This window comes from Neobacillus canaveralius, assembly GCF_047237705.1.
Taxonomy (GTDB): Bacteria; Bacillota; Bacilli; order Bacillales; family Cytobacillaceae; genus Neobacillus; species Neobacillus niacini_K.
In genome coordinates this window covers 57,672-173,014 of sequence record NZ_JBDFLL010000001.1, presented here as the reverse complement: position 1 = coordinate 173,014, position 115,343 = coordinate 57,672, and the positions used below count along the sequence as shown (strand labels likewise).

General features: G+C 39.4%; 93 protein-coding genes, 9 tRNA genes, 6 rRNA genes, 1 other RNA gene, 2 riboswitches and 1 other annotated feature. Of the genes, 48 read left to right on the top strand and 61 right to left on the bottom strand.

The window, feature by feature from the left end; genetic code table 11:
- Positions 1 to 56 precede the first annotated feature (56 nt).
- A complete protein-coding gene (locus ABC255_RS00840; RefSeq protein ID WP_412990927.1) occupies positions 57 to 2,429 on the top strand; it encodes an immune inhibitor A domain-containing protein in 2,373 nt (790 codons plus the stop codon).
- 116 nt (positions 2,430 to 2,545) lie between these two features.
- Here ABC255_RS00840 and ABC255_RS00835 read toward each other — a convergent pair whose 3' ends face one another.
- The gene (locus ABC255_RS00835) at positions 2,546 to 4,672 is read right to left on the bottom strand and encodes a peptidase M6 (protein WP_412990926.1); all 2,127 of its coding nucleotides are present in this window, start codon (positions 4,670 to 4,672) and stop codon (positions 2,546 to 2,548) included.
- Positions 4,673 to 4,987: 315 nt separating this feature from the next.
- Between ABC255_RS00835 and ilvA the strand changes: the two genes are divergently transcribed.
- Complete coding sequence (gene ilvA / locus ABC255_RS00830) at positions 4,988 to 6,160, top strand: threonine ammonia-lyase (RefSeq protein WP_412998435.1); 1,173 nt, start codon at positions 4,988 to 4,990, stop codon at positions 6,158 to 6,160.
- A 49-nt stretch (positions 6,161 to 6,209) separates the two neighbouring features.
- Here the strand turns inward: ilvA and ABC255_RS00825 are convergent, their stop codons facing one another.
- From ABC255_RS00825 to ABC255_RS00805, 5 genes are all read right to left on the bottom strand, one after another.
- Positions 6,210 to 7,145 carry an ABC transporter ATP-binding protein gene (locus ABC255_RS00825; RefSeq protein WP_412990925.1) on the bottom strand — a complete coding sequence of 312 codons (936 nt, stop codon included), beginning with the start codon at positions 7,143 to 7,145 and terminating at the stop codon, positions 6,210 to 6,212.
- A complete protein-coding gene (locus tag ABC255_RS00820; protein WP_412990924.1) occupies positions 7,142 to 8,197 on the bottom strand; it encodes an ABC transporter ATP-binding protein in 1,056 nt (351 codons plus the stop codon). Before ABC255_RS00820 ends, ABC255_RS00825 begins: the two co-directional genes overlap by 4 nt.
- Before the next feature lie 19 nt (positions 8,198 to 8,216).
- Entirely contained in the window at positions 8,217 to 9,371 is a 1,155-nt protein-coding gene (opp3C, locus tag ABC255_RS00815) for an oligopeptide ABC transporter permease (protein WP_412990923.1), read from the bottom strand.
- Between the two features lies 1 nt (position 9,372).
- Entirely contained in the window at positions 9,373 to 10,302 is a 930-nt protein-coding gene (opp3b, locus tag ABC255_RS00810) for an oligopeptide ABC transporter permease (protein WP_412990922.1), read from the bottom strand.
- A gap of 171 nt (positions 10,303 to 10,473) precedes the next feature.
- Positions 10,474 to 12,144, bottom strand: coding sequence for a peptide ABC transporter substrate-binding protein (locus tag ABC255_RS00805; RefSeq protein WP_412990921.1), 1,671 nt, complete (start codon positions 12,142 to 12,144; stop codon positions 10,474 to 10,476).
- Between the two features lie 336 nt (positions 12,145 to 12,480).
- Between ABC255_RS00805 and ABC255_RS00800 the strand changes: the two genes are divergently transcribed.
- From ABC255_RS00800 to ABC255_RS00790, 3 genes are all read left to right on the top strand, one after another.
- The gene (locus tag ABC255_RS00800; protein ID WP_412990920.1) at positions 12,481 to 12,846 is read left to right on the top strand and encodes a DUF3899 domain-containing protein; all 366 of its coding nucleotides are present in this window, start codon (positions 12,481 to 12,483) and stop codon (positions 12,844 to 12,846) included.
- Positions 12,847 to 12,908: 62 nt separating this feature from the next.
- Entirely contained in the window at positions 12,909 to 13,283 is a 375-nt protein-coding gene (locus ABC255_RS00795) for a VOC family protein (RefSeq protein ID WP_412990919.1), read from the top strand.
- A 174-nt stretch (positions 13,284 to 13,457) separates the two neighbouring features.
- Positions 13,458 to 14,453, top strand: coding sequence for a LysM peptidoglycan-binding domain-containing protein (locus tag ABC255_RS00790; protein WP_412990918.1), 996 nt, complete (start codon positions 13,458 to 13,460; stop codon positions 14,451 to 14,453).
- 185 nt (positions 14,454 to 14,638) lie between these two features.
- On the opposite strand, the gene phaC is transcribed toward ABC255_RS00790, so the two are convergent.
- From phaC to ABC255_RS00775, 3 genes are all read right to left on the bottom strand, one after another.
- Positions 14,639 to 15,715, bottom strand: a complete 1,077-nt coding sequence (gene phaC, locus ABC255_RS00785; RefSeq protein ID WP_412990917.1) for a class III poly(R)-hydroxyalkanoic acid synthase subunit PhaC — start codon at positions 15,713 to 15,715, stop codon at positions 14,639 to 14,641.
- Between the two features lie 80 nt (positions 15,716 to 15,795).
- Positions 15,796 to 16,539, bottom strand: a complete 744-nt coding sequence (locus tag ABC255_RS00780) for a 3-oxoacyl-ACP reductase (protein WP_335536774.1) — start codon at positions 16,537 to 16,539, stop codon at positions 15,796 to 15,798.
- 67 nt (positions 16,540 to 16,606) lie between these two features.
- Positions 16,607 to 17,011 (bottom strand): polyhydroxyalkanoic acid synthase subunit PhaR, encoded by a 405-nt coding sequence (locus ABC255_RS00775; RefSeq protein ID WP_412990916.1) that lies wholly within the window; start codon positions 17,009 to 17,011, stop codon positions 16,607 to 16,609.
- 296 nt (positions 17,012 to 17,307) lie between these two features.
- Between ABC255_RS00775 and ABC255_RS00770 the strand changes: the two genes are divergently transcribed.
- Positions 17,308 to 18,972 carry a peptide ABC transporter substrate-binding protein gene (locus tag ABC255_RS00770; RefSeq protein ID WP_412990915.1) on the top strand — a complete coding sequence of 555 codons (1,665 nt, stop codon included), beginning with the start codon at positions 17,308 to 17,310 and terminating at the stop codon, positions 18,970 to 18,972.
- Between the two features lie 82 nt (positions 18,973 to 19,054).
- Here ABC255_RS00770 and ABC255_RS00765 read toward each other — a convergent pair whose 3' ends face one another.
- The 5 genes from ABC255_RS00765 to ABC255_RS00745 all read right to left on the bottom strand — a co-directional run bounded on the left by ABC255_RS00765 (position 19,055) and on the right by ABC255_RS00745 (position 25,642).
- Entirely contained in the window at positions 19,055 to 20,428 is a 1,374-nt protein-coding gene (locus ABC255_RS00765) for a sigma-54 interaction domain-containing protein (RefSeq protein WP_412990914.1), read from the bottom strand.
- A gap of 164 nt (positions 20,429 to 20,592) precedes the next feature.
- The gene (locus ABC255_RS00760) at positions 20,593 to 21,558 is read right to left on the bottom strand and encodes a DUF561 domain-containing protein (RefSeq protein WP_412990913.1); all 966 of its coding nucleotides are present in this window, start codon (positions 21,556 to 21,558) and stop codon (positions 20,593 to 20,595) included.
- A 61-nt stretch (positions 21,559 to 21,619) separates the two neighbouring features.
- Complete coding sequence (locus ABC255_RS00755) at positions 21,620 to 22,861, bottom strand: L-lactate MFS transporter (protein WP_412990912.1); 1,242 nt, start codon at positions 22,859 to 22,861, stop codon at positions 21,620 to 21,622.
- Positions 22,862 to 22,914: 53 nt separating this feature from the next.
- Positions 22,915 to 24,513: an acyl CoA:acetate/3-ketoacid CoA transferase gene (locus ABC255_RS00750; RefSeq protein WP_412990911.1), complete on the bottom strand. Its 1,599-nt coding sequence runs from the start codon at positions 24,511 to 24,513 to the stop codon at positions 22,915 to 22,917.
- Between the two features lie 541 nt (positions 24,514 to 25,054).
- The gene (locus ABC255_RS00745; protein ID WP_412990910.1) at positions 25,055 to 25,642 is read right to left on the bottom strand and encodes an NAD(P)H-dependent oxidoreductase; all 588 of its coding nucleotides are present in this window, start codon (positions 25,640 to 25,642) and stop codon (positions 25,055 to 25,057) included.
- A gap of 116 nt (positions 25,643 to 25,758) precedes the next feature.
- On the opposite strand from ABC255_RS00745, the gene ABC255_RS00740 reads away from it, so the two are divergent.
- Positions 25,759 to 26,190, top strand: a complete 432-nt coding sequence (locus ABC255_RS00740) for a MarR family winged helix-turn-helix transcriptional regulator (RefSeq protein ID WP_412990909.1) — start codon at positions 25,759 to 25,761, stop codon at positions 26,188 to 26,190.
- Positions 26,191 to 26,265: 75 nt separating this feature from the next.
- Positions 26,266 to 26,344, top strand: a riboswitch (ZMP/ZTP riboswitch).
- A gap of 58 nt (positions 26,345 to 26,402) precedes the next feature.
- On the top strand, positions 26,403 to 27,602 hold the full coding sequence (locus ABC255_RS00735; protein ID WP_412990908.1) for a phosphoglycerate dehydrogenase: 1,200 nt from the start codon (positions 26,403 to 26,405) through the stop codon (positions 27,600 to 27,602).
- Positions 27,603 to 27,717: 115 nt separating this feature from the next.
- Here ABC255_RS00735 and hprK read toward each other — a convergent pair whose 3' ends face one another.
- The 19 genes from hprK to ABC255_RS00640 form a co-directional block, all read right to left on the bottom strand.
- Positions 27,718 to 28,653 carry an HPr(Ser) kinase/phosphatase gene (hprK, locus tag ABC255_RS00730; protein WP_412990907.1) on the bottom strand — a complete coding sequence of 312 codons (936 nt, stop codon included), beginning with the start codon at positions 28,651 to 28,653 and terminating at the stop codon, positions 27,718 to 27,720.
- A gap of 157 nt (positions 28,654 to 28,810) precedes the next feature.
- On the bottom strand, positions 28,811 to 29,548 hold the full coding sequence (locus ABC255_RS00725) for an amino acid ABC transporter ATP-binding protein (RefSeq protein WP_412990906.1): 738 nt from the start codon (positions 29,546 to 29,548) through the stop codon (positions 28,811 to 28,813).
- Between the two features lie 20 nt (positions 29,549 to 29,568).
- Entirely contained in the window at positions 29,569 to 30,297 is a 729-nt protein-coding gene (locus ABC255_RS00720; RefSeq protein ID WP_412990905.1) for an amino acid ABC transporter permease, read from the bottom strand.
- Positions 30,298 to 30,361: 64 nt separating this feature from the next.
- A complete protein-coding gene (locus ABC255_RS00715; RefSeq protein ID WP_412990904.1) occupies positions 30,362 to 31,198 on the bottom strand; it encodes a transporter substrate-binding domain-containing protein in 837 nt (278 codons plus the stop codon).
- Between the two features lie 107 nt (positions 31,199 to 31,305).
- Positions 31,306 to 31,487, bottom strand: a riboswitch (Lysine riboswitch).
- Positions 31,488 to 31,660: 173 nt separating this feature from the next.
- Positions 31,661 to 32,572 carry an AEC family transporter gene (locus tag ABC255_RS00710; RefSeq protein WP_412990903.1) on the bottom strand — a complete coding sequence of 304 codons (912 nt, stop codon included), beginning with the start codon at positions 32,570 to 32,572 and terminating at the stop codon, positions 31,661 to 31,663.
- A 243-nt stretch (positions 32,573 to 32,815) separates the two neighbouring features.
- Positions 32,816 to 33,295, bottom strand: a complete 480-nt coding sequence (rlmH, locus tag ABC255_RS00705; RefSeq protein WP_412990902.1) for a 23S rRNA (pseudouridine(1915)-N(3))-methyltransferase RlmH — start codon at positions 33,293 to 33,295, stop codon at positions 32,816 to 32,818.
- A 100-nt stretch (positions 33,296 to 33,395) separates the two neighbouring features.
- A complete protein-coding gene (locus tag ABC255_RS00700) occupies positions 33,396 to 33,554 on the bottom strand; it encodes a CxxH/CxxC protein (protein ID WP_335536618.1) in 159 nt (52 codons plus the stop codon).
- Between the two features lie 121 nt (positions 33,555 to 33,675).
- On the bottom strand, positions 33,676 to 34,908 hold the full coding sequence (locus ABC255_RS00695) for a S1C family serine protease (RefSeq protein WP_412990901.1): 1,233 nt from the start codon (positions 34,906 to 34,908) through the stop codon (positions 33,676 to 33,678).
- A gap of 131 nt (positions 34,909 to 35,039) precedes the next feature.
- Positions 35,040 to 35,834, bottom strand: a complete 795-nt coding sequence (locus tag ABC255_RS00690; RefSeq protein ID WP_335536613.1) for an MBL fold metallo-hydrolase — start codon at positions 35,832 to 35,834, stop codon at positions 35,040 to 35,042.
- A 17-nt stretch (positions 35,835 to 35,851) separates the two neighbouring features.
- Positions 35,852 to 36,637 (bottom strand): two-component system regulatory protein YycI, encoded by a 786-nt coding sequence (locus ABC255_RS00685; protein WP_412990900.1) that lies wholly within the window; start codon positions 36,635 to 36,637, stop codon positions 35,852 to 35,854.
- Positions 36,624 to 37,946, bottom strand: coding sequence for a YycH family regulatory protein (locus tag ABC255_RS00680; RefSeq protein ID WP_412990899.1), 1,323 nt, complete (start codon positions 37,944 to 37,946; stop codon positions 36,624 to 36,626). The genes ABC255_RS00685 and ABC255_RS00680 overlap by 14 nt, the downstream gene beginning before the upstream one ends.
- The gene (gene walK, locus ABC255_RS00675) at positions 37,943 to 39,763 is read right to left on the bottom strand and encodes a cell wall metabolism sensor histidine kinase WalK (protein WP_412990898.1); all 1,821 of its coding nucleotides are present in this window, start codon (positions 39,761 to 39,763) and stop codon (positions 37,943 to 37,945) included. The genes ABC255_RS00680 and walK overlap by 4 nt, the downstream gene beginning before the upstream one ends.
- An 8-nt stretch (positions 39,764 to 39,771) precedes the next feature.
- On the bottom strand, positions 39,772 to 40,482 hold the full coding sequence (yycF, locus tag ABC255_RS00670; protein ID WP_335528599.1) for a response regulator YycF: 711 nt from the start codon (positions 40,480 to 40,482) through the stop codon (positions 39,772 to 39,774).
- Between the two features lie 160 nt (positions 40,483 to 40,642).
- Complete coding sequence (locus ABC255_RS00665; RefSeq protein ID WP_412990897.1) at positions 40,643 to 42,106, bottom strand: peptidoglycan DD-metalloendopeptidase family protein; 1,464 nt, start codon at positions 42,104 to 42,106, stop codon at positions 40,643 to 40,645.
- A 392-nt stretch (positions 42,107 to 42,498) separates the two neighbouring features.
- Positions 42,499 to 42,571: transfer RNA gene (locus tag ABC255_RS00660), tRNA-Phe, on the bottom strand.
- A gap of 7 nt (positions 42,572 to 42,578) precedes the next feature.
- A tRNA-Asp gene (locus ABC255_RS00655) sits at positions 42,579 to 42,655 on the bottom strand.
- Positions 42,656 to 42,723: 68 nt separating this feature from the next.
- Positions 42,724 to 42,795: transfer RNA gene (locus ABC255_RS00650), tRNA-Glu, on the bottom strand.
- A gap of 86 nt (positions 42,796 to 42,881) precedes the next feature.
- A tRNA-Lys gene (locus ABC255_RS00645) sits at positions 42,882 to 42,957 on the bottom strand.
- 130 nt (positions 42,958 to 43,087) lie between these two features.
- Entirely contained in the window at positions 43,088 to 44,380 is a 1,293-nt protein-coding gene (locus ABC255_RS00640) for an adenylosuccinate synthase (protein WP_335528594.1), read from the bottom strand.
- 213 nt (positions 44,381 to 44,593) lie between these two features.
- On the opposite strand from ABC255_RS00640, the gene ABC255_RS00635 reads away from it, so the two are divergent.
- Positions 44,594 to 45,490 (top strand): nuclease-related domain-containing protein, encoded by an 897-nt coding sequence (locus ABC255_RS00635; RefSeq protein ID WP_412990896.1) that lies wholly within the window; start codon positions 44,594 to 44,596, stop codon positions 45,488 to 45,490.
- A 299-nt stretch (positions 45,491 to 45,789) separates the two neighbouring features.
- Here the strand turns inward: ABC255_RS00635 and dnaB are convergent, their stop codons facing one another.
- The 11 genes from dnaB to ABC255_RS00580 all read right to left on the bottom strand — a co-directional run bounded on the left by dnaB (position 45,790) and on the right by ABC255_RS00580 (position 56,671).
- Positions 45,790 to 47,142 carry a replicative DNA helicase gene (gene dnaB, locus ABC255_RS00630; protein ID WP_412990895.1) on the bottom strand — a complete coding sequence of 451 codons (1,353 nt, stop codon included), beginning with the start codon at positions 47,140 to 47,142 and terminating at the stop codon, positions 45,790 to 45,792.
- Positions 47,143 to 47,330: 188 nt separating this feature from the next.
- On the bottom strand, positions 47,331 to 47,780 hold the full coding sequence (gene rplI, locus ABC255_RS00625; protein WP_335528586.1) for a 50S ribosomal protein L9: 450 nt from the start codon (positions 47,778 to 47,780) through the stop codon (positions 47,331 to 47,333).
- Positions 47,777 to 49,750 (bottom strand): DHH family phosphoesterase, encoded by a 1,974-nt coding sequence (locus ABC255_RS00620; protein ID WP_412990894.1) that lies wholly within the window; start codon positions 49,748 to 49,750, stop codon positions 47,777 to 47,779. Before ABC255_RS00620 ends, rplI begins: the two co-directional genes overlap by 4 nt.
- A gap of 26 nt (positions 49,751 to 49,776) precedes the next feature.
- Positions 49,777 to 50,721, bottom strand: a complete 945-nt coding sequence (locus tag ABC255_RS00615; RefSeq protein ID WP_412990893.1) for a YybS family protein — start codon at positions 50,719 to 50,721, stop codon at positions 49,777 to 49,779.
- A 125-nt stretch (positions 50,722 to 50,846) separates the two neighbouring features.
- Positions 50,847 to 51,089 carry a 30S ribosomal protein S18 gene (gene rpsR, locus ABC255_RS00610; RefSeq protein ID WP_221827735.1) on the bottom strand — a complete coding sequence of 81 codons (243 nt, stop codon included), beginning with the start codon at positions 51,087 to 51,089 and terminating at the stop codon, positions 50,847 to 50,849.
- Positions 51,090 to 51,138: 49 nt separating this feature from the next.
- Positions 51,139 to 51,669, bottom strand: a complete 531-nt coding sequence (ssb, locus tag ABC255_RS00605) for a single-stranded DNA-binding protein (protein WP_412990892.1) — start codon at positions 51,667 to 51,669, stop codon at positions 51,139 to 51,141.
- A 66-nt stretch (positions 51,670 to 51,735) separates the two neighbouring features.
- A complete protein-coding gene (rpsF, locus tag ABC255_RS00600; protein ID WP_045519104.1) occupies positions 51,736 to 52,023 on the bottom strand; it encodes a 30S ribosomal protein S6 in 288 nt (95 codons plus the stop codon).
- A 177-nt stretch (positions 52,024 to 52,200) separates the two neighbouring features.
- A complete protein-coding gene (gene ychF / locus ABC255_RS00595; RefSeq protein ID WP_412990891.1) occupies positions 52,201 to 53,301 on the bottom strand; it encodes a redox-regulated ATPase YchF in 1,101 nt (366 codons plus the stop codon).
- Positions 53,302 to 53,504: 203 nt separating this feature from the next.
- Positions 53,505 to 55,502, bottom strand: a complete 1,998-nt coding sequence (locus ABC255_RS00590; RefSeq protein ID WP_412990890.1) for a molybdopterin-dependent oxidoreductase — start codon at positions 55,500 to 55,502, stop codon at positions 53,505 to 53,507.
- Positions 55,503 to 55,573: 71 nt separating this feature from the next.
- A complete protein-coding gene (locus tag ABC255_RS00585) occupies positions 55,574 to 55,771 on the bottom strand; it encodes a DUF951 domain-containing protein (protein WP_045519309.1) in 198 nt (65 codons plus the stop codon).
- Between the two features lie 15 nt (positions 55,772 to 55,786).
- Positions 55,787 to 56,671, bottom strand: coding sequence for a mechanosensitive ion channel family protein (locus ABC255_RS00580; RefSeq protein WP_412990889.1), 885 nt, complete (start codon positions 56,669 to 56,671; stop codon positions 55,787 to 55,789).
- Between the two features lie 200 nt (positions 56,672 to 56,871).
- Between ABC255_RS00580 and yyaC the strand changes: the two genes are divergently transcribed.
- On the top strand, positions 56,872 to 57,489 hold the full coding sequence (yyaC, locus tag ABC255_RS00575; protein WP_412990888.1) for a spore protease YyaC: 618 nt from the start codon (positions 56,872 to 56,874) through the stop codon (positions 57,487 to 57,489).
- A gap of 56 nt (positions 57,490 to 57,545) precedes the next feature.
- On the opposite strand, the gene ABC255_RS00570 is transcribed toward yyaC, so the two are convergent.
- The 7 genes from ABC255_RS00570 to mnmE all read right to left on the bottom strand — a co-directional run bounded on the left by ABC255_RS00570 (position 57,546) and on the right by mnmE (position 65,693).
- Positions 57,546 to 58,274 carry a DUF554 domain-containing protein gene (locus ABC255_RS00570; protein ID WP_412990887.1) on the bottom strand — a complete coding sequence of 243 codons (729 nt, stop codon included), beginning with the start codon at positions 58,272 to 58,274 and terminating at the stop codon, positions 57,546 to 57,548.
- A gap of 303 nt (positions 58,275 to 58,577) precedes the next feature.
- Positions 58,578 to 59,435 (bottom strand): ParB/RepB/Spo0J family partition protein, encoded by an 858-nt coding sequence (locus ABC255_RS00565; protein ID WP_412990886.1) that lies wholly within the window; start codon positions 59,433 to 59,435, stop codon positions 58,578 to 58,580.
- The gene (locus ABC255_RS00560) at positions 59,428 to 60,189 is read right to left on the bottom strand and encodes a ParA family protein (RefSeq protein WP_179598976.1); all 762 of its coding nucleotides are present in this window, start codon (positions 60,187 to 60,189) and stop codon (positions 59,428 to 59,430) included. The genes ABC255_RS00565 and ABC255_RS00560 overlap by 8 nt, the downstream gene beginning before the upstream one ends.
- A 263-nt stretch (positions 60,190 to 60,452) precedes the next feature.
- Complete coding sequence (noc, locus tag ABC255_RS00555; RefSeq protein ID WP_412990885.1) at positions 60,453 to 61,355, bottom strand: nucleoid occlusion protein; 903 nt, start codon at positions 61,353 to 61,355, stop codon at positions 60,453 to 60,455.
- A 100-nt stretch (positions 61,356 to 61,455) separates the two neighbouring features.
- Positions 61,456 to 62,172: a 16S rRNA (guanine(527)-N(7))-methyltransferase RsmG gene (gene rsmG, locus ABC255_RS00550; protein WP_412990884.1), complete on the bottom strand. Its 717-nt coding sequence runs from the start codon at positions 62,170 to 62,172 to the stop codon at positions 61,456 to 61,458.
- A gap of 218 nt (positions 62,173 to 62,390) precedes the next feature.
- A complete protein-coding gene (gene mnmG / locus ABC255_RS00545; RefSeq protein ID WP_412990883.1) occupies positions 62,391 to 64,280 on the bottom strand; it encodes a tRNA uridine-5-carboxymethylaminomethyl(34) synthesis enzyme MnmG in 1,890 nt (629 codons plus the stop codon).
- A 27-nt stretch (positions 64,281 to 64,307) separates the two neighbouring features.
- Complete coding sequence (gene mnmE, locus ABC255_RS00540; protein ID WP_412990882.1) at positions 64,308 to 65,693, bottom strand: tRNA uridine-5-carboxymethylaminomethyl(34) synthesis GTPase MnmE; 1,386 nt, start codon at positions 65,691 to 65,693, stop codon at positions 64,308 to 64,310.
- Positions 65,694 to 66,090: 397 nt separating this feature from the next.
- Here mnmE and ABC255_RS00535 point away from each other — a divergent pair, with 397 nt between their 5' ends.
- Positions 66,091 to 67,659, top strand: coding sequence for an IS1182 family transposase (locus ABC255_RS00535; protein ID WP_412990881.1), 1,569 nt, complete (start codon positions 66,091 to 66,093; stop codon positions 67,657 to 67,659).
- 107 nt (positions 67,660 to 67,766) lie between these two features.
- On the opposite strand, the gene jag is transcribed toward ABC255_RS00535, so the two are convergent.
- From jag to rpmH, 4 genes are all read right to left on the bottom strand, one after another.
- On the bottom strand, positions 67,767 to 68,387 hold the full coding sequence (gene jag, locus ABC255_RS00530; protein WP_335528541.1) for an RNA-binding cell elongation regulator Jag/EloR: 621 nt from the start codon (positions 68,385 to 68,387) through the stop codon (positions 67,767 to 67,769).
- Entirely contained in the window at positions 68,384 to 69,160 is a 777-nt protein-coding gene (gene spoIIIJ / locus ABC255_RS00525; RefSeq protein WP_335528538.1) for a YidC family membrane integrase SpoIIIJ, read from the bottom strand. Before spoIIIJ ends, jag begins: the two co-directional genes overlap by 4 nt.
- 148 nt (positions 69,161 to 69,308) lie before the next feature.
- The gene (rnpA, locus tag ABC255_RS00520) at positions 69,309 to 69,653 is read right to left on the bottom strand and encodes a ribonuclease P protein component (RefSeq protein ID WP_335528535.1); all 345 of its coding nucleotides are present in this window, start codon (positions 69,651 to 69,653) and stop codon (positions 69,309 to 69,311) included.
- A 66-nt stretch (positions 69,654 to 69,719) separates the two neighbouring features.
- Positions 69,720 to 69,854 carry a 50S ribosomal protein L34 gene (gene rpmH, locus ABC255_RS00515; RefSeq protein WP_007084526.1) on the bottom strand — a complete coding sequence of 45 codons (135 nt, stop codon included), beginning with the start codon at positions 69,852 to 69,854 and terminating at the stop codon, positions 69,720 to 69,722.
- A 698-nt stretch (positions 69,855 to 70,552) separates the two neighbouring features.
- Here rpmH and dnaA point away from each other — a divergent pair.
- From dnaA to rrf (ABC255_RS00455), 12 genes are all read left to right on the top strand, one after another.
- On the top strand, positions 70,553 to 71,899 hold the full coding sequence (dnaA, locus tag ABC255_RS00510) for a chromosomal replication initiator protein DnaA (protein ID WP_335528531.1): 1,347 nt from the start codon (positions 70,553 to 70,555) through the stop codon (positions 71,897 to 71,899).
- A gap of 207 nt (positions 71,900 to 72,106) precedes the next feature.
- Positions 72,107 to 73,243, top strand: coding sequence for a DNA polymerase III subunit beta (gene dnaN, locus ABC255_RS00505; protein ID WP_335528528.1), 1,137 nt, complete (start codon positions 72,107 to 72,109; stop codon positions 73,241 to 73,243).
- 104 nt (positions 73,244 to 73,347) lie between these two features.
- Positions 73,348 to 73,566, top strand: a complete 219-nt coding sequence (gene yaaA, locus ABC255_RS00500) for a S4 domain-containing protein YaaA (protein WP_335528526.1) — start codon at positions 73,348 to 73,350, stop codon at positions 73,564 to 73,566.
- 16 nt (positions 73,567 to 73,582) lie between these two features.
- Positions 73,583 to 74,701 carry a DNA replication/repair protein RecF gene (recF, locus tag ABC255_RS00495; protein WP_412990880.1) on the top strand — a complete coding sequence of 373 codons (1,119 nt, stop codon included), beginning with the start codon at positions 73,583 to 73,585 and terminating at the stop codon, positions 74,699 to 74,701.
- A gap of 10 nt (positions 74,702 to 74,711) precedes the next feature.
- Positions 74,712 to 74,960 carry an extracellular matrix regulator RemB gene (gene remB / locus ABC255_RS00490; RefSeq protein WP_179599000.1) on the top strand — a complete coding sequence of 83 codons (249 nt, stop codon included), beginning with the start codon at positions 74,712 to 74,714 and terminating at the stop codon, positions 74,958 to 74,960.
- A gap of 76 nt (positions 74,961 to 75,036) precedes the next feature.
- Complete coding sequence (gene gyrB, locus ABC255_RS00485) at positions 75,037 to 76,959, top strand: DNA topoisomerase (ATP-hydrolyzing) subunit B (RefSeq protein WP_412998434.1); 1,923 nt, start codon at positions 75,037 to 75,039, stop codon at positions 76,957 to 76,959.
- Between the two features lie 116 nt (positions 76,960 to 77,075).
- The gene (gene gyrA / locus ABC255_RS00480) at positions 77,076 to 79,646 is read left to right on the top strand and encodes a DNA gyrase subunit A (RefSeq protein WP_412990879.1); all 2,571 of its coding nucleotides are present in this window, start codon (positions 77,076 to 77,078) and stop codon (positions 79,644 to 79,646) included.
- Positions 79,647 to 79,953: 307 nt separating this feature from the next.
- Positions 79,954 to 81,503 (top strand): 16S ribosomal RNA (locus tag ABC255_RS00475).
- Between the two features lie 98 nt (positions 81,504 to 81,601).
- Positions 81,602 to 81,678 (top strand) — tRNA-Ile (locus ABC255_RS00470).
- Positions 81,679 to 81,687: 9 nt separating this feature from the next.
- Positions 81,688 to 81,763 (top strand) — tRNA-Ala (locus ABC255_RS00465).
- 141 nt (positions 81,764 to 81,904) lie between these two features.
- Positions 81,905 to 84,842: ribosomal RNA gene (locus ABC255_RS00460) — 23S ribosomal RNA — on the top strand.
- A 73-nt stretch (positions 84,843 to 84,915) separates the two neighbouring features.
- Positions 84,916 to 85,031: ribosomal RNA gene (gene rrf, locus ABC255_RS00455) — 5S ribosomal RNA — on the top strand.
- The 16S, 23S and 5S rRNA genes sit together here with 2 tRNA genes alongside, the layout of an rRNA operon.
- Before the next feature lie 243 nt (positions 85,032 to 85,274).
- Here rrf (ABC255_RS00455) and ABC255_RS00450 read toward each other — a convergent pair.
- A complete protein-coding gene (locus ABC255_RS00450) occupies positions 85,275 to 86,216 on the bottom strand; it encodes a YaaC family protein (RefSeq protein WP_412990878.1) in 942 nt (313 codons plus the stop codon).
- A gap of 106 nt (positions 86,217 to 86,322) precedes the next feature.
- Between ABC255_RS00450 and guaB the strand changes: the two genes are divergently transcribed.
- From guaB to ABC255_RS00420, 6 genes are all read left to right on the top strand, one after another.
- On the top strand, positions 86,323 to 87,789 hold the full coding sequence (guaB, locus tag ABC255_RS00445) for an IMP dehydrogenase (RefSeq protein ID WP_335536000.1): 1,467 nt from the start codon (positions 86,323 to 86,325) through the stop codon (positions 87,787 to 87,789).
- Between the two features lie 175 nt (positions 87,790 to 87,964).
- The gene (locus ABC255_RS00440) at positions 87,965 to 89,290 is read left to right on the top strand and encodes a serine hydrolase (RefSeq protein ID WP_412998433.1); all 1,326 of its coding nucleotides are present in this window, start codon (positions 87,965 to 87,967) and stop codon (positions 89,288 to 89,290) included.
- Between the two features lie 171 nt (positions 89,291 to 89,461).
- Positions 89,462 to 90,343, top strand: a complete 882-nt coding sequence (pdxS, locus tag ABC255_RS00435) for a pyridoxal 5'-phosphate synthase lyase subunit PdxS (protein WP_412990877.1) — start codon at positions 89,462 to 89,464, stop codon at positions 90,341 to 90,343.
- A 76-nt stretch (positions 90,344 to 90,419) separates the two neighbouring features.
- Complete coding sequence (pdxT, locus tag ABC255_RS00430) at positions 90,420 to 91,001, top strand: pyridoxal 5'-phosphate synthase glutaminase subunit PdxT (RefSeq protein WP_412990876.1); 582 nt, start codon at positions 90,420 to 90,422, stop codon at positions 90,999 to 91,001.
- 58 nt (positions 91,002 to 91,059) lie between these two features.
- Positions 91,060 to 91,283: a binding site (T-box leader), on the top strand.
- Between the two features lie 49 nt (positions 91,284 to 91,332).
- Positions 91,333 to 92,613, top strand: coding sequence for a serine--tRNA ligase (serS, locus tag ABC255_RS00425; protein ID WP_412990875.1), 1,281 nt, complete (start codon positions 91,333 to 91,335; stop codon positions 92,611 to 92,613).
- Positions 92,614 to 92,676: 63 nt separating this feature from the next.
- Positions 92,677 to 92,769 (top strand) — tRNA-Ser (locus ABC255_RS00420).
- A gap of 333 nt (positions 92,770 to 93,102) precedes the next feature.
- Here ABC255_RS00420 and ABC255_RS00415 read toward each other — a convergent pair.
- From ABC255_RS00415 to ABC255_RS00405, 3 genes are all read right to left on the bottom strand, one after another.
- The gene (locus ABC255_RS00415) at positions 93,103 to 93,798 is read right to left on the bottom strand and encodes a deoxynucleoside kinase (protein ID WP_412990874.1); all 696 of its coding nucleotides are present in this window, start codon (positions 93,796 to 93,798) and stop codon (positions 93,103 to 93,105) included.
- Positions 93,795 to 94,463 (bottom strand): deoxynucleoside kinase, encoded by a 669-nt coding sequence (locus ABC255_RS00410; protein ID WP_412990873.1) that lies wholly within the window; start codon positions 94,461 to 94,463, stop codon positions 93,795 to 93,797. Before ABC255_RS00410 ends, ABC255_RS00415 begins: the two co-directional genes overlap by 4 nt.
- 209 nt (positions 94,464 to 94,672) lie before the next feature.
- Complete coding sequence (locus ABC255_RS00405; RefSeq protein ID WP_412990872.1) at positions 94,673 to 95,959, bottom strand: glycoside hydrolase family 18 protein; 1,287 nt, start codon at positions 95,957 to 95,959, stop codon at positions 94,673 to 94,675.
- A gap of 113 nt (positions 95,960 to 96,072) precedes the next feature.
- On the opposite strand from ABC255_RS00405, the gene tadA reads away from it, so the two are divergent.
- From tadA to tmk, 15 genes are all read left to right on the top strand, one after another.
- Entirely contained in the window at positions 96,073 to 96,570 is a 498-nt protein-coding gene (gene tadA / locus ABC255_RS00400; protein WP_412998432.1) for a tRNA adenosine(34) deaminase TadA, read from the top strand.
- A gap of 92 nt (positions 96,571 to 96,662) precedes the next feature.
- An RNA gene (ffs, locus tag ABC255_RS00395) (signal recognition particle sRNA large type) lies at positions 96,663 to 96,928 on the top strand.
- Positions 96,929 to 97,051: 123 nt separating this feature from the next.
- On the top strand, positions 97,052 to 98,740 hold the full coding sequence (dnaX, locus tag ABC255_RS00390) for a DNA polymerase III subunit gamma/tau (RefSeq protein WP_412990871.1): 1,689 nt from the start codon (positions 97,052 to 97,054) through the stop codon (positions 98,738 to 98,740).
- 20 nt (positions 98,741 to 98,760) lie between these two features.
- Positions 98,761 to 99,078, top strand: coding sequence for a YbaB/EbfC family nucleoid-associated protein (locus tag ABC255_RS00385; protein ID WP_045519285.1), 318 nt, complete (start codon positions 98,761 to 98,763; stop codon positions 99,076 to 99,078).
- A 68-nt stretch (positions 99,079 to 99,146) separates the two neighbouring features.
- Complete coding sequence (recR, locus tag ABC255_RS00380) at positions 99,147 to 99,743, top strand: recombination mediator RecR (RefSeq protein WP_412990870.1); 597 nt, start codon at positions 99,147 to 99,149, stop codon at positions 99,741 to 99,743.
- 27 nt (positions 99,744 to 99,770) lie between these two features.
- On the top strand, positions 99,771 to 99,989 hold the full coding sequence (locus ABC255_RS00375) for a YaaL family protein (protein ID WP_335536014.1): 219 nt from the start codon (positions 99,771 to 99,773) through the stop codon (positions 99,987 to 99,989).
- An 84-nt stretch (positions 99,990 to 100,073) separates the two neighbouring features.
- Positions 100,074 to 100,337 (top strand): pro-sigmaK processing inhibitor BofA family protein, encoded by a 264-nt coding sequence (locus tag ABC255_RS00370; RefSeq protein ID WP_335536015.1) that lies wholly within the window; start codon positions 100,074 to 100,076, stop codon positions 100,335 to 100,337.
- A 280-nt stretch (positions 100,338 to 100,617) separates the two neighbouring features.
- Positions 100,618 to 102,167, top strand: a 16S ribosomal RNA gene (locus tag ABC255_RS00365).
- 98 nt (positions 102,168 to 102,265) lie between these two features.
- Positions 102,266 to 102,342 (top strand) — tRNA-Ile (locus tag ABC255_RS00360).
- 9 nt (positions 102,343 to 102,351) lie between these two features.
- A tRNA-Ala gene (locus tag ABC255_RS00355) sits at positions 102,352 to 102,427 on the top strand.
- 141 nt (positions 102,428 to 102,568) lie between these two features.
- Positions 102,569 to 105,506 (top strand): 23S ribosomal RNA (locus ABC255_RS00350).
- 75 nt (positions 105,507 to 105,581) lie between these two features.
- Positions 105,582 to 105,697, top strand: a 5S ribosomal RNA gene (rrf, locus tag ABC255_RS00345).
- Between the two features lie 313 nt (positions 105,698 to 106,010).
- Positions 106,011 to 106,226: a sigma factor G inhibitor Gin gene (locus tag ABC255_RS00340; RefSeq protein WP_335531517.1), complete on the top strand. Its 216-nt coding sequence runs from the start codon at positions 106,011 to 106,013 to the stop codon at positions 106,224 to 106,226.
- 81 nt (positions 106,227 to 106,307) lie between these two features.
- Positions 106,308 to 107,750: an aminotransferase class I/II-fold pyridoxal phosphate-dependent enzyme gene (locus ABC255_RS00335; protein ID WP_412990869.1), complete on the top strand. Its 1,443-nt coding sequence runs from the start codon at positions 106,308 to 106,310 to the stop codon at positions 107,748 to 107,750.
- A gap of 27 nt (positions 107,751 to 107,777) precedes the next feature.
- Positions 107,778 to 108,401 (top strand): dTMP kinase, encoded by a 624-nt coding sequence (tmk, locus tag ABC255_RS00330; protein ID WP_412990868.1) that lies wholly within the window; start codon positions 107,778 to 107,780, stop codon positions 108,399 to 108,401.
- A 47-nt stretch (positions 108,402 to 108,448) separates the two neighbouring features.
- Here the strand turns inward: tmk and ABC255_RS00325 are convergent, their stop codons facing one another.
- Positions 108,449 to 109,435, bottom strand: a complete 987-nt coding sequence (locus ABC255_RS00325) for a glycoside hydrolase family 43 protein (RefSeq protein WP_412990867.1) — start codon at positions 109,433 to 109,435, stop codon at positions 108,449 to 108,451.
- A gap of 128 nt (positions 109,436 to 109,563) precedes the next feature.
- Positions 109,564 to 110,715, bottom strand: coding sequence for an ROK family protein (locus ABC255_RS00320; RefSeq protein ID WP_412998431.1), 1,152 nt, complete (start codon positions 110,713 to 110,715; stop codon positions 109,564 to 109,566).
- Between the two features lie 326 nt (positions 110,716 to 111,041).
- Here ABC255_RS00320 and xylA point away from each other — a divergent pair, with 326 nt between their 5' ends.
- From xylA to ABC255_RS00300, 4 genes are all read left to right on the top strand, one after another.
- Complete coding sequence (xylA, locus tag ABC255_RS00315) at positions 111,042 to 112,373, top strand: xylose isomerase (protein ID WP_412990866.1); 1,332 nt, start codon at positions 111,042 to 111,044, stop codon at positions 112,371 to 112,373.
- Between the two features lie 77 nt (positions 112,374 to 112,450).
- Entirely contained in the window at positions 112,451 to 113,950 is a 1,500-nt protein-coding gene (gene xylB / locus ABC255_RS00310; protein ID WP_412990865.1) for a xylulokinase, read from the top strand.
- Positions 113,951 to 113,960: 10 nt separating this feature from the next.
- Entirely contained in the window at positions 113,961 to 114,470 is a 510-nt protein-coding gene (locus ABC255_RS00305) for an MATE family efflux transporter (RefSeq protein ID WP_412990864.1), read from the top strand.
- Positions 114,467 to 115,330 carry an MATE family efflux transporter gene (locus tag ABC255_RS00300; protein ID WP_412990863.1) on the top strand — a complete coding sequence of 288 codons (864 nt, stop codon included), beginning with the start codon at positions 114,467 to 114,469 and terminating at the stop codon, positions 115,328 to 115,330. Before ABC255_RS00305 ends, ABC255_RS00300 begins: the two co-directional genes overlap by 4 nt.
- Positions 115,331 to 115,343: the final 13 nt, after the last annotated feature.

Below are 115,343 nucleotides of genomic sequence, written 5' to 3'. Positions count from 1 at the left end.
GATCTATACATACTGACCGGTGGGTTAAGAGTATAAATAGAAAAGGGAGGTTCTATATGAAGAAGAAGAGAAAAATACTATCCACTGCACTTACAGTATCTTTAGGTCTAGGTTTGTTTAATGTTGCTTCATTTTCACCAAGTGTAAAGGCTAACGATTTATCTACAAAAATAACATCATCAGGTGCTCCGGTCGACCTAGGAATTGCAAATGATGAGAGATTAATAGAAATGCTAAAGAAAAACGGTACTATTAATAAAAATGCCACACCTGCAGAGGCAGAAAAAGCATTACAAAAATATCTAAAAAATAAAGCTGCGGGTGCATCAAAGGAAACTGGTGAACTCCATAAGCACGAAAAGGAATTACAAAGTACTTTAAAAGATAACCTCGCAAATACAGGCTTAGTTAGTGGAAAAGGTAATAAGTTGGGGCAAACAAATATAGTTAAACCAGTTATGGAAGAGGCTTGGAATGGAGGTCAAAGAAAAGATAATGTCTTAGTTTTACTTATAGAATATCCTGATTTCCCTGCTGGTAGTATTAAATCAGAAGAAACAGATATGTTCTATGAAGACTATACAAAACAACATTATGAAGATATGATTTTTGGTGCAAATGGATATAAAGGACCTAATGGTCAAACTCTAATATCGGTTAAACAATATTACGAACAACAATCCGGTGGCAGCTATAGCATTGATGGTCAGGTTGCGGGATGGTATAAAGCCTCCCAACCTGCTGCTTACTATGGAGGAAATGATTCCAGTGATAATGATAAAAATGCCCGTGGGCTTGTTAAAGAGGCACTATTAGCTGTTGCAAATGACAAAATTGTAAATCTAAAAAATTATGATAAAGAAGACCGTTATGACTTGGATGGAGATGGAAATCTCCGTGAGCCAGATGGATTAATTGATCATTTAATGATTGTTCATTCTAGTGTTGGTGAAGAAGCAGGTGGAGGATCCTTAGGACCTGATGCCATATGGTCCCACCGGTGGGATCTTGGAGCTGTGACAACACTTCCTCGTACGAAAGCAGATGTACGTTACTGGGGAGGAAATATGGCTGCCTATGACTATACAATTGAACCAGCAGACGGTGCAGCAGGTGTATTTGCTCATGAGTACGGTCATGACCTTGGTCTTCCTGACGAATATGATACCATCTACTCTGGTGCCGGTGAACCTATAGAGTATTGGTCCATTATGTCAAGCGGCAGCTGGGCAGGTGATGTTGCTGGAACAGAACCAACTGGGTTTAGTCCATTTGCAAGGGAATTCTTACAAGCCTCTATGCTCGGAAGTAACTGGTTAACGGGAACAACCATCGATGGTAATAAAGTGACTAGTAAAGGTACAGAAATCCTTCTTGACCAGGCAAACTCCAAAGGTACTAATAATGATGCAGTACGGATTGATTTACCAGATAAGGTAACCGTCATAAACACTCCAAAGGATGGTAATTTTGAATATCATGGCGGTAAAGGTGATGAAGCAGATCACACCATGGTAGCTTCAGTTGACTTAACGGCAGCGTCTACTGCTACACTTGATTTCGATGCTTGGTACAATATTGAAGAAGATTGGGATTTTGCTATGGTCCAAATATCAACAGATGGTGGTACTTCATGGAAATCCTTATCAACTCCGAATACGAGGTCCTCTTTAGTTGAAGGTGGGTATCCTGCGATTAAAGAAAATCTACCAGGTTATACAGGCTCAAGTAATGGCTGGCTACATGAAACAATTAATATAAGCGAATACGCTGGACAAAATATTAAACTTCAATTCCGTTCTATGTCAGATTGGGGTGCTAATTTAGAGGGCTTCTTTGTTGACAATATAAAAGTGACTGCAAATGGAAGCGAAGTATTCTTTGATGGCGCTGAAGGAGATTCTAAATTTACTTTTAATGGCTTTAAAAAGGATAGTGGTAAAACTATAGGTACTCACTATTACCTATTAGAATGGAGATCACACAATGGTGTTGACGCTGGTTTAGCACATATTCGCCGTGGTGCTAGCTTAATGAGCTATAACTCAGGATTAGTTGTTTGGTATGTTGATGAAACCTATGGTGAAAACTGGACTGGAATGCATCCTGGTGATGGGTTTTTAGGAGTTGTCGACGCAGATCAACATACACTTTCTTGGAGCGATAAGGCTCTTGCTTCAACTCGCTACCAAGTCCATGATGCTGCTTTCAGTCTAACCAAAGCAGATAATATGTTTATTAATTATCCAGGTCAATTTACCATGACAGATAACTATACTCAACTTAACCCACTATTCGATGACAGTGTAGATTACAGTAATCCTGGTTTAGTTGACTCAGGTCGTAATGTACCAAAATACGGGTTAAAGTTCCGTGTTATTGGTGAAAGTTCTGATGGTACTGTTGGTAAAGTGTTAATTTTTAAATAAAATTGAATATGTAACGCAGATGTCTCCGGAGTTTTTCCGGAGGCATTTATTTGAATCAAAAAAGAGACCAATAATGGTCCCTCTTGGAATATTATTTGGTCTCTTTTTTCGTTTACCTATTTCTTTGGGTTAGCCTTTTTTAGGTTAACTTCATAAGAAAACTCTACTGGATTTTTATCATCTGCAGGTGCTGCATAAGAAGTAATCATATAGTTCTTTCCATCTTTGAATAACTGTCTTAGAGTTAATGCATCCTCTTCAGTTACATTGAACGGATCAACTGTAATTACCTTGTAATTCGTTTTTGCACCCTTTTTATTACCAACTTCTTTTTCGTTGATAAAAGTTACAGTATAGTTTACATACTGTCCTGCTAACTCTTGGAATGACTTAAAGCTGTCTGTAGAGCTTCCATCATTGCTAAAGCTGATTTCTGGGATTTCAATATTATCTACATACCATCCTGCTTGTGTTGTACCCCAGTCAGTTAAGTAACGGAATGATAATAGTACCTTTTGACCAGTATATTCACTTAAATCAAATCTTTCTTCCTGCCAATTAGCATATGTTCCTGTAAATCCAGGTACATTTTCTTTAATTTTAGGATAGCCTTCTTCTACAATATCACTGCTTGTATTTTCATTAGCAAGGCTGGTCCAAGTCTGACCGTTATCCTTTGAAACTTGAACAACACCAAAATCCCAATTTTCTTCAATATCTATTAAATTATTAAACTTTAATGTTGCTGCATCAACTTTAGATAAATCAGCTTCAAGAATTAAAGCATTATCCGCCTCGTCTCCATTTCCACCCCATAATACTTTATTTGAAGCGTCTTTTGGATCTGCCACTGATTTCCAAGGAGTACCTAAGAAATCTACACCTTCAAAGCTTATACTTCTAATTTTATCCTGGAAGTCTAATTCCTTAAAATCACCGCCCCATGCTGGAACGCCTTCCTTTTGATATGTTACTGCTTTTTCAAAGTCTACCGTCTTACCACGTTTTGTACCAGCACTATCAACTTTTAAGTCGCGAAGGTCAATGCTGTCAAAATTATACACCCCATTACCGACTCTATCGGAATCAAGTGTTAAAGCTGTAATAAAGTTTTGATATAGTTGAGTAAAATCAAGATCTGAACCATGCGCTTTTAAAACTTCGTTTACACTGCTTAAGCCTTGAGTTTCATTTAAGGCTAAATCACGAATAAATTCACGACCGAATTTGTCATTCATGTATAACGTAAATAAATATACTTGACCATAGTCTGCAATCGTCTCAGGACCTGTTTGTGTTACACGGTGTTCATCCCAATTCACCAATGAATTTTCAGGATGATCTAAGTAGAAGTTGATAGAGCTATCATCGTGTCCATACCCGCCAAGATATTCAGAGAAAGTGGACATTCCTTCATTTAACCATGTTTCTTCAGCACCATCGTTGTCAGCATGAATTAAATGCTGTAACTCATGAATCGTTGTTCCAAAGAATGTAGACTCTAAACGAGTATCCCAGCTATTTGTATCAATCGTGATAATATTTCTGTCGATATAGTTTTCTAGTGTTTGCCAGAAGAAACCTGCAACAAAGAATGGATAAGTAGGGTCCTTATAATTGTCATCTTGTATATTATCTACTAACATGATAACTTTATCGCTTCCCTCATAGTATCCAGTTGGAACATTTCCTCCAGAAAGTGGTGATTTTGATCCATCATGGACATCAGGTGTCCCAAAGAATTCTGTAGCCTTCGGGTAAATATTATTATCAAATTCATCGCGTAATTTATCTACTTGTTCCTGTGTTACAACATGTGCTGGGCGTGGATCTCCTTCAGGAAATGCAAGGTCATTAGCTACCCAAATTTCAACATTTTCACCCACGCTTCGAAGCGTAAATGGTTTGAACTTCAAGTTCCTATCTAAGAATTGTTTGGTTGGCCCAATGTATGTAAAAGTACTATTGGCCGATGCGCCTGCAGTTGGGGGTGTTTCATTAAAATTAATCTGTGCGGCCTGTTCAGCAATCTTCTTTTCAGCCTGCTTTATGTATGAAGAATCGTTACTTAGTAGATTTAGTTGACCATCAATATCTACTCGATCTCCATAACGCTCTACATCCCATTTCGGTGCCGTTGCTTCTGCTGCCGCTGCTTTTGAGTCATTGGCTGATAATGGAGCAAAAAGTGATAAAGCTAATGCACCAGTTGATAGAATTGATAATATTTTTTTCCTTTTCAACTTCTGGTTCCTCCCTTTTATCTCTATTGTGTTTTCCAAATAATAGTAACATAGTAAATTTTTAGAATATATAGATAATTAGATGCAAACAACTATTTCTAAGGATTCAATTTTACCAAACTCAACCGTGCCTCTTTTTTCCTAAAAACATGATATTCATATTATTACCACTCCGACAAAAGTACCAAATTTCTATATTAGGATTATTTCCCGGAAATATTCATAGTTTACTTTTTAGAGCACATCCTAATAAAAACTATGTAAACAGGAGGAAAAAATGTGAATGTAGATGATATTATCATTGCACGGGAGAAGATGAAGGGAATTGTCCATATGACGCCTCTGGATTACTCTAAAACCTTCAGTAAGCTAGCTCATAATGAAATATATTTAAAACTTGAAAACCTCCAAAAAACGGGCTCCTTTAAAGTGAGAGGGTCTTATAATAAGCTCATTTCCCTTTCACAGGATGAGCTGAAAAAAGGGGTTGTAGCTGCTTCTGCTGGCAATCATGCACAAGGGGTTGCTTATTCAAGCCAAATGCTTGGAGTAAAATGTACGATTGTGATGCCAAAGGGAGCACCCCTTAGTAAAGTGCTGGCTACTAAACAATATGGCGCTGAGGTCCTCTTAGAAGGGGCTACCTTTGATGATGCTCTCGCCTATGCCTTAGAACTTAAAGAGCAAAGGAATGCCACCTTTATACATGCCTTTGACGATGAAGCCATCATTGCCGGACAAGGTACAGTAGGATTGGAGATACTGGATCAACTTCCAGACGTAGAAGCTATTATTTGCCCTGTAGGAGGCGGCGGTCTAATTGCAGGAGTTGCAATGGCGGTAAAGGAGAAAAACCCAAATATAGCTGTTTATGGCGTTCAGACAGAGGCCTGTCCTAGTATGAAACAGTCATTAATTGAAAACAAACCTGTAATGGTAGAATCAACGCCAACAATGGCAGATGGAATAGCCGTTAAGAAACCTGGGCTAAGGCCCTTTGAAATCGTTCAAAAATATGTAGATGATATTTATTGTGTTGATGAAATGGAAATTGCTAGAACGATGCTCATGCTTTTAGAAAGAAACAAACTGTTGGTAGAAGGCTCTGGGGCATGTTCGCTATCATCACTTTTATATGAGAAAGTAAACGTGAAAGAAAAGAAAGTAGTGGCCATTTTAAGCGGCGGTAATGTTGATATGAATTTTATTTCAAGAATCATTGAACGCGGCTTAGTTGAGTCAGGACGCTATGCTATTTTCACCATCACCCTTAAGGATAAACCAGGTGAACTTCAAAAGGTTTTGAGCTCTCTTACCGATTTAGATGCAAACATTCAATCTGTTAATCTCAATCGAATGGGTAAAAATATATATCCAGGATATGCAGGTCTGGAAATATCGGTAGAAACAAAAAACAACGAACATATTGAAATGCTCTATAAAGTTCTAAAAGAAAGTAATGCAAGTGTGGAAATGACCTATTTTTAGCCATAAGAAAAGAGTGTTGATTCCGTCAACACTCTTTCCTTACTACTGTTTATTTATTTTTTTGCTCATTTTGGTATCTTTCAAATTCCTTTGTTGTACAACGTACAAAATGACCTGGTGTAACTTCTCTTAGCTCAAACTCCCCGTCTGTGTCATGTACAGTTGGATCATAGGGCATACGTTTACGAGTGCGCTCGTATCTTGGATCTGGAAGAGGAATAGCAGATAACAATGATTTTGTATAAGGATGAATAGGATTGTTGTATAATTCATCACTTTCCGCTAATTCTACCAAGTTACCCATATACATAACACCAATGCGGTCAGAAATATATTTTACCATTGAAAGGTCATGAGCAATAAACAAGTACGTTAATCCACGTTCTTTTTGAAGTTTCTTAAGCAGATTGACTACCTGTGCTTGAATAGACACGTCCAATGCAGAGATAGGCTCGTCGGCAATGATAAACTCCGGATCAACTGCTAGGGCTCTAGCGATACCAATCCGCTGTCTTTGCCCGCCGCTGAATTCATGTGGAAAACGAGTAGCATGCTCTTTGTTTAGACCTACCGCTTCTAGTAATTCTTCAACTTTTGCTTTGCGCTCAGCATCGTTTTTCACTAGTTTGTGGACGTCTAGACCCTCAGCAATGATATCTAATACCGTCATTCTAGGATTTAAGGATGAAGAAGGATCTTGGAAGATCATTTGCATTTTTCGATTAAATTTAAGCAGTTGGGACTTATTTTTCCTGCCGTGAACATCCTCACCAGCAAATTTAACTTCGCCGCCCGTTGCATCATAAAGTCTGATGATGGTTCTGCCAGTTGTAGACTTTCCGCAACCAGACTCCCCAACTAGACCAAAGGTTTCACCTTTAAATACGTCAAAACTAACACCATCAACAGCCTTGATGGTATTCTTTTTTCCTACAGCAAAATGTTTTTGTAAGTTTTTTACTTCAAGTAATTTTTCTCTTGTCACCGTTTTCCACCGCCTTTAGTACCTGTTTGAGCAAAACCTTGCATCCTGTGCTTAACAGCATCAGGCGGCTCAATTTTAGGCGCATCTGGGTGCAGCAGCCAGGTTGCTGCATAATGTGTATCAGAAACCTTAAACATCGGCGGTTCCATAACAGTATCAATTTCTAAAGCAAATTGATTTCTTGGAGCAAAGGCATCCCCTACAGGAGGAGTAAGCATGTTAGGCGGGCTTCCAGGGATAGCGAAAAGCTCTTCGTCACTGCTATCCAATGTTGGCATGGAACCGATCAATCCCCACGTATATGGGTGCTTAGGATTGTAGAAAATATCATCTACTGTTCCTATTTCTACAATTTTCCCAGCATACATTACCGCTACGCGGTCTGCCACGTTTGCTACAACACCGAGGTCATGCGTAATAAAAATAATCGCACTATCTGTTTTTTGTTGAATACTCTTCATCAACTCTAAGATTTGAGCCTGAATGGTTACGTCAAGTGCAGTCGTTGGTTCGTCTGCGATTAGGATTTTGGGATTACATGCTAAAGCAATCGCTACAACCACACGCTGACGCATACCGCCTGAAAATTGATGAGGATATTGGTCTATACGTACATCAGGTCTTGGAATTCCAACAAGAGTTAGAAGTTCAAGAGCTGTTTTTCTTGCTTCTTGCTTGCTCATATTTTGGTGCTTGATTAGACCTTCCATGATCTGGTTTCCAATTTTCATCGTCGGGTTTAGAGACGACATAGGATCTTGGAAAACCATCGAAATGTCTTTCCCGCGAATTTTTTGCATTTCCTTGCCTGTTTTCTTTGCCAGGTCTACACCCTCAAGAAGGATTTGACCTTCTTTAATATATCCATGAGGCTCTGGAAGGAGTCTCATAATCGCATTAGAGGTTACTGACTTCCCGGATCCAGATTCCCCTACTATTGCCAATGTTTCACCTTTATTTAAATCAAAGGTAACACCTCGAACAGCATGCACTTCACCATTGTAGGTGTTAAATGATACTTTTAAATCTTTGACTTCTAATAATTTACTCATTTATTGAACACCTACCTTCTTATTTATGCATTTTAGGATCAAATGCATCTCTCAGACCATCACCAACAATATTAAATGCAATCATAAGTACTGAAATTACAATTGCCGGGAACACAAGCATGTATGGATAAAGTCTGAGGTTATCAAACCCAAGGTCAATTAAAGATCCTAGTGAAGCATCTGGAGGAACAATACCTAGTCCAATAAAGCTTAGGAATGCCTCAAAAAAGATCGCTCCTGGCACTGAAAACATCGTGTTAATAATGATAATACCACTGATATTTGGAACTAAGTGTTTTCTAATGATGGTTCCATTAGAAGTCCCTAATGTTCTTGAAGCTAAAACAAACTCTTGGTTTTTCAGCTTTAATACTTCACCACGGACAATCCGGGACATACCAATCCAGCCAGTGATTGATAATGCAATAACAATCGAAATAATACCTGGCTTAAGAACGAGCATCATTAATAGAATGATAACTAGGTTCGGGATACCGACTAAAATCTCAGCAATACGCTGCATGACATTGTCGACTCTTCCGCCATAAAAGGCAGAAATCCCACCATAAGAAACCCCAATTACAAGGTCAAGTACTGCGGCAACAAAAGCAATGATTAAAGAAACCCTTGTACCTTCCCAAAGCCTTGTCCATTGATCACGGCCTAAAGCATCGCTACCAAACCAAAAATAGGTGTCTTTCATATCTTTTGCTTCATAAATACGAAATGTTGCTTCAACTTCGGCAGAATTTCTAGTGCCGTCACCTTTATTAAGGACTTTGATATCAAGAAACTCTTCTTTATTATCAAATCTTGCATTCGCCTTGGCCGTAGCCTGTTGAACATCTTTACCTTGGAACTTTCCAGATAAAGTACCATCCATACCAAGCCAAGAGACATTCTCTAGAACTGGTACACGTGGAGGCATTTTTGCTCTTTTTAAATCCTGTTCATCTGAGCCAAAATCGTTCATCCATGGACCAATAATACTCATAATAATAATAAACAGAATAAGAATCATACTGAAAACAGCAGGCTTATTACCTAAAAGTGTTCTTTTCGCATCCTGAAAAAACGTTCTGCTTGGAGCAGATATTTTTTCACTCGTATCCTCTTTACGTACAAGAGGAACAAATAAATCTTTTGGTATATTATTAAGGTTGTTTTTATCCATTTTATTTATTTCCTCCTGCAAGTCTAATCCTAGGATCAATTAATCCGTATAGGAGGTCAATGATTAAGATAATCACTATAAAGCCGAAAGCAAATAACAATGTTGTACCCATAATCGTTGGGTAATCATTTACCATAACAGATGTAACGAATTGCTCACCAATACCAGGAATTGCAAAGATTTGTTCAATAACCATTGAACCTGTCATCAATCCAACTGCCATTGGGCCCAATACGGTAATTAACGGAATAAGTGCATTTCGTAATCCATGTTTTAAAATAATTCCGGTTTCAGAAACACCTTTCGCGCGCGCGGTGATGATGTAATTTGAATGTAACACTTCAACCATTTCAGTTCTTGTAAAACGTGCAGCTGTTGCCATCGGGTGAATGGCCAAAGCAATCGTTGGCAAAATGGTATGTGCAGATGTGCCCCATAAAGCCACAGGGAACCAGCCTAATTTTACAGCAAATACATATTGTAATAATCCTGCAAATACAAACGAAGGTATCGACGTTCCTATAACTGCGATAATAGTAGATGAAAAATCAATCGGACTATTCCTGAAGATAGAAGCTAATAATCCAAGGATTATTCCCAAGACAGATCCTACTACCAATGCTTGAAAGCCTAATAGTGCAGATGGCCCGATTCTATCCATTAAGATAGTTGTAACTGGTGTATTGTCAAACTTAAACGATACGCCCAAATCACCTTTCACAAGTCCACCTAGATATTTTGCGTATTGAACTGGAATTGGTTCATTTAACCCATACTTATTTAAAATAATTTGTTTTTGTTCTTCACTCAATTTATCTTCTGCCTTTAACGGGCTACCCGGCAATATTTTCATAAGGAAGAACGAGAAAGTCGCAATAATAAATAATGTTATTAACATATACCATACGCGACGGAGTAAATATCGAGTCATGTTTGCACCTCCTAAATTTCTCTTTATTATATGTTATATCAAGTCGATTATAAATTTTTGTTATAATCGGAATATTCATGTTCAGAAGCCGAAAGAGAGTATATGCATAAAATGCATACACTCCCTTCAATTTTTATAAATAGTAAAACTTATACTATTTTTTACTGATTATTATTCTTCAGCACCAACGCTAGCCCATTTGTACTCGTAAGTTGCTCCGAATTGGTTTGTAAACACACCTTGAACTTTTGGAGATACTAACAAAGCGCCTGCTCTTTGATATACTGGAGCGATTGCTGCATCTTCAAATAAGATTTTTTCTGCTTTTAAGAAGTTGTCAAAACGTGCTTCTGGATCTAGAGCTAAAGTAGTTGCAGTTTCATTTACTAACTTATCATATTCTGGGTTAGAGTAGCCCATTTGGTTGTTTCCACCATCAGTTAACCAAAGATTCATAAAGGTATATGGATCTAGGAAGTCAGGTCCCCATCCAGCAAACTGCATATCATAATCCATAGCTGTGTCTAATTCTAGACGTTGTTCAAATGGTACTTCTTTTAAAGTAACTTTTAAACCAGGTAGGTTAGTTGATAATTGGTTTGCAAGATATTGGTTCATCATTTTAGAAACTTCGTTGTCGCCGCCTAGGAATTCGATTTCAACTGAATCAGTTCCTAGTTCAGCTAAAGCCTTATCCCAGTATTTCTTTGCTTCTGCTTTATCAAATTTCATAAGATCTCCACTAACTTCGCGGAAGTCTTTACCATCTGGAGTTGGAACGAAATCTTTTGGCACTAAACCATTAGCAACGATAGAACCGTTGTTTAAGATTTCATCTACTAATGCTTGCTTATCAAATGCTCTAGCAATTGCATTACGTACGTTTACGTTAGCAAGAGCTGGGTTTTTTGTTTGGTTCATCTTAATATAGAATACTGAATTATCAGGTTCTACTGTGTAATCATCATGTGTTGAGTATTGGTCAACTAAGTCAGAAGATAAACCTGCACGGTCAACTTCACCTTTTTCATATAAGTCAACAGCTGTTTGAGCTTCTTTAACTACTACATAAGTCATTTTTTCTAACTTAACAGTTTTTGCATCCCAGTAAGTTTCGTTCTTAACTAATTCCCACTCTTGAGCAGTACTAGTCCAGTTAGAGAACTTGAATGGTCCGTTAGATAATAATGTATCAGCGCTGGTTGCATATGTGTCACCTTTTTCCGTAACAAACTTCTCATTTAATGGGAAGAAAGTTGGGAAAGTTGTTAAAGATTCAAAATAAGGAGTTGCATTTTCAAGTTCAACAACTAGTTTGAAATCGCCATCAGCTTTAACACCTAATTGATCTACAGGAACTTCACCTTTGTTAACAGCAGTTGCGTTTTTGATAACGCCGCCCATCATGTATGGACCATATTCAGATCCTTGATTTGGGTCTACTGCACGACGCCAAGCAAATACGAAGTCGTTAGCTGTTACAGGGTCACCATTTTCCCATTTTGCATCTTCACGTAAAGTGAAAGTCCAAGTTTTACCGTCTTCACTTACTTCGTGCTTAGTAGCAATACCTTCAGTTGGTTTTCCTTTTTCATCAAGACGGTATAAACCTTCCATGATAGCAGCCGTGAATTGGATACCGTATTCATCTGTTACCATACCAGGGTCCATTGAAGGGATTGTATCCCCGTTAATAAAGTGTAATACTTGATCAACTTTTGGCGCATCAGCTGTATCTTTGGAATCATCAGCTGTTTCTTTGTCGCCGCCGCCTGAACATGCTGCTAAAAACATGCTTAGCACTAAGCTAAGGGCTAAAAGCCATGCATACTTTTTCTTCATGAAAAAATGACCTCCTATTGTTTTATTTTTCTGTCAATTCGCTCTTAAAAAAGAAGCTAATGAAATCATACTAAATTTCTACTACTCTTGTAAAGACTAAATATATAAAAGAGTCAAAAAATTATTATATCATTATAGATTACAACAATATTACAGTTGATATACCAATACTTTTTGTCAGATTATTTAACAAAAAAATTATTCTAAAATTGGAATGCGCTTTCTTAATTTTTAGGAGAAATTGGATAAAGTATACTTTGTCAGCGTATTAGGTTAAAATACCCTTATTCTTTATTACATGTTTAAAATAATATTATAAAGATAAGGTGAAAATAAATGTTTAAAAATAAATGGAAGTTTTTATTACTTAATCTTTTAATTATCCTTTTGATCTTTTTTATTTTTTCATCAGAATATAATCTCCTGAACCTAATAAATTCAGTTTTCTATCTTTGCTTTTTTTATCTTATCACCGTTTTAATAATGTACACCACTAGAGGTGGTTTTTTTGACGGTGTTACCTTCGGATTTAGAAGATTTAATAGTCTTATGTTTAAACGGAACGATTATTTAGAAGAGTGGCGTGATAAACCACTGCCTTCGGAAAAATTTAACGCTTCACTCTATCAACGTCTTAAATTCCAAGCCATTTCAATCCTTGTCCTCCTTATCATTTTACTTGTTATTTACTATACATTTTAAAATATGGTTATACTTAACTTATCAGAATATTGAGTTTATCTTATATAAGGGAGCAGTTACTAATGGGGAAAACTGAGATTCAAAAAGTTGGTCAGATTGCTGTTCCTGTAAAAAACTTAGACCAAGCAGTAAATTTTTATAAAGAAAAGCTTGGGCTGCCACTACTATTTACTTCAAACGGTTTAGCATTTTTTGATTGTAACGGACTTCGACTTTTGTTAAGTGTTCCTGAGACAGAGGAATTTTCTCATTCAAGTATTATCTACTTTCAAGTTGCAAACATAAAAGAGGCTTATGAGGATTTACTAAATAAAGAGGTTATCTTTATTGATGAACCACATCTCATAGCAAAAATGGGGCAAACCGAAACATGGATGGCATTTTTTAAAGATAGTGAAGATAATACTCATGCATTAATGAGCGAATTTGATATTTAGTTAATTACCAAAGAGACTGTACTAATGCTACAGTCTCTTTTCAATTTTTAAACCTTCCTCTTAATACCTGCCCATTATATAAAGATACCCTTACAACTGAAATGAGTAATTACTTAGCATAATCTCATTGCAGTTCTGCACACTATACATAAACGTTATAAAGGGGTAATAGTAATGAGGAAGAAACTCGTACTTATTTTTGCAATTATTTTCTGTTTGATATTCCTAACAGAGCCTCATGTCCTTGCAGCTGAGTTTAAACCCAGTAATATGTACGTAGTAAAAGCGGGGGACAGCCTGCCTGTTATTGCGAACAAATATAGTATTTCAATAGAAGAACTAAAATATACCAATGGCTTGCAGTCTGATGTATTGATTGCAGGGCAGAAGTTATGGGTTCCGATTATGTATGAAGTAAGATCAGGGGATACATTAGTGGATATCTCCTCCGCTTTTCATGCCTCCGTCGAGACGATCAAAGCAGTAAATGGGCTTACCTCAGAGCAACTTTATGCTGGTCAGGTATTAAAGGTAACTCCTAAAAAACTAACCATGCAGGGACAGCATATCCTCATGACGAAAGAGGAATTTAAGGAATGGTTATTTAACACGCATGTTAATCGAGAAATAAGATTAATCCAACAGCACCATACATGGATGCCTTCCTATAAAAACTTTAATGGTTCTAATCATTTTCGAATGTTGATGGGGATGGAAAATCATCATAAGAAAACAATGGGCTGGAAGAACATTGCCCAAAATATTACTACCTTTCCAGATGGAAAAATAGCAGTCTCAAGACCGCTGAACATCATTCCCGAAGGAACAATCGGCCCAAAAGCCAATTCTGTGGGGATCGCTATCGAACATGTTGGTAACTTTGATATTGGGCATGATATGATGACAAAGGAACAACAGGAAACAATCATTTATATCAACGCATTGTTGTGTATTAAGTTCGGGTTGACACCTTCGATTGATAGTATAACGTACCATCATTGGTGGCATATAAAAACGAAAGAACGAGTATTAGATGCCACAGCAAGTTACAATGTTAAATCTTGTCCAGGTACTGGATTTTTCGGGGGTAATTCTACGACTAGTGCTAAAACCCATTTTTATCCGCTTATATCAGATAAGATGGAGGAGATTTTAGAAACCATGCAATAATGAATGCGAGAGTGTTTTTAGTTTTAGGAAAAATATGACCTTTTTATTTTTTACTCTTGTCTACTTTCTGAATATTTAATATAATTATCTTTACCACTGTCTCTACTTTGTTTTCCTTGATTATATAATACATAAAAAAGAGTGCCCCAACGACATCTTGGGACACTGCCTCATTCACCAGACTTTTAGTTGGATCGTTCCTCCAGCCAGTCGGCGATAGTTGGATATGTTATTTTTACAGCTTGACTGCCAAATGTAATCGATGTATGCCCAACTGGTAAACATCTATATTCTTTATCTTCACTGGAAATGGCGTTCATCAATGCTTCTACTTGATGCGGCTGGGCAATAAGGTCATTTTTACCCGCTAAATTGAGTACATTCGCTTTAATATTTTCAAGGTTGACCTTCTTACCGCGAATAACCATTTCTCCTTTTATCAATTTGTTATTTTGATAAAAGTCTCTAATCCACTGACGATATGCTTCACCAGGGAATTGGATACCGTCGTTTAACCATTTTTGCAATAATTTATAGCTCTTTATAAAATTTTCATTATCGGCACGTTCATAAAGACTAATAAAAGGTCCATAGTTTGTCGCCATTGGATTGATCATTTTGTTCCCAAAGTCAATCATTTCAGGTGGGATAACACCTAAGGTATCTACTACTTTATCAATATTAAAATAGCGTTCATCTAACATAGCCCCATAAGAGCCTGTCTTTTCAAAATCAAAAGGACTTGTCATAAAGATAAGATTGCGAATTGGCAATTCTGGATGAAGCGCTGCGAATATAGACGTCATTGTTCCCCCCATGCAATAACCCAGGATTGAAACTTCGTCAACATTTGATTTTCTCAGTACCTTACGAACTGCACGTGGTATGTAGTCCATAATGTAATCATCTAGTTTCATATTTCGATCTTCGTAACCTGGCTCACCCCAGTCAAGAAGGTAGACATCAAACCCGCGATTAACCAAGTATTCTACTAAACTGCCGCCCTTTGTTAAATCTAATACATATGGCTTATTAATGAGTGCATAAACCAAAAGAAGAGGAATTTTATGTTTTTTTGGATTTTCCGATAGGTACCGATAAAGCTTTGTTTTATTTCTTGTCCAAATAAGTTCTTTAGGTGTAGGTGCTACTTCCGGTTCGGCATCGGTGGTTAGCACTTGATTTGCCCTTATTGCACGTTGAAACATCTCTTTATATTGTTGCGGCGTAAATTCGATTAACTCATTCAAATCTGTTGGCATAAGTACGCTAATGACGGTTCACTCCTTACATGATTTATTTACTCTATCAATTTATTAATAAATCCGAACCTTCATGACACTTACATGTAAAGTCCACCGTTAATATTTAATTGCTGACCCGTAATATAGTCACCATCTTTGCAAAGGAATACAACACCACGAGCGATTTCCTCTGGTTTACCCAGACGTTTTTGAGGGACCTTTTCGACAATTCCTGCAAGAACCTTTTCAGGAATCGCTTGGACCATTTCAGTTCCAATAAATCCTGGGCAAATTGCATTAACGGTTACATTACTTTTAGCCAATTCAAGAGCAAGAGATTTAGTATAACCAATTAGACCTGCTTTTGCTGCTGCATAGTTCGTTTGACCAAATCCACCAGCTTGTCCAATAATAGATGAAATGTTAATAATTCGCCCTGCATCTGATTCAAGAAGGTAAGGTAAAGCTGCAGATGTATTGTTGTAAACACTGTTTAAATTAACATCAATTACTTTTCTCCAATCTTCTTCGTTTAACTTTTTAAACGTGCTGTCTCTCGTAATCCCTGCATTATTAATCAAGATATCTAATTTGCCATAATGCTTAATCGTTTCATGTACAAGGTATGTAGCTTCATTACTTTCTGATACATCCGCTTGAACTGCGTATGCCTCTCCGCCAAATTCATTTATTTCTGCGACAACCTTATCGGCTAGTTCTTTGCGAATATTATAGTTGATGACAACCTTCGCGCCATTTTTCGCCAATTCCAATGCAATCGCTGCACCGATTCCTCTGCTTCCTCCTGTTACGATTGCTACTTTATCCTTTAAACTTGTCATTCTTTCCACCCTCTCTAGTATATTTTTTTAAAGACCTTCTTTTTTTCTATCAATAGGTAATGTGTTTCTACTTTTTTACTTCCTGAGATTTTAACAATGTAAGAATTTGATTCAATTTATTATCTAAGCTCTTCATATCCTTTTTTAAATTCGACAATTCCTTACTAAAGGATTCCCGGGTACCATCCTGATCAAACTTTTCTTCTAATTTTTCCTCTAAATCATCAACCTTTGCATCCACATTCACAATCAATGAGGAAATGTTAGCAATGTCATTACGAGATGGGACATTCATAAACTCTAGGTACTTTAATGTTGATTCATCAATCATTTTTTTAAATTGAAGATTCATCTCCAAGATCTGCCCCATCCCTTCAGATGGGAAATCCTCGCTGATTTTTTCATCAAATAATTTACTGGTTTGGGAATAATGATCCTTCCACATATCATAAAAGTTAAAGCCTTGATTCATGTTATTTTCCTCCCTTTTACTTTGTTGTCGTATTCATCATACTAACTATATGGGAATAATTAAAGATTAAATATTGAAAATTATCGAAATACTTTTCTTCATTTATTGACAAATTTCCTTCTTTTTTGCAATAGTTCTAACGGTCAATCGTTACATTTATAAAAGTGATTAATTCAACTACTAATTACCAAAAACTTTACAAGTAAACAAGTAAATTAGTATAATCAGTTTTAGAGTCTAAATTTTCAATATATATATAATATTCAGACTCAATTTCTATTTAGGGGGAAAAACGAATGAAGGTCAAACATTGGTTATTGCTGTTAACATTTGGTTTGTTGCTAAGTGTACTAGCAGCGTGTTCCGGCGATGAGTCGAAGGAACCTGCAAGTACAGATACAAAAGAGGAGGAAACGGGCGAAAAAGTACTCAACTTTATAAACCCAGAAGCGATTCCTTCTATGGATCCATCGTTAGCTACAGATGAGTCTTCCTTTATCTATTTAGCTGCAACAATGGAAGGTTTATACCGTTTAGATGAAAAAACGCAAACCACACCTGGAATTGCTACCGAGCATAAAGTAAGTGATGATGGTCTGACTTGGACCTTTACATTAAGAGAAGACGCTAAATGGTCAAACGGAGACCCAGTAACAGCTCATGATTTCGTGTATTCGTGGCAGCGTGCTGTTAATCCTGAAACTACTTCCGAATACGGTCCGTATATGATGAATGGTGTAATCAAAAATGCTGCTGCAATTAGCAATGGTGAACTAGCAGTTGAAGAGCTAGGAGTAAAAGCAGAAGGTGATTATACTCTTGTTGTTCAATTAGAAAACCCAACACCATACTTTGAAACATTAACTACATTTGGAACATTCCTTCCATTAAATAAAAAGTTTGTCGAAGAAAAGGGAGATAGTTTCGCTACTAGTACAGAAAACCTATTAGCAAACGGTCCTTATACCATGTCCAATTGGTCTAGTACAAGCGACTCTTGGGAGCTAGTGAAGAATAAAGATTACTGGGACGCAAAAACAGTAAAAATGGATAAACTGACATTTAAAGTTGTAAAAGACCCACAAACTGCTTTAGATTTATATGAAGAAGGTACGGTTGACCGTATGGATCTAACATCCGACCTAGTTGACCAATATTCTACTAGTGATGATTATTTAGTTTCAGCAGATACATTTGTTTATTTCTTAAAATTTAATCAAACAAAGTCAGAAGCATTAGCAAATAAAAATATTCGTGCAGCCCTTAGCAGAGCTTTTGACAAAGAAGCGTTAGTAGGAGAGATTTTAAACAACGGCTCCATCGCTGCAAATGGCTTGGTTCCGAAAGACTTTACACCTATGCCTGAAACAGGTGAGGATTTCCGTAAAGTAAGTGGAGATCTTGTTACGTATGACCTCGAGAAAGCAAAGGAGTTCTGGGCAAAGGGATTGGAAGAGTTAGGAACTGACTCCGTTGAACTTGAGTTCCTTGCAGATGATGACAAGACCACTAAAAACTTAGTTGAATACGTTGCAAACCAACTTTCAACAAATTTAGAAGGATTAAAGATCAACATTAAACAAATTCCTAAAAAGCAACGTCTTGATTTAGATAAAAGTATGGATTATCAACTTCAGCTTACTAGATGGGGCCCTGACTTCCTTGATCCATTTACTTACATGAACTTATGGATTACAGATGGCGGTAACAATATGACTGGATATTCTAGTGCGGAATATGACAAGTTGGTTAGTGAAACAGCTACAACATTTGCTACAGATAATAAAGCACGCTATAAAAACTTCTTAGAGGCTGAAAAATTGCTATTTGAAGATGCAGTAATTGCTCCAGTTTACCAGGCTTCAAGAGCACAATTAGTTTCTCCTAGAATTCAAGGTGTGTTCGTGAACCCATTTGGTGCAACATACGAATATAAATGGGCAGATGTAGGAGAAGAGTAAAATCTTAACAGAATAAATAAAGAGGGAGAAATGCCAATTGGTATTTCTCCCTCTTCTATCTTATACTTCTTTTTTTACTTTTCTATTCCTCTAGTACCTGTTCCATTTTCTTTAATTTTCTATAAATAACGGATCTATCAACACCAAGTTTTTTTGCTGCTTCTGTTCCATTACCGTGACACGATTCAAGTACTTGTTTAATGTACCTTCCCTCTGCAATCGCTGTAAAGTCTTTTAATTTGGAAAACTTCTCCAAATTACTCTGGATAAAGTAATCAATTGTAAACCAATCGGTAACATTTCCTTCTAGATGTTGTTTCATGTAAACATGCTCGGTTATTACCAACCGCTCCAAGTAATTTCTTAATTCTCTTGCATTTCCAGGCCAGTCTTGCCAAAGCATTTTTTGAAACTCTTCAGCACTTAGAACAAAATCCTTACCATACTTTTGATTAAATTGAGAGATAAAATATGAAATTAACCCAACAAGATCTAACTTTCGATTGCGAAGCGGCGGAATATGGATAGGAATGACATTTATCCGATAATATAAATCTTCGCGAAATAACCCTTTTTTCACCATATTCCATAGATCTCGGTTAGTGGCGGTAATAATCCGGGAATTGATTGGGATATTTCGGATTCCACCAACTCTTTTCACTTCGTTGTTCTCAATCACCCGTAATAATTTAGCTTGAAAATTCAACGGCATTTCGGCAATCTCATCTAAAAATAAAACCCCGTCATTGGCAGCCTCAATCAAGCCTATTTTATCTTCTTCCGCTCCAGCAAATGCTCCTTTTTCATATCCAAACAATTCATATTCAAAAAAAGAAGGAGGGATTGCCGCACAATTAATGGTAACAAACGGACCCTTCCGATGATCGCCTTTTTGATGTATATATTTAGCTATAACTTCTTTACCCGTTCCGGACTCACCATAGATTAACACTTTCGTATCATAAGAAGCTATTTGATTACATACTTTAACAATCTGCTTCATGGCAATACTTTCGGCAACAATCCCTATATCCTTCCCGATTTCCATTGTTTCCTCTTTTTTGACAAATTGTTCATACTCTAAATCGTTTACCTCAAAAACAGGAGATTTTTCTTTATTTTCAATCGATGTTGTGACTACAAGCTGAATCTCACCAGCTTTGTTCAGAATCGGAATGGATGTTGACCGAACACTAAATCCTCTATTCGTATTCACGATCCGGCTGACTTTCTGCTTACTTTGGATTGCTTCCATTGTAATAGAATGATTGTAATAGCCAGCTTTCACCAAATCATTAACATTGGACTTTATTAACTCTTCTAATGGAATTCCGAGAGTCAACGCTGTAAACTCATTCGAAATTAATATATTCCCCTCTGCATCCGTTACAAATAAAGTTGAAGGGAGGTCATTCATATTTTTATCTGCAGAAAGTTTAATTGATTTTTTCTTCATAGCTCAAAAATCCCTCCGCGTACTCATATCTCTTTTTCTCCATTATAGACGGGTCAGCATTGTATTACAGTGTCCATTTTATGAATTTCCATACTTTCCACGTTATTTAGATTAAAAAAACCAAACAGTTCCCTTCTAGAAAGGCACTGTTTGGCTGTAGATACTTATACCAATACTAACTCTCTTTCTCTATCAACGATGGTTATTTTTCCAAGTTGATTTAGTACTTCTTCGGCTTCATTAAACATACTTGTAATCATTTCTTCGACTGTCGTTATTTCATTACATAATCCACAAATTTGCCCGGCCATAATGGAACCACGTTCTGCATCTCCTTCAAACACGGCCTTACGTAATGAACCCATACTTAATTTCTCCAATTCATCACGAGAAGCATTTTGACTTTCAAGTTTAAGGAATTCAGCAATCATGCTGTTTTTTATGCTTCGTACAGGACCACCAAGGCTGCGGCCAGTAACTGTGGTACTAGTATCATCTGCCTCAATGACTGCTTGTTTAAAATTCGGGTGAGTAGGACACTCGATTGTTGCTAGGAAGCGGGTTCCAACTTGAACGCCTTGTGCACCTAAAGCAAAGGCAGCTGCAACTCCGCGGCCATCAGCTATACCACCTGCACCAATTACCGGAATAGAAACCGCGCTCACTACTTGAGGTAAAAGTGCCATTGTTGTTGTTTCACCAACATGTCCACCAGCTTCGGTTCCTTCCGCAACAATAGCATCAACACCTAGAGCTTCCATCTTCTTGGCAATCTTCACAGATGGAACAACCGGAATAACGATAATACCATTTTCTTTAAAGGTTTCCATATATGGAGCTGGAGTACCTGCTCCGGTTGTGACAATTTTTACACCTTCTTCAAGAATAACTTCTATTAATTCCGGAATATTTTTCATCATTAACATTAAGTTAACTGCGAAAGGTTTATCTGTAATCGCCTTTGTTTTTTGAATTTCTTCACGCAAACGATCAGCCGTAAATCCACCTGAACCAATAATTCCTAAACCGCCGGCATTTGCTACAGCACCTACTAATGGCGCGGTGGCAATTTGAGCCATTCCACCTTGAAAAATTGGATATTTAATTCCTAATAATTTTGTAATACTCATTTGAATATTCCTCCTGTATTTTGATTTAGTAAACCTGGATACTTTCTTATACCTTAGGGTATTAAGCTGCTTTTTTCGGGCTTGTTTGTCTTGTTAATAGTTTATTTTCCATTGCTTTGAAAATAAAAGTTAAGGCAAATCCAACTAAGGAAATCACTAAAGCGATATAGAAGGCGTTCGTGAACATTCCATTATTTGCAGCCGCAACACCATTGGCAATCCTAGGTCCAAAGAACGCTGCCCCTGAATAACCGATAAAGGTTACTCCATAATTGACACCATAATATTTCATACCAAACTTCTCACCAACAATTGATGGGAAAATCCCCATTGTTCCGCCGAAGCATAAACCGATACCGAAGATAGCCACCGCAAATCCAACCACTGAAGTAGATAATGCAATTGTCAGCATCATGGCAGCTATGACTAAATAAATAACCATTAAACATTTTGTTCGACCAATCTTATCGGATACCGCACCCCAGAAAACACGTCCAAGGCAGTTACTGAGAGAGTATAAACTTACAAATAATGCTGCAGTTGCTGCTGATAAACCAAACATCGTTTGACCGATGATAGATGCATTTGAAGTAACCATCATTCCGGATAAAGCACCGATTAAAAACATGCTTGCAATCACATAAAATAAAGGTTTTTTAACCATTTCATTCCACGGGATGTTGATGGCTCCCTTATTTGTACTAGCAGCCGGTGGGGTCCATCCTTGTGGAATATAACCAACCGGACAAGGCTTCACCATTAAACTACAGCTTAAGATAATGACTAAAAATACTATTCCTAGAGCAATAAGTGTAGGTTGAACCCCGTTACTTGCAATTAAAGCATTGGCAATAGGAGCAATCACGATCGTGCCGCCGCCATACCCTGCAGTTACAATTCCTGCAGCTAGACCTCTTTTATCTGGGAATAGTTTTACTGAATTCCCAATGGTTGCAGAATACACTATTCCTTGACCTAAACCAGTGATGACACCATACGTAATATATAGCATCCACGGGGCTGTTACTAAACCGGATAACATAAATCCAAGTCCAAACATAGTACCGCCAATGAGAATAGCGATTTTTGCACCGCCCTTATCTACTAATTTCCCTCCTAGTATCATTGGAATAGGAGATATAGCGGCGTTAATCGTAAATGCCATCATAATTTCCGGCATGGTTGCATCGAATACTTTTGTTAAAGGTAATGCAAAAATACTAAATGCATATATTGCTCCTACACAGATGTTAATCAGCGTTGATGCAACTAAAATTCTCCAGCGATTCAGCTCAACATTCATTTCATTCAACCCTTCCTTTTCTTAATTTGCTTTTTAGTCTATAAAGCTATCAATTAACTATTCACTAATTCACTCTCTATATTTTTTTCATTTTTCTCTTCAATAACAGATTTTAACTTACCCCAGTTTTCTAAAAACATCGCAGCATCCATTTCTCTTAAGTTTGGTGAGATAACTGGAACAAATTCCATTTGTTCAATGATTTGAGTCTGTAAGTCAATACCAGGTGCTATTTCTGTTAAGGTAACCCGGCCATCTTTGAGTTCAAAGACTGCACGTTCTGTTACATATACAACTGGTTGATTGACTTTAGTCGCATATGGACCGCTAAACGTGATTTGTTGAACGTTCTTTAAGAATTTCTTTGCTTTTCCTTCTTGTAAAATTTGCAACTTACCATTTTCTACTTTTATTTTTAGACCGCCTGCTGTAAAGGTACCAGCAAATACTAGTTTTTTTGCAGCTTGAGAAATATTGATAAACCCACCACAACCAGCCACACGATTTCCAAATTTACTAACATTTACGTTTCCAAATTCGTCTGTCTGTGCCAATCCTAAAACGGATAAATCAATTCCACCGCCGTCATAGAAATCAAATTGTGCATCGTGATCGACAATGGCTTCCGAGTTATAAGCATGTCCAAAATCTTTCAGACCTGCTGGTACACCGCCGACTGAACCTGCCTCTGTTGTAAGAATAAGCTGATCGCTTACTCCTTCTTCTGCAGCAATGGTTGCTACATCTACTGGAATACCTACACCAAGATTTAAGATAGTGTTTGGAACAAGTTCCGCTGCTGAACGACGAGCGATTATTTTACGTTCATTTAGTGGGATGGTATCAATATTTTCAATTGGAACTTTTACATGACCAGAAAATGCAGGATTATAATATGTGTTTTCTGTTTGGTAGTGATTTTCTGGTTTTGCGACCACAATATAATCAATTAAAATACCAGGTACTTTAATATCTTTTGGATTTAAAGTGCCGTTTTTAGCAACTGTCTCTACTTGGGCAATGACGATTCCACCTGAGTTATGAACCGCTTGGGCAATAGGGAGGACTTCCATATGAAGGCCTTCTTTCTCAAGCGTTAAGTTACCACTTTCGTCAGCAACTGTTCCGCGAATCAAACCAATATTGATTGGAAATGATTTATAGAACAGCCATTCTTCTCCTTCGATTTCAATAACTTTTACAATATCTTCTTTTGTTGATGGAGACATTTTCCCGCCTTCAAGACGAGGGTCAACAAAAGTTCCCATACCAACTTTTGTAATAACACCTGGGCGTTTTGCAGCTATTTCACGGTATAGCTGAGTAATTACACCTTGTGGAAGGTTATAGGCTTCACATTTATCTTCTTCAATTAGTTTTGCCATTTCTGGGGAAGCAATAGCAATTCCACCAATCCAGCGTTTCGTTAATCCCTCATATCCTAAGTGGCTCATACCTTTGTCACGACGGTTCCCTACAGCACTTGCATGCATGACCGTTAAGTTTTTAGGATGACCGGTTTGTAGGAACCGCTCTTCAATCGATATTCCCATTTCTTCTGCCCAGCAAGATAATCCAAACCCACTTGCTGCAATTGTATCGCCATCTTTAATTAATTCTGCTGCTTTTTCAGCTGAAATTACTTTTGACATTTTTTTACCCACTCCCATTTGTGAATTATTTCACATACTAGTTTAAAAAAATTTATCTAGATTGGTACAAGCTCGTAAGAAATTGTTTGTGAATCATTTCACTAACATCGTAAATCAGATCAATATTCTAGTCAATAAGGCTAAAATGACTGAAATTCAACCTGATTTCTGTTGTTTTTTTGCGACTCCCTCTGTTATGAAATTTAAAAAGAAGGGAGGAAGATTCCTTTTAATTATCAAAGAGGAAGCCGTTTTTCTCTTAAAAAAAGTAACTTCCCAGATAGATAAGCCTTTTTATATAGAAGGATTTTTATAATGTCGCAAAAAAACAACATCAATCATTTTTTAAATCTCCAGAAATTATGTTTGAAAAATAAAGTTCACATTTTTGTTGAATACCTTCTATTTCCTTAGAGCTAATCATAAGAAAAAATAATTAAAAAAATTTTTTTCACATGATCATTTTATTAATTTAGCAAATTTACACCGTTATTAAGTACATTGATGAAGTGTAAAGTCTAATTTGCTTAGGATACTTTTCTTAATGGTCTACTTTTTTGAAGTAATGATAAATTTTTTCCAGCTTTTTCACTTGGCTCCCTTTTGGACTTTCCATATTCCCAAATTCAAAGAACTTTACTTTTTTAATACCCACAAAATTAAACAAGGCTCTTTTCATTAGAATCCTATGTGAGTTATTCAACCATAGAAATGGATAATGAGTAGGCCCCTTCATCGTAGACACGCATACTACGGACTTTCCTTTTAAGAGACCTTCTGGAAAAAGCCCTTTCTTATCTTTATAGGCAAAATTAGAAGCAAATAATTGGTCGATATATCCTAATAGCATCGCGGGAGGTCTTCCCCACCAAATAGGATAGATAAATACAATTTTGTCAGCCCAAGTAATTTGTTGTCTATATTTTTCAATTTCAGGATCAATATGCATATCACGTCTTCGTTTTTGCTTGTTAAACACTAGAAGTGGATTAAATCCCTCCTCATATAAATCTAAGACCTGTAACTCTTTAATAGCTGGATTCTGCTTACTGCCTTTGATAACGTTTTGTAAAAAGGCATAATTTAAACCATTATGATTAGGATACGTAAAAATAATTAACATTTTCATAGGGCACCTCTTAATTATCATTTGATAACTAAATTGTAACACCACTATATTTAATTATCAATTGATAATTGTTTTTTGATAACCTTTTTGTTATCTTGTCTTTAAGAGGTGAGAGAATGGACAAAAAAGAACTTTTTTACAAACTCGTATCATTTACAACTTCCGTTCATCGCGTAACAAATGAATTAACAAAAGATGCAAAACCAACTTCGATTTCGCAAGTTCAATATAATATCCTTGAATTTATTGCTGTTAGTCAACCTGTGACCCCTAGTGAAATTAACGATTGTCAAAATATGACTATGTCAAATACTAGTCGTGAGCTTAGCAAGTTAAGCGAAAAAAAGTTAATTAAAAAGATTAGTGATAGCAAAGACCGACGAAAACAATATATTCATTTATCTCAAGATGGGGAAGCTGTAATGAAGGAAGCATTTGCTACAATTGAAACTCGGTTTCTAAATCGTATACAAAATGCTTCTAAAGAAGATTTAGAAGAGATAAATCGTGCAATCGATACTCTGCAAGAAAAATTATTTTATACTTAGGCATAAGTTCGCATTATATTGAGCATGTTTTGGTAGCAAATTTTTGAGAATTATGATAATATTAAAACAAATAAAAAGACCATGCGTAACTGGCGAAACGCGGATAACCGCGAGGGAGCACATGGTGTCGCAGCCGTTCGCCTGGGCAGAGGTAAGGGATTATATCCCTTGCCTCTTTCTGTTTATTAAAGCAAAAAATTTGGAGGTAGATTATGAGCACTATCACTTTAGAAAAAGTAAAAACGATCAAAACACTTAATAATATTGCAGAAAGTGGACTAAAGGTGTTCAATAAGGGCAATTTTCAAATTGACAACGGCAGTGAAAATCCAGATGCCATCCTTGTTCGCAGCTTTAATATGCACTCAGTAGAAATCGGCAATACTTTAAAAGCAATCGCAAGAGCTGGAGCAGGTGTAAATAATATTCCGGTCGAAAGATGTACAGATCAAGGGATCGTTGTATTTAATACTCCTGGTGCAAATGCCAACGCAGTAAAAGAAATGGTATTAACCTCCCTAATATCTACATCCCGCAACCTTTTTGCCGGTGTTGCTTGGGCAAAAGCGTTGGATGGTGAGGGTGACCAAATTCCAAAGCTAGTTGAAGCTGGAAAAAAACAGTTTGTCGGAAAAGAAATTAAAGGAAAAACATTAGGTGTCATTGGTTTAGGAGCAATTGGTGCGCTTGTAGCGAATGATGCGCTTGATTTAGATATGGATGTCATCGGGTTTGACCCGTTTATCTCTGTCGATACAGCTTGGAATTTATCCCGTAATGTACAGCGTGCCATAACAATTGAACAATTGTTCTCAGAATGTGATTATATTACTGTACACGTACCGTTAACCGAGGATACAAGAGAAATGTTTAACGAAGCAACCTTTAGCCTAATGAAGCCAGGCGTTCATATTTTAAACTTCTCACGTGGTGAGCTTGTGAATGAAACAGACATGGCAGCAGCTCTCGAAAGTGGGAAAGTGGGGACGTATATTACAGATTTCCCAAATGAAAATGTGCTGAAAATGAAAAATGCAATTCCGATTCCGCACTTAGGTGCCTCTTCACAAGAATCAGAGGAAAATTGTGCAATCATGGCAGCCCGTCAGGTGAAGGAATTTTTAGAAACAGGAAACATTAAAAACTCAGTGAATTTCCCAAATGCTTACCTTCCTTATACAGGAAAGCAACGAGTAGTGGCATTTCATCACAATGTTCCAAACATGGTCGGGCAGATTACAAACGCTATATCTAGTTACCATTTAAACATTGCGGACATGGTCAACAGAAGCCGCGGGGAATATGCATATACGATGATTGACATTGATAATAAAGTAAATGGTGATGTTATACCGACATTAGAGGAAAAAATCAAACAAATTTCTGGTATGGTAACTGCTCGTATAATTTAAATATTAAGAAATAAATAAGTTTCTATAAAGTTGGAGCCAGGTTTTAATACTGGCTCCATTTCTTTTGCCTATATCTTTTGACGAAGAACACCGCACCTACTAAACTGGCGGTTGGTTAATCGCTATCAGACTTCATGATATCTGCCTCAACACGGCTCATGAATTCTTCTACTGCGCTGTACCCCTGTTGCTTTAAGTACCAATTATTTGCTGCTGCCTCTATTAAGCCTGCTACGTCACGTCCAGGCTGGAGTTGGATTTCCATTGAGGGAATTTTAACACCCATATAGTCGGTATAATGATATTCCTGTTCCAGGTCATTATATAGGGCGTCCTTTTCCCACTTGGTCAAATGAATATCAAGGGAAATTCTTGTTTCATCCTGAAAAGCCTTACGACCGTATAAGCGGACCACATTTAGCAATCCAATACTACGGAGCGCCAGAAATTCCTTTGTTTTCCCATCATGGGTACCCAAAATGGTTTGCGTACTCAGTTTCTTTAGGACAACAATATCATCGGATACTAGCCGGTGTCCGCGGCGAATTAACGTGTGGGCCGTCTCACTTTTTCCTACCCCTGAATTTCCACGAAGTAAGATACCAATCCCTGATACATTCATACAAACTCCATGAACTGAAATCTCTGGTGCTAATTCCTTCACCAAAAATGCATCCAATTTTGGAATAAACTCTGAAGTTGTCTCAGGCTGTTTTGTTACTAATAAGGGGATACCCTGCTCTGTACAATGGTGAATTAAATAGGTAAGTCCTTCTTCGCCAGCCGTTACGATGAAACATGGCGGATGGTAGTGAACAATATTTCCAATCCGAATTTTACGTTCCTCTCTGCTTAACTTATGTAAGTAGGTAATTTCCTTTTTTCCTAAAATTTGAACTTGTTCTGTTGGAAAAAAGTCAAAATGCCCCACAAATTCCAGTCCCGGACGATGTACTCGTGGCTGTGTAATGATCTTCTGCAGGTGGTTCTCCCCAGCCAACACTTTCAGTGAAAACCTTTGAACCAAGCTTTCTATTGTTACTTTTTTCAACCTATACTCACGTCCTATTAACCTTTTTTTCTAAGATTATACTTGAGTTTACTGGAAACGTCATCCATTTAACAGGCAGGATAGCAAAACTCAGTAAATTCCCACAAGAAATGGAGCCAAGTCTCAACCTGGCTCCATTTCTTATTTCCCAATTAAGTTATTGTTTTAAAGTACGTTTTAGGAATTCCCTAGTACGCTCTTGCGTTGGATTATTGAAGATTTGCTCTGGACTTCCTTCTTCTGCAATAACTCCTTTGTCCATAAATACAGCTCGATCGGATACTTCTTTTGCGAATTCCATTTCATGCGTTACAATCAACATCGTAAGACCAGATTCTGCGAGTTCCTTCATGACTTTTAGAACCTCTCCTACCATCTCTGGATCAAGAGCAGACGTTGGTTCATCAAATAACATCACATCTGGTTCCATGGAAAGTGCCCTTGCAATCGCAACACGCTGCTTTTGGCCGCCGGATAGCTGCTTTGGCTTCGCGTTAATATATTTGTCCATACCAACAACCTTTAAGTACTTCATCGCTACCTTTTCCGCTTCTTCCCTGGAGCGTTTTAATACTTTTACTTGTCCTACAACACAGTTGTTAAGAACATTGTGGTTATTAAATAAGTTAAATTGTTGGAACACCATTCCTAAATGCTTGCGGTAATCGGCTACATCATGCTTATCATCTAAAATATTTTCTCCATGATAAATAATTTGTCCGCCGCTTGGTTTTTCTAACAAATTAATACAACGAAGAAGAGTTGACTTACCAGACCCTGAGGAACCGATAATGGAGACTACTTCTCCTTTATTCACCGAAAAATTAATGTCTTTCAATACTTCATGTGTTCCAAAGGATTTGTTTAAGTGTTGAATATCAATGATCTTTTCCATATTCTCTCCTCCTTCTCCTATTATTTTTGATTGTCATTTCCAATCATTGTATAGTTGTCTGAGCCATCTAATTTCTTTTCAAGATATAGCAATATTCTTGTTACAATAAAAGTCATCACAAAATAAATCATACATGCCACGAAAAATGATTCAAAGTATCTGAAATTATTACCTGATATCGATTTTGTAACAAAATATAATTCCGTGACGGAAATAACATTGAGAACGGACGTATCTTTAATATTAATAACAAACTGATTTCCTGTTGCTGGTAGAATATTGCGAATGACCTGTGGTAAAACCACGTTCCACATTGTTTGGATATGAGTCATACCGATCGCATGAGCTGCTTCGAACTGTCCCTTATCAATCGAAACAATCCCGCCACGAACAATTTCCGCCATATAAGCTCCCGTGTTAATCGATACAACAATAATCGCCGCTACAAACACATTCATATCGATACCAAATGCTAACGCAGAACCATAATAAATAACCATCGCTTGTACAATCATCGGTGTTCCACGGAAGAATTCAATATAGATAGAAAGGATTACATTAATTACTTTTAAAAATACTTTTTTCGCTCCACGTTCAGGTACCGGAATTGTGCGAATTACCCCCGCTATTAATCCAATTATTGCCCCTAAAACCGTCCCAACCAGAGCAATCAAAAGTGTTAATCCAGCACCACGAAGGAACATAGGCCAGTTTTCTGAAATTATTTTAACGACCCACTCAAGACTCATCTTTTATCCTCCTTTACTGTATAAAACCGACTGTAATAGGTACATACAGCCGGCTTCCTTAAAATTATTTTGCTGCTGGTTGATTCTTAATAGCTGTATCCATAATGCCTGTACGTTCCTCTTCTGAGATACCTGCTAAAATTTCATTGATTTTCTTGGTAAGGTCACTGCCTTTTTCAAGACCGACAGCAATTGCAGTATCATCTGCTGATGTTTTAAATCCTTCTTCAAATTCAACCATTACATAGTTATCATTTGCCGCTGATGCACTAACACCCTCCGGACGCTCTGAAACGTATCCGTCAATCATTCCTGATTCAAGCGCTACTCTCATTGCTGGGAAGTTATCCATCGCCGTTTTCTTATCTACTCCTTCAATTTGATCAATCACGGAATAGTGGAATGTATTTAATTGAGCTGTAACTTTTGCTCCTTTGAAATCCTGGATAGATGTAGCACCTTCATACTTGCTGCCTTTTTTCACGACCATCACTAAATTGGATGTATAGTAGTTATCCGAAAAATCAATTGTTTCTTTACGTTCTGCTGTTGGTGACATACCTGCAATAATTGCGTCAATTTTACCTGATGTTAAAGCTGGTACAAGGCCATCCCACTCTGTTTTGACGATCACTAATTCTTTACCTAAACCTTCAGCAACTTTTTTAGCAATTTCCACGTCATATCCGCCTGCATACTCTGCAGAGCCACCAATTTTAACCCCACCGTTGGAATCATCGTTTTGAGTCCAGTTAAAAGGAGCATATCCAGCTTCAAGTCCTACCGTAAAAGTATTATCCTCTGATGATCCGGAACCCGAACTTTTACTTGTCCCACATCCTGTTAATAAAAGAAGTGTTGAAATAAACAAAACTATAATAATCGTTAACTTGTTTTTCATGATGTCTCTCCTCCTGTTTTTTTAATAGTTTACTAAAAACAAAAAACGGCCTGAGATAAACTCAGGCCGCAATATGCACAGTTACCTAAAGTCCCCTCTTTTATCCCAAATGAGATAGCACAACCCAATAAACCGGTGAGTTTATTGAGACAGTCCTGCAGTTCTTAACTACAGACCCAGCATGTAATACAGAGAATATTACAAACTTCGGCGACATTTCCTTCTCCTTAGTATCATTGCTTCTCAAACTCCACTAAAGACTGTTAAATATCGCGCCTCTACCTCACTGAAAAAAAGTGAGGTCTTATTAAATTATATTAATATACTACATCATATTGTCGAAATACGTCAACTTGTATTTTACTGACAATTTGACTGAACAATATTGAAACATATGATATTTAAGTAAATCATAAGCTTCAACACCCTTTTAATTATCCAAAATTTACAATAATTACTTTTTTACAATAACAGATTCCCAATGCCCCACAATAAAACAAAACTAATTAGAATCGTTAAGTTTGAGACTGTCCCAATCAATTTCTTATCATAATTAAACTGAACTGCGTAAACTAAAGCTGAGAATGACATAGGCAAAATAAGGGCTAACAGGATTGTGTATCTAAACATATTGTCAAAAGGTAGAACAAAGAACGAAAAGAGTCCTACGCTTAAACCTACAGCATATCTTAAGGTCAAGTATTTTAGTATTTTATTGAAATAACTTTTATCCAAAGAAAAGTCCAGGTAGATTCCGAGCAATACAAGTGATAACGGCATATTAGCTTTTGAAATAACACCAGCCACATCAAGGATAACCGAGGGAAGCTGCAGTCCTATTATACTAATTGTACAAATGGATATATAGGTTAACAAGGGAATAGATCTAGACATTTTAAAAAAAACCTGCTTGAATTCAAATGAGTTTTTATCAGAGGAATAGAAACTTCCGATCAGATAAGTTAATCCAAAAACGATAAAGGCGTTTCCCATATCAAACATACCAAAGTATTTTATGCCTTCCTGACCCCAAATTCCTTCTACTAGCGGGTATGCGAATAGCCCAATATTGAAGCCTGGCACTATCATCATCATCATACCCTTTATTCTCCTGCTTTCCTTTTTAAAAACTAGAAAACCTAGAAAAGCCAAAAATATACCGTAAACAAAACCGTTAATCATTATAAAAATCAGCGAAAAATCAATCTTAATATTATTAAAGCTAATCATAATCAAGCAGGGAAGCGTTAAGTTGAATACAATTCTTGATATCGCATCACCATCACTCTCTTTAATAATATTTTTGCGTTTTAATAGATAACCTAGCGTAATAATGATAATGGAGAAGATGAATTGATCGTTAAAATTAGACAAAAGAACATTCCCCTAACCTTTATAGTAATAAATAAAAAGAGATCTAAGACTACAATATTATGAATTGTAGTTTTAGATCCTGCCTGCTTCACCAGATACATGTCTGTTATTTATTCATAAATTTACTTAGATTTTAATCTCTGATTTTGAAAATATCAACCTTTTATCTCTAGAGTAGATTTTATTACTATTTATAAGTTAGGGATACAGTTTTTTTAAATACTAATATGATGTAGCAATGGTCTATTTATGGTACGGTTCACCTCGGTTAATTCGATATGCACGATAAATTTGCTCTACTAGAATCAATTTCATCAATTGATGGGGGAAGGTCATTTTTGAAAAAGAGAGCTTTTCGTTAGCCCGTTTCAATACTTCTTCACTTAACCCTAATGACCCTCCGATAATAAAGGCAATTTTACTTTTTCCATACGTTGCAAGTTTGTCTAATGTATCAGCAAGCTCCTCCGAAGATTGCATTTTCCCATTGATTGCTAGGGCAATTACATATGTATCCTGGCTTATTTTTGCCAGAATTCTCTCTCCCTCTTTTTGCTTTACTTGGATCATTTCCGACTCACTTAATTCTTCAGGTGCCTTTTCATCGGCTACTTCAACGACTTCCACTTTCGCATACGCATTTAATCGTTTTAAATACTCGTCAATTCCCATTTTTAAATACTTCTCTTTTAATTTGCCAACCGTAACAATTGAGATATTCACAATCCACAACCCTCTTTTTTATGTTACAAACAGTTTACAAACAACTTATCCACAGAAGTTATCCACATGTCCACATTTGTTATCCACATCTTGTATGGAATCATTTGTTCGCCACAATATATACAGCTCTATTTTGGCAATATTCACATCCTGTTGATAAGTTATCCCCAGCTACTTTTGATAAAACCGGAAACGTTTCAAACTCATCCACAACGTTATCTAGTGCTAAATCTACATGCTCCTCACAGCAGTAAATCAATTTTTTCGCCTCCTCATCATATCACTATTTACCTTATTATTTACTTTCCAAACAGCTTCATTCAACCAATCACTATACCATAAAAAAACAGAAAGGTGAGGTAACACCTTTCTGTCTTCCTTTAAGTCCTGTCTTCAGTTAACGTAATTTTGGTCGTTTGCAGCTTTCCTTCTCGATAGTATTTAATCTCCATTTGGTCGCCAATTTTTGTTTCTTGGTATAAATGCTTTCTGAGATCAATTACGTCATGTATGGTTTTTCCATCCATCTCTACAATAACATCTAGCTCTCGTAATCCAGCCTGTGCTGCAGGTGAATTCGGTACAACCTGACGAAGAGCTACTCCATAGGTGATATCCTTTGGTAATTTTAAAGCTTCCTCTTGATAATAACCCGGGATTTCAGCAACTGATTTTAAATCTACTCCCATGTATGGTCGTCTGACCTCGCCATATTGTTCTAAGTCATTAATGATGGGTCTGGCATAGTTAATCGGAATTGATAGTCCAATCCCTTCAACAGCATTTTGAGCGATTTTCATCGAGTTAATGCCAATCAGTTGACCCCCAATATTAATTAAGGCACCACCACTGTTACCAGGATTAATGGCTGCATCTGTTTGCAGTACCTCTGCGTTCCAATCCATAATGCCGTCTTGATTGATATCTACCGGAATGGTTCGATTAATACCTGAAATAATCCCTTGCGTGACAGAACCAGAGAAGGTGGCACCTAATGGATTTCCAATCGCCATTACCGGTTCCCCCATCTTTAGGGCATCTGAATCACCAAATTCAGCAACTTTACTAATTTTGCCTGCGTCAATTTCAAGAACAGCTAAGTCTGTCCAAACATCTCCACCAAGAAGTTTAGCAGGAATCTTCGTGCCATCATTTAAGGTAACCTCTAACTGCGTAGCACCTTCAACCACATGCTGATTAGTTACGACATAAGCTTTATCTCCTGACTTCTTATAAATGACACCAGACCCTGTACCCGCTGGTCCTTGGTCGTCTCCAGATTCATCGCTCCAAAAATTTGTTGTCTGTATATTATTAATCCCAACTACTGCATCTGCAGCCTTATCAATTGCTTTTGTCGTATCACTATTTACATCGTATGACACCTGCTGTTGAATAAAATTGTTCTCATTATTATCATTTGTCCCCTCAGATTGGCTTTGGTTAGGCTGTACATTGTAGGGAAGGAAGCCTTGATTAGATAATGCCGGAATCGAAATGACAACTAGCATGGCTCCAAGTATCGCACCAACAATACTCGCAAGTAAAAAACTACCTCTGTTCCTATTCACTTTTTGGTTACGCTCTTGTGAATGATCATCATAGTAACCCATTTTCACCACGTCTCCCTTTCATAAGCAACTAATTAATATTTTGGCTTATAGTTACAATTATACTCTGTCCAAAACCATTTTATAAAAAAAAGAACAAAGATACCTAATAGGAAGTATCTTTGTTCTAAGATTTATACTGCTGTTAGTATAGTTGGCACTTTAGGGTCTGTGTCATAGAGATCAAATCCCTCACCGACAATTAGTCCCTGACTTTGAAGTGTTTGTGCAACTGACATTCTTGCTAAGTCCTTCATATTGTTGTCGAGACTTAAGTGTGCAAGGTAAACTCGTTTGGTACTGTCTCCGATGACCTCACTCATAGCAATCGCCGCATCCTCATTGGAAACATGTCCAAGGTCGCTTAAAATTCTTCGTTTAATATTCCAAGGATATCTTCCCATTCTTAACATTTGGACATCGTGATTGGACTCAAAAATATAGGCATCTGCATTGGAGATGATTCCCTTCATCCTGTCGCTCACATAGCCTGTATCAGTTATCAACACCAATTTCTTACCCGAATGATGGAAGACATAAAACATGGGCTCTGCCGCATCATGTGACACTCCAAAAGATTCAATGTCTGTTGCACCAAAGCTTTTTACACTTTCTGTACCGAATATCATCTTTTGTTCTGTAGGTATATCTCCAACCAACCGCTCCATCGCACGCCATGTATTTTCATTCGCATAAACTGGCAGCTTATATTTACGGGCTAACACGCCAATCCCTTTGATATGGTCGGTGTGTTCATGGGTTACAAATATTCCTGATAATTTACTTATATCACGATCTATATGTTGAAAAAATGCCTCCATTTGCTTACCGCTAAATCCGGCATCTACTAGAAAGGAATGCTCGTCTGATTCAACATAAAGCGAATTCCCCGTACTTCCGCTCGCTAAAATGCTATAACGTAATGACATATGATTTCACTCCATATCTAATTTCCATCGCTGTTAAATTCTATAATCTGTCCTTCTAATGCATTAACAAAAAGACTTTGATTATCATCCACCACAAACCGCCATGTGGGCGCTAATGCTTGCGAAGCAGAAAGCTGAATTAATGATGAATAGCCGAGTTCAACTTTTGTAATTTTGCTTTTTGGCTTCAGCATACCTTTTTGGTACAAGGTTTCTAGTGCCTTCAAAGGAGGGAGGATTTCCTCCTTTTCTGTCATTTTTTCTATATCCTCTAAATAGGTTTGTTCATAAGACGCAATTTGATTTTTGTCGTCAATATGAAACGTAATCATTCCACTCAAATTTTCATATAAAGTCATATTGCCATATTGTTGAAAGTAGGTGATGGTGTTCTTTTTATCATCTTTTTTCCAAAATTGATATTGGTCACCATACAATACATTATCCTTAATAAAAGAAGTAATATCAGCTGCCTCAAATTTTGCGTTTAAAGAAATTGGTTTATCCAATTTTACCTGCAGAGACGTACTAGGTTCCTTTAGAGCCGTTGTTTGCCCCTTTAGTTTTGTACTATCATCCTTCGTAAACAACTTGGGCTTTGCGCTTAGATACTGATCCTTAAATGGACCCTTTGGCAGTTCTTTATAGCTGATTTCATCTATCTTCAGCACTTCTTCAATTGAAGTTGGCGTAATATATTCATATTTATTAGCATCCCGGATTTTCATAAACTGAAATAAGAGGTAGACGTCTAAAATCAAAAACGTGATGATAAAAATTGTTTTAATTTTACTCCAATCCACGTAACAATCCCCCCAGGTCTTCTTTTGTGATTTGTCCCCATGTCTGGTTATATCGATAAAACCAAGCTGGCTCTAGGAGGATTAGTTTATTTTCACTTGTATCCTTTGACATCCGGTATCCTAACACGAGTTGTTCTAGTAATTCCGGTTTAAAATTTTTTCGGCTTTTGAGAAATTCCAATGCAGAAGAACCGGTTGGAAGGGTTACTTTTTCCATTTCTGTTGTTAATGGAAGCTCTAAGGATATATTGGGTCTTACATATTTCGTTATTTCATCTCTGCCCCATACTTCCTCAATTTCTGACATTCCACTTTCATTAAAGACGGGATACCCTTCGATACTATATAAACGGAACTTAACAGATTTCCTTTTTTCATCCTTTGCTACATAACGATAAGGGTCTGTCCAGCCTCCATGTCCATTAATAAAATCAATACTTCTCTTTAAAAGATCATAAGAGTTGTCCACATAATTGGACTCTCCTGTAGGGTTTACATAGAGCAGCATATTGGTTTCGTTATTAACCGTCATTTTACTTGATACGTCACTAAATTCTTCTACTCCAGAAACGGTGCCCCTTTGTACAAATTTGGGTTCACTAAACAATGCTTCTTTGAAAGCATCTGAGTTTAAGACAACAGGTAAATAGGTATATTCCATCATTTCCAGCTTTCCATCAGGGATATAGACCGTACGCTGATCAGTCGCTTCAAATGGAAAATAATGCTGATACTGCTCTGCATTTTTATAAAAGTTCTTGTTAAATTCGTTTAATAAACTGGGAGATATATGACTGATGTACACATGCTGATAATCAGAAGAAACAAAGTAAACCGTACCATTTCCCTTTTCAGAATTCTCAACATTCACAACGATCCGATTAAAATTGAATGCAGGAATTCTTTTCTCCTCGAACTTCAATACACTTCGATAAATTTCAATGGGGATATCGGCAGGAAATACAAGTTCTGCATTTCCATTTCCATGGACTAATTCTTTAATGTCCTCTACATTCTCCGAATAATCTTCCACGTCATAGATAGACCATTGCCTTAATTCACTCATCAGTTCATTAAGGCTTCCAGCATCTGTGGTACCAAAATGCTGACCATTACGATGGAAAAGAACAAGATCCGGACTAATAATCTGATGAAGTTCCCGTTTTTCTTTTAACGTTACCTCTTCAACAATATTTCCATTTTCCAACATGTCAAAATTAGGCTGGTACGTCCAAAGATTCCAAGTTAAAACAATACTAATCAGAATGAGAAAAGTTAAGATCACTGATTTACTATTTTCATATTTCATGACCATTCATCCTCTTCCGATTGCTCATATGGGAGCGAAAAGAAAATTTCGGTTCCCTTCCCCTCTTCACTTACAGCCCAAATCATGCCCCCATGAACATTAACCATCTCTTTTGCAATAGCCAAACCTAATCCTGTTCCGCCTAACTTTCGTGTCCTCGCTTTATCAACACGATAAAAACGGTCAAAGATTTTACTGATATTCTCCTTTGGAATGCCCATACCTTGATCCGAAACACTGACGATAATTTTTTCTTCCTCTTCTTTTATTGAGAAAGTAACTTGGCCGCCTTCAGGAGAATACTTAAGTGCATTCGATATAATATTGTAAAGAACTTGGGTCATTTTATCTTCATCTATTTCTACAAAGATAGCATGAGTCGGCAGCTCCCTTTTGAAGCTAACATTTTGTTCCTTTGCCATTTCGAAGCGATCAATTATTCGATGATAAAAATCAACAAAGTTGACCCATTCTTTGTTAAGTCGATAATCTGTGCTGTCTAATTTAGATAGTTGAAGGAGGTCATTGACCAACCGAATCATTCTTTCTGTTTCAGTCCTCGTTACCTCTAAAAAATTAGGGGCAATGTCTTCATCCTTCCATGCACCATCGGCAAGCGCCTCTAAGTAGCTTCTCATCGTCGTGAGCGGAGTTCTTAATTCATGCGACACATTTGCCACAAACTCTCTTCTTTCCGCATCAATTTTCTCCTGGTCCGTTATATCATGAAGGACTGCAATCAAACCGTTAACAAATCCAGTCTCTTTTTGAATCACTGAGAAGTTAGCACGGAGGATATAAGGTTCCTTTTTTGTACTATAATCAAGAATTAACGATTCTTTTTCTTCTAACAAATCTTCAAACGTATTTGTATCCGTTAACCCTAATAAAGAAACGATTGGCTGCGAGAGAACTGTTTCACGTGAAACATTCAACATCTCTGCCGCAGGGTCATTGATTAATATGACACGGCCTTTCCGGTCTGTCGCAATGACACCATCTGTCATATAAGATAAGACAGATGAGAGCTTTCTTCTTTCCCCTTCCGTCATGGCCTGTGCTTCCTGAAGCTTTTTCGTTAAATTATTAAAGGTAACCGCTAAGGTCCCAATTTCATCCTGACCGTATACCTTTACTTTTCGTGAAAAGTTCCCCTTCGCCATCGCCAATGCTTGCTTTCTCATATCTACAATCGGTCTGGTGATGGTCTGAGCTAAAAGGATTCCCAAGATAGCTGTAATCGCTAACGCAATTCCCGTCCCTGTCGCAAAAATACGATTGATGGTTTTCATTTGGGTAAACACATTTTCAATTTTCGCTTCTAGATAAATGGCCCCAATGACGGCATTTCCTGATTTTATCGGAGTTGACAGCACCCAAATTCGATGACCGCCGTTTCCAATTAAGATACTGCTCAAATCTTCTCCAAGATTGATTGACTGGGTAATCCGCAAGTTTGTGTCTCTCTGACCAACAACAACCTGGTTTGGATCGGAGGTTCCAATAATTTTTCGGGATTCCCCCTCAATCACCCTCACTTCAAAAATATCGGCCGATTCAAAATCACGAAGTATTTTCCTGATTTCATCTTCAAGGGTAGGGTCTTCATGAGTTCTTTTCTTTTCCATCTCTTCAACCACATTATAGGCCAGTAAATTGACACGTTCCTTTAAGGAATTTTGAAAATTTGTCCTTAATGTTTCTTCCAGCTGCCTAACAAAATAAACGCCAATTATCTGCATCGCCACTAAAATAAGCAGGACATAGATAATGACGAATTTGACGTGTATAGAGCGAAAAAAACTAACCTTATTCATGTAAGGCACTACTCCTGATCAGGGTTACGCAAATAGTAGCCCACTCCTCTGCGGGTAACAATCCACGTAGGGTGGCTTGGATTATCTTCAATCTTTTCACGTAGGCGGCGAACCGTTACGTCTACTGTCCGAACATCTCCATAATAATCATAACCCCATACCGTTTGTAACAGGTGTTCCCTAGTCATTACCTGTCCAATATGTTTTGCTAAATAGTAAAGCAGTTCAAATTCACGATGAGTTAATTCAATGGTCTCCCCGCGTTTTGAAACCACGTAGGCGTTTGGATGGATCGTAAGGGAACCAATCTCAATCTCATTTGTTTCCACTTCCTCATCCGTTTGAGCGACCACCACTTGATGACGGCGTAAATTTGCCTTTACTCGGGCAATTAACTCTCTCGTGCTAAAAGGCTTCGTAACATAATCATCCGCACCAAGCTCAAGTCCTAATACCTTATCTATTTCAGAATCTTTTGCAGTCAGCATAATAATCGGCATATCATATTTCTTGCGGACTTCACGGCAAACTTCCATTCCATCCTTTAACGGAAGCATAATATCTAAGAGAATTAAGTCTGGCTGTACTTCTTCTACCATTACAAGAGCTTCATTTCCATCATAGGCACTGTAAACATCGTAACCCTCTTTTTTTAAGTTAAACTGCAAAATATCCGCAATCGGTTTTTCATCATCCACTACGAGAATTTTCTTTTCCATACCCATTGCTCCTTTATTATTAAAAGTAATATATTGAATAACTAAATGGCATTCCTACTCTAGTTTACTTTACCATGGTTTCAGCAGTAATTCATCTATTAGTAGTATTTAACACCAAAAGAGCCTCTAGTACAGTAGAGACTCTTTTGTAGATGTATAATTATTGATGAACGTAATTTAAAGGATTTTGTAGGGCTCCATTTTTGTAAACTTCAAAATGCAAGTGAACTCCTGTTGAGTTACCAGTTGAACCCATTACACCAATAGCTGACCCTTGTGAAACCGTTTGTCCTACACTTACACCAATTGAATCTAGGTGAGCATATACAGTACGAAGACCATTTTCATGATCAATTACGATTTTGTTACCATAACCGTCGCCACCATTTCCCGCAGATACAACCTTGCCATTATCTGCAGCCTTTATCGTTCTATTGCTAGGTCTAGCAATATCAATTCCTTTGTGGGCCCTACCCCATCTCTGACCTTGCTGGCTGGAAATATAGCCTCCAACGGTTGGCCATGCAAGATTTCCAGTACCACGTGAAGGAATCACCTTTGTTCCCTTTACAACAATGTACGCAACAGGCTCCGTAAGTACAGCCTCGCTTGTGACCACATTGCTGACGGTTACTCCGTTTTGTGTTGAAATACGATAATTTACAGTGCGTTCTCCATCTTTACCTTCTTGCTGAACTTTTGTTTCGCCTTTTGGCATATTACCGTCTTCAACTACTTGATTTTCAAATGCAATCGCTTCTTTTCGATTTTCTTCTTTTTCAACGATAATTTCAAGGTATGGCTTTAAAGCCGTCACATTAACCTCTTGACCAATATTTACAACAGAATCTTCTGTAAGACCTGGATTTAAAGCAAGAAAGTCTGCTAATGCTAATCCATGATTATTGGCAATTGTTCCTAGAACATCACCTGATTGTGCCACATATTTTTTTTCTTCTAAGGTACCCTTTTGTAGAAATGTAACTGCTTCTTCTGCAGACATAATTTTGTCTGGCGTAACACTTTCTAAATCAAATGAAACATTTTTCGATACTCTTACGTCTAATATACGAGTTTCATTATCTTGCAAGGGAGGTAACTCAGCTGCAGGTGCAGATTTTCTTGCTTCTACTTCATCTAGTTGTTCCTGTGTTACAAACTGAAGCTTAAGTTGTTTAATAACATTTTCAGCAGTTTCTTGGTTTTCTACGAAAGCAACGGGCTGTCCATCAATGACAATGGAGGAAGCTTCAGCTTGAAGCTGAATCGAACTCTCAAGATTTTGAATGGTTTTTGTATCATTCGCTGTTGAGTGAAAAACTTGTTCTTTTATGTACTCAATATCTGAGCCGAACTCTAAGTTTAAATCCTTGGTGGATTCTTGAAACTGAGCCGCCTTTTCTTCGACAATTTTTTCAACAACTTCCTTATTAGAAACAGTGCCTATATATTGTTGATTATTGTATACATGGTAAACCGTTGTTAATTTAACTGATCCAGCAGCACTAGCAGACACACTGCTAAAGATTAATGCAGATGCTGCAAACGCTGTCATAACAGCAGTTTTCAAGGATTGTTTTTTCGCTAATTTACTTGATTTTTTTCCTTTATTAAAAGATAACATTGGAACCTCCTAAATTACGGAAACAACTCTCTTAATCTAGTACTTTATTACCACAAGTGAAATTTCCCTCTTTTTCTACTCTATAACTTTACCATAATTTTAAATTAAATAACGAATAGTCTTTATAATGTAACAAAATTGTATAATACCTGACATTTTACTACATTCATAGGAGTTGGACTCAGAGTGATTTCAATATGCTATTTCTCCTATATACGTAGGTAAAAGTTATTATACCAACGTTTCTAGTAGGCATTAGGATTTGACCACATTTTACAAAATGAGACAAGCTTCGATAATGATATGTAAATATTTGGTTTTTTCATTACGACGGCATTACATTTATGACAAATAAAAAAGAAGCTCACAATTTGTAAGCTTCCCCTTTATAATGGCTCAGGACGGAATCGAACCGCCGACACAAGGATTTTCAGTCCTTTGCTCTACCGACTGAGCTACTGAGCCATATGTATGGCGGTCTGGACGGGACTCGAACCCGCGACCTCCTGCGTGACAGGCAGGCATTCTAACCAACTGAACTACCAGACCATTTTTTAGTATTGATCGTCAGCAAGGAGACCGGACTTGCCAATCACTTGCCAACAATCAAATGCCAATGACCCCTACGGGATTCGAACCCGTGTTACCTCCGTGAAAGGGAGGTGTCTTAACCACTTGACCAAGGGGCCATATTGAAAATTATTTTGCTGTCGCAAAATGGAAAGTTATTTTCGCTATCGCGAGCGGAAGTTTATTTTGCTATCGCAAAAAAACTTGGTGAGCCATGAAGGACTCGAACCTTCGACCCTCTGATTAAAAGTCAGATGCTCTACCAACTGAGCTAATGGCTCTCACTAAGATGTTTGTCTCGTTCGTGACGACGCTTTTTATAATATCATGGCTTGTACATATAGTGCAATACTTTTTTAAAAAAAGTTTTTTAAAAGTTAAAGCCCCCAGAAATCGAGGGCTTTTTCATGCTTAAATTTGTCTCCAAGGACTGCGAACAACATTTGTTTGATTGCGGTCTGGTCCTACAGAGAATGTCGTTAATGGTATTCCAGTAAGCTGCGTTACCCGCTCAACATAATGGCGCGCATTAACAGGTAATTCATCTAACGATTTAACTCCTGTAATATCCTCAGTCCAGCCTGGAAGTTCTTCATAAACAGGCTCACATTCACTTAATACCTTTAAACTTGCAGGATATTCGGTAATTAATTCACCTTTATAGCTGTATGCTGTACAAATCTTCAATGTTTCAATTCCTGATAATACATCAATTGAATTCAATGACAGATCAGTTAAGCCGCTGACACGACGTGCATGACGAACAACGACACTGTCGAACCAGCCAATACGGCGTGGACGTCCTGTGGTTGTACCGTATTCACGGCCGACTTCACGGATTTGGCTGCCGATTTCATCATGTAATTCAGTTGGGAACGGTCCGTCACCTACACGGGAGGTATATGCCTTACAAACACCCACAACATGGGTAATTTTTGATGGACCTACACCAGAACCAATCGTAACGCCGCCTGCAACTGGATTTGAAGAAGTTACAAACGGGTACGTACCTTGGTCAATATCCAACATAACACCCTGAGCGCCTTCAAATAAAACTCGTTTACCATCATCTAAAGCGTCATTTAATACGACGGATGTATCACAAACATATTGTTTAATTTGCTGTCCATATTCAAAGTATTCGTCTAAAATTTCTTCTTTTGTGAACCCTGTAGTTTCATAAATACGTTCAAATAAACGATTTTTTTCAGCCAGGTTTCGTTCAAGCTTTTCTTCAAAAACGTCACGCTCAAGAAGGTCAGCGATTCTGATACCGACACGAGCTGCTTTATCCATATAAGCAGGTCCAATTCCTTTTTTCGTGGTTCCAATTTTATTGGCACCCTTGCTTTCTTCCTCAACAACATCAAGCTTTAAATGGTAAGGAAGGATTACATGTGCTCGGTTGCTAATACGAAGGTTATCCGTTGTAACTCCCTTTTCATGCAAGTAAGCAAGCTCTGCTACAAGCGCTTTTGGATCCACAACCATTCCATTTCCAATCACACAGACTTTTTCTTTATAAAAAATTCCTGATGGAATCAGGTGTAACTTATATGTTTCACCGTTGAACTTAATCGTATGGCCAGCGTTATTTCCACCTTGATAACGAGCAATTGCTTCTGCATTCTCCGAAAGAAAATCAGTAATTTTACCCTTTCCTTCGTCTCCCCATTGTGTACCAACTACCACTACTGATGTCATAAAGGCACCTCCAAATTATATACGCATTTCTTTTTTCCACAGACAAGTTTACCAATTTTCATGGGTAAAAGTCAATTAAACACGAACGATTTATATAAAGTTATTAAAATATGTTCGTAAAATATTAATTTATGAATCTAGCTTGTATTGGTTTTGATTTTTCCATAAAATAGGTATTAGAGTTTTACTAAAATAATAATGAGGAAGTGTTATATGTTATTTAGACCGCGGCCAGAAATGCTAGAATTAATCTTATTACATTACCTACATGCCCGAAAAAAATTTACTAATGAAGAGGAATTTAACTACACAAACCTTATAAAAGGCTACGAAGGAGAGCTCAAAAGTGATATTTGGCTCAGGGGATTAACAGACGAGTGGCTTATTCTTAATCATTTATTACTCGAATATAATGGTTCAACTTTCCAAATTGATACCTTAATTATTGCCTATGAGAAAATTTATCTCTTAGATATTAAAACCTTTGAAGGAGATCATTCCATAAAAGATGATAAATGGTATACACCTTCTGGAAAGCCTGAAAAGAACCCTTTGCACCAATTAGAAAGATGTGAAACCTTACTTCAAAGACTCCAGCAAGATTTAGGCTTCAATATTCCAATCGAATCCTACCTAATTTTCATCAACCCTGAATTCCACTTATACACAAGCTCGAACCATCCTGCGATTATTTTCCCTGCACAACTTAACCGCTTTTTGAAAAAGTTAAATACCAGACCAGTAAAACTTAATAAAAAACATTATCAAATAGCCGAAAAGCTAAACGCTCTGCATATTGAGGAATCTCCCTATAAACGGTTGCCGCCCTATAACTATGAGCAATTAAAGAAAGGTATTATTTGTCCCAACGATAAGACATTTTTTACTGATGTGACATTGATATGTAGTAAGTGTGGGCGCGTAGAGGAGGTAGAAGCGGCTGTTTTGAGGAGTGTTAAGGAATTTTCGTTACTATTCCCGGATAGAAAGTTAACAACAAATAATATTTACGACTGGTGCGGTGGAGTCAAATCGAAGAAAGTGATAAGAAGGGTCCTATCAAAATACTTTAAACTTGTAGGACATAGAACATCTGCCCATTATGTTTGAATTTCTATTATGCAGAAACCTGGGACTTCTTTGATTCCCACCAAGCCCGCTTATTCCTTTTGAGGGGAACCAAAAACTTCTTTTGTTTCCCTCAAACCCGTCTTTTCCCTACTGAAGGGAACCAAAAACTTCTTTTGTTTCCCTCGAACCCGTCTTTTCCCTACTGAAGGGAACCAAAGACTCCTTTTGATTCCCTCCAGCCATCCTTTTTTCTTTTGAAGGGAAACAAAAAAACTTAATTACCTTTTTTTTAAAAAATCCTTAACAAAAAAACCCAGCCAAAAGTTTGGCTGAGTCCTCTACGCACTTGGATCGTACCGTGTCTCCAAGTTTACGAATTTATTGTATTCTTTTACAAACGCTAGTGAGACAGTGCCAGTTGGACCGTTACGCTGTTTGGCGATGATGATTTCGATGATGTTTTTATTCTCGGATTCTTTATCATAGTAATCATCACGGTATAAGAAGGCAACGATATCGGCATCCTGCTCGATCGAACCGGATTCACGAATATCGGACATCATCGGACGTTTGTCCTGACGCTGCTCGACACCACGGGAAAGCTGAGACAAGGCAATAACGGGAACCTTCAGCTCACGGGCTAATTGCTTGAGGGAACGGGAGATTTCCGATACTTCCTGCTGACGATTTTCGCCAGCACGGCCGCTACCTAAAATAAGCTGTAAGTAGTCTATTAAAATCATTCCTAAACCGTGCTCTTGTTTTAAACGGCGGCACTTGGAACGAATATCACTTATTCTTACCCCTGGAGTATCATCAATAAAGATACCTGTGTTTGAAAGACTCCCCATCGCCATCGTCAGTTTGCCCCAGTCATCATCGGTTAGTGTACCAGTACGAAGCCTTTGTGCATCGATATTCCCTTCGGCACAGAGGAGACGCATGACAAGCTGCTCTGCTCCCATCTCAAGACTAAAGATCGCGATATTCTCACCTGTTTTTTGCGCAACATTTTGTGCGATATTTAAGGCAAACGCGGTTTTACCTACGGAAGGACGGGCGCCAACAATGATTAAGTCATTGCGCTGAAATCCTGCGGTCATTCGGTCAAGCTCAATAAATCCTGTCTCAAGACCGGTAATTTCCCCAGCACTTTGGTGCATTTGCTCAATATTGTCATACGTACGAACAAGGACATCTTTAATATTGTGGAACGCTCCAGCATTTTTCCGCTGTGCGACAGCAAGGATATTTTTTTCAGCCTCGCTTAAAAGTGCTTCTACTTCGTCTTCACGAGCATAACCATCTGAAGCAATTTCAGTAGCAGTTCGGATTAAACGTCGTAACAAAGACTTTTCTTCTACGATTCTAGCATAATATTCAATATTAGCTGCTGTTGGCACAGAGCTCGCCAATTCACTTAAATAACTCACTCCGCCTGTATCTTCAATTAGCTTCGCTGCCGCTAATTCCTCGGTTACCGTGACAAGGTCAACTACCTTACCTTCGTCGTTCAGCTTCAGCATGGCATTAAATATCTTTTGGTGAGAGGCGCGATAGAAATCCTCTGGTATCAAGATTTCCGAAGCCACAGTTAAAGCAGAGGGCTCTAAGAAAATCGCACCTAAGACAGCTTGTTCGGCTTCAATATTTTGCGGTGGCAGACGGTCTGCATATACATCATTATTCATCTATCAAAAAACCTCCTATTGTGAAGAGGATAAATTATATATAGTAATAGTTTTAAACCGAAATATGTCAATAATAAAGAAAAGTGACCAGTCTCGACCGATCACATCATTTTTTGAAAAAGTTAGTTCGCTTTTCTTTGATTAACTTTTATTATTTTAACATGTTTAGCTAAAATTTGAACTGGAAATTACTTTACCTCTTTAACATGAACTGTTAACGTAGCTAGAACTTCATGATGAAGTTTAACTGGAACCTTGGTATGGCCTAAGGTACGAATTGCGTCTGCTAATTCCATTTTACGTTTATCGATTTTAATTCCGTGTTTCTTTTGAAGTTCTTCCGCAATTTGTTTTGTTGTGATCGAACCGAAAAGGCGGCCGCCTTCACCTGCTTTAGCAGATAGCTCAACAGTAATTTTTTCTAACTGTACTCCTAGCTGTTTAGCTTCCTCAAGTTCTTCTGCTGCACGTTTGTCTTCCTTTTTCTTTTGACCTTCTAACGTACTGATGTTTGTATTATTTGCTTCAATCGCAAGACCCTGCTTAATTAAGAAATTATGTGCATAGCCATCCGCCACATTTTTTACTTCACCTTTTTTTCCTTTTCCTTTAACATCTTTTAGAAAAATTACTTTCATTCCTTTTTCCCACCTTCAAAATAGTCTTCAATTGCTAGCTTTAATTGTCTTTCTGCTTCTGATACTGAGATACCTGTCAGCTGGGTAGCTGCATTTGTCAGGTGGCCGCCGCCATGAAGCTTTTCCATGATTACTTGAACATTGACATTGCCAAGTGATCTGGCACTAATTCCAATAAGCCCCTCATTACGTTTTGCAATGACAAACGAGGCAGCTACACCATCCATCGTTAGGAGTGTATCTGCGGCTTGGGCAAGAAGAACTTGATCATGAAGCTCATTTTCTTCCCCTTTCGCAATGGCAATTCCATCGCGGTAAAAGGCAACAGATTCAATTAACTTAGACCTCTTAATATAGGTATTAACGCTTTCTTTTAAAAATTTCTGCACGAGAATGGTATCTGCCCCTTGACCTCTTAGATAGGAGGCAGCATCAAAGGTCCTGGCACCTGTCCGTAAGGTAAAACTTTTTGTATCCACCACGATTCCCGCGAGTAGTGCAGTGGCCTCTATCATTTCTATTTTACCGCGTTTGGGCTGGTATTCAAGAAATTCGGTAACAAGCTCCGCTGTAGAAGATGCGTATGGCTCCATATAAACAAGAACTGGATTTTCGATAAATTCTTCCCCGCGGCGATGATGGTCGATAACAACGACGTTATCAATTCTATTAAGAAGTCGTTCTTCGATTACTAGCGCAGGTTTATGGGTATCCACGATTACCAATAATGTTTTTTCGGTGGAAATTTCCAATGCCTCTTCTGGGCCAATAAATCGAGAAAATAATTGCTCTTGATGGCGGATTTCTTCCATCAGCCTTTGAACAGCACCATCCATTTCTTGAAAGTTTAAAACTATGTAGGCATCTTTTTGATTCATCTGCGCTACCTTGTAAATACCAATGGAAGAGCCAATAGAATCCATATCGGGATTTTTATGTCCCATTATAATAACCTTATCACTTGCGGTAATTAAATCCTTTAATGCATGGGAAATGACGCGGGCACGTACTCTTGTCCGTTTTTCAACTGGATTTGTTTTGCCGCCAAAAAATTTCACTTTACCATTTGGATGTTTGATCGCAACCTGATCGCCGCCTCGTCCCAGGGCTAAATCCAAACTTGACTGTGCTAATACGCCCAACTCAGGCAGAGAAGGAGTCCCAGCACCTACACCGATACTTAATGTAAAGGAGATATTCTGCTTAGATGTCATTTCTCTTACTTCATCAAGGACTGTGAATTTTCCTTTTTCCAGCAGCTGGAGAATCGCTTCATTAAAAACAGCGATAAAACGCTCAGAAGAAATTCTTTTAAGAAAAATTCCATTATCCTGAGCCCATTTATTTAAGGTCGAAGTAACCAAATTGTTAATGCTTCCACGCATTTGGTCATCCATTCCTTGTGTTAATTCATCGTAATTATCTAAAAAGATAATGGCGATAACAGTGCGTTCATCATGGTACATTTTTTCAATTTCTTTTTGTTCTGTGACATCAAAGAAATAAAGGAGCTTTTCCTCGCTTTTAAGAATGACGCGGAATTTCCGCTCATGAAGTGTAATAATTTCAGTGCCAACCTCTTGCTTTATTAATGGTATCAACGTATCTGCAATTTCGTAGAGAGACTTACCAATAAGGGTGTCTTCATCAAAATAAGAGGATAGAAACGGATTTGTCCACTCTATAAAGTAATCATCATTGATGAGCATAATTCCAATCGGCATTTCCATCAGTGCTTCTTCGCCGACCCTTTTCACGCGGTACGATAGGGTTGAGATATACTCTTCCATCTCTTTTCTTTGGCTGGATTCAATCACTATCATATAGTACAGCGGCGGAATGAGGAGAAACAAGCCCACTAAGCTAAGTATCCAATTATAGTAGCCCAGAACAATGAGCAGCACTACTGTAATGCCTATTAGCCCGTAAAAAGGGTATCGAATCGAGCGTTTTTCAATAAATGCAGGCAATTTTTTCAGCTCCTAAACAGTAGTCATCACTCTTTTTTATTAAAGCCTTTTCGTAAATCAAAGCCTAAATCAATTATACCTAATATCCCCACAATATAAAGGAAAATTGGAATGAGAAAAGAGACAATCGCTATTGTAATAGAAATGGCCTTCGAAAACCCCTTTTTATCGAAGTAATAAAAGATAAATGTATATCCTTGCAGGATTATCAGGAATTGAAGAATATAGGTCATATTGATGATGGCCATATACCAAAAGCTGCCCTCTTCAGGATTCATCAACATATTAATTAGCAAGGTAAGGAGAAAGTAATATAATAAACTTTTTGGAAGTGATATCTCTTTAAAGCTTTTCCATTTTTCAACCTTAACTCCGAATCTCTTTATGATGGGAAAGGATATAAGCTGCATAATGAATACAATAAAAAAAGACGAGAGAACAAATAAAGTGGGAATTAATGTTTTAATCAAGTTTAATCCATTATTAAATTGTTCCAACACCTTTTCAGAGTCTTGTGTATTCCCAAAATTCTTTAGTAAGTCCGCCGAAACGTTTAGTGATTCCCGCATTATTTCAATCATTTCAGTAATCATATCGACTTTAAAGAGAACGATACTCGCAACATAAATAATAATTAAATTGACTAAAAAGACAAGAGAACCTGTAATGAATAAAACACCCATGTTCTTTTGTTTCTGAATTAAGTAGCCGATTGCGACACCTGTTGTCCCATATGCAAGCGTTAATGGCAGCGACATAATCGTGCCTACAATAAACGATAGGAGAAGGGATGCCACAATAAAAACAACGATACTCTTTCCGTCATTCTTGGCTGCAAAGAGCATAAATGGCACTGCTAAAAATAAGTTTACAATCATCCCTAGAAACGGGACATAAATTGTTAGTAATAATAAAACAGCAAAGGCTGCTAAAAGGATTGCGCCTTCAGTTAATTTACGTACATTTTTCACTACTTCACCTCAATCATTTCAAAAGCCTATTTCTTAATTTTAGCCAGTTACGCTCTCCTATTCAACAAATCTGCAATATAAAAAGAAAAAGCAGCAAGGGTTCCCCCCAGCTGCTCTAATTCGATTTATTCCCCTGCAACGAATGGTAATAATGCCATTTGACGTGCACGTTTGATTGCAACTGTTAGTTTACGCTGATATTTAGCGCTAGTACCAGTTACACGACGTGGTAAGATCTTTCCACGCTCAGAGATAAACTTTTTAAGTAAATCAACTTCTTTATAATCGATGCGAGTGATACCATTTGCTGTAAAATAGCACACTTTACGGCGCTTCGCGCGACCGCCTTTACGTCCTCCACCTGCCATGAAAATTCCCTCCTTTATTAAATGATTAACAAATTATAAAAGGTTTTTGTTAAAATGGTAGATCATCATCGGAGATGTCTATCTGACCGTTACCTGCGAACGGATCATCATCCACTTTTGTAAAACCTTTATTATTGTTATTGTTTTGATACTGTCGTTGATTCTGATTTCCGCCGCCGCCATATGGATTTCCTTGCGGTTCCCTTGGAGGTGCACCGAAGTGATCGTTATCGCTTCTTCCGCCGCCGCCACTAGATGCATTTTTAGGTTCAAGAAATTGAACACTTTCTGCCTGAACTTCAGTAACGTAAACACGCTTACCATCTTGTCCTTCATAGTTACGGGTTTGAATTCGTCCATCAACACCTGCAAGACTGCCTTTTTTTAAGAAGTTTGCCACATTTTCAGCTGGTTTACGCCAAACAACACAATTAATAAAGTCTGCTTCACGTTCACCAGCCTGACTAGAAAACGGACGGTTAACTGCTAAAGTAAAGGTAGCAACAGGAACCCCATTTGGTGTATAACGCAAATCAGGATCTTTTGTTAAACGGCCAACAAGCACGACACGATTCATCATCAGAATCAACTCCTTTTCTTTTCGGAGAATGTTTCATGTGAAACATCCGACCAAAATGTATTTATATTAAGCTTCTTCTTTAATTACTAAATGGCGAATGATATCTTCGCTGATTTTCGCAAGACGAGAAAATTCTTGTACCGCGTCAGCTGAAGATGTAGTTTTCACGATTTCGTAATAACCATCACGGAAATCGTTGATTTCGTAAGCTAAACGACGCTTACCCCAATCTTTTGTTTCAGCAGTTTCCGCACCGTTTTCAAGAAGAATTCCGTTGAAACGCTCAACAAGAGCTTTTTTCGCTTCATCTTCAATATTTGGGCGGATGATGTACATGATTTCGTACTTATTCATCACAGTCACCTCCTTTTGGTCTAAACGGCCCTAAAAGGGCAAGGAGCAATTATTCATTACTCACAAGTTAAGATTTTATCATAGTTAATGATGAAAAGCAAGGTTGTTCACTATTTCTAGTTTTTTTCCTTAAAAGTCTTCCCATGTAAAAAGCCTTGCAAACGCAAGGCTGGCCATTTACACATTAAAGCGGAAATGAATAACATCTCCATCTTTTACTAGATACTCTTTTCCTTCTAAACGGACTTTTCCAGCTTCCTTAGCGGCATTATGACTTCCTGCAGCTAATAGGTCATCAAATGAGACTGTTTCTGCACGAATAAATCCACGTTCAAAATCTGAGTGAATGATACCGGCACATTGTGGAGCCTTCATGCCATGTATAAACGTCCATGCACGAACCTCCTGAACACCTGCTGTAAAGTAGGTAGCTAATCCGAGCAAATTATAAGCCGCACGAATTAATTGATCAAGTCCGGACTCTTCAATTCCAAGCTCCTCAAGGAACATTTGCTTTTCATCGCCTTCAAGTTCAGCAATTTCTTCCTCAATCTTTGCACAAACTACAATTACTTCAGCGTTATCTGCTGCTGCAAATTCACGTACTTTTTGAACATATTCGTTTCCTGATGGATCTGCTACATCATCCTCACCAACGTTAGCCACATATAAAACAGGCTTAATCGTTAAAAGGTGAAGCATTTTGGCAATTTTCATTTGTTCTTCCGTAAATTCAACCGTACGTGCTGGCTTTTCTGCTTCAAATGCTTCGCGGAGCATGGAAAGTACTTCAAATTCAGCGGCTGCCTCTTTATCTTTTTGCTTAGCTAGTTTTTCAACTCGGCTAATTCTTTTTTCAACAGACTCCATGTCAGCAAGAATTAACTCTAAGTTAATGACTTCGATATCGGAAATAGGATCTACTTTTCCTGATACGTGAGTAATGTTATCGTCTGCAAAACAGCGGACAACCTGACAAATGGCGTCTACTTGACGGATGTGTGATAGGAACTTATTACCAAGTCCTTCACCTTTACTCGCTCCCTTTACAATACCTGCTATATCGGTAAATTCAAATGCAGTAGGAACGGTCTTTTTTGGTTGAACCAGCTCCGTTAATTTGGTTAAGCGGTGGTCAGGAACTTCTACAATTCCCACGTTAGGATCAATGGTACAGAATGGATAGTTGGCTGATTCAGCCCCAGCCTGTGTGATTGCATTAAATAATGTAGACTTGCCAACATTCGGCAAACCTACAATTCCAGCTGTTAATGCCATAAAATTCACTCCTCAAGATAAATATCTATTTATAAAAATATCGTCCAAAAATTATTAAAAAGCCTCTCACAATTATAGAGATAACTAGCAAAAAAGACAAGAAAATAAGGAAAGCGGAAGCGACTGGTCAGGGGCGATAGGCATAAGACGAGCCCCTAGGCGCTGGAGCTGGACAATCAAAAAACTGCCGCTCATCGCGACAGTTACTTTATTTTTTCAAGATTAACAAGGCAATCATAAAGAGTACTGCCAAGACCATTATCGGATTCTCCGCTTGATGTTAGATTATTAACAGAACCGCCGAACCTTCTCCAGATTCCTTCATCAATATTAATCGTGTTAGGATGTGCTTTTGGCAGAATTGAAAGATATCCTTTAACTTCACCACGATCATTCCAAACTCGTACCAAATCACCATCCTTCAGGTGGTGTTTATCCGCAATATTTTCAGCAACTTCAATCTTTAGCTGAGGTGCCTTTGGAAAAAGATGATAGTGTTGCGAATGATTTGACCGTAGTGGATGAATGGTTAATAAGTTATAAGGAAATTTTTCAGCTAGCACTGGATTGTTCCATTTTGATTCTTCAGGTACAGCCAATTTCAGCTGGCCCGGGCCACCCTTGTTTATAGCTGTAAACTCATATTTTCCAGAAGGCGTTTTAAACTGGAAATCATCCCATGGTACTCTTTTCACTGGCAATTCTGCGTTATGGTTTTCCTTCAGTTTAGCCAGTGACATTCCTTTTTTAGATAAGGACTGTAGAGACATCTCCAGCCACTGATCTCTTGTGAACTGAAAATCTTCACCAAATCCAAGTCGTACAGCAAGCTGTGTCCAAATCCATAAATCCGACTTAGCTTCCCCAGGAGCGGAAACGAGTTTCGGTCCATAATTAACATAATGATGATACATAGACGAATAATAAAGATCTTCTTCCTCAAAAGAAGTGGTGGTTGGCAGGATATAATCTGCTAATCGAGCGGTATCTGTCATAAATTGCTCAATCACAACCAGCTTCGAAACAGATGAAAACGCCTTTTCTACAATCGACGAATCCGGAACCTGTGTTAAAGGATTTCCACATGTAACCACAATCATTTTTATTTCTGGATCAGTTGCCGAAAGTACTTCCTCCGCCTGCTTCATTATTGAAAACTGTCGATGTTTTTCCTTCCGGCTGCTCAGCGTTAGATTTGGTATATCAAAGCTTTGTCCTACTTGCAGGTTGGCGTAATTAGCACCACCGCCAGGTATTCCAATATTGCCGCTTACTGCTGCCAGTGCGTCAATTAAACGAATCGTATTCCCGCCATTTTTATAACGCTGCAGACCTAGCCCCATAAAAGTAGATGTAGGTTTATCAGCAAAAACTTTTGCTAATAGTTGAATGCGCTCTATGGACACTTCCGTCATTTCACTAATTTTTTCTAAAGATATATCCTCAATCAGCTTCTCTAGCTCCTCAAAGCCATATGAATAATGTTTAATAAATGCACGATCTTCAAGTCCTAAATGGAGGATTTCCTTTACGATTCCTGCAGCAAGCAAACCATCCATTCCAGGTTTTACGGAAATATATTCATCTGCTATTTTCGCAGTTGCATTGAATAGTGGATCAATAACATAAATTTTTGCTCCTTTTTTCTTCGCTTCAAGGAGCTTTTCATAGAAATGCATATTTGTCCGTGCTACATTTCTTCCCCAAATGACAATGTTTTTACTTTTTAAAACATCCTCTGGTTCATGGGCATAAGCGTCGCCAAAATCCCATTTTTGCGCCTCAATTCCAGCACCCCAACAGAGTGAACCATAAAGCTCTGTTACACCGCCATAAGCATTAAAGAAACGTTGATCTAGATTTTTAAGTATCCCGTTGTTTGCATAGTCATGACTATGAAGGACAGCCGTGGAACCATATTCTTCTTTTATTTCCTTCAACAGAAAGGCAATTTCATCAAGAGCCTGATCCCATGAAATTTGCTTAAATTCTCCATTCACCTTTTTTAAGGGATAAAGTATCCGCTCGGGTGAGTTGGTCCTTGTTTCGAGCATTCTGCCTCTGCCGCAAATTTTCCCCTTGGTAATGGGGTGGGAAGGATCACCTTCAACTTTTATTACTTTATCGTTCTCTACCGTTACTTGAAAACCACAGCTGTCCCAGCAATTCAACGGACATGCGGATTTTACAATACTTGCCACTACTCCACCCCCAACACGATCTCTACTTTTTAACTAGAATAATACAGTTATCCAAAAAAAAGAAGCATAAACTACTGTTCATGCTTCACCAATATTTTCTTCATTTTCCTTGAAAATTCACGTCTTGGAATCATTACACTATGTTCGCAGCCTTCACATTTGATTCGAATGTCCATACCCATACGGATAATTTTCCAGCGATTGGTCCCGCACGGATGCTGCTTTTTCATTTCTACAACATCATTTAACCCAAATTCTTTTTCTTCCATTGAATACCACTCCTTTTAAACACTAGGTTTACTGATATTTCCTGAATCCTTTGAGTACATGACCATGCGTGGATATGGAATTTCAATTCCATTCTCATCTAAACATTGTTTTATATCTCTTTTTATATCTCTAGAAACACCCGCATGCTTCATTGGCAATGTTTCAGCAACGATTCGTAAAACAATCTCTGATGGTCCTAAGGTTTGAATCCCTAAAAGCTCAGGTGGCTTTATTAGGGCTTCATATTTTTCCGGCATTGTTTCGAGTAAATCCCGAATGATCCTTTGTGTTTTTTCAATATCCTCTTCGTATGCAACCGATATATCAATAATCGCGAGGCTATTATTTAGAGAGAAATTCGTTACTTGAATAATACTTCCATTCGGCAAAATGTGGACTTCACCTGTCCAGCTTTTTAATTTTGTTGTCCGTAGACCAATCGTTTGAACGGTTCCCTCAAATTGATCAATTCGAACATGATCTCCAACTGAAAATTGATCTTCAAAAATAATAAAGAAACCACTTATTACATCTTTTACAAGACTCTGAGCTCCAAAACCAACAGCAAGTCCGACCACCCCTGCTCCAGCAATCAACGCTTTTACATCAATCGTTAGGACGGAAAGGATCATCATAAAAGCAATAAAATAAACCACATATGTTAGAACATTATCGAGAAGCTTTGCTAATGTCTCTTCCCTTCGTTCTGAAGTCTTAAGTGGCGAACGTGTTCTTAGCTTGAAAACATTATCAATGGCCATACTACCCAATTTTATTAAAATCTTAGCCACAATCATAATCGCAATAATTTTTAGTAAACCTTCCCCAATAGCCATCCATGTATCTTCATTTTGGAATCTATCCATTAACCTCTGAATAATTCTTTCTGTAGAAGTCATTTAAACATCCTTTCCTCTCACCCTATTGAATCATTCCTATTTTATCAAGTTTCCTTTGTAGTTTATAGTATTGTGATTTATTCCTTTTTTCAAGGGGAATATCTTTGTCAACACATGTATAGATTTTCGGAATTTTCCGTATAATAGTAAAAATGCGCAAGCAAAAATTCAAAAATTGGTCATAATTAAGGAGTGTACTTATGAATCTGAAACCTAGTTTCTTTGATAGGAGGGCCAATACCGGGCGGATACCCCATGATGATTTTCAAGCTGTTGAAAATTTAGCCATGGAATTAATTAGGTTCCTGCCACGGGCACGCAATCGTCCTATCGTATTTGTTTGTATCGGAACAGACCGCTCAACCGGGGATTCATTAGGACCACTTGTTGGATCACTTTTAGAGGAGAAGGACATTTCTTCTTTTCATATTTATGGTACGTTAGATGAACCCATTCATGCCGTCAATTTGGATGAGCGTTTAAAGGAAATAACATTAAAACATCATGACCCTTATATTATTGGCATAGATGCATGTTTAGGAAGAATGAAGAATGTTGGAGTAATTCAGGTAGGTAATGGACCTGTTAAACCTGGGGCTGGTGTAAACAAAGAGCTTCCGGCAGTCGGTGATATCCACATTACGGGGATTGTCAATGTGAGTGGCTTTATGGAGTTTTTTGTCTTACAAAATACACGGTTAAATCTAGTTATGAAGATGGCAAAAACAATTGCTAATGGGATTTATCAAGCAAGTGTTCTCCATTCCAGTGGAAGACTTCAGGAATTAACACAGCAAGAACAGAAAAAGACCAATTAAAGAGCAATCGGGATCTGCCCAATTGCTCTTTTGATTTATAAGGATTGTAATTTTTTTCACAAAAATAAATTATATAGATATAGGACTGTTACAATAAATCCTGTCACAACAATAGCAGGGAGGAGGTTAGCTACCTTTATTTTTACTATTCCTGTTAGATTGAGCCCAATTGCAAAAATCATGACACCCCCTGTTGCTGTCATTTCAACAATGAATTGATCCATTAATATCTGGGGTATAAAGGTGTTAATTTGGGTAGCGAATAAAGCAATCAACCCTTGATAAAGCATAACCGGAATAGCGGAAAAAATAACACCCACACCAAGGGTAGTCGTTAATATAATGGACGTGAAGCCATCAATGAGACCTTTCGTATACAAGACATCGTGATCACCGCGGATACCACTATCAAGTGCCCCGATGATTGCCATAGCACCAATCACAAAGATTAAGGTTGCAGTTACAAAACCTTCTGCGATACTGCCTTTTCCAGTTGAACCTGCCTCGTTAGAGCCGATTTTCTTTTCCAACCAAAGACCAAGTTGATTCAGCTTTTCCTCCAATTGCATGAGCTCCCCAAAAACAGCCCCCATGACTAAACTTATGATTACAATAAGAAAATTTTCGCTCTTTAGACCCATCTGCAGTCCTAAAACAATTACCGATAATCCAATGGCATACATAACCGTTGTTTTCATGCTTTCAGGAATCCGATTTAGAAGCTTTCCAATTAGCACACCGACAATGATTAATAACCCATTTACAAGTGTTCCTAATAAAAACATCTGCTATTCACCTATTCTTCGAATCTCGAAATTAATAATAGTATTAAACTATCACTTTTTAGTAGAGTTGGAAAGTTATTTTTTTATGGCTGTGTTTAATATGTCTGTTGATTTGCGCTCTAGGCACTTCGCTTTCCGCAGGCGTTGCGGTGAGCCTCCTCGGCGCGAGCGCCTGTGGGGTCTCACTTGCTCCGTACTCCTGCAGGAGTCTTCGTGCCTTCCGCGCAAATCAACAGAGTGCAAATATCAAAGTTTAGCATTAACACAGCCCTTTGTAAAAAAAATAAACCATCCATTGATGGTTTAGAGTGATTCTTCTTGACCTAGCATCTCTAGGATACGTTCTAGATCTTCTTTTGAGAAAAATTCGATTTCTATTTTTCCTTTATTTTTCGTTTGCTTAATGTTTACGGTCGTTCCAAATCGTTCGCGAAGGGAGTGTTCACGTTCCTGGATAAATACATCCTTTTTCTTTTCAGGCTTTTTTGTTTCACGTGGAACATTTTCATTGAGATTTTGAATGATTTTTTCCAATTGACGAACATTCAACGATTCTTGAATGATTTTATCAACTAATGCTGGCAGCTTCGCCTTTTGACGAAGTCCCAAAAGCGCGCGTCCATGCCCCATCGAGATTTTCCCATCTGAAATCAGCTCTTGAATCTTAGCAGGTAGAGAGAGCAGCCTGATATGATTGGCAACATGCGGTCGACTTTTCCCTAAACGCTTTGCTACTTCTTCTTGGGTGAATTTTAGCTTTTCCATTAACGTTTGGTAGGCTAGTCCCTCTTCTATGGGGTTCAAGTCTTCACGCTGTAGGTTTTCTAAAACCGCTAATTCCATCATTTGCTGTTCCGTTAACTCTCTTACAACAGCTGGGACGGAGGCTAGTTTTGCTTCTTTTGCTGCTCGGAAACGTCGTTCTCCCACAACAATTTCATAACCTTTAATACTTTTTCGAACGACAAGAGGCTGTAGAATCCCGTGTTCTAAAATAGATTCTTTTAACTCATCAATGGCCTCTTGTTGGAAGGTTTTCCTTGGCTGGTAAGGGTTCGGACGCAATTCTTTTAAGCTAATTTCTTGGACAGTCTCTTCCTTACCGGCTTCGATATTTGTAAAAAATGCATTTATGCCTTTTTTTCCTAGACCCTTAGCCATTTGAGACCACTTCCTTTGCGAGATCTAAATAAACTTCTGCACCACGTGATTTTGAATCATACGTAATAATCGGTTCGCCATGGCTTGGAGCCTCACTTAGACGTACATTTCTTGGAATAATGGTTTTATATACTTTATCTTGAAAATACTTTTTCACTTCTTCGATTACTTGAATGCCTAAATTCGTTCGGGCATCAAGCATCGTTAATAGCACGCCTTCTATTTTCAAGTCCTGGTTTAAGTGTTTTTGTACGAGTCTTACAGTATTTAATAACTGACTTAAACCTTCAAGAGCATAATATTCACACTGAACAGGGATTAAGACAGAGTCAGAAGCTGTTAAGGAGTTGAGCGTTAACAATCCTAGTGAAGGAGGACAATCGATAATAATATAATCAAATTGGTCTTTCACTTCTTCAAGCGCACGCTTCAATCGAACTTCCCTTGAGATAGTAGGAACAAGCTCAATCTCCGCTCCTGCAAGCTGTATAGTAGCTGGAATTGCATATAAATTTTCAACAGATGTTGGTTTAATAACATCCTTTGCTTCCACGTCGTCTACTAAAACGTCGTATATACACTGTGCTACATCTGCCTTTTCGATACCAATACCGCTCGTAGCATTCCCTTGTGGATCAATGTCTACTAATAAAACCTTTTTCCCAATGTATGCTAAGCAGGCGCCTAGATTGACAGAGGTAGTTGTCTTTCCAACTCCGCCTTTTTGATTCGCGATTGCAATAGTTTTGCCCACGATGTCACCTACCTTGTTTCAAATAAAATATTTAAATTCTAGTAAAAATAACTAGTTTACTTGTCAGTCTAGCAAACGAAACTAGTAATGTAATTTTTCCATGCTATGTTATTTTATCATGAAACTGATTTATTGTTATTTTTTTTCATAAAATATTGATGACGATTAAAAGTAATGGATTCCATTATTTTACATATGTACATTTATTATATAAAAAATAAAAACCAAACTACAAAGAAGTCTGGTTCCATTTTATGAGTATTTTATTTTTTCTTTGGAATTTTTATTGTAAATTGATAGTACTCCTCAAACTCTTCTTCTTGTGAGTCGAGATTAATTCCGTTATCTGACACCATGGTTAATGATTGCCTTATCGTATTTACAGCAATTCTCATATCTTTGCTAAAGGCTTTTCTTTTTGGTTTCGGTTTTTGGTTCTTTTCTTCAAGCAGACGAGCCACTCGATCCTCAGTTTGCTTTACATTAAGATTTCTTTCAATAATATCTTGTAGAAGCAATACCTGTTTCTCAGGATTTTTAAGTGGAATAAGTGCTCGGGCATGCCTTTCTGTTATTTCCTTATTTAACAAGGATTCTTGGATTGGCTGAGGCAGCTTTAAAAGCCGCAGCTTATTGGCTACTGTCGATTGACCTTTTCCAAGACGCTGAGCAAGGGCTTCTTGCGTTAAGTTATGGAGCTCCAGCAGTTTTCCATAGGCGATAGCCTCTTCAATTGGAGACAGCTCTTCCCGTTGTAAATTTTCAATTAATGCCACTGAAGCTGTTTCTGTATCAGAATAATTTTTTATAATTGCTGGAACTTCTTCCCAGCCCAGCTTCTTCATAGCACGCCAGCGGCGCTCACCGGCAATAATTTCATAATTTCCATCAAACTGTCGGACCACAATTGGCTGAATGATTCCGTGTGTATGGATTGTTCGTGATAACTCCTCTATTTTTTCATCGTCGAATACGGTTCGAGGCTGAAAACGGTTAGGAACAATACTTTCAATCGGAATCTTTTTAATTTCTTCATTTTTTACAACATCTAGTTCTTGTTCTAGTTCTAGTTCTAGTTCTAGTTCTTGTTCTAGCTCTTTTTCTAACTCAACCTTTTGATCTCCCTTTTCGCCGAGGCCAAAAAAGCGTGAAAACGAATTCTTCATCCCCAACACCACCTTTACGAAACTCCCTATTACTTATTCTCTATTATACCGTTTACTTCCTGCCAAAACGGCAGTTTTATTTATACAAAAATATCCTCGATTATTCGATCGGTGTCTTACCAGGGGTCCCTGGTTTTCTTGGATATTTTTTCGGCGTTTGTTTTTCCTTTTTAATCACAAGAATATTTCTTTCACTTTCTTCCATAGGTAAAGTGAAAGTATGCATTTGCTCTAATTTTCCCCCAAGAGTCGTAATCGCCTTTTGACCGACGGTTAGCTCATCGGTTGCATGCGCAGCCTTCATGGCAATAAAATGTCCTCCTACTTTTACAAGAGGAAGGCAAAGCTCGCTAAGCACAGACATTCTTGCTACTGCCCTTGCTGTTACGAGGTCATACGACTCCCGATAAGCTGGATTTACACCGAAGGTCTCGGCGCGGTCGTGAATGAAATGAACGTTTTTCAATTTTAATACATTTGCTAAATGATTTAAAAAGGAAATTCGCTTATTTAATGAATCCACGATGGTTATCTCTAAATGAGGAAAAGCGATTTTTAAAGGTATACTAGGAAAACCTGCACCTGCTCCTACATCACAAAGATGCAACTGCTGCGTGAAATCAAAGTAAAAAGCAGCAGATATGGAATCATAGAAATGTTTTAGGTAGACATCTTCTTGATCAGTGATGGCAGTTAGGTTCATTTTTTCATTCCACTCCACTAATGTGTGGAAGTATTGATTAAATTGATCTAGCTGCTCATCGCTAAGGGCGATCCCCTTTTCAAGAAGCATAGCTTTGAATTGTTCGATGTTCATCAGCAAAACTTCCTCTTTTTGTAAAAATTATATGTTTCATTAAAGGTTTCTGTTGATTTCCGCTCCAGGCACTTCGCTTTCCGCGGGCGGTCCGGGGAGCCTCCTCGGCGCTTAAGCGCCTGTGGGGTCTCCCCAGCCCCGTCCTCCCGCAGGAGTCTTCGTGCCTTCCGCTCCAATCAACAGAGTGCCAAAATAAATGCAGCCTTAACAAAGCACAATTATAAATTACTTGTTCTAGACACTTTACCTTGTTCTAAATAGATAAGAAGAATCGATATATCTGATGGATTTACACCAGAGATTCTCGAAGCTTGGGCAAGTGATAAGGGTTTGATTTGTTTTAGCTTTTGCTTTGCTTCCGTTGCAAGACTTGATATCGCATCATAGTCGATGTTTTCAGGAATTTTCTTATTCTCCATCTTCTTTAAGCGTTCAACCTGCTGAAGTGATTTTTCAATATAGCCTTCATATTTAACTTGAATTTCAACTTGCTCTTTTATATCTTGATCTAATTCAACATCGCTTGGAGCTATTCTTTGGATGTGTTCATAGGTCATTTCAGGTCGCTTCAATAAATCGGCTGCAAGAATTCCATCCTTAAGCTCACTTCCGCCAATGCTTCGAATAAGCTCCTGAACTTCAGTGGAAGGTTTTATTCTAATTGATGAAAGCCTTTCTTTTTCTGCTTCTACTGTAGCTTTTTTAGCTAAAAATCTTTGATAACGTTCTTCAGGTATTAGTCCAATCGAATAACCAATGTCCGTTAATCGTAAGTCTGCATTATCATGACGTAACAGAAGACGATATTCCGCTCTGGATGTTAGCAGACGATATGGTTCATTTGTACCTTTTGTAATTAAATCATCTATTAATACACCAATATAGGCATCTGAACGACTTAGTATTAACGGTTCTTTTCCAAGTGCACTCAAACCGGCATTGATTCCTGCCATAATCCCTTGTCCCGCTGCTTCTTCATATCCTGATGTTCCATTAATTTGACCAGCAGTAAAGAGGTTTTTAACTACCTTTGTTTCAAGTGTCGGCCAAAGCTGAGTTGGGTTAATGGCATCATACTCAATCGCATATCCAGATCTCATCATTTGGACATTTTCTAAACCTGGAATGGTTTTGAGGATTTGCTGTTGAACATCTTCAGGTAAACTTGTCGATAAGCCTTGTACATAAACTTCCTGCGTTTTTCTACCTTCAGGCTCAAGGAAGATTTGGTGACGCGGCTTATCATTGAAACGGACTACTTTATCTTCAATGGATGGACAGTAACGCGGGCCTGTTCCTTTGATCATTCCTGAATACATTGGTGAACGATGAAGGTTTTGATCAATTAGCGTATGTGTTTGTTCATTCGTATAAGTCAACCAGCATGGAAGCTGATCTGTAATATACTTTGTGGTCTCATATGAGAAAGCTCTCGGAACTTCATCCCCAGGCTGAATCTCCGTTTTACTATAATCAATCGTATGACTATTAACACGTGGCGGAGTTCCTGTCTTAAAACGAACAAGTTCAAATCCAAGTTCCTCTAAATGCTCTGATAGCTTAATCGATGGCTGTTGGTTATTTGGACCGCTTGAATATTTCAATTCTCCTAGAATGATTTCACCACGAAGGTACGTACCAGTGGTAATGACGACCGTTTTGGCACGGTAAATCGCACCTGTTTTTGTAATAACCCCAACACAGACTCCGTCCTCAACGATTAGGCTTTCAACCATTCCTTGAAGGAGTGTCAGGTTTGGTGTTTCTTCAATTGTTCTTTTCATTTCGTACTGATAGTCAACTTTATCCGCCTGGGCACGCAACGCTCGCACCGCAGGACCCTTCCCCGTATTCAACATTCTCATTTGAATATAAGTTTTATCGATATTTCTTCCCATTTCGCCGCCAAGTGCATCTATTTCCCGGACAACAATTCCTTTTGCCGGTCCGCCAATGGATGGATTACATGGCATAAAGGCCACCATATCGAGGTTAATGGTGATCATTAGTGTTTTAGCACCCATACGTGCCGCCGCGAGGCCAGCCTCACAGCCAGCATGACCAGCACCAATGACCACAACGTCAAAATTACCTGCTTCGTATGACATCTCTTTCCTCCTCTGCTTCCGCTTTTCTTATTTCCCTAAACAGAACTGTGAAAATAACTGGTCAATTAGGCTTTCGTGAACACTATCACCAATAATTTCCCCAAGAATCTCCCACGTTCTAGTAACGTCTATTTGGACGATATCAATGGGAGTTCCCATTTCTACTCCATTAATCGCTTCTTCTATTGTGTGCAAACTTTGTCCGATCAAAGCAATGTGACGGCTGTTAGATAGATACGTCATATCCCCAGCGTCAATTGACCCTTCAAAGAATAAGGAGGAAATTGCTTCTTCGAGCTCATCAACTCCACGGTCCTCCAATAATGAGGTCGTGACGATTTTATGTTCTGCGGCAAGCTCCTTTACACGTTCCATATCAATTTGCTGCGTGAGGTCTGTCTTATTGACGATGACAATAACATCCATCCCCTTAACCGCTTCAAAGAGATTTTCATCCTCTTTTGTAAATTGGTCAGCGTAATTTAATACCAACAATATTAAATCTGCTTCTTTTAAAACCTGTCTAGACTTTTCTACTCCAATTCGTTCAACAATATCTTCCGTCTCTCTTATTCCCGCAGTATCTAAAAGTCTAAGCGGTACTCCGCGAACATTGACATACTCCTCAATTACATCACGTGTTGTCCCAGGAATATCAGTGACAATTGCCTTATTTTCTTGAACGAGACTATTTAACAAAGAAGATTTCCCGACGTTTGGCCGACCAACGATTACCGTCGAAAGACCTTCTCGCAAAATTTTACCTTGTTGAGAGGTTTGCTGAAGCTTTTTTAACTCATCACGGACATAAATGGCTTTTTCCAATAACATTTTATGAGTCATTTCTTCAACATCATCATATTCCGGATAATCAATATTTACTTCGACATGCGCGAGTATCTCTAAAATTTCCTGGCGCAAGCCCTTAATTAATTTAGATAACCGGCCTTCCATTTGCCCTAAAGCCACATTCATCGCACGATCCGTTTTGGCTCTGATTAAATCCATTACTGCTTCAGCTTGCGATAAATCAATCCGGCCATTTAAAAATGCCCGTTTTGTGAATTCACCTGGTTCAGCTAGTCTAGCGCCATAGGCCAGTGTATGCTGCAAGACACGATTAACAGAAACAATCCCACCGTGACAATTTATTTCTACTACATCCTCTTTCGTAAAAGTTTTTGGTCCCTTCATAATCGATACCATTACTTCCTCAATTACTTGCTCAGTCTTAGGATCAATTAAATGACCATAATGGATTGTATGTGTTGGAACTTCAGTTAACCTTTTACCGCCAATGCTTCGAAAAATTTGGTCTGCGATTTTAATGGAATCATCGCCACTCAATCGTACTATTGCAATTGCTCCCTCACCCATCGGTGTCGATATGGCAGCTATCGTATCAAATTCCATTACTTTCACCACTCTTTATAAAATTAATCTATATAGTAACAAAGTATTTTTACTCCAAATTATTAGAATAACATATCTTGTCTTCTCTGAAAAATGAGAAATACTAGTGTTGATTTATCCACAGTCTGTAAAAATGTCTACCTATTATTTTAACTTATCCACATGTGAATAACAATAAAACAAGAGATTTCATATAATTGTTATAAACATGTGCTTTTTAGACTTAAAATAACGACACAAAAAAGAGGCTGGGACAAAACCCTCCTCTGAAATGAAAAAGCCGGTGGAATTTTACGACGAGTAAAATTTCACCGGCTTTATTTTTTTCAATAAAATAAGGACAACTTCTGATAAAATTAAGTTACCACACAAAATAAAATCAGAAAGAAGTGTCCTTATGTTTAAAAATTATATCATGAATCAATTAGTTTTGCCTTTAGATTTAGAAGTAAAATTACAAAATAATGATATTGCCTTCCATGTCCATCATTTAGTTGAAAGTATCCCTCAGGAAGCGTTGGAACCATTTCTTCGAAATGAGGGCTGTCCTGCCTACCATCCACGCATGATGCTTAAAATAATCTTATGTGCCTACACGCAATCTGTCTTCTCGGGGCGCAAAATTGAGGCACTATTAAAAGACAGTATCCGTATGATGTGGCTAGCTCAAGGGCATGAACCAAGCTACCGTACAATCAACCGATTCCGTGTTCAATCAGAAGTGAAGGAATTAATTCGCCAATGTTTCGTCCAATTCCGTTGCCAATTAGTCGAAGAAAAACTTATCGATCAAGATGCAATTTTTATCGATGGCACAAAGATTGAAGCGAATGCGAATAAGTTTACGTTTGTATGGAAGAAATCGATTGAAAAGTATCACAAAGCATTAATTGAAAAGTCAAATGAACTATACAACGAGCTACTTGAAAAGGAAATCATACCTGAGATTGAACGAGAATGTGAAGAACAGTTATCGCATAAGGAACTTGGTCAAATGGTTCAAAAAGTAGACGATATTGTTACAGAGTATGACAAAAAAATAGAAGCAACGTCAGACATAGTGGAACGAAAGGCGTTAAGGAGTGAGAGGAAATATCCCAAGCAGGTGCGCAAACAGTTGCTTGATTACATCTTGCGAACACAGAAATACCAACGAGATTTCGAAATCTTTGACACACGTAATAGTTATTCAAAAACAGATCACGATGCGACGTTCATGCGTATGAAAGATGATTATATGAAAAATGGTCAATTGAAAGCTGGTTATAATGTACAACTCGCAACAGAAGGTCAATACGCACTAGCCTATAGTTTATTTCCAAATCCGACAGACACACGTACGTTAATCCCGTTCCTGGATGAAATTGAGCAACACTATTTTAAGTTACCAAAGCATATTGTCGCAGATGCAGGTTATGGCAGCGAGCAAAATTATGAAGATATCCTTTCAAATCGTAAACGAGAAGCGCTCATTACATATAACATGTATTTGAAAGAGCAAAAGAAAAAATATAAACAAAACGAATTCAATCCAGACAACTGGCAGTATAATGAAGGAGATGATATATACATTTGCCCGAACCAGCAACGTCTTGTATTTAAATATTCATCTGTACGCACGGATAAAACAGGTTTCAAACGAGAGTTTAAAATCTATGAATGTGAAGACTGTTCGGGATGCCCATTCCGTTCATCATGTACGAAGGCAAAAGAAGGCAATAATCGAACGTTAATGGTGAATAAGAAATGGGAACAACAAAAAGAATATGTGAGAGCGAAGCTTTCAGAAGAAAAAACGGGTGCCATCTATCGAAAACGCAAAATCGATGTGGAGCCAGTTTTTGGATTCTTGAAGGCTAATTTGCGTTTCAATCGATTTTCTGTACGCGGAAAATCGAAGGTTGACAATGAAATGGGAATAGCGTTAATGGCCGTGAATTTACGAAAATTCACGGCCAACAGCTGAGAATGAAAAACCATTATGAGTAAAAACAGAGAAAGGTGAAATTGAGCACGCTCAATTTCACCTTTCTCACTATTTGAAGCTAGTTATGTCCCAGCCTCTTACTAATTTTATTTAACTGGCGAAATTACGATATGTCTGTGTGGATCTGATCCATCTGAAAAAGTTTTTACACGCTTGTTATTAGATAAAGCTGTGTGAATGACTTTACGCTCGTATGAAGGCATTGGTTCCAATGCTACATCCTTGCCAGTCTTTAAAGCCTTTAGTGCAAGACGATGTGCTAATTGAATCAGCGTATCATTTCTTCGATTTCGGTAATCTTCCGCATCCAAAATAACCGTTAAGTATTGATTAGAGAAACGATTAATGATTAGCTGTGTTAAATATTGCAATGAATTTAACGTTTGTCCTCTTTTTCCAATTAAAAGAGCAATCTTTTCACCAGTCATAACAAATAGAATTTGTTTTCCATCGCGTTTCATTTCAATATCGATAGGAGCTCCCATTTGTTCACTAACCTGAAGCAGAAATTTCTTAGCCTCTTCAATTGGATCAATAATGACAGTAACCTTAACGACAGCAGGGCGCGAACCAAAAATCCCAAAAAAACCCTTTTTACCTTCATCGATTATAGCTACATCTGTGCGGTCTTTTGTTGTATTTAACTGAGCTAAAGCTGATTCCACTGCTTCTTCGACTGTTTGTCCGGTAGCAGTTACTTGTTTCACTTTTTTGCTCCTCCCGCTTTACCGGATTCCTGTACTTTTCTCAAGTCCGGTCCTTTAATGAAATAGGTTTGAACAATCATGAAAAGATTTCCTACTACCCAATACAAGGAAAGGGCTGCTGGGAAATTAAAAGCAAAAACGACAATCATAATCGGCATCATCCAAAGCATCATCGCCATTTGCGGATTATGCTCCTGGCCGGCCATCATCAATTTTTGCTGAATAAATGTGGTGATACCCGCAATAATCGGTAAGATATAAAATGGATCCTTGTCTCCAAGATCAAACCACAGGAAACTGTGATCAGCAATTTCTCTTGTTCTTGAAATTGCATGGTAAAAACCAATTAGTATAGGCATTTGGACGATTAATGGGAAACATCCCGCCATCGGATTTACTCCGTGCTTTTGAAAAAGTGCCATTGTTTCTTGCTGTAATTTCTGCTGTGTCTTCTGATCCTTAGAGCTGTATTTTTCTCGAAGCGCCTTCATTTCTGGCTGCAACGCCTGCATCGCTTTCGAGCTTCTTGTTTGCTTAATCATTAGCGGCAAAATCGCTAATCGAATCAGTAACGTAACCACAATAAGTGATAATCCAAAGCTTCCGCCAAGTATTTCTGCACCTTTCACAATCACCCAGGAAAGTGGATAGACTATATACTCGTTCCAAAATCCTGTACTTTCCGCATTAATCGGCTCTTTAATTTCTGTACATCCAGCTAACAACAAAAATACAGAAACTATGCCAAGCAAAAGTAATATTCGTTTTTTCAACCGAATTTTCCTCCTTGAACATTATATATTCTATTTAATATTAAAATCTTTTATAAAATAACGAATGTGATATTCAAATGGTATTTTACCATCTTTTAGAATAATTTACCTCTTAATTTTATAACGAATACAACATTATTTTAACTGATTACCTTCTCTTGAAAACCTTACCAACCTTAAAGACATGTGTTAAACTCTTTTTCACTTCAAAAAAGTCCATATCCGCTGTAGGTTTTCTAGCAATGATCACGTAATCGTTACCTGGAACAATTTGATCAGATAGTTCAAAAACAGCTTGTCTTATGTATCGTTTTATTTGATTTCTAGTTACAGCATTTCCTACTTTTTTGCTTACTGAAAGACCGATCCTAAAATCCTCTTGACCCTCTTTCGTCAGACTATAGACAACAAACTGCCGATTAGCAAAGGATTGTCCCTTTTGGAATGCCTCTTGAAATTCTTTATTCTTCTTTACGCGTAATTCTTTCTTCATAGAAAACACCTTCCATCTACATTAGAAAGATTTTATTAGAAAAAAGACCACTGATGTTTCAGTGGCCTAAGCTGATAATACTTTTCTTCCTTTAAGACGACGGCGTGCTAGAACTTTACGTCCGTTAGCCGAGCTCATACGACTGCGGAAACCGTGAACTTTACTATGTTTACGTTTATTTGGTTGATATGTTCTTTTCATATATGACACCTCCCTGAGGAATAGCTGTTAAAGACAGTCTAATTTATTATAAGGAGTGACCTCAATATTGTCAACCGCCCTTAAAATATTGTTCCCCAGTTCTAAAATTTTTTACACCAAGATCCATTTTCAGTCCCTAGCGATTTTTAAAGCAATCTTCTTATTAAAATTTACCTGTGGATATTTTTTTCGACTTTTTTTTTGTAGTTTCACAAGATATTGACAGTTTTTGCACAGGAAACACTACTTGTGGACAAGTTTTAATCACATCTTGTTACAGTTGTGGATAAACCGTGAAAAGGCATTGCACACCTTGCTTTTATCTGATATTATATTTGTGTTTTCACTCTGAATAACTTCGTCTCCAAAAAATGTTATCCACAAATTGTGGATAAGGTGTGGACAAGTTATTCCAGCATACTGCAGAACCTTGTCCACAAGCAGTGGATATTGTCGAAACTCCACATTATTTCCTATATTATGTTTTTCCACAACCATTGTTTCGTATATTTATAAATTAGTAGGTTGTACAACTTGTATAACATTGTTTTTTCACGGAACTATTGTTATAGGGTTGCGATTTAAGGATACTTCACAACTCTTTGTGAAAAAATATCTCTATATATGGAGTTTAGACAGAACACGAATCTGCAAAATGCATTTGAATAATAGATAGATAAAAAAAGGAGGGACAACTGTTGGAGAATATTGCGGATCTTTGGAATGCTGCTTTAGCCAATATTGAGAAAAAGATTAGCAAACCTAGTTATGACACCTGGCTGAAGTCCACAAAGGCCCATTCCCTTCAAGGCAATCTACTTGTGATCACTGCTCCAAATGAATTTGCACGTGATTGGCTCGAGGAACGTTATTCCCAGTTAATTGCTGGTATTCTGTATGAAATTACTGGTGAAGAGCTATCTGTTAAGTTCATTATTCCGCAAAATCAAAAAGAGGAAGACCCTGACTTGCTATTGCCAGCTAAAAAGGCAAAAAAAGAGGATGATCAACATGATTTTCCGCAAAATATTTTAAACCCAAAGTATCTTTTTGATACGTTTGTTATTGGTTCGGGTAACCGATTTGCTCACGCAGCATCCCTGGCTGTAGCTGAGGCACCCGCAAAAGCTTACAATCCTTTATTCATATATGGGGGCGTTGGTTTAGGAAAAACACACTTAATGCATGCGATTGGACATTACGTTTTAGAGCATAAACCAAACGCTAAGGTAGTTTATTTGTCTTCAGAGAAATTCACGAACGAATTTATTAATTCTATTCGTGACAATAAGGCTGTCGAATTCCGCAATAAATATCGAAATGTTGATGTTTTACTAATTGATGATATTCAATTCTTAGCTGGAAAAGAATCAACTCAAGAGGAATTTTTTCATACTTTTAATACTCTTCATGAAGAAAGCAAACAAATCGTTATCTCAAGTGACCGGCCGCCAAGGGAAATCCCAACACTGGAGGACCGCCTGCGTTCACGTTTTGAATGGGGATTAATCACCGATATTACTCCTCCAGATCTTGAAACAAGAATTGCGATTCTTCGGAAAAAGGCTAAGGCTGAAGGATTAGATATACCAAACGAGGTTATGCTCTATATTGCTAACCAAATTGATACAAATATCAGAGAGCTAGAGGGAGCATTAATCCGCGTGGTGGCATATTCTTCCTTAATCAATAAAGATATTAACGCTGATTTAGCTTCGGAAGCGTTAAAGGATATCATCCCTAGCTCAAAGCCTAAAGTAATTACCATCCTTGAAATCCAGAGGACTGTCGGTGAGCATTTTAGTGTGAAACTTGAAGATTTTAAAGCTAAAAAGAGAACTAAATCTGTAGCCTTTCCTAGACAAATTGCGATGTACCTATCACGGGAATTAACCGATTATTCTTTGCCAAAGATAGGAGAAGAATTTGGAGGTCGTGATCATACCACGGTCATCCATGCTCATGAAAAAATTTCAAAGCTTTTACAAACTGATCTTCAACTGCAAAAGCAAATGAAAGAGTTAAATGAGTTGTTGAGAGTTTAAAAAAATTGTGAATAACTTGGACTAGTTTATGCACAGTCTGTCCACATGTGGATAGACTGTGTTTCCATTGCAAAAAATAGGTTATCCACATACTAACAGGCCCTACTAGTACTTCTACTGTTTTTTATTTAAAAAACTTATTATTATATGTTCAAGAAAATTCATTTATGCGTACTTAGAATAAAAAATTGCTGGGAGGATTATGAAATGAGATTTATCATCCAACGGGATCGCCTTGTTCAAAGTGTCCAAGATGTTATGAAGGCTGTCACTTCGAGAACGACAATTCCAATTTTAACTGGAATTAAAATAACAGCTAGCAGCGAGGGAGTAACCTTAACAGGAAGTGATTCTGATATTTCAATTGAGTCTTTCATTCCAAATGAGGAAGACGGAGATGAAATTGTAGAAATTAAACAAGCTGGTTCTATCGTCCTTCAAGCAAAATTTTTTAGTGAAATTGTAAAAAAATTACCTACTGATTCAGTCGAAATTGAAGTGCTAGGATCGTTACAAACCGTTATTCGCTCTGGAAAATCTGAATTTAATTTAAACGGCCTTGACGCAGAAGAATATCCTCACCTGCCACAAATAGAAGAAAATAATAAATTTCATATTGCGACAGATCTTCTGAAAACGATGATACGCCAAACCTTTTTTGCCGTATCCACCTCAGAAACACGTCCCATCTTGACAGGTGTAAACTGGAAGATTGAAAATGGCGAACTAAACTGTATTGCAACAGATAGCCATCGTTTAGCATTAAGAAAAGCAAAAATTGAAATTGAAAATAACGAAAGCTACAATGTTGTAATTCCAGGTAAGAGTCTGAATGAACTAAGCAAAATCATAGATGATTCGAATGAATTAATAGATATAGTTATCACAGAAAATCAAATTTTGTTTAAAGCAAAGCATTTATTATTTTTCTCAAGGTTGCTAGAAGGAAACTATCCTGATACTTCTAGACTGATTCCAAGTGAAAGTAAAACAGATATTATTGTTAATACAAAGGATTTCCTACATGCCATTGATCGGGCTTCCTTACTTGCACGTGAAGGTAGAAATAATGTTGTGAAACTTTCTACCATTGATGGCGGTGTAATAGAAATTTCCTCCAACACACCTGAAGTAGGTAAAGTCGTCGAAGAAATTCAAAGTCAATCCATCGATGGAGAAGAATTAAAGATTTCTTTTAGTGCTAAATATATGATGGACGCCCTAAAAGCACTTGAAGGTACAGATATTAGGGTAAGTTTCACTGGTGCAATGCGACCGTTTGTTATTAATCCACTGCATGATGAAACCACACTTCAGCTGATTTTACCTGTAAGAACTTACTAGGATAAACCCCACGAATAGTCACCATGTTTTTTGGTGACTTTCTTTATTTTTTGTTTTTTAGTAAAATAAAGTATTGAGACCATTTTAGAAATGAGTGATAAACATTGCCTGAACAAATAAAGCTAAATACTGAGTTTATTACGTTAGGACAATTTCTTAAATTAGCTGACGTCATCCAATCTGGTGGAATGGCAAAATGGTTTTTAAGTGAAAACGATATTTTTATTAATGGCGAACAAGATCAAAGAAGAGGAAGAAAACTTCGAGCTGGAGATAAAGTCGCAATTCCTGGCTTTGGAGAGTTTTTGATTACGAGTAACTAAAGGTTGTGTCGTTTTCATGTATATAGAACAATTAGCACTGAGGGATTATCGGAATTATCAGAGCCTGTCGGTCGAATTTGAAAATAAAGTTAATGTGATCCTTGGGGAAAACGCTCAGGGTAAAACAAATGTGATGGAATCTATCTATGTTTTAGCAATGGCCAAGTCTCATCGAACATCAAATGATAAAGATCTTATTCGCTGGGACCAGGAATATGCTAAAATAGAGGGTAGGGTTCAAAAACAGCACAGCTCACTGCCATTGCAATTAATTATTTCCAAAAAAGGGAAAAAGGCTAAGTGCAACCATATAGAGCAGCAGAAATTAAGCCAATATGTCGGGAACATGAATGTGGTCATGTTCGCACCGGAAGATTTAAATTTAGTAAAAGGCAGCCCGCAAGTAAGAAGGCGGTTTATTGATATGGAAATTGGGCAGGTGTCGCCCATTTATTTACATGATATGAGTCAATATCAAAAAATACTTCAACAGAGAAATCATTTTTTGAAAATGATGCAAATAAAGAAACAAACCGATCAAACCATGCTCGAAATTCTTACTGAGCAGTTTATTGATATGGCTGTAAAAATAGTATTGAAAAGGTTTGAGTTTCTCCACTTGCTTGAAAATTGGGCTAAGCCTATTCATAATGGCATTTCTAGAGGGATGGAATCATTAGAAATTGTCTATAAACCATCTGTTGATGTATTAGAAGGCCAAGATTTGTCGAAAATGAAAGCAAGCTTTGAGGAAAAATTTAGTAAAGTTAGAATGAGGGAAATAGAACGTGGTACAACGTTATTCGGACCACATCGTGATGATTTGTTGTTTTTTGTCAATGATCGGGATGTTTCGACATTTGGATCACAAGGTCAGCAACGAACAACGGCACTTTCTGTTAAGCTTGCCGAAATTGAATTAATTCATTCAGAAATTCGCGAATATCCCATCTTACTCCTTGACGATGTTTTATCGGAATTAGATGATTATCGTCAGTCACACTTGCTTAATACCATCCAGGGGAAGGTCCAAACATTCGTTACAACAACGAGTGTGGACGGAATCCATCATCAAACATTAAAAGAGGCTTCAACTTTTGAAGTAGAGTCTGGTGTTATCAATAAAGTTAATTGAGGTGGGAAGTGTGTATATTCATGTCGGGGAAGATTTAAATATCAGGGCGAAGGATATCATCGCCATTCTTGATAAAGGGTGCGTGAATTCTTCAAATCTAGTCGAAGAGTTCTTAGAACAGCATAAGGAAAAGCTTGTTAACCTTTCGAAAAACCCCTTTAAATCTGTCGTAATTACATATGACAAGGTTTATTTATCCCCAATTTCTTCTGGAACATTAAAAAAACGTTCAAATCAAAAGGAAATGCAGGAATCTTGATATTATTATTATTTTTTCATCATTTAGGTTATAGAGTGATTTTTTTGAATGAAAGTGCGGGGTGAACGATATGACAATGGAACAAAAAGTAGTCCAAGAACAAGAATATGGTGCAGATCAAATCCAGGTTCTTGAAGGTCTAGAGGCTGTTAGAAAAAGACCTGGTATGTATATTGGTTCAACTAGTGGAAAAGGTCTCCATCATCTTGTCTGGGAAATTGTAGATAACAGTATTGATGAGGCATTGGCAGGTTATTGTGACGAAATCAATGTCATCATTGAAGAAGATAACAGTATAACTGTTAAAGATAACGGACGTGGTATACCAGTCGGAATTCAAGAAAAAATGGGCAGACCTGCTGTTGAAGTTATTATGACCGTTCTTCATGCCGGAGGTAAATTTGGCGGCGGAGGATATAAGGTTTCTGGTGGACTTCATGGTGTAGGTGCTTCGGTAGTTAATGCTCTCTCCACACATTTGGATGTTTTGGTACACCGTGACGGCAATATTTATTCCATTAAGTTTGAACGTGGGGCTGTAGTTCAAGAATTAGAGGTTGTTGGAACAACAGATACAACAGGTACGATTACTCATTTTAAACCGGACGGTGAAATTTTTACTGAAACATTGGAATATGAGTATGATATTCTGGCAACTCGTCTGCGTGAACTCGCATTCTTAAATCGTGGAATAAAAATTACAATTAAAGATAACCGTGTGGAAAATAAACAGAATGAATATTACTACGAAGGCGGAATTAAATCATATGTTGAGCATTTAAACCGCACAAAAGAGGTTATTCATGATGAACCGATCTATATTGAGGGAGAACGCGATGGCATTAGCGTTGAAGTTGCCCTTCAATACAATGAGGGATATACGGACAGCATTTATTCCTTTGCGAATAATATCCACACTTATGAGGGCGGTACGCATGAATCTGGATTTAAAACGGGATTAACCCGTGTTATTAATGATTATGCAAGAAAGAACGGTTTGATTAAAGAGAATGATACGAACCTATCCGGTGAAGATGTTCGTGAGGGCTTAACTGCGATTGTTTCAATTAAGCATCCAGACCCCCAATTCGAAGGGCAAACAAAAACAAAGCTCGGAAACTCTGAAGTAAGAACAATAACCGATTCATTGTTTTCAAACCACTTTGAAAAATTCTTACTGGAAAATCCACCAGTAGCCAAGAAAATCGTTGAAAAAGGATTAATGGCTGCCAGAGCAAGACTTGCGGCGAAGAAAGCAAGAGAATTAACGCGCCGAAAGAGTGCTTTAGAGGTTTCAAGTTTGCCTGGGAAATTAGCTGACTGTTCTTCAAAGGACCCTTCTATCAGCGAACTGTACATTGTTGAGGGTGACTCAGCAGGTGGTTCGGCAAAACAAGGTCGTGACCGCCATTTCCAAGCAATTCTCCCATTGAGAGGAAAAATACTCAATGTTGAGAAAGCACGTTTAGATCGAATCCTCTCCAATAATGAGGTTCGATCTATGATTACGGCAATTGGAACAGGTATTGGTGAAGATTTTGATATCGCTAAAGCAAGGTACCATAAAATTGTCATTATGACGGATGCGGACGTTGATGGAGCTCACATTCGAACGTTATTGCTAACCTTCTTTTACCGTTATATCCGAAAAATTTTAGAAGCCGGCTATGTATATATCGCACAGCCGCCATTATATAAAGTGCAGCAAGGAAAAAAGGTTAGGTATGCTTATGATGACAAAGAGCTAGAAAAAATATTCGCCGAGCTCCCAAGTCAGCCAAAGCCTAATATCCAGCGGTATAAAGGTTTAGGAGAAATGAATCCTGAACAATTATGGGAAACGACAATGGATCCGTCCATTAGAACCCTGCTTCAAGTAAGTCTGGAAGATGCCATTGAAGCTGATGAAACATTTGAAATGTTAATGGGGGACAAGGTAGAGCCGCGTCGTAACTTCATTGAAGCAAATGCACAATACGTTAAGAACTTAGATATTTAAAGAGGTACCTATATAGAAAAGGATAGAGGGGTGACCACTATCCTCCTTTTTTCGTTTATCTAGGAACTACTATGACTAGTAAAAGGCAGATTATCACCAAAATAGGAGGTACTAAAATGGCAGAAACACCAAATTCTCAAATAAAAGATATTAATATAAGTCATGAAATGAAAACCTCATTTCTTGACTATGCAATGAGTGTTATTGTTTCTCGTGCCCTTCCAGATGTTCGAGATGGTTTAAAACCAGTTCACCGCCGTATTTTATACGCTATGCATGACCTGGGTATACATGCTGATAAACCTTATAAAAAATCAGCTCGTATTGTAGGGGATGTAATCGGTAAATATCACCCTCATGGTGATTCTGCCGTTTATGAAACGATGGTACGGATGGCGCAGGATTTCAACTATCGTTATATGCTTGTTGACGGCCATGGTAACTTTGGATCGGTTGATGGTGACTCAGCTGCAGCGATGCGTTATACAGAGTCTAGAATGTCTAAAATCTCAATGGAATTATTAAGAGATTTAAACAAAGATACGATAGATTTTCAAGATAACTATGATGGTGAGGAAAGAGAACCTTCAGTTTTACCAGCTAGATTTCCTAACCTACTAGTTAATGGTTCTATGGGTATTGCTGTTGGCATGGCTACTAATATTCCACCCCACCAGCTTGGCGAGGTTATTGACGGCGTATTAGCCATTTCCCGAGATCCAGAAATGTCGATTCAAGAGTTAATGGAAATCATTCCTGGTCCGGATTTTCCAACCGGAGGAATCATCATCGGCAGGAGTGGTATTCGTAAAGCATACGAAACCGGCAGAGGATCAATAACCGTTCGCGGAAAAGTAGAAATTGAACAAAAATCAAATGGCAAAGAAGTTATCATTGTTAATGAGCTGCCATATCAAGTAAATAAGGCAAAATTAGTTGAAAGAATTGCGGAATTACATCGCGATAAAAAAATAGAAGGCATTACAGATTTACGGGATGAATCCGATCGTAATGGTATGCGAATTGTTATTGAAGTTCGTAAAGACGCAAATGCGAATGTCCTTTTAAATAACTTATATAAACAAACATCTCTGCAAACAAGCTTTGGGATCAATACATTAGCCCTTGTAAATGGACATCCAAAGGTGTTAAATCTAAAACAATGTTTAGTCTATTATTTAGACCATCAAATAGTTGTTATACGCAGAAGAACAGAATTTGAGCTGCGTAAAGCAGAAGCACGGGCTCATATTTTGGATGGTTTAAGAATCGCTCTAGATAATCTTGATGCAGTAATAAGCTTAATTAGAAGCTCACAGACAACAGATATTGCGCGCGAGGGTTTAATGACGCAATTCAACCTTTCCGAAAAGCAAGCCCAAGCTATTCTTGATATGCGCTTGCAGCGTTTAACCGGTTTGGAACGGGAGAAAATTGAGGAAGAATACCAAAGCCTAGTAAAGCTTATTGCTGAACTAAAAGCAATTTTAGCTGATGAAGAAAAAGTTCTTGAAATTATCCGTGAAGAATTATCTGAGATCAAAGAACGTTTTAATGATAAGCGCCGTACGGAAATCGTAACAGGCGGAATTGAAAATATCGAAGATGAAGATCTCATTCCACGTGAAAATATTGTTATTACGTTAACACATAATGGCTATATTAAACGTCTCCCTGTTTCAACGTACCGCGCACAAAAACGAGGCGGTCGTGGTATACAAGGGATGGGTACCAATGAGGATGACTTTGTCGAGCATTTAATCACGACATCTACTCATGATACGATTCTCTTCTTTACAAATAAAGGTAAGGTTTACCGGTCTAAGGGATATGAGATCCCTGAATACAGCCGTACGGCGAAAGGGCTGCCAATCATTAACCTTCTTGGAATTGAAAAAGGAGAATGGGTTAATGCCATTATCCCAATTGAGGAATTTGTTGATGACTGGTCCTTATTCTTTACGACAAAAGAAGGTATTTCTAAGCGCTCTCCATTAACATCATTTGCACATATTCGTAATAATGGTTTAATTGCGTTAAATCTACGTGAAGGTGATGAACTGATTTCAGTTCGTTTAACCGATGGAACAAAACATATGATCATTGGTACGAAAAAAGGTATGCTAATCCGTTTCCCTGAAACCGATGTTCGTTCTATGGGTAGAACAGCAACTGGGGTAAAAGGAATTACCTTAGACTCGGATGATGAGGTAGTTGGTATGGAAGTGCTTGAGGAAGATAGCAGCGTACTTATTGTCACTAAGAACGGTTATGGAAAGCGGACTCCGGCAGAGGAGTACCGAATTCAAGGTAGAGGCGGTAAAGGTATTAAAACTTGCCATGTCACCGAAAAGAATGGTTCATTAGTTTCTGTAAGAGCTGTAACGGGTGAAGAAGACTTAATGCTAATCACTACTGGCGGAGTCCTTATTCGTATCGATGTAGCGGGCATCTCGACTATGGGAAGAAACACCCAGGGTGTAAAATTAATTAGTATTAAAGGCGATGAACATGACTATGTAGCAACTGTTGCTAAAGTAGAAAAGGAAGAGGTTTCAGAAGAAACTGAATCTGATGATACTGAAGGAGTAGAAGGTGCAGAGGTATTTGCCGGAACGGAAGTAGATAACGCAGAAATAGAGTTAGATTCTGAAGATGTTGATTCTGATACTACTACTGAAGAATAAGTTAAATGTAAAGGAGCACCTAATTAGGTGTTCCTTTTTCAATTTAATTTATAAAATCGCTAATTTTCTCTTGATTGAAATTGTTAATACTGGTATACTCATTTGAGTCGGCGTTGTGAGTTGGTTTTAATGTGATAAAAACAAATTAGACGTTGACATTTATTTTGATAGATGATATATTAATAAAGTCGCTTATGAGCGATTGAGCAAAATTGATCTTTGAAAACTAAACAAACAAGAACGTCAACAAACAATTTTTTAGCTTTTTATAAAAGCTAAGCCAACGTAACAAATGAGCTAATCAACTTTCTTGGAGAGTTTGATCCTGGCTCAGGACGAACGCTGGCGGCGTGCCTAATACATGCAAGTCGAGCGAATTTTGAGGTGCTTGCACCTCTTGGTTAGCGGCGGACGGGTGAGTAACACGTGGGCAACCTGCCTGTAAGACTGGGATAACTTCGGGAAACCGGAGCTAATACCGGATAATCCTTTTCCTCTCATGTGGAAAAGCTGAAAGTCGGTTTACGCTGACACTTACAGATGGGCCCGCGGCGCATTAGCTAGTTGGTGAGGTAACGGCTCACCAAGGCGACGATGCGTAGCCGACCTGAGAGGGTGATCGGCCACACTGGGACTGAGACACGGCCCAGACTCCTACGGGAGGCAGCAGTAGGGAATCTTCCGCAATGGACGAAAGTCTGACGGAGCAACGCCGCGTGAGCGATGAAGGCCTTCGGGTCGTAAAGCTCTGTTGTTAGGGAAGAACAAGTATCGGAGTAACTGCCGGTACCTTGACGGTACCTAACCAGAAAGCCACGGCTAACTACGTGCCAGCAGCCGCGGTAATACGTAGGTGGCAAGCGTTGTCCGGAATTATTGGGCGTAAAGCGCGCGCAGGCGGTCTTTTAAGTCTGATGTGAAAGCCCACGGCTCAACCGTGGAGGGTCATTGGAAACTGGGGGACTTGAGTACAGAAGAGGAAAGCGGAATTCCACGTGTAGCGGTGAAATGCGTAGAGATGTGGAGGAACACCAGTGGCGAAGGCGGCTTTCTGGTCTGTAACTGACGCTGAGGCGCGAAAGCGTGGGGAGCAAACAGGATTAGATACCCTGGTAGTCCACGCCGTAAACGATGAGTGCTAAGTGTTAGAGGGTTTCCGCCCTTTAGTGCTGCAGCTAACGCATTAAGCACTCCGCCTGGGGAGTACGGCCGCAAGGCTGAAACTCAAAGGAATTGACGGGGGCCCGCACAAGCGGTGGAGCATGTGGTTTAATTCGAAGCAACGCGAAGAACCTTACCAGGTCTTGACATCCTCTGACACTCCTAGAGATAGGACGTTCCCCTTCGGGGGACAGAGTGACAGGTGGTGCATGGTTGTCGTCAGCTCGTGTCGTGAGATGTTGGGTTAAGTCCCGCAACGAGCGCAACCCTTGATCTTAGTTGCCAGCATTCAGTTGGGCACTCTAAGGTGACTGCCGGTGACAAACCGGAGGAAGGTGGGGATGACGTCAAATCATCATGCCCCTTATGACCTGGGCTACACACGTGCTACAATGGATGGTACAAAGGGCTGCAAAACCGCGAGGTTAAGCCAATCCCATAAAACCATTCTCAGTTCGGATTGTAGGCTGCAACTCGCCTACATGAAGCCGGAATCGCTAGTAATCGCGGATCAGCATGCCGCGGTGAATACGTTCCCGGGCCTTGTACACACCGCCCGTCACACCACGAGAGTTTGTAACACCCGAAGTCGGTGGGGTAACCGCAAGGAGCCAGCCGCCTAAGGTGGGACAGATGATTGGGGTGAAGTCGTAACAAGGTAGCCGTATCGGAAGGTGCGGCTGGATCACCTCCTTTCTAAGGATAATGCAGTCTTTGTGGACTGATAAAATGTTGATGGTTACTTGTTTGTTTAGTTTTGAGGGATTGATTCTCTCTATTATATTTCGTTTTGAGGGCCTATAGCTCAGCTGGTTAGAGCGCACGCCTGATAAGCGTGAGGTCGATGGTTCGAGTCCATTTAGGCCCACCATCTCAAAACGGGGCCTTAGCTCAGCTGGGAGAGCGCCTGCTTTGCACGCAGGAGGTCAGCGGTTCGATCCCGCTAGGCTCCACCAAGTTAATTTTACGGTAGTGAAATTAACTTTCATTCATTGTTCCTTGAAAACTAGATAATCGTAAGAAGAAGTCAAAGTAAAACCGAGAATCGCCACATTAGTTTTTCTCTCTTAAGTAATTAAGAAGAAAATAACCTTTTAGGTTAAGTTAGAAAGGGCGCACGGTGGATGCCTTGGCACTAGGAGCCGATGAAGGACGGGACTAACACCGATATGCTTCGGGGAGCTGTAAGTAAGCTTTGATCCGGAGATTTCCGAATGGGGAAACCCACTGCTCGTAATGGAGCAGTATCTTTACCTGAATACATAGGGTATTGAAGGCAGACCCGGGGAACTGAAACATCTAAGTACCCGGAGGAAGAGAAAGCAAACGCGATTCCCTGAGTAGCGGCGAGCGAAACGGGACATAGCCCAAACCAAGAGGCTTGCCTCTTGGGGTTGTAGGACACTCAACATGGAGTTACAAAGGAACGGGGTAGATGAAGCGACCTGGAAAGGTCCGTCATAGAAGGTAAAAACCCTGTAGTTGAAACTTCGTTCCCTCCTGAGTGGATCCTGAGTACGGCCGGACACGAGAAATCCGGTCGGAAGCTGGGAGGACCATCTCCCAAGGCTAAATACTCCCTAGTGACCGATAGTGAACCAGTACCGTGAGGGAAAGGTGAAAAGCACCCCGGAAGGGGAGTGAAATAGATCCTGAAACCGTGTGCCTACAAGTAGTTAGAGCCCGTTAATGGGTGATAGCGTGCCTTTTGTAGAATGAACCGGCGAGTTACGATTACATGCAAGGTTAAGTTGAAGAGACGGAGCCGCAGCGAAAGCGAGTCTGAATAGGGCGATTTGAGTATGTGGTCGTAGACCCGAAACCAGGTGATCTACCCATGTCCAGGGTGAAGGTGAGGTAACACTTACTGGAGGCCCGAACCCACGCACGTTGAAAAGTGCGGGGATGAGGTGTGGGTAGCGGAGAAATTCCAATCGAACTTGGAGATAGCTGGTTCTCTCCGAAATAGCTTTAGGGCTAGCCTCACGTTGTAAGAGTCTTGGAGGTAGAGCACTGTTTGGACTAGGGGCCCTCATCGGGTTACCGAATTCAGACAAACTCCGAATGCCAAAGACTTATCCGTGGGAGTCAGACTGCGAGTGATAAGATCCGTAGTCAAAAGGGAAACAGCCCAGACCACCAGCTAAGGTCCCAAAGTTTACGTTAAGTGGAAAAGGATGTGGAGTTGCTTAGACAACCAGGATGTTGGCTTAGAAGCAGCCACCATTTAAAGAGTGCGTAATAGCTCACTGGTCGAGTGACTCTGCGCCGAAAATGTACCGGGGCTAAACGTAACACCGAAGCTGTGGATTGACACCATATGGTGTCAGTGGTAGGAGAGCGTTCTAAGGGCGTTGAAGCTAGACCGTAAGGACTGGTGGAGCGCTTAGAAGTGAGAATGCCGGTATGAGTAGCGAAAGACGGGTGAGAATCCCGTCCACCGTATGCCTAAGGTTTCCTGAGGAAGGCTCGTCCTCTCAGGGTTAGTCGGGACCTAAGCCGAGGCCGAAAGGCGTAGGCGATGGACAACAGGTTGATATTCCTGTACCACCTCTTTATCGTTTGAGTGATGGGGGGACGCAGGAGGATAGGGTAAGCGCGCTGTTGGATATGCGCGTCCAAGCAGTTAGGCTGGTAAGTAGGAAAATCCGCTTACCGTGAAGGCTGAGCTGTGATGGCGAGGGAAATATAGTACCGAAGTTCCTGATTCCACACTGCCAAGAAAAGCCTCTAGCGAGATAAAAGGTGCCCGTACCGCAAACCGACACAGGTAGGCGAGGAGAGAATCCTAAGGTGTGCGAGAGAACTCTCGTTAAGGAACTCGGCAAAATGACCCCGTAACTTCGGGAGAAGGGGTGCTTTTTGAGGTGAATAGCCTCGAAGAGCCGCAGTGAATAGGCCCAGGCGACTGTTTAGCAAAAACACAGGTCTCTGCGAAGCCGCAAGGCGAAGTATAGGGGCTGACGCCTGCCCGGTGCTGGAAGGTTAAGAGGAGGGGTTAGCGCAAGCGAAGCTCTGAATCGAAGCCCCAGTAAACGGCGGCCGTAACTATAACGGTCCTAAGGTAGCGAAATTCCTTGTCGGGTAAGTTCCGACCCGCACGAAAGGCGTAACGATCTGGGCACTGTCTCAACGAGAGACTCGGTGAAATTATAGTACCTGTGAAGATGCAGGTTACCCGCGACAGGACGGAAAGACCCCGTGGAGCTTTACTGTAGCCTGATATTGAATTTTGGTACAGCTTGTACAGGATAGGTAGGAGCCTGAGAAACCGGAGCGCTAGCTTCGGTGGAGGCGTCGGTGGGATACTACCCTGGCTGTATTGAAATTCTAACCCGCACCCCTTATCGGGGTGGGAGACAGTGTCAGGTGGGCAGTTTGACTGGGGCGGTCGCCTCCTAAAGAGTAACGGAGGCGCCCAAAGGTTCCCTCAGAATGGTTGGAAATCATTCGCAGAGTGTAAAGGCACAAGGGAGCTTGACTGCGAGACCTACAAGTCGAGCAGGGACGAAAGTCGGGCTTAGTGATCCGGTGGTTCCGCATGGAAGGGCCATCGCTCAACGGATAAAAGCTACCCCGGGGATAACAGGCTTATCTCCCCCAAGAGTCCACATCGACGGGGAGGTTTGGCACCTCGATGTCGGCTCATCGCATCCTGGGGCTGTAGTCGGTCCCAAGGGTTGGGCTGTTCGCCCATTAAAGCGGTACGCGAGCTGGGTTCAGAACGTCGTGAGACAGTTCGGTCCCTATCCGTCGTGGGCGCAGGAAATTTGAGAGGAGCTGTCCTTAGTACGAGAGGACCGGGATGGACGCACCGCTGGTGTACCAGTTGTCTTGCCAAAGGCATCGCTGGGTAGCTATGTGCGGACGGGATAAGTGCTGAAAGCATCTAAGCATGAAGCCCCCCTCAAGATGAGATTTCCCATAGCGTCAAGCTAGTAAGAACCCTGAAAGATGATCAGGTTGATAGGTCAGAGGTGGAAGCGTGGTAACATGTGGAGCTGACTGATACTAATCGTTCGAGGACTTAACCAATTTTTAAAGGCGAACTCGTTTTACACACTTCTTCTGATTATCTAGTTTTGAGGGAATGATACCTCAAAAACAGTCTGGTAATAATGGCGAGAAGGTCACACCCGTTCCCATACCGAACACGGAAGTTAAGCTTCTCAGCGCCGATGGTAGTTGGGACTTTGTCCCTGTGAGAGTAGGACGTTGCCAGGCAAATGAAGCACAACCTAATTTGGGTTGTGCTTTTTTGTATTGTCCGTAAGGGCAATCATGCCCTTACGGCAACATTTTTATGAGAAGGGGGAACAATACTCGGAGTATCGTGCCCGTGCGGCGACACTATTTAAGAAAACGGTAACAAATATCAGCTAATTATGACCGCACGGAGTCATTTTTAGAGAAACCGGTAACGATTAGACGTTAACCTACTCCCATGATTCACTTTTTCCTAAAATATTAACTCATCAAGTATTCATATATCAAAAAAGGTCCCTTCTTTAACGTAATTTCCAGGAAAGTCTTAATAAATGGATAATCGCGGTTTGGCATCATTTTTGTAATTTCACTCCACCACTCTGTTTCATATCTTGCAATCATACTTAAATTATAAAGCAGGAGATAATGCACCATCAGTTCAGGAAATAGAAATAAGTTCTCCTTCTTAAGCGGAAGTACATAAGCGCTACTTTCTAGATTGAATTTAATCGGTGATATTCCAGTAAACATCTTCTTATCGTATTGAAACGAGAGTCCTTCACATAAAAATTCAATCTGATTCCCAGACTTAGTTGAAAGAAAATCCTTTAATCTATCCTCTGTCATATGATAATGATCCAGTACTTTTTCTGGTATTACCAATTTCCCGTGCTGAGTATATAAGGGTGTAAAAGTGCTTTTCGACTCATGTACCATAAACAAATCATCCAATTCGGGAATGAGCTCAAGCAGTTCCTCCATCGTAATTTTATCGCCTTCCAATTGTTTCATGTGGAACATCTTTTCAGACATAAAAGGAAAAAGCCCATTTTTTTGAAACTTTACTTCATCTTGAAAAAATTGATAGTTTTGCTTTTTCCTTTTTCGTGTAGAAACACCGTGTGCTAAAACGGAAGTCGTTTCCGGATAAGCTGGGTCTAGCGTTAAGATGCATGCTTTGATTAAATGTACAAGACCATAAAAGAGCAAAATTGGTTTTAGGATTAGCGGTGAGTTTTCTGCTTGTTGATAATAAATTTGTCCATGCTCGAGATAATATAAAAAGGCATAGCAGTTTTCATAGCTTTTTTGTTCAGGGTTTTCAATATTTCGCTTTTTATAATTGTTTTTTAGGTACGACTGACAATGCTCTGCAGAGAAAAAACTTGCATAGCTTTTCCAGCCCTTATAGTCAACAGTCAACGAGAATCACCTTTTTCAGAAAAATTAGACTAAATCGTTCTCCTTGACAGTATTTTGTCCAATTGATAACCTACAATTAAAAAATTTTTTTCTGGAGGCCAAAAAAATGTGGGAGAGTAAATTTTCAAAAGAAGGTTTAACGTTTGATGATGTCTTATTAATTCCTGGTAAATCAGAAGTACTGCCGCGTGATGTAAGTCTTCAAGTGGAATTATCGCCCACGGTGAAGTTAAACATTCCAATCATTAGTGCTGGGATGGATACAGTAACGGAAGCCGAAATGGCAATTTCAATGGCTCGCCAGGGTGGTTTAGGAATTATCCATAAAAACATGACGATCGAACAGCAAGCTGAACAGGTCGAGAAAGTTAAGAGGTCAGAGAGCGGGGTTATTACAGATCCATTTTATCTCACTCCAGAGCATCAGGTGTATGATGCGGAACATTTAATGGGCAAATATCGAATCTCTGGTGTACCAATTGTCAATAATCTGGATGAGCAAAAACTTGTCGGGATTATCACCAATCGTGATTTACGTTTTATTCAAGATTATTCTTTTAAAATCTCTGATGTCATGACAAAAGAAAACCTTGTTACGGCTCCAGTTGGAACCACATTAAAAGAGGCTGAAAAAATTCTTCAGAAATACAAAATTGAAAAACTCCCGCTAGTGGACAATCAAGGGGTTTTAAAAGGGTTAATTACCATAAAGGATATTGAAAAAGTGATTGAGTTTCCAAACTCAGCAAAGGATAAGCAAGGTCGCTTGTTAGCTGGTGCCGCAGTCGGGGTTACAAAGGATACGATGTTGCGAGTTGAAAAGCTGGTAAAAGCAAATGTCGATGCCATTGTGGTGGATACTGCTCATGGTCATTCTAAGGGTGTACTTGATACCGTTAGGGAAATAAGAGACCAATATCCTGACTTAACCATTATCGCTGGTAATGTGGCTACTGCCGAGGCAACAGGGGATTTAATTAAAGCAGGTGCGGATGTAGTTAAGGTAGGAATTGGACCTGGTTCAATTTGTACTACCCGTGTAGTAGCAGGAGTAGGTGTGCCGCAGATTACCGCGGTATATGATTGTGCTACAGAGGCCAGAAAGCATGGCAGAACCATTATTGCTGATGGCGGTATTAAATATTCAGGCGACATCGTTAAGGCACTTGCTGCCGGCGGTCACGCGGTTATGCTAGGGAGCATGCTAGCGGGTGTAACGGAAAGTCCGGGAGAAACTGAAATTTTCCAAGGACGTCGCTTTAAGGTATATCGTGGTATGGGTTCCGTAGCTGCAATGGAAAAGGGCTCAAAAGATCGCTATTTCCAGGAAGATAATAAGAAGTTTGTTCCTGAGGGTATCGAAGGGCGCCTGCCTTACAAAGGACCTTTAGCTGAAACCATTTATCAATTAATCGGTGGTTTACGTTCAGGGATGGGCTATTGTGGAACAAAAGACCTAGAGGAACTAAGAAATAATGCACAATTCATTAAGATGACTGGGGCAGGTCTACGGGAAAGCCATCCTCATGATGTTCAAATTACCAAAGAGGCACCTAATTACTCATTATCTTAAAGAAATAACAGAGAAGCATAGACTTCTCTGTCTTTTTTTTGTAAAAAGATAGTCCTATCCTCTGTCTATGATTTAAACCTCAGTTATGTTAAAATAACCGAAGTGCATAAAATCGTTGGAGGGTATTATCGTGAATAAACTTTTTTATCAAAAAATTATTGCTATTTCATTGGCAATGATCATGTTTTTTAGCCTGTTTGCAGGCATAAATAAAGCAGAGGCAGAAACAGGATTAGATGTTAATGCATCTGGAGCTATATTGGTTGATGCAGATACCGGCATGATTCTGTACGAAAAGAATTCTGACACTGCGTTGGGCATTGCGAGTATGACCAAAATGATGACGGAGTACCTACTTCTAGAAGCTGTAAAAGAAGGCAAGGTGAAGTGGAATCAAGAGTATTTAGTATCTCCTGAAATTTCTAAGATGTCACATGACGATAGTTTAAGTAATGTCTATTTACGTATTGAAGCAAAGTACAAGGTAGAAGATTTGTATGCAGCAATGGCAATTGAATCTGCTAATGCCGCTACCATGGCAATTGCTGAAATTGTTGGGGGATCAGAGGCTAAATTTGTAGAAATGATGAATAAAAAGGCTGCAGAACTTGGTCTTGAAAAGTATAAGTTTGTAAACTCTTCAGGTTTAAATAATCGTGATATATTAAAGCATTTTTCAGAAGTTGTGGGTGATCCTGATGAGGAAAATATTATGTCAGCAAAGGATGTTGCATCGTTAGCATCTCACTTAATACATGATTTTCCTGAGGTATTGAAAACGTCCAGTATACCTGAAAAGGTTTTTGCAAAGGGTACGGAAGATGAATTTGTAATGGACAATTGGAACTGGATGTTAGAGGGATACGAAGAACTTGCAGCTGATTACCCGAATTATCAACAATTTGTTTATGATGGTTTGGATGGTTTAAAAACGGGTTCTACCCCTTTTGCAGGATACAATTTTACAGGAACAGCGATTAGAGATGGGCAACGATTTATATCTGTTGTTATGAATACTAGTTCCCAATCTGAACGTTTTAGGGAAACAAGAAAGGTCCTGGATTACGCTTTTAATAATTTTAAAAAAGAAGAGATCATTCCAAAGCATTATCAAGTTAAAGGGAAAAAAACTCTGCCTGTCATTAAAGGTAAAGAAGATCAAGTGAAAGTTTATACTAAAGAGGCAGTTAACTTGGTTGTGAAAAATGGAGAAAAAGATAATTTCAAAACCACTTTGACACTGGATAAGAAGAAGGTTAACGGTCAAGGTGAACTTACTGCGCCTATTAAAAAGGGTGAAAAGGTCGGAACGTTAACGCTCCAACCTAAAGAGGCAGGAAATTTAGGATTTATATCAAAAGAAGGCAAGATAACGGTTGACGTCATTGCGGCTGAAAATGTAGAAAAGGCCAATTGGTTCGTCTTAATGATAAGAGGTATCGGCGGATTCTTTGGAGACCTTTGGGGGGGCATTTCTTCCACCGTTAAAGGTTGGTTTTAATAGTTAGGAAATATTTAGTAAAGGATTCTTGTCTTGACAGGAGTCCTTTTTTGTTGCTTTAATGATTTTAGGGGAACAATCTAATTCCGAATGAATTAACACTATTTCCTAAATTTATACGTTAATTTTTTGTAATATTTATAAAAATGGAACTTATAAGGGGGATTTTTCATGAAAACAGGTACGGATCGAGTTAAACGTGGTATGGCCGAAATGCAAAAGGGCGGCGTCATTATGGACGTTGTTAATGCAGAGCAGGCAAGAATCGCTGAAGAGGCTGGTGCAGTTGCGGTAATGGCCCTGGAGCGTGTACCTTCTGACATTCGTGCAGCTGGCGGTGTAGCTCGAATGGCTGACCCAAGGATTATCGAAGAAGTATTGAATGCAGTATCAATCCCTGTAATGGCAAAGGCAAGAATTGGTCATATTGTAGAAGCACGCGTTCTTGAAGCAATGGGTGTTGATTATATTGATGAGAGTGAAGTTTTAACTCCAGCAGATGAAGAGTATCATTTATATAAAAGTGATTTCACCGTTCCATTTGTTTGTGGCTGCCGTGACCTTGGTGAGGCGGCACGCAGAATTGGTGAAGGAGCTTCAATGCTACGTACAAAAGGTGAACCTGGAACAGGAAACATTGTTGAGGCCGTTCGCCATATGCGTAAGGTGAATGGACAAGTTCGTAAAGTAGTCGGAATGAATGAAGATGAGTTAATGACAGAAGCAAAACTATTAGGAGCACCATTTGAATTACTTCTTGAGATCAAAACTCTTGGCCGCCTTCCTGTTGTTAACTTTGCGGCTGGCGGTGTCGCAACTCCTGCTGACGCTGCATTGATGATGCAGTTAGGTGCTGACGGCGTATTCGTTGGTTCAGGTATTTTTAAATCGGAGAATCCTGCTTTGTTTGCAAAAGCAATTGTTGAAGCTACGACTCATTACCAAGACTATAAGTTGATTGCTGAGCTTTCGAAGAACCTAGGAACACCAATGAAAGGTATTGAGATTTCATCCTTGTCCCCTGAAAATCGTATGCAGGAACGTGGTTGGTAATTAGAAAAGCGGAAGCCCCTAGGCGCTGTAGCTGGACAATTAAACTCATCTTGAAAGCAAAAGAAGGAGTTTTTTTATGATAAAAGTAGGAGTACTTGCCTTACAAGGTGCTGTTCGTGAACACATTCATTCCGTTGAGGAATGTGGTGCACAAGGCATCGCCATTAAGAAGGTAGAACAGTTGAAGGAAGTAGATGGCCTCATCCTACCCGGCGGTGAAAGCACTGCAATGAGAAAGTTGATTGATAAGTATGGTTTTATGGATGCATTAAAGGAATTTGCTGCAGAAGGTAAACCAATGTTTGGTACATGTGCTGGTCTTATTCTTTTAGCTAAAAACCTAGTTGGTCATGAGCCTCATATTGGGGTGATGGACATTAAGGTTGAACGCAACTCCTTTGGACGTCAGGTTGATAGCTTCGAGGCTGACCTCACAATTAAAGGTGTAGCCGATAGCTTCCCTGCAGTCTTTATCCGTGCGCCGCACATCGTTGAAGCTGGAGCTGATGTAGAAGTCCTTTCAAAGCACAATGACCGCATTGTGGCAGCTCGTGAAGGACAATTCCTTGGATGTTCATTCCATCCTGAATTAACAGATCGACATGACATTACGGCGTATTTTATTGAAATGGTAAAGCAAGCAAAAGCAAACAATTAGTATAATTTGATTGCAATTGGTGGATAATTATAGTAAATTAATTTCAATAAATAAATAAGTTAAAGCAATGAGAGGAACTAGTAACAGGAAGTTCATTCTAAAGAGAGCCGATGGTTGGTGTGAATCGGTGTATGAAGCTTGTGAATCCCTCCTCGAGCAAGGTATGGAACGCCTTATTAAGGGTCAGTAAGTACTTTCGGTAAAAACCGTTAATTTTTTTCAAGGTGGACAGACTAATTCTGTCAACCAGGGTGGTAACGCGGGTTAACTCTCGTCCCTGTTTTTAGGGACGGGAGTTTTTTGTATTTATTTAACAGTTAGGAGTGGAAGTATGTTAGATATTAAATTATTACGAGCTAATTTTGCAGAGGTTAAGGAAAAACTCCAGCATCGTGGAGAGGACCTGACAGACCTAGGTAAATTTGAGGACTTAGATCAGCGCAGACGCGATTTAATCGTTGAGGCAGAACAATTAAAAAGCAAACGTAACGAGGTATCCCAACAGGTAGCCGCGTTGAAGCGTGAGAAGGCAGATGCTGACCACCTTATTGTAGAAATGCGTGAGGTGGGCGATAGGATTAAAGTATTAGATGAGGAGCTCCGCAGTGTCGAGGAAACGCTCGACTTGTTGTTAATGAGCATTCCAAATATTCCGCATGAAAGTGTGCCAATTGGTGAAACTGAGGATGAAAACATAGAGATTCGAAAGTGGGGTCAAGTAAGGGAATTTGAATTTGAGGCAAAACCGCACTGGGATGTTGCTGACCATTTAGGAATCCTTGACTTTGAACGTGCGGGCAAGGTTACAGGCAGCCGTTTCGTGTTTTATAAAGGCCTTGGAGCCCGTTTAGAGCGTGCACTGATGAACTTTATGCTTGACCTGCATGTAGATGAGCACGGCTACAAGGAAATTTTACCGCCATATATGGTTAACCGCGCGAGCATGACTGGTACAGGTCAACTCCCAAAATTTGAAGAAGATGCATTTTTAATTGAAAATGAAGATTACTTCTTAATTCCAACAGCAGAGGTGCCTGTCACCAACCTTCACCGTGATGAAATTTTAAGCGGGGATGAGCTTCCAATTCGTTTTGCGGCTTACAGTGCATGCTTCCGTTCTGAAGCTGGTTCTGCGGGGCGGGATACTCGTGGATTAATTCGCCAGCACCAATTCAATAAAGTAGAGCTAGTGAAGTTTGTTAAGCCAGAAGATTCTTACGAGGAGCTTGAGAAGCTGACAAGTGACGCAGAGCGCGTGCTACAATTACTAGAGTTACCATATCGTGTGCTCCGCATGTGTACAGGTGACCTTGGCTTTACGGCTGCTAAAAAGTACGATATTGAAGTATGGATCCCGAGCTATGGGACCTATCGTGAAATTTCTTCTTGCAGTAACTTTGAGGCATTCCAAGCTCGCCGTGCTAATATCCGCTTCCGCCGTGATCCGAAAGCGAAGCCTGAACATGTCCATACATTAAATGGATCTGGCTTAGCGATTGGAAGAACGGTTGCAGCAATCCTGGAAAATTATCAGCAGGCAGATGGAAGTGTAGTAATTCCAAATGTGTTACGTCCATATATGGGGAATAAAGAAGTTATCGCACCAGAATAAAAAAAATTTAATCATGTGTTGACAGGCATAGTAATAATGTGATATTATATATCTTGTCAACACGGAGGAATACCCAAGTCTGGCTGAAGGGATCGGTCTTGAAAACCGACAGGCGGGTCAAACCGCGCGGGGGTTCGAATCCCTCTTCCTCCTCCATTAATTTTACAATAATCGCGCATAAAACTGGAGATAAAACCCGTCCAAGCAATTGGGCGGGTTTTTTATATTTTTGGAAATATTAAAAGCGAAGTATTGACATTGGCACTCTGTTGATTTGCGCGGAAGGCACGAAGACTCCTGCAGGAGTACGGAGCAGGAGAGACCCCACAGGCGCTAGCGCCGAGGAGGCTCACCGCAACGCCTGCGGAAAGCGAAGTGCCTCGTGACAGGCAAAAACCGCCTGTCCCTGCGGTGATTATTCAAAGAAGCTTTCCTTAGTGGAGCGCAAATCAACAGACTCCATTTAATAGAAAAAAAGCCCTATTGGAATTAACCAATATGGGCTTTTGTCATATTTAAAATTTCCTTTAGGCGTTCGTCCACTTCACGGCATACTCTTAATGCGTCTTCGGGGCGCTTAACAACATCCGTATGGTCCATATCAACAATTAACACATCGCTGGCATTATAGTTATTAATAACCCACTCATCATAACCCTTCCAAACTTCAAAGTAATACTCTTTCAGTTCAGGGTTAATTTCAAAGCTTCTGCCGCGTGCCATAATCCGATCAATTACAGTATCAAAAGAACCTTTTAAATATACCATTAAGTCAGGTGCCTTTTTTGGAAGTTCATTTAACTCTTCCATCATGTTCTCTACAAGGTCTTCATATATTTTAAACTCAAGGTCAGAGATTCTGCCAAGATTTTTATTTACATAAGCAAAGTACCAATCTTCATAAATTGAGCGATCTTGAATCGTGTAAATAGGTTCACTCCAACTTACACAATCCTTTACCGTTTTGAAACGTTTATTTAAGAAAAATAATTGTAAGAGAAATGGGATTCTTCTTGCATCTAATTCTTCTGGCGTTAATTCATAGTAGAGAGGAAGAATAGGATTATCATCAACAGTCTCATAAAAAACCTTACTCTCAATTCCATTCTCTCGAAAATATGCATTTAATGTATCAGCCACACTTGTTTTACCAAGACCTATCATACCACCAATAACGATACTCACTTACATCCCCCAATTCTTACCTGTGTGTTTGTCGTGCTGCTTTTCTTTAATGAGCCTATAAGCTTTTCAATAATAAAATTCAAGTCCGCTTCATTCTTTACAAAGTCTAATTCATCACCATTAAAGCGAAGAACAGGAATTTCTGGATGTGATTGCTCAAAGCGCGTTATGGTTTGTTCATAGTCAAGCGATAGCTGTTCTAAATATAAAGGACTAATATTTTTCTCTACCTCGCGTCCTCTGATTTTAATTCGCTTTAGAAGAGTTTCTAAACTCGCATTTAGATAAATAATAACATTTGGCTTTGGCATGTCTTCCGTTAGGAGCTGATATATTTTATAGTATTTTTGATATTCATCGGGGTTTAAGGTCCTCTGGGCAAAAATTAAATTCTTTAAAATATGATAATCTGCAACAACAGCCTGACTTTTACTTAAGTAGTGGGTATTAATATCCCCCAATTGCTTATAGCGATTGCAAAGGAAAAACATTTCCGTTTGGAAACTCCACTCTTCAATATTGTCATAAAATTTCCCCAAAAATGGATTTTCATCGACAATCTCTTTTAATAAAGCAAAATTAAATTGATCTGAAATGGCTTTTGCGAGAGATGTCTTACCTACACCAATCGGCCCTTCAACGGTAATAAAGGGAGTATACCCCATTTGCTGATCCTCCTTCTCCAACTGCCTGCAAATTCTATGTTTAGCCAGCCATAAAACTGGCAACTTTTTTCTAACGGTCTAAATGGCACAAATAATATATTATCATAATCTGACACAGGAAGGGATATGGAAATTGTAGAAGAAAAAAATTTAATGTCGAATATATAAAAAAACTGCCGAAATACGGCAGTTTATGTTATGAAAATATATTAACCTCTTTTTACCACATTGAAATTCTCGACAATTAAAAGCCAATTTTGCGGAAATGCCAGGCCAAGCTTCCAATAACTCATCCCTCTTATACCTAATTCTTTTATCAAATTAAATTTGGCTTGGATAGATCGGGCATCCTCGAACCAAACTTCATGTTGCTTTCCGTCTGCTGCAGTGTATCGGAAGAACGGTGCCTGTGCTTTTGTATCATACTGAATAGGAACGTTGTTAGCAGCAGCAAGTTCAATCGCCTGCTGAGGGCTAACCGCTTTTGCAACAGAACCTTGAACAAAAGGAAGAGTCCAATCATATCCATATAAATTCTGACCCATTAAGATTTTATTTGGAGGCATTTCTGTAATTGCATATTCTAAAACCTTTCGAACCTGGTCAATAGGAGAAACAGCCATTGCAGGACCTCCGCTGTAACCCCATTCATAGGTCATGATTACGACAAAATCCACTATTTGGCCATGAGCCCTATAATCATGTGCTTCATACCATTTGCCTTTTTGTGTGGCACTCGTTTTTGGAGCCAATGCCGTACTTATTAGCCAGCCTTCACTAGCAAATCGTGTTTTTGCTTTTCTTAAAAATTGATTATAGGCTTCACGGTCAGCGGGGCGTAAGAACTCGAAATCAAAATGGATATCCCTAAATCCATATTTTTTTGCAGTTGCAACAATATTATTTAAGAATCTATCTTGAATAGGAATATCATTAAGTAAAATACGTCCCAATTCATCACTAAACTGATCGTTTTCTTGGTTAGTAATAACCATCATTAAAACATTTCGATTAGCACGTGCAATGGCTGGAAAATTATTCAACAAGGGTTCCTTTAAAGACCCATCGCGGAGAGCTTGAAAGCTGAACGGCGCTAGGTACGTTAAATAGGGAGCTGCATCCCGTGCACTCGATTCTAAAATAGGTGCAACACTTGTGCCCCGAGGTTCGACGTAGGCATTAAATTCTCCTCTTCTTTTTGGTCTCGGGGGGATATAAAGACGGAAGCCAACATACAACTGCTGGTTTAATGAAATACGATTAGCTGAGGCAATTTGTTGATATGGTACACCTACTTTTTGCCCGATTGACCATAGACTGTCTCCAGGCTGTACATAATAAAAACTGCCAACGATCGGAATTACCATTGCTTGACCGACGACAAGATTATTTGGATTAGGGATGTCGTTTGCATCAACGATATCATTCACTGTTGTATTGTAGGCCCTCGCAATGGTCGTTAATGATTCGTTACGTTTCACAACATGAATTTGCATATTCTTCCCTCCTAAGCAAGAACGCTACCTCTATTCTATGAGTGAGATGCTGGATTCATGATATAATGGGGAAAAATAGTAACAGTGCAAATGATTATAAGGCGGTAACCCTCATGACCATAGATGAATTTACAGATGAATATTATATGAATGAAGCCATAAAAGAAGCGATAAAGGCAGAAGTGTTAGCGGAGGTGCCGATTGGAGCAATCGTCGTTTTAGACGGAAAAATTATTTCCCGAGCACATAATTTACGTGAAAGTAAACAAAGTGCGGTGGCACATGCAGAAATTTTGGCTATTGAACATGCCTGCCAGCAAGTAGGCTCCTGGCGGCTGGAGAATGCGAGTCTTTATGTCACACTTGAACCCTGTGCGATGTGCTCGGGTGCGATTATTTTATCGAGGATCAAGAGAGTGGTGTATGGTGCTGCAGATCCAAAGGGAGGCTGTGCGGGAACATTCATGAACCTCCTGCAGGATGAACGTTTCAATCATCAAAGTGAAGTAACGAGCGGTGTCTTAGAAGAAGAGTGTGGACAGTTACTATCAGACTTTTTTCGCCAGCTCCGAGAAAAAAGAAAAGCAGCAAGAAAACAATCCTTACAGTAATTTACAATTGATAAAGATTGATTTTTTTCTCAAATGTTAGTATACTAAAAAAGCGTCAGATAAAGACGCCTGAAAATTTGTTATCAACTTTGCCGTGCTAGGCGGGGAGGTAGCGGTGCCCTGTACTCGCAATCCGCTCTAGCGAGGCTGAATCCCTTCCCGAGGCTGGTATCCTGTAGGGTCCGCCTTAAGTAAGTGGTGTTGACGCCCGGGTCCTGCGCAATGGGAATCCATGAACCATGTCAGGTCCGGAAGGAAGCAGCATTAAGTGGAAGCTTCCATGTGCCGCAGGGTGGCCTGGGCCGAGCTAACTGCTTAAGCAGCGCCTATGGGTGCGAAGTCGACGGAAGGTGCACGGCAGTTTATAATGTAAAAACAACTCATTTCGCTTGCGAGATGAGTTTTTTTGTATTCTCTTTGATAAATAGAAAAAAGATAAGTTATAATGATTAGGAAAGAATTTTTGAAGGGGGCGATGTTTTTGGCTTATCAAGCTTTATATCGTGTTTGGCGTCCTCAGCAATTTATTGATGTAGTAGGACAAGAACATGTTACGAAAACATTGCAAAATGCCCTGCTTCAACAAAAAATTTCCCATGCCTATTTATTTAACGGGCCGCGAGGAACAGGTAAAACTAGTGCAGCAAAAATATTGGCTAAAGCAGTAAACTGTGAACGTGCGCCAATTTCTGAACCCTGCAATGAATGTGCTGCATGCAAAGGAATTACCAACGGAACCATATCAGATGTGCTTGAATTTGACGCAGCATCAAACTCCAGAGTGGAAGAAATGCGAGATGTTCTTGATAAAGTAAAGTTCGCTCCAACAGCTGTTAACTACAAGGTCTATATTATAGATGAAGTGCATATGTTATCCATTAGTGCGTTTAATGCCTTGTTAAAAACGTTAGAGGAGCCGCCAAAGCATGTCATCTTCATTTTAGCCACGACTGAGCCGCATAAAATTCCCTTAACGATTATCTCTAGATGTCAACGATTCGATTTTAGACGGATTACTGCACAATCAATAGTAAATAGAATGAAATTAATCGTTGAGGAAACAGGCGTTAAGTGTGAAGAAGACGCTTTAAAAATGATAGCTAGAGCAGCAGAAGGCGGTATGCGCGACGCTTTAAGTCTTTTAGACCAAGCTATCTCTTTTAGTCACGAAGAAGTAACCGTTGAAGATGCATTGACGGTCACTGGCTCTGTATCGCAAGGATTTTTAAACAAGCTTGCAAGAGCTGTTTTGGAAAAGGACGTAGCCAGTGGATTAGAAGCATTAGAAGAATTGTTGTTTCATGGGAAAGATCCATCAAGGTTTATTGAAGACTTTATATTGTATTATCGAGATATGCTGCTATATAAAACAGCACCGAATCTTGAAGAATCATTAGATAGAGTCTTATTAGATGAGGAATTCCGTCAAATTGCTGAGGCTGTTCCTTATGATCAGATTTATCAGCTCATTGAACTATTAAATAAGACTCAACAAGATATGCGGTGGACCAACCATCCGAGAATCTTTCTGGAAGTTGCGATTGTAAAGCTGTGTCAAACAGAAGCTAAGCAGATAGAGCAAATGCCTGTTGGACAAATATCTGAGCTGCTTAAGAAAATTGAACAGCTTGAGCATGAATTACAACACTTAAAAACAAATGGTTCAGTTATTGTTCAAGAAGCAGCGCCGCAGGCCGCACAAAAGCCTTCGCAAAGAAGTTCAAGAAAAGGGTTCCAGCCTGCAGTTGGAAGAATAAATGAAGTTTTAAAGAATGCAACAAAGAATGACATAAATCAAATTAAGAGTAAATGGGGCGAAATGAGAGGAAGATTAATGAAGTCTCATGCAGCGCTGTTAAATGAAGCGGAGCCAGCTGCTGCTTCGGCTGATGCCTTTATTTTAAAATTTAAACATGAAATTCACTGCCAAATGGCGATGGATAATAACCGTTTTGTCGAGACGATTACTCTTGCTCTACAAGAATTAACAGGAAATAGATATCTTGTGCTAGGTGTGCCCGAAGAACAGTGGCTATCGATTCGAGAAAACTTTTTAAGCACACAGCAGCATGTCGAGGGAGAAGCTACTGGATCAAACCAGGAAGAAGAGCCGCATATAGCGGAGGCAAAAAACTTGTTTGGTGCTGAATTTGTAGAAATTATTGACTAATTAATTGGAGGTTAACAAGTATGCGTGGTGGAATGGGTAATATGCAAAATATGATGAAACAAATGCAAAAAATGCAAAAGAAAATGGCTGAAGCACAAGAGGAGCTAGGTCAGCAAAAGATTGAAGGAACAGCAGGCGGCGGTATGGTGACTGTTATTGTAACAGGACACAAAGAAGTGGTGGATGTTCAAATCAAACCTGAAGCAGTGGATCCTGACGACATCGAAATGCTTCAAGATTTAGTTTTGGCGGCAACGAACGACGCGCTAAAAAAGGTAGAAGAGCTCACAAACAATACAATGGGCCAATTTACAAAGGGAATGAATCTGCCTTTTTAAATAATGAAGATCCAGCATATGCGCCTTTTTAAAGGCGCATATGCTTTTCTAGGAGAGGAATAATAGAAATGCATTATCCAGAACCGATTTCTAAGTTGATTGACAGTTTTATGAAGTTGCCTGGTATTGGCCCAAAAACTGCTGCCCGTTTGGCCTTTTATGTATTAAGTATGAAAGAAGATACTGTGCTGGATTTTGCCAAGGCACTTGTAAATGCCAAACGGAATTTAACCTATTGTTCAGTCTGTGGTCATATTACAGATCAAGATCCATGTTATATATGTGAAGACCAACGACGGGATAAGAGCACGATTTGTGTTGTTCAAGATCCAAAGGATGTTATCGCAATGGAGAAAATGAGGGAATTCAATGGTATGTACCATGTGTTGCATGGTGCCATTTCACCTATGGACGGAATCGGACCTGAAGATATCAATATTCCGGATTTATTAAAACGACTCCACGATGAAACCGTTCAGGAAGTGATTCTAGCGACAAATCCGAATATCGAGGGTGAAGCAACGGCAATGTATATTTCCCGCTTGCTCAAACCATCAGGGATTAAGATCACCCGGATAGCTCATGGCCTCCCAGTCGGAGGAGACCTAGAATATGCCGATGAAGTTACATTATCCAAGGCTCTAGAGGGTAGAAGAGAAATTTAGGTAATAAAATAGTACCGGGGGAATACGATGTTTTTCCAGCGCAAAGGGTGGCTGCGAAAAGAGTTTGATCAAAAACTTTTAACTCAGCTACAAGAGTATAAAGAAGAGTGGCAGAAACAAAAACAATTACTCGACAAAAGTTTTGATCCTTCAGAAGAAGCGATATGTCAGACAAAAATCGCCCAAGTAAAGTACTTCTTTCTATTAAGAGAAGCAAAAGAAAGAAATGTAAGTATTAAAAGGTAAATATAAAGCTATTCCAATTCAAGGTCTATTTTTTATAACTTGTACATATGTTGTTATAAAAAGATTTGAAGGGGGATAGCTTTTTTGGAACCAATAATGATTATTGCGATATCAGCCGGGCTCATACTTATTCTTTTGTTTACTGGGGCTCCCTTTAAGCCAGCAAGGTTTATTGGTCAAGCTGTTGTAAAGTTATTGATCGGCGCACTATTCTTATTCTTCTTGAATACAGCAGGTAATAGTTTTGGTATCCACGTACCAATTAATTTTGCGACATCAGCCGTATCTGGTTTTCTTGGGATACCAGGATTAGTAGCGTTGGCTGCGATTCAGAAATATATTATTTAATTAAAAAGAACCGCTGTTTTAGCGGTTTTTTATTATTTTTAAAAAACTATTGACCAATCTAGTAATGTACTGTAACATATTAAAAGTCGTCACAAGCGACAACGCATTACAGTAAAAAAGTTATTGACTTTAATAACTTGGTTATGATATATTAATAAAGTCGCTTACGAGCGAACGAGAAGATTGCTCCTTGAAAACTAAACAAACAATAACGTCAACAAACAATTTTTTAGTTTTTTATAAAAACTAAGCCAACGTAACATTTTTGAGCTAATCAACTTTCTTGGAGAGTTTGATCCTGGCTCAGGACGAACGCTGGCGGCGTGCCTAATACATGCAAGTCGAGCGAATCTTGAGGTGCTTGCACCTCTTGGTTAGCGGCGGACGGGTGAGTAACACGTGGGCAACCTGCCTGTAAGACTGGGATAACTTCGGGAAACCGGAGCTAATACCGGATAATCCTTTTCCTCTCATGTGGAAAAGCTGAAAGTCGGTTTACGCTGACACTTACAGATGGGCCCGCGGCGCATTAGCTAGTTGGTGAGGTAACGGCTCACCAAGGCGACGATGCGTAGCCGACCTGAGAGGGTGATCGGCCACACTGGGACTGAGACACGGCCCAGACTCCTACGGGAGGCAGCAGTAGGGAATCTTCCGCAATGGACGAAAGTCTGACGGAGCAACGCCGCGTGAGCGATGAAGGCCTTCGGGTCGTAAAGCTCTGTTGTTAGGGAAGAACAAGTATCGGAGTAACTGCCGGTACCTTGACGGTACCTAACCAGAAAGCCACGGCTAACTACGTGCCAGCAGCCGCGGTAATACGTAGGTGGCAAGCGTTGTCCGGAATTATTGGGCGTAAAGCGCGCGCAGGCGGTCCTTTAAGTCTGATGTGAAAGCCCACGGCTCAACCGTGGAGGGTCATTGGAAACTGGGGGACTTGAGTACAGAAGAGGAAAGCGGAATTCCACGTGTAGCGGTGAAATGCGTAGAGATGTGGAGGAACACCAGTGGCGAAGGCGGCTTTCTGGTCTGTAACTGACGCTGAGGCGCGAAAGCGTGGGGAGCAAACAGGATTAGATACCCTGGTAGTCCACGCCGTAAACGATGAGTGCTAAGTGTTAGAGGGTTTCCGCCCTTTAGTGCTGCAGCTAACGCATTAAGCACTCCGCCTGGGGAGTACGGCCGCAAGGCTGAAACTCAAAGGAATTGACGGGGGCCCGCACAAGCGGTGGAGCATGTGGTTTAATTCGAAGCAACGCGAAGAACCTTACCAGGTCTTGACATCCTCTGACACTCCTAGAGATAGGACGTTCCCCTTCGGGGGACAGAGTGACAGGTGGTGCATGGTTGTCGTCAGCTCGTGTCGTGAGATGTTGGGTTAAGTCCCGCAACGAGCGCAACCCTTGATCTTAGTTGCCAGCATTCAGTTGGGCACTCTAAGGTGACTGCCGGTGACAAACCGGAGGAAGGTGGGGATGACGTCAAATCATCATGCCCCTTATGACCTGGGCTACACACGTGCTACAATGGATGGTACAAAGGGCTGCAAAACCGCGAGGTTAAGCCAATCCCATAAAACCATTCTCAGTTCGGATTGTAGGCTGCAACTCGCCTACATGAAGCCGGAATCGCTAGTAATCGCGGATCAGCATGCCGCGGTGAATACGTTCCCGGGCCTTGTACACACCGCCCGTCACACCACGAGAGTTTGTAACACCCGAAGTCGGTGGGGTAACCGCAAGGAGCCAGCCGCCTAAGGTGGGACAGATGATTGGGGTGAAGTCGTAACAAGGTAGCCGTATCGGAAGGTGCGGCTGGATCACCTCCTTTCTAAGGATAATGCAGTCTTTGTGGACTGATAAAATGTTGATGGTTACTTGTTTGTTTAGTTTTGAGGGATTGATTCTCTCTATTATATTTCGTTTTGAGGGCCTATAGCTCAGCTGGTTAGAGCGCACGCCTGATAAGCGTGAGGTCGATGGTTCGAGTCCATTTAGGCCCACCATCTCAAAACGGGGCCTTAGCTCAGCTGGGAGAGCGCCTGCTTTGCACGCAGGAGGTCAGCGGTTCGATCCCGCTAGGCTCCACCAAGTTAATTTTACGGTAGTGAAAATAACTTTCATTCATTGTTCCTTGAAAACTAGATAATCGTAAGAAGAAGTCAAAGTAAAACCGAGAATCGCCACATTAGTTTTTCTCTCTTAAGTAATTAAGAAGAAAATAACCTTTTAGGTTAAGTTAGAAAGGGCGCACGGTGGATGCCTTGGCACTAGGAGCCGATGAAGGACGGGACTAACACCGATATGCTTCGGGGAGCTGTAAGTAAGCTTTGATCCGGAGATTTCCGAATGGGGGAACCCACTGCTCGTAATGGAGCAGTATCTTTACCTGAATACATAGGGTATTGAAGGCAGACCCGGGGAACTGAAACATCTAAGTACCCGGAGGAAGAGAAAGCAAACGCGATTCCCTGAGTAGCGGCGAGCGAAACGGGACATAGCCCAAACCAAGAGGCTTGCCTCTTGGGGTTGTAGGACACTCAACATGGAGTTACAAAGGAACGGGGTAGATGAAGCGACCTGGAAAGGTCCGTCATAGAAGGTAAAAACCCTGTAGTTGAAACTTCGTTCCCTCCTGAGTGGATCCTGAGTACGGCCGGACACGAGAAATCCGGTCGGAAGCTGGGAGGACCATCTCCCAAGGCTAAATACTCCCTAGTGACCGATAGTGAACCAGTACCGTGAGGGAAAGGTGAAAAGCACCCCGGAAGGGGAGTGAAATAGATCCTGAAACCGTGTGCCTACAAGTAGTTAGAGCCCGTTAATGGGTGATAGCGTGCCTTTTGTAGAATGAACCGGCGAGTTACGATCCCATGCAAGGTTAAGTTGAAGAGACGGAGCCGCAGCGAAAGCGAGTCTGAATAGGGCGATTTTAGTATGTGGTCGTAGACCCGAAACCAGGTGATCTACCCATGTCCAGGGTGAAGGTGAGGTAACACTTACTGGAGGCCCGAACCCACGCACGTTGAAAAGTGCGGGGATGAGGTGTGGGTAGCGGAGAAATTCCAATCGAACTTGGAGATAGCTGGTTCTCTCCGAAATAGCTTTAGGGCTAGCCTCACGTTGTAAGAGTCTTGGAGGTAGAGCACTGTTTGGACTAGGGGCCCTCATCGGGTTACCGAATTCAGACAAACTCCGAATGCCAAAGACTTATCCGTGGGAGTCAGACTGCGAGTGATAAGATCCGTAGTCAAAAGGGAAACAGCCCAGACCACCAGCTAAGGTCCCAAAGTTTACGTTAAGTGGAAAAGGATGTGGAGTTGCTTAGACAACCAGGATGTTGGCTTAGAAGCAGCCACCATTTAAAGAGTGCGTAATAGCTCACTGGTCGAGTGACTCTGCGCCGAAAATGTACCGGGGCTAAACGTAACACCGAAGCTGTGGATTGACACCATATGGTGTCAGTGGTAGGAGAGCGTTCTAAGGGCGTTGAAGCTAGACCGTAAGGACTGGTGGAGCGCTTAGAAGTGAGAATGCCGGTATGAGTAGCGAAAGACGGGTGAGAATCCCGTCCACCGTATGCCTAAGGTTTCCTGAGGAAGGCTCGTCCTCTCAGGGTTAGTCGGGACCTAAGCCGAGGCCGAAAGGCGTAGGCGATGGACAACAGGTTGATATTCCTGTACCACCTCTTTATCGTTTGAGTGATGGGGGGACGCAGGAGGATAGGGTAAGCGCGCTGTTGGATATGCGCGTCCAAGCAGTTAGGCTGGTAAGTAGGAAAATCCGCTTACCGTGAAGGCTGAGCTGTGATGGCGAGGGAAATATAGTACCGAAGTTCCTGATTCCACACTGCCAAGAAAAGCCTCTAGCGAGATAAAAGGTGCCCGTACCGCAAACCGACACAGGTAGGCGAGGAGAGAATCCTAAGGTGTGCGAGAGAACTCTCGTTAAGGAACTCGGCAAAATGACCCCGTAACTTCGGGAGAAGGGGTGCTTTTTGAGGTGAATAGCCTCGAAGAGCCGCAGTGAATAGGCCCAGGCGACTGTTTAGCAAAAACACAGGTCTCTGCGAAGCCGCAAGGCGAAGTATAGGGGCTGACGCCTGCCCGGTGCTGGAAGGTTAAGAGGAGGGGTTAGCGCAAGCGAAGCTCTGAATCGAAGCCCCAGTAAACGGCGGCCGTAACTATAACGGTCCTAAGGTAGCGAAATTCCTTGTCGGGTAAGTTCCGACCCGCACGAAAGGCGTAACGATCTGGGCACTGTCTCAACGAGAGACTCGGTGAAATTATAGTACCTGTGAAGATGCAGGTTACCCGCGACAGGACGGAAAGACCCCGTGGAGCTTTACTGTAGCCTGATATTGAATTTTGGTACAGCTTGTACAGGATAGGTAGGAGCCTGAGAAACCGGAGCGCTAGCTTCGGTGGAGGCGTCGGTGGGATACTACCCTGGCTGTATTGAAATTCTAACCCGCACCCCTTATCGGGGTGGGAGACAGTGTCAGGTGGGCAGTTTGACTGGGGCGGTCGCCTCCTAAAGAGTAACGGAGGCGCCCAAAGGTTCCCTCAGAATGGTTGGAAATCATTCGCAGAGTGTAAAGGCACAAGGGAGCTTGACTGCGAGACCTACAAGTCGAGCAGGGACGAAAGTCGGGCTTAGTGATCCGGTGGTTCCGCATGGAAGGGCCATCGCTCAACGGATAAAAGCTACCCCGGGGATAACAGGCTTATCTCCCCCAAGAGTCCACATCGACGGGGAGGTTTGGCACCTCGATGTCGGCTCATCGCATCCTGGGGCTGTAGTCGGTCCCAAGGGTTGGGCTGTTCGCCCATTAAAGCGGTACGCGAGCTGGGTTCAGAACGTCGTGAGACAGTTCGGTCCCTATCCGTCGTGGGCGCAGGAAATTTGAGAGGAGCTGTCCTTAGTACGAGAGGACCGGGATGGACGCACCGCTGGTGTACCAGTTGTCTTGCCAAAGGCATCGCTGGGTAGCTATGTGCGGACGGGATAAGTGCTGAAAGCATCTAAGCATGAAGCCCCCCTCAAGATGAGATTTCCCATAGCGTCAAGCTAGTAAGAACCCTGAAAGATGATCAGGTTGATAGGTCAGAGGTGGAAGCGTGGTAACATGTGGAGCTGACTGATACTAATCGTTCGAGGACTTAACCAATTTTTAAAAGCGAACTCGTTTTACAAACTTCTTCTGATTATCTAGTTTTGAGGGAATGATACCTCAATTAAATAGTCTGGTAATTAAGGCGAGAAGGTCACACCCGTTCCCATACCGAACACGGAAGTTAAGCTTCTCAGCGCCGATGGTAGTTGGGACTTTGTCCCTGTGAGAGTAGGACGTTGCCAGGCACACGAAACACAATCCTTATCAGGTTGTGTTTTTTTGTATGTCTTAAAGGAAGAAGTTGGTGAATCGTGCCCGCGAGGTGGCACTTTTGGAGAAAGAGGGAACGATTTGTTTTTGATTCCCTCAAACAAGTACTCTACCCCACTTTAAGATTACAAATCTAAAAAAATAAAAAAGTACGAAGTGTTTTTGAATAAATCGTTACTAGACATACACCCAAAAGCATTTACCTACATAAGATATATCGAGGGATACCCTGATGATGATAATTCTAAATATTGTATACAATTGGAGACTATCGGGAAGAATAGGTGTATGGAGGTGGTGTGGTTGAGTTCATTAGCACATAGTCATTATCACGAAACATGCGTTATATGCGAAAATCTAAAACCAAAAGGGATACATCTATATACTTCGTTTATATGTACTGATTGTGAGAAAGACTTAATTCAAACTGAAACATATGATCCAAAATATAAATATTATCTAAAACAACTAAAAAAAATTACAACACCAGAAATTTTTTCATAAAAAGTCCATTTGGGCTTTATTTTTTTGCTTAAGATAGGTTGGTCAGGTAAAATAAGTGAGACTCTTCAAAGGAGTAAAACGATGAATAAACAAACTCGAATTCCATTATATGAAGCATTAATTCATTATAAAAATACCAATCCTATTTCATTCCATGTTCCTGGTCATAAGTCTGGAACAGTTCTTAATCAACCGCCTCAAAATCTATTTCAAGAGCTTCTAAGAATCGATGCGACGGAAATATCAGGTCTAGATGATTTGCATTCTCCTGAAGGCGTAATAAAGGAGGCAGAAGAGCTTTTAGCCGCACTTTATCAGGTTAAGGAAAGCTTTTTCTTGGTAAATGGATCAACTGTCGGTAATTTAGCAATGATTTTGTCAGTTTGTGAGAAGGATGATGTTGTCTTCGTTCAAAGAAATTGCCATAAGTCAGTCTTAAACGCTCTAAAACTAGCGAAAGTTAAACCCGTTTTTTTAGAGCCGGATTATAACACAGAGTGGAAAACGGCAACTGGTGTTTCAAAAGAAGTAGTGGAAAGAGCTATTTCCCTATATCCAGATGCCAAAGCGATTGTCTTAACCTACCCGAATTACTATGGTATGGTGTATGATTTAAAAGGTATCATTGACCTTGCACATCTTCATACTATTCCTGTACTAGTAGATGAGGCACACGGTCCTCATTTTATTATTGGTGAGCCCTTTCCAGCATCGGCTATCCAATTAGGGGCTGATATGGTTGTTCAGTCCGCCCATAAAACCCTGCCCGCCATGACAATGGGTTCCTATTTACATATAAACAGTGACCGAGTCAATTGCGAAAAAGTCAAGGAGTACCTGCAAATGCTTCAGTCCAGCAGCCCATCATATGTAATCATGGCTTCACTGGATTTAGCGAGAAACTACCTAGCAACATATCAACGAAACGATCTAGCATATTTACAAAATGAAATATCTAATTTTAAAAAAGTGCTTTCAACCATTCAAAGCATTAAGGTACTAGAGTACCCGGACTCTGATGGGGACACATTAAAAGTAACGATACAGTCAAGGTCTATGCTAAGTGGATTTGAACTCCAGAATAAGCTCGAAGAGAAAGGGATTTATACTGAGTTAGCTGATCCTCATAATGTACTATTGATACTACCATTATTGAAGGAAAACCAAAACTATCCATTAGCAGAAGCAAGCAGGAAAATAAAAGAGCTGCTAGAGGAGATACCATATCGTCCAATTGAGGATGAAACTATAATTAGTTCAGGAAAACTATCTGAGTTAGCGATTCCCTATGAGAAGTTGTCGAATATTGAAAACGAAGTAATACCTATTGCAGAAGCAGCAGGGCAGGTGTGTGCAGAGACAATAGTACCTTACCCGCCGGGAATTCCCCTTTTGTTAATGGGTGAGCTAATTACGGAGGAAAAGTTAAGGCAACTTACCCAACTAATGAGTGCGGGAGCGAGATTTCAAGGAGGATCTTTCCTAGATAGTAATCAAATCAATATAGTGAAAACAAGTTATTAAATTGAGAACATGATTGGAGCAGTTTATATGAGTTACTTTATTACACTTGAAGGTGTCGAGGGATCTGGTAAATCAACGATAATTAATTTCATTAGGGATTCTCTTGAAACTAGTGGAAGGAAGGTTGTTGTTACAAGAGAGCCTGGAGGAATTGATATAGCAGAGCAAATCCGCTCCGTTATTCTAGATAAAAACAATACTAAAATGGAGGGGAGAACAGAAGCCCTTCTTTATGCCGCAGCAAGAAGGCAGCATTTAGTGGAAAAGGTAATCCCGTCCCTTAATGAAGGCAATATTGTTTTATGTGATCGGTTTGTAGATAGCAGCTTAGCCTATCAGGGATATGCCAGAGGGTTAGGTATTAGTGAGGTCTTTTCCATTAATAAATTTGCAATTGGTGACATAATGCCGGATTTAACTCTGTACTTGGATTTAGACCCTAAGATAGGGTTAAGTCGAATTGCTAAAAATAAAGAAAGAGAAATAAATCGATTAGATTTAGAAGAAATAAATTTCCACGTTAGCGTTCGGGAAGGCTATGAAGAAGTAATGAAAATGTTTCCAGAAAGAATGATTAGAATCGACGCCAATCAGGAAGTGGAGGAAGTAATGGCTGATATCAATGAAGTATTGGCAGCGAGACTTAAATAGCACCTTAAAAAAGCTGGCTTCAACTATGAAGCCAGCTTTTAATCTGTCTATTTATCTCCGTATGGGTCAATTGTTTGAATGGTTCCATCACTGTTGTATTTTAGTTCCGTGTACTTCACAGAACGCTTATGGTTCACACCATCTGATAACTCGCAATCGTGATAGAACAGGTACCATTTATCATTAAACTCAACAATTGAATGATGTGTGGTCCAGCCAATAACAGGGGTAAGTATCGTACCTTTAAACACAAATGGACCTTGTGGGTTATCACTTACCGCATAAACAATTTTATGGGTTGTACCAGTTGAATAAGATAGATAGTAAAGACCATTGTATTTGTGAACCCATGGACCTTCAAAATATCTTCTGTCTTCGTCACTTGCAAGAATCGGGCTGCCATCTTCGTTAACAATGGAAAGTTCTTTTGGCTCACTTTTGAAAGTAAGCATGTCATCGCTTAGTTCAGCTACTCTTGGTCCTAATGCAGGCGCATCTGGTGCGGGACCTTCTGCGTCAGGAACAAATGTACCAGTCTGCCACTTTTCCAACTGACCTCCCCAAAGGCCGCCGAAATAAACATAGGCTTTTGAATCTCCATCCACCAGTACAGCCGGGTCAATGCTGAAGCTGCCTGGTATGTAGTTTTCCTCTGGAGTAAAAGGACCTGCAGGATTAGGGCTTGTTGCGACACCAATTCTGAATATGCCATCTTTATCCCTTGCTGGGAAGAATAAATAATACTTGTTGTTTTTGTATGCTGCATCAGGTGCCCACATTTGTTTAGAAGCCCATGGAACATCTTTTACATGAAGCGCTTCCCCGTGGTCAACAACAGGTGAGGTAACATCATCCATAGATAGGACATGGTAATCTTCCATTTTATATTGGTCACCATTATCATTAGAAGGTTCATCGTGATCTAGGTCATGAGATGGATAAATATAAAGCTTTCCTTCAAACACATGTGCGGAAGGATCTGCGGTGTAAATGTGTGTAACTAAAGGCTCATTTGGTTTTGAGTTTTTCTCCATAATATCTCCCCATCGAATAGTATAGTGATTTACAAATTTATTATAACTGATGTTAATGAACTTTGTATATCCAAACAACTAACTTTTTTTCCCCTCTTAAATAAGAGGGGAAACTCGCATGGATTACATTATAAAACTCTGGATTCTTCTTTTATGAAATTTTCAACAACAAAAGCAGAAACACCTAAAACGGTTGAATACTTTCCAAGTCCGGAAAAATCCAGCTTCATTTCATGTTGATGATGGGTGAGTGTGTGATTTTTAATGGTATTTCGAATTGGTTCCTCTATCCATTCTTTTGTTAAAGCTAATCGATTACCCACGATTACCTGATCAGGGTTAAAGGTATTGATAATGTTATTGATACCATATCCAAGATAACCACCGATTTTTCGGAATAGATTCTTGACTGCCTCATCACCATTTTCTGCTTGGTGTATTAAAGATTCAAGTGTATCTGTGTTTTCACCAGCCATCTCCAGCAGGGCATGTTCAGATGCATATGCTTCCCAACAGCCTCGGCTGCCACAACTGCATGGTTTTCCGTCAATATCGATAATCATGTGTCCCATTTCACCTGAGAATCCATTTTTGCCCTGATATAAATCTTTGTTTAAAATAATTCCTACACCGATACCAATCCCAGCACTAATATAAATAATGTTTTGGTAGTCTTGGCCAGCACCAAACTGTTGTTCACCAAAGGCCCCGGCATTTGCCTCATTCTCAATAATCACAGGAACTTGGAATATCTTTTCGAGATCCACTTTTAACTGTATATTTGTCCAGCCTAAGTTTGGAGCAAGAAGGACAGAGCCCTCTTTGTTCACAATTCCAGGAACACCGGCTCCTATACCTATAACTCCATACCTGCTGCTAGGCATTTCATCGATAAGCGACTGGACCATGTTCTGAACAGTGCTTAAAATCGTTGGATAGGGAGTTCGTTTAACCAGTTGATTTTTTTCTATTAAAATATTGCCTTTTAAATCGGTCAGTACACATAATACATAGTTTACCCCGATATCAATTCCAATTGCATATCCTGCCACTTTATTAAAGTGAAGGATCACGGGCCGACGCCCGCCACTTGATTCACCTGGTCCTGATTCAAAAATAAGTTCTTCTTCTAATAATTCATTTACAAGAGAAGAAACAGTTGCCTTATGTAAACCAGATATCTGAGCAATGTCCGCCCTTGAAATCGGCTCCTTTTCCATAATTAATTGTAATACCAGTGCTTTATTATTTTTTTTTACTATTTGTTGATTCCATGTCATGGTTACCACTTATAAAAACTCCTTATTTGGTAGTATCTTAATACTAACACAAACTTTGTTTATTGAATATACAATCATACAGACCGGTGTTATTACGGGATTATTATTGCCTTTTATAAGGGAAGGCAATCATTTTTAACAAAAGCTAATTTAAGTCTAATAAAAATTTTTATAAAATCTTAGTTTATTCAATAGACAAACTAAGATTACCTTGCTATAATGCTGATTAAACAAAGGTAACGGATTAAGAGTAAGACAAATCTTGTAAGCATTTACATACCAATCTGTTACCGTAAAATCAAACCACTACTAGGAGGAATAACCAAATGGCTTATTTCGAAACAGTTAACAAAATTCAATTTGAAGGCGCATCATCTAAAAATCCTTTAGCGTTTAAGTATTATAATCCGGAAGAATTAATAAATGGTAAGACAATGCAAGAAATTCTGCGCTTCTCTGTTGCTTACTGGCACACATTTACAGCAGATGGTACAGATCCATTTGGTGTAGGTACAGCTATCCGTCCCTGGGATCACTTAAAAGGGTTAGATTTAGCTAAGGCACGTGTGGAAGCAGCATTCGAACTTTTTGAAAAATTAAATGTTCCTTTCTTTGCTTTCCATGATGTTGATATTGCACCGGAAGGAAGCACTTTAAAAGAAACAAATGAAAATCAAGATGTTATTGTAGGTATGATTAAGGAATACATGAAAACTAGTAAAACGAAATTGCTTTGGAACACAGCCAACATGTTCTCTAACCCGCGTTATGTACATGGTGCTGCAACCTCTCCAAATGCAGATGTATTCGCATACTCTGCAGCAAAGGTGAAAAAGGCATTAGAAGTAGCAAAAGAACTTGGTGCCGAAAACTACGTTTTCTGGGGCGGACGTGAAGGTTATGAAACACTTCTAAATACAAACATGAAGCTTGAGCAAGATAACTTAGCGCGCTTCTTCCATATGGCGGTAGATTATGCTAAAGAAATCGGCTTAAACGTTCCATTCTTAATCGAGCCAAAACCAAAAGAGCCTACAAAACACCAATATGATTTTGATGTGGCTACTGGTCTAGCATTCTTACAAAAATATGACCTAACAGACTACTTCAAGTTTAATATTGAAGCAAACCACGCTACTTTGGCTGGTCATACATTTGAGCATGAATTAAGAACAGCTCGTATTAATGGAATGTTAGGATCGGTTGACGCTAACCAGGGTGATACACTACTTGGCTGGGATACAGACGAGTTCCCAACTGATCTTTACACAAACACATTGGCTATGTATGAAATCCTCAAAAATGGCGGTTTAGGTAGTGGCGGCTTGAACTTTGACGCAAAAGTAAGAAGAGGTTCATTCGAAGCGGAAGACTTATTCCACGCACATATCGCTGGTATGGACGCATTTGCAATCGGCCTTAAAGTTGCTAACAAGCTAATCGAAGATAAAGTACTTGATAGCTTTGTTGAAGAACGCTACAGCAGCTATACAAAAGGAATTGGCTTAGAGATAGTCGAAGGAAAAACTAACTTCCGTGAGCTTGAAGCGTATGCCTTCGGATTAACAGAAATCAAGAATACATCAGGCAGAACAGAGCGCCTAAAGGCTTTAATCAATCAATATTTACTAGAAACACTTTCAAGTGTAACAGTTTAATCTATACTCAATATAAACATGAAAAAAGTGCTGGCAGCCTATTACTCCAGCACTTTTTTTAGAAAAGGATGATAAGGATGAAGTATGTAATCGGAGTTGACCTCGGCACGAGTGCCGTAAAAATCTTACTTGTGAATCAAAAAGGGGAAGTGTGTAAGGAAGTTTCTAAATCATATCCTTTGATAATTGAAAAATCCGGTTATAGTGAACAAAACCCAGAAGAATGGGTAGAAAAAACAACTGCTGGATTGGCTGAACTAATCGGTCAATTTGATGGAGACGTAAACGATATTGAAGGAATCAGCTTCTCCGGCCAAATGCACGGCTTAGTTTTATTAGATGAAAGCAATCAAGTATTAAGAAACGCGATCTTGTGGAATGACACAAGAACCACAAAACAATGTCAGGAAATTTATGACGCTGTGGGCAGAGAGCGTTTATTAGAAGTAACGAAAAATCCAGCGTTAGAAGGCTTTACTTTGCCAAAAATTCTTTGGGTAAAAGAAAACGAACAAGAAATTTTTCAACGCGCAAGTGTATTTGTGCTTCCAAAAGACTATCTTCGTTACCGGCTTACAGAAAATATCCACATGGAGTATTCTGATGCTGCGGGAACGTTATTACTAAACGTTGCACAGCGAGAGTGGAGCGGTGAAGTGTTAGACGCCTTTGGTCTTTCAGCTGATTTGTGTCCAGCTTTAGTAGAATCCCATGCGTTCGTTGGTACAATAACGGCTGAAATTGCGCAGGCAACAGGATTATCAGAAGCTGTTAAGGTTTTCGCCGGCGGAGCCGACAATGCTTGCGGCGCGATTGGATCAGGGATTTTAACGGAAGGAAAAACATTAGCAAGTATCGGTACATCTGGCGTTGTGCTTTCTTATGAAGAAAGAAGTGACCTCGACTTTGAAGGCAAGGTTCACTACTTTAACCACGGTGAAGAAAATACTTACTATACAATGGGTGTAACCCTAGCTGCTGGCTATAGCTTAAGCTGGTTTAAAGATATATTTGCGAAGGAAGAAGCGTTTGACCAATTTTTAGCAGGTGTGGATGAAGTTCCGGCAGGAAGCAACGGATTGTTATTTACGCCGTATATCGTTGGCGAAAGAACTCCACATGCGGACTCAAATATTCGCGGCAGCTTTATTGGTATCGACGCTGCGCATGAGCGTAAGCACTTTGCCCGTGCTGTCCTTGAGGGAATAACATTTTCATTAAATGAATCGATTGATATTTTTAGAAGCAGCGGGAAGATCATTGATTCCATCGTCTCAATTGGCGGTGGCGCTAAGAATGACACATGGCTGCAAATGCAGGCGGACATCTTCAATGCAAAAATTGAAAAGCTTACGAGCGAACAAGGCCCTGGAATGGGTGCTGCAATGTTAGCGGCATATGGCTGTGGCTGGTACCCATCACTTAAAGAATGTGCTGAGGTATTTATCCAAACGGCAAAGACCTATTTCCCTATTCAGGAAAATGTTGAAGCCTATCAGAAACTATTTACAATCTACAAACAAGTTTATTTACAAACTAAGGAATTAAATGAACAATTAAGAGAGTTTAGAAAATAAGAGGATTCTAATGGAAAAATCCGCAAATAAAAGCACCCCGCAGTTAAGTCTGCTAGCCATTACTTGGCCAATTTTTGTAGAACTATTTCTGCAGGTAATAATGGGCAGCTCGGATACTATTATGCTGTCGTATATTTCGGATGATGCTGTCGCAGCTGTGGGTGTGGCAAACCAGCTTATATTTTTATGTATTCTCATCTTCAGTTTCGTTTCAAGTGGGACAGCTGTTGTTCTCTCTCAATACTTAGGTGCAGGTTTAAAAGATGAAACCCAAAAGGTAATAGCGATCTCAATAACCCTCAACCTTGTCATTGGCTTAGTCATTAGCTTATTAATGGTTATTTTTAGAACAGAACTATTAAGCTTCTTTCATCTGCCGGAGCATATTGCTGAACTAGGGGAACAATATCTGATGATTGTAGGAGGAACAGTATTCCTTCAAGCAGTTCTAATTACTGTTTCTTCCATTCTAAGAGCGAATGGCTACACTAGGGATGCCATGATGATTCCATTACAATGAATGTTATTCATTTGATTGGGAATGCCATCTTAATCTATGGATTGCTGGGATTTCCGGAAATGGGTGTAATCGGCGTATCCATTTCAACTGCCATTAGCAGGGCCATAGCCTTGGCTCTTATTTTAAAGTTACTGTATGATCGACTTCCGATTAACCTTAAATTAAGGGATTATATAACGATTGATGGTATTCAAATTAAAAGGATTCTGAAAATTGGGGTTCCAGCGGCCGGGGAACAAATTTGTTTCAACCTCAGCCAGTTACCTATCACGGCCATCATTGCGATGCTGGGTGCAGCTTCATTAACCGCCCGTGTGTATACACAGAATATAGTGTCTTTTATTCTTGTGTTTGGCCTGGCGATGGGACAGGGAACGCAAATTCTAATTGGCTACAAGGCAGGTGCCGGAGATTTTGAAGGAGCCTATCATCAATTACTGAAAAGTCTGCGGTATAGTTTAATTATGACGGTGGCAATTGCGATCATAGAAGCTATCTTTAGAGAACCTCTGCTCAGTTTTTTCACTAAAGATCATGAGATTATTTCTATGGGCAGTACATTGTTATTGCTTTGTCTTATCCTCGAGCCGGGGAGAACCTTTAACTTAGTTGTTATCAATTCCTTGCGTGCAACAGGGGATGCAAACATTTCTCTCATTATGGGCTTTATATCAATGTGGGGAATAAGTGTACCATTAGCCTATTTTTTAGGGATTCACCTTGGATTTGGCTTACCGGGGATCTGGATTGCATTTATTGTTGACGAATGGTTTAGAGGAATTACCATGTACTTTAGATGGAGAAGCCGGGTTTGGGAGAAAAAAGTTCTGGTTCAAAATCAAGTCACAACCACTGTCTAATTATTTTAGAATA

Excerpts from the sequence above, each read along its gene's own strand:
- ABC255_RS00840 (WP_412990927.1), top strand. The coding sequence starts at position 57 with ATGAAGAAGAAGAGAAAAATACTATCCACTGCACTTACAGTATCTTTA.
- ilvA (WP_412998435.1), top strand. The coding sequence starts at position 4,988 with ATGAAGGGAATTGTCCATATGACGCCTCTGGATTACTCTAAAACCTTC.
- ABC255_RS00820 (WP_412990924.1), bottom strand. The coding sequence starts at position 8,197 with ATGAGTAAATTATTAGAAGTCAAAGATTTAAAAGTATCATTTAACACC.
- opp3C (WP_412990923.1), bottom strand. The coding sequence starts at position 9,371 with ATGGATAAAAACAACCTTAATAATATACCAAAAGATTTATTTGTTCCT.
- opp3b (WP_412990922.1), bottom strand. The coding sequence starts at position 10,302 with ATGACTCGATATTTACTCCGTCGCGTATGGTATATGTTAATAACATTA.
- ABC255_RS00805 (WP_412990921.1), bottom strand. The coding sequence starts at position 12,144 with ATGAAGAAAAAGTATGCATGGCTTTTAGCCCTTAGCTTAGTGCTAAGC.
- ABC255_RS00800 (WP_412990920.1), top strand. The coding sequence starts at position 12,481 with ATGTTTAAAAATAAATGGAAGTTTTTATTACTTAATCTTTTAATTATC.
- ABC255_RS00795 (WP_412990919.1), top strand. The coding sequence starts at position 12,909 with ATGGGGAAAACTGAGATTCAAAAAGTTGGTCAGATTGCTGTTCCTGTA.
- ABC255_RS00790 (WP_412990918.1), top strand. The coding sequence starts at position 13,458 with ATGAGGAAGAAACTCGTACTTATTTTTGCAATTATTTTCTGTTTGATA.
- phaC (WP_412990917.1), bottom strand. The coding sequence starts at position 15,715 with ATGCCAACAGATTTGAATGAGTTAATCGAATTTACGCCGCAACAATAT.
- ABC255_RS00780 (WP_335536774.1), bottom strand. The coding sequence starts at position 16,539 with ATGACAAGTTTAAAGGATAAAGTAGCAATCGTAACAGGAGGAAGCAGA.
- ABC255_RS00775 (WP_412990916.1), bottom strand. The coding sequence starts at position 17,011 with ATGAATCAAGGCTTTAACTTTTATGATATGTGGAAGGATCATTATTCC.
- ABC255_RS00770 (WP_412990915.1), top strand. The coding sequence starts at position 17,308 with ATGAAGGTCAAACATTGGTTATTGCTGTTAACATTTGGTTTGTTGCTA.
- ABC255_RS00765 (WP_412990914.1), bottom strand. The coding sequence starts at position 20,428 with ATGAAGAAAAAATCAATTAAACTTTCTGCAGATAAAAATATGAATGAC.
- ABC255_RS00760 (WP_412990913.1), bottom strand. The coding sequence starts at position 21,558 with ATGAGTATTACAAAATTATTAGGAATTAAATATCCAATTTTTCAAGGT.
- ABC255_RS00755 (WP_412990912.1), bottom strand. The coding sequence starts at position 22,861 with ATGAATGTTGAGCTGAATCGCTGGAGAATTTTAGTTGCATCAACGCTG.
- ABC255_RS00750 (WP_412990911.1), bottom strand. The coding sequence starts at position 24,513 with ATGTCAAAAGTAATTTCAGCTGAAAAAGCAGCAGAATTAATTAAAGAT.
- ABC255_RS00745 (WP_412990910.1), bottom strand. The coding sequence starts at position 25,642 with ATGAAAATGTTAATTATTTTTACGTATCCTAATCATAATGGTTTAAAT.
- ABC255_RS00740 (WP_412990909.1), top strand. The coding sequence starts at position 25,759 with ATGGACAAAAAAGAACTTTTTTACAAACTCGTATCATTTACAACTTCC.
- ABC255_RS00735 (WP_412990908.1), top strand. The coding sequence starts at position 26,403 with ATGAGCACTATCACTTTAGAAAAAGTAAAAACGATCAAAACACTTAAT.
- ABC255_RS00725 (WP_412990906.1), bottom strand. The coding sequence starts at position 29,548 with ATGGAAAAGATCATTGATATTCAACACTTAAACAAATCCTTTGGAACA.
- ABC255_RS00720 (WP_412990905.1), bottom strand. The coding sequence starts at position 30,297 with ATGAGTCTTGAGTGGGTCGTTAAAATAATTTCAGAAAACTGGCCTATG.
- ABC255_RS00715 (WP_412990904.1), bottom strand. The coding sequence starts at position 31,198 with ATGAAAAACAAGTTAACGATTATTATAGTTTTGTTTATTTCAACACTT.
- ABC255_RS00695 (WP_412990901.1), bottom strand. The coding sequence starts at position 34,908 with ATGGGTTACTATGATGATCATTCACAAGAGCGTAACCAAAAAGTGAAT.
- ABC255_RS00690 (WP_335536613.1), bottom strand. The coding sequence starts at position 35,834 with ATGTCATTACGTTATAGCATTTTAGCGAGCGGAAGTACGGGGAATTCG.
- ABC255_RS00680 (WP_412990899.1), bottom strand. The coding sequence starts at position 37,946 with ATGAAATATGAAAATAGTAAATCAGTGATCTTAACTTTTCTCATTCTG.
- walK (WP_412990898.1), bottom strand. The coding sequence starts at position 39,763 with ATGAATAAGGTTAGTTTTTTTCGCTCTATACACGTCAAATTCGTCATT.
- yycF (WP_335528599.1), bottom strand. The coding sequence starts at position 40,482 with ATGGAAAAGAAAATTCTCGTAGTGGATGATGAAAAACCGATTGCGGAT.
- ABC255_RS00665 (WP_412990897.1), bottom strand. The coding sequence starts at position 42,106 with ATGTTATCTTTTAATAAAGGAAAAAAATCAAGTAAATTAGCGAAAAAA.
- ABC255_RS00640 (WP_335528594.1), bottom strand. The coding sequence starts at position 44,380 with ATGACATCAGTAGTGGTAGTTGGTACACAATGGGGAGACGAAGGAAAG.
- ABC255_RS00635 (WP_412990896.1), top strand. The coding sequence starts at position 44,594 with ATGTTATTTAGACCGCGGCCAGAAATGCTAGAATTAATCTTATTACAT.
- dnaB (WP_412990895.1), bottom strand. The coding sequence starts at position 47,142 with ATGAATAATGATGTATATGCAGACCGTCTGCCACCGCAAAATATTGAA.
- rplI (WP_335528586.1), bottom strand. The coding sequence starts at position 47,780 with ATGAAAGTAATTTTTCTAAAAGATGTTAAAGGAAAAGGAAAAAAAGGT.
- rpsR (WP_221827735.1), bottom strand. The coding sequence starts at position 51,089 with ATGGCAGGTGGAGGACGTAAAGGCGGTCGCGCGAAGCGCCGTAAAGTG.
- ssb (WP_412990892.1), bottom strand. The coding sequence starts at position 51,669 with ATGATGAATCGTGTCGTGCTTGTTGGCCGTTTAACAAAAGATCCTGAT.
- rpsF (WP_045519104.1), bottom strand. The coding sequence starts at position 52,023 with ATGAATAAGTACGAAATCATGTACATCATCCGCCCAAATATTGAAGAT.
- ychF (WP_412990891.1), bottom strand. The coding sequence starts at position 53,301 with ATGGCATTAACAGCTGGAATTGTAGGTTTGCCGAATGTTGGCAAGTCT.
- ABC255_RS00585 (WP_045519309.1), bottom strand. The coding sequence starts at position 55,771 with ATGGAAGAAAAAGAATTTGGGTTAAATGATGTTGTAGAAATGAAAAAG.
- ABC255_RS00580 (WP_412990889.1), bottom strand. The coding sequence starts at position 56,671 with ATGACTTCTACAGAAAGAATTATTCAGAGGTTAATGGATAGATTCCAA.
- yyaC (WP_412990888.1), top strand. The coding sequence starts at position 56,872 with ATGAATCTGAAACCTAGTTTCTTTGATAGGAGGGCCAATACCGGGCGG.
- ABC255_RS00570 (WP_412990887.1), bottom strand. The coding sequence starts at position 58,274 with ATGTTTTTATTAGGAACACTTGTAAATGGGTTATTAATCATTGTCGGT.
- ABC255_RS00565 (WP_412990886.1), bottom strand. The coding sequence starts at position 59,435 with ATGGCTAAGGGTCTAGGAAAAAAAGGCATAAATGCATTTTTTACAAAT.
- noc (WP_412990885.1), bottom strand. The coding sequence starts at position 61,355 with ATGAAGAATTCGTTTTCACGCTTTTTTGGCCTCGGCGAAAAGGGAGAT.
- rsmG (WP_412990884.1), bottom strand. The coding sequence starts at position 62,172 with ATGAACATCGAACAATTCAAAGCTATGCTTCTTGAAAAGGGGATCGCC.
- mnmG (WP_412990883.1), bottom strand. The coding sequence starts at position 64,280 with ATGTCATACGAAGCAGGTAATTTTGACGTTGTGGTCATTGGTGCTGGT.
- mnmE (WP_412990882.1), bottom strand. The coding sequence starts at position 65,693 with ATGGAATTTGATACGATAGCTGCCATATCGACACCGATGGGTGAGGGA.
- ABC255_RS00535 (WP_412990881.1), top strand. The coding sequence starts at position 66,091 with ATGTTTAAAAATTATATCATGAATCAATTAGTTTTGCCTTTAGATTTA.
- rnpA (WP_335528535.1), bottom strand. The coding sequence starts at position 69,653 with ATGAAGAAAGAATTACGCGTAAAGAAGAATAAAGAATTTCAAGAGGCA.
- rpmH (WP_007084526.1), bottom strand. The coding sequence starts at position 69,854 with ATGAAAAGAACATATCAACCAAATAAACGTAAACATAGTAAAGTTCAC.
- dnaN (WP_335528528.1), top strand. The coding sequence starts at position 72,107 with ATGAGATTTATCATCCAACGGGATCGCCTTGTTCAAAGTGTCCAAGAT.
- recF (WP_412990880.1), top strand. The coding sequence starts at position 73,583 with ATGTATATAGAACAATTAGCACTGAGGGATTATCGGAATTATCAGAGC.
- gyrB (WP_412998434.1), top strand. The coding sequence starts at position 75,037 with ATGGAACAAAAAGTAGTCCAAGAACAAGAATATGGTGCAGATCAAATC.
- gyrA (WP_412990879.1), top strand. The coding sequence starts at position 77,076 with ATGGCAGAAACACCAAATTCTCAAATAAAAGATATTAATATAAGTCAT.
- guaB (WP_335536000.1), top strand. The coding sequence starts at position 86,323 with ATGTGGGAGAGTAAATTTTCAAAAGAAGGTTTAACGTTTGATGATGTC.
- ABC255_RS00440 (WP_412998433.1), top strand. The coding sequence starts at position 87,965 with ATGATCATGTTTTTTAGCCTGTTTGCAGGCATAAATAAAGCAGAGGCA.
- pdxS (WP_412990877.1), top strand. The coding sequence starts at position 89,462 with ATGAAAACAGGTACGGATCGAGTTAAACGTGGTATGGCCGAAATGCAA.
- pdxT (WP_412990876.1), top strand. The coding sequence starts at position 90,420 with ATGATAAAAGTAGGAGTACTTGCCTTACAAGGTGCTGTTCGTGAACAC.
- serS (WP_412990875.1), top strand. The coding sequence starts at position 91,333 with ATGTTAGATATTAAATTATTACGAGCTAATTTTGCAGAGGTTAAGGAA.
- ABC255_RS00410 (WP_412990873.1), bottom strand. The coding sequence starts at position 94,463 with ATGGGGTATACTCCCTTTATTACCGTTGAAGGGCCGATTGGTGTAGGT.
- ABC255_RS00405 (WP_412990872.1), bottom strand. The coding sequence starts at position 95,959 with ATGCAAATTCATGTTGTGAAACGTAACGAATCATTAACGACCATTGCG.
- tadA (WP_412998432.1), top strand. The coding sequence starts at position 96,073 with ATGACCATAGATGAATTTACAGATGAATATTATATGAATGAAGCCATA.
- ABC255_RS00385 (WP_045519285.1), top strand. The coding sequence starts at position 98,761 with ATGCGTGGTGGAATGGGTAATATGCAAAATATGATGAAACAAATGCAA.
- recR (WP_412990870.1), top strand. The coding sequence starts at position 99,147 with ATGCATTATCCAGAACCGATTTCTAAGTTGATTGACAGTTTTATGAAG.
- ABC255_RS00375 (WP_335536014.1), top strand. The coding sequence starts at position 99,771 with ATGTTTTTCCAGCGCAAAGGGTGGCTGCGAAAAGAGTTTGATCAAAAA.
- ABC255_RS00340 (WP_335531517.1), top strand. The coding sequence starts at position 106,011 with ATGGAGGTGGTGTGGTTGAGTTCATTAGCACATAGTCATTATCACGAA.
- ABC255_RS00335 (WP_412990869.1), top strand. The coding sequence starts at position 106,308 with ATGAATAAACAAACTCGAATTCCATTATATGAAGCATTAATTCATTAT.
- tmk (WP_412990868.1), top strand. The coding sequence starts at position 107,778 with ATGAGTTACTTTATTACACTTGAAGGTGTCGAGGGATCTGGTAAATCA.
- ABC255_RS00325 (WP_412990867.1), bottom strand. The coding sequence starts at position 109,435 with ATGGAGAAAAACTCAAAACCAAATGAGCCTTTAGTTACACACATTTAC.
- ABC255_RS00320 (WP_412998431.1), bottom strand. The coding sequence starts at position 110,715 with ATGACATGGAATCAACAAATAGTAAAAAAAAATAATAAAGCACTGGTA.
- xylA (WP_412990866.1), top strand. The coding sequence starts at position 111,042 with ATGGCTTATTTCGAAACAGTTAACAAAATTCAATTTGAAGGCGCATCA.
- xylB (WP_412990865.1), top strand. The coding sequence starts at position 112,451 with ATGAAGTATGTAATCGGAGTTGACCTCGGCACGAGTGCCGTAAAAATC.
- ABC255_RS00305 (WP_412990864.1), top strand. The coding sequence starts at position 113,961 with ATGGAAAAATCCGCAAATAAAAGCACCCCGCAGTTAAGTCTGCTAGCC.
- ABC255_RS00300 (WP_412990863.1), top strand. The coding sequence starts at position 114,467 with ATGAATGTTATTCATTTGATTGGGAATGCCATCTTAATCTATGGATTG.